This is a genomic window from Angustibacter sp. McL0619 (genome assembly GCF_049994355.1).
In the GTDB taxonomy this organism is placed as follows: domain Bacteria; phylum Actinomycetota; class Actinomycetes; order Actinomycetales; family Angustibacteraceae; genus Angustibacter.
Window position 1 is genome coordinate 2835886 of record NZ_CP188257.1, and the last position, 112450, is coordinate 2948335.

General features: G+C 72.3%; 104 protein-coding genes, 1 other RNA gene and 1 riboswitch (2 of these 106 running past the window's edge). Of the genes, 48 read left to right on the top strand and 57 right to left on the bottom strand.

Annotation, left to right across the window (positions count from 1 at the left end; genetic code table 11):
- Nucleotides 1-747, bottom strand: the 5' end (the start) of a protein-coding gene (locus ACPPVT_RS13125; protein ID WP_426560921.1) for an ATP-binding protein. 1983 nt of this gene lie to the left of the window's left edge; 747 of the gene's 2730 nt are visible here — the first part of the coding sequence; it begins with the start codon at nucleotides 745-747; its stop codon lies off the left edge, out of view.
- 106 nt (nucleotides 748-853) lie between these two features.
- Here ACPPVT_RS13125 and ACPPVT_RS13130 point away from each other — a divergent pair, with 106 nt between their 5' ends.
- Together ACPPVT_RS13130 and ACPPVT_RS13135 are read left to right on the top strand one after the other, a co-directional pair.
- Nucleotides 854-1957 carry a class I SAM-dependent methyltransferase gene (locus ACPPVT_RS13130; RefSeq protein WP_426560923.1) on the top strand — a complete coding sequence of 368 codons (1104 nt, stop codon included), beginning with the start codon at nucleotides 854-856 and terminating at the stop codon, nucleotides 1955-1957.
- A gap of 59 nt (nucleotides 1958-2016) precedes the next feature.
- Entirely contained in the window at nucleotides 2017-4155 is a 2139-nt protein-coding gene (locus tag ACPPVT_RS13135) for an alpha/beta fold hydrolase (protein WP_426560925.1), read from the top strand.
- Between the two features lie 28 nt (nucleotides 4156-4183).
- Here the strand turns inward: ACPPVT_RS13135 and ACPPVT_RS13140 are convergent, their stop codons facing one another.
- Nucleotides 4184-4963, bottom strand: coding sequence for an SDR family oxidoreductase (locus ACPPVT_RS13140; RefSeq protein WP_426560927.1), 780 nt, complete (start codon nucleotides 4961-4963; stop codon nucleotides 4184-4186).
- 107 nt (nucleotides 4964-5070) lie between these two features.
- On the opposite strand from ACPPVT_RS13140, the gene ACPPVT_RS13145 reads away from it, so the two are divergent.
- A complete protein-coding gene (locus ACPPVT_RS13145; RefSeq protein WP_426560929.1) occupies nucleotides 5071-5832 on the top strand; it encodes a class I SAM-dependent methyltransferase in 762 nt (253 codons plus the stop codon).
- A gap of 2 nt (nucleotides 5833-5834) precedes the next feature.
- On the opposite strand, the gene ACPPVT_RS13150 is transcribed toward ACPPVT_RS13145, so the two are convergent.
- Nucleotides 5835-7433, bottom strand: a complete 1599-nt coding sequence (locus ACPPVT_RS13150; RefSeq protein ID WP_426560931.1) for an MFS transporter — start codon at nucleotides 7431-7433, stop codon at nucleotides 5835-5837.
- Between the two features lie 99 nt (nucleotides 7434-7532).
- Between ACPPVT_RS13150 and ACPPVT_RS13155 the strand changes: the two genes are divergently transcribed.
- Nucleotides 7533-8543 carry an aldo/keto reductase family protein gene (locus ACPPVT_RS13155; RefSeq protein WP_426560933.1) on the top strand — a complete coding sequence of 337 codons (1011 nt, stop codon included), beginning with the start codon at nucleotides 7533-7535 and terminating at the stop codon, nucleotides 8541-8543.
- Entirely contained in the window at nucleotides 8543-11041 is a 2499-nt protein-coding gene (gene pepN / locus ACPPVT_RS13160) for an aminopeptidase N (RefSeq protein WP_426560935.1), read from the top strand. Before ACPPVT_RS13155 ends, pepN begins: the two co-directional genes overlap by 1 nt.
- Nucleotides 11042-11068: 27 nt before the next feature.
- Here the strand turns inward: pepN and ACPPVT_RS13165 are convergent, their stop codons facing one another.
- Entirely contained in the window at nucleotides 11069-11284 is a 216-nt protein-coding gene (locus tag ACPPVT_RS13165; RefSeq protein ID WP_426560937.1) for a hypothetical protein, read from the bottom strand.
- A 62-nt stretch (nucleotides 11285-11346) separates the two neighbouring features.
- Between ACPPVT_RS13165 and ACPPVT_RS13170 the strand changes: the two genes are divergently transcribed.
- Nucleotides 11347-11751 carry a PPOX class F420-dependent oxidoreductase gene (locus tag ACPPVT_RS13170; RefSeq protein ID WP_426560939.1) on the top strand — a complete coding sequence of 135 codons (405 nt, stop codon included), beginning with the start codon at nucleotides 11347-11349 and terminating at the stop codon, nucleotides 11749-11751.
- 17 nt (nucleotides 11752-11768) lie between these two features.
- Here ACPPVT_RS13170 and ACPPVT_RS13175 read toward each other — a convergent pair whose 3' ends face one another.
- The 6 genes from ACPPVT_RS13175 to ACPPVT_RS13200 are packed head-to-tail and all read right to left on the bottom strand — an operon-like array spanning nucleotide 11769 to nucleotide 18032.
- Complete coding sequence (locus tag ACPPVT_RS13175) at nucleotides 11769-12296, bottom strand: DUF1697 domain-containing protein (protein WP_426560941.1); 528 nt, start codon at nucleotides 12294-12296, stop codon at nucleotides 11769-11771.
- 10 nt (nucleotides 12297-12306) lie between these two features.
- Nucleotides 12307-13545: a uroporphyrinogen-III C-methyltransferase gene (cobA, locus tag ACPPVT_RS13180; protein WP_426560943.1), complete on the bottom strand. Its 1239-nt coding sequence runs from the start codon at nucleotides 13543-13545 to the stop codon at nucleotides 12307-12309.
- Nucleotides 13546-13559: 14 nt separating this feature from the next.
- A complete protein-coding gene (cobT, locus tag ACPPVT_RS13185; protein WP_426560944.1) occupies nucleotides 13560-15305 on the bottom strand; it encodes a nicotinate-nucleotide--dimethylbenzimidazole phosphoribosyltransferase in 1746 nt (581 codons plus the stop codon).
- Nucleotides 15302-16378, bottom strand: coding sequence for an Rv2231c family pyridoxal phosphate-dependent protein CobC (gene cobC / locus ACPPVT_RS13190; protein ID WP_426560946.1), 1077 nt, complete (start codon nucleotides 16376-16378; stop codon nucleotides 15302-15304). Before cobC ends, cobT (ACPPVT_RS13185) begins: the two co-directional genes overlap by 4 nt.
- A complete protein-coding gene (locus ACPPVT_RS13195) occupies nucleotides 16371-17759 on the bottom strand; it encodes a cobyrinate a,c-diamide synthase (RefSeq protein ID WP_426560948.1) in 1389 nt (462 codons plus the stop codon). Before ACPPVT_RS13195 ends, cobC begins: the two co-directional genes overlap by 8 nt.
- A 51-nt stretch (nucleotides 17760-17810) precedes the next feature.
- On the bottom strand, nucleotides 17811-18032 hold the full coding sequence (locus ACPPVT_RS13200) for a PLD nuclease N-terminal domain-containing protein (RefSeq protein ID WP_426560950.1): 222 nt from the start codon (nucleotides 18030-18032) through the stop codon (nucleotides 17811-17813).
- Between the two features lie 69 nt (nucleotides 18033-18101).
- On the opposite strand from ACPPVT_RS13200, the gene cbiE reads away from it, so the two are divergent.
- Nucleotides 18102-19307 (top strand): precorrin-6y C5,15-methyltransferase (decarboxylating) subunit CbiE, encoded by a 1206-nt coding sequence (cbiE, locus tag ACPPVT_RS13205; protein WP_426560952.1) that lies wholly within the window; start codon nucleotides 18102-18104, stop codon nucleotides 19305-19307.
- The gene (cobM, locus tag ACPPVT_RS13210) at nucleotides 19304-20059 is read left to right on the top strand and encodes a precorrin-4 C(11)-methyltransferase (protein WP_426560954.1); all 756 of its coding nucleotides are present in this window, start codon (nucleotides 19304-19306) and stop codon (nucleotides 20057-20059) included. The genes cbiE and cobM overlap by 4 nt, the downstream gene beginning before the upstream one ends.
- Here the strand turns inward: cobM and ACPPVT_RS13215 are convergent.
- Nucleotides 20020-21129 (bottom strand): cobalt-precorrin-5B (C(1))-methyltransferase, encoded by a 1110-nt coding sequence (locus tag ACPPVT_RS13215; protein WP_426560956.1) that lies wholly within the window; start codon nucleotides 21127-21129, stop codon nucleotides 20020-20022. The genes cobM and ACPPVT_RS13215 overlap by 40 nt on opposite strands.
- Nucleotides 21130-21170: 41 nt before the next feature.
- On the opposite strand from ACPPVT_RS13215, the gene ACPPVT_RS13220 reads away from it, so the two are divergent.
- Nucleotides 21171-21893, top strand: a complete 723-nt coding sequence (locus tag ACPPVT_RS13220; RefSeq protein ID WP_426567154.1) for a cobalt-precorrin-6A reductase — start codon at nucleotides 21171-21173, stop codon at nucleotides 21891-21893.
- Nucleotides 21894-21959: 66 nt separating this feature from the next.
- Here the strand turns inward: ACPPVT_RS13220 and ACPPVT_RS13225 are convergent, their stop codons facing one another.
- The 4 genes from ACPPVT_RS13225 to ACPPVT_RS13240 are packed head-to-tail and all read right to left on the bottom strand — an operon-like array spanning nucleotide 21960 to nucleotide 25916.
- Nucleotides 21960-23573: a precorrin-2 C(20)-methyltransferase gene (locus ACPPVT_RS13225; protein WP_426560958.1), complete on the bottom strand. Its 1614-nt coding sequence runs from the start codon at nucleotides 23571-23573 to the stop codon at nucleotides 21960-21962.
- Nucleotides 23570-24193 carry a precorrin-8X methylmutase gene (locus ACPPVT_RS13230; RefSeq protein WP_426560960.1) on the bottom strand — a complete coding sequence of 208 codons (624 nt, stop codon included), beginning with the start codon at nucleotides 24191-24193 and terminating at the stop codon, nucleotides 23570-23572. Before ACPPVT_RS13230 ends, ACPPVT_RS13225 begins: the two co-directional genes overlap by 4 nt.
- A complete protein-coding gene (locus ACPPVT_RS13235; RefSeq protein WP_426560962.1) occupies nucleotides 24193-25404 on the bottom strand; it encodes a precorrin-3B synthase in 1212 nt (403 codons plus the stop codon). The genes ACPPVT_RS13230 and ACPPVT_RS13235 overlap by 1 nt, the downstream gene beginning before the upstream one ends.
- Nucleotides 25401-25916 carry a histidine phosphatase family protein gene (locus ACPPVT_RS13240; protein WP_426560964.1) on the bottom strand — a complete coding sequence of 172 codons (516 nt, stop codon included), beginning with the start codon at nucleotides 25914-25916 and terminating at the stop codon, nucleotides 25401-25403. Before ACPPVT_RS13240 ends, ACPPVT_RS13235 begins: the two co-directional genes overlap by 4 nt.
- A gap of 206 nt (nucleotides 25917-26122) precedes the next feature.
- Here ACPPVT_RS13240 and ACPPVT_RS13245 point away from each other — a divergent pair, with 206 nt between their 5' ends.
- Together ACPPVT_RS13245 and ACPPVT_RS13250 are read left to right on the top strand one after the other, a co-directional pair.
- Nucleotides 26123-26332, top strand: a complete 210-nt coding sequence (locus ACPPVT_RS13245; RefSeq protein WP_426560966.1) for a CbtB domain-containing protein — start codon at nucleotides 26123-26125, stop codon at nucleotides 26330-26332.
- 12 nt (nucleotides 26333-26344) lie between these two features.
- Nucleotides 26345-27085, top strand: coding sequence for a CbtA family protein (locus ACPPVT_RS13250; RefSeq protein WP_426560968.1), 741 nt, complete (start codon nucleotides 26345-26347; stop codon nucleotides 27083-27085).
- Between the two features lie 35 nt (nucleotides 27086-27120).
- Here the strand turns inward: ACPPVT_RS13250 and cobO are convergent, their stop codons facing one another.
- The 5 genes from cobO to ACPPVT_RS13275 all read right to left on the bottom strand — a co-directional run bounded on the left by cobO (nucleotide 27121) and on the right by ACPPVT_RS13275 (nucleotide 36414).
- Entirely contained in the window at nucleotides 27121-27735 is a 615-nt protein-coding gene (cobO, locus tag ACPPVT_RS13255; RefSeq protein WP_426560970.1) for a cob(I)yrinic acid a,c-diamide adenosyltransferase, read from the bottom strand.
- A gap of 2 nt (nucleotides 27736-27737) precedes the next feature.
- Entirely contained in the window at nucleotides 27738-29816 is a 2079-nt protein-coding gene (locus ACPPVT_RS13260; protein ID WP_426560972.1) for a magnesium chelatase subunit D family protein, read from the bottom strand.
- Nucleotides 29813-33589: a cobaltochelatase subunit CobN gene (gene cobN / locus ACPPVT_RS13265; RefSeq protein WP_426560974.1), complete on the bottom strand. Its 3777-nt coding sequence runs from the start codon at nucleotides 33587-33589 to the stop codon at nucleotides 29813-29815. Before cobN ends, ACPPVT_RS13260 begins: the two co-directional genes overlap by 4 nt.
- Before the next feature lie 56 nt (nucleotides 33590-33645).
- Nucleotides 33646-33792: riboswitch (cobalamin riboswitch) on the bottom strand.
- Nucleotides 33793-33946: 154 nt separating this feature from the next.
- A complete protein-coding gene (locus ACPPVT_RS13270) occupies nucleotides 33947-35419 on the bottom strand; it encodes a cobyric acid synthase (protein WP_426560976.1) in 1473 nt (490 codons plus the stop codon).
- Nucleotides 35416-36414, bottom strand: a complete 999-nt coding sequence (locus ACPPVT_RS13275; RefSeq protein WP_426560978.1) for a cobalamin biosynthesis protein — start codon at nucleotides 36412-36414, stop codon at nucleotides 35416-35418. The genes ACPPVT_RS13270 and ACPPVT_RS13275 overlap by 4 nt, the downstream gene beginning before the upstream one ends.
- Nucleotides 36415-36740: 326 nt before the next feature.
- Here ACPPVT_RS13275 and ACPPVT_RS13280 point away from each other — a divergent pair, with 326 nt between their 5' ends.
- From ACPPVT_RS13280 to ACPPVT_RS13310, 7 genes are read left to right on the top strand one after another with little or no spacing between them, the layout of a single operon-like run.
- Entirely contained in the window at nucleotides 36741-37436 is a 696-nt protein-coding gene (locus ACPPVT_RS13280; RefSeq protein WP_426560980.1) for an SCO2322 family protein, read from the top strand.
- 28 nt (nucleotides 37437-37464) lie between these two features.
- On the top strand, nucleotides 37465-38613 hold the full coding sequence (locus ACPPVT_RS13285) for an energy-coupling factor transporter transmembrane protein EcfT (protein ID WP_426560982.1): 1149 nt from the start codon (nucleotides 37465-37467) through the stop codon (nucleotides 38611-38613).
- Nucleotides 38610-40280 carry an ABC transporter ATP-binding protein gene (locus ACPPVT_RS13290; RefSeq protein ID WP_426560984.1) on the top strand — a complete coding sequence of 557 codons (1671 nt, stop codon included), beginning with the start codon at nucleotides 38610-38612 and terminating at the stop codon, nucleotides 40278-40280. The genes ACPPVT_RS13285 and ACPPVT_RS13290 overlap by 4 nt, the downstream gene beginning before the upstream one ends.
- Nucleotides 40277-41134, top strand: a complete 858-nt coding sequence (locus ACPPVT_RS13295) for an ECF transporter S component (protein WP_426560986.1) — start codon at nucleotides 40277-40279, stop codon at nucleotides 41132-41134. Before ACPPVT_RS13290 ends, ACPPVT_RS13295 begins: the two co-directional genes overlap by 4 nt.
- Entirely contained in the window at nucleotides 41131-42756 is a 1626-nt protein-coding gene (locus ACPPVT_RS13300) for a bifunctional adenosylcobinamide kinase/adenosylcobinamide-phosphate guanylyltransferase (RefSeq protein WP_426560988.1), read from the top strand. Before ACPPVT_RS13295 ends, ACPPVT_RS13300 begins: the two co-directional genes overlap by 4 nt.
- Nucleotides 42753-43832, top strand: coding sequence for a nicotinate-nucleotide--dimethylbenzimidazole phosphoribosyltransferase (gene cobT / locus ACPPVT_RS13305; protein WP_426560990.1), 1080 nt, complete (start codon nucleotides 42753-42755; stop codon nucleotides 43830-43832). The genes ACPPVT_RS13300 and cobT (ACPPVT_RS13305) overlap by 4 nt, the downstream gene beginning before the upstream one ends.
- Entirely contained in the window at nucleotides 43829-44602 is a 774-nt protein-coding gene (locus ACPPVT_RS13310) for an adenosylcobinamide-GDP ribazoletransferase (RefSeq protein WP_426560992.1), read from the top strand. Before cobT (ACPPVT_RS13305) ends, ACPPVT_RS13310 begins: the two co-directional genes overlap by 4 nt.
- A 22-nt stretch (nucleotides 44603-44624) precedes the next feature.
- Here the strand turns inward: ACPPVT_RS13310 and gcvT are convergent, their stop codons facing one another.
- The gene (gene gcvT / locus ACPPVT_RS13315; RefSeq protein WP_426560994.1) at nucleotides 44625-45767 is read right to left on the bottom strand and encodes a glycine cleavage system aminomethyltransferase GcvT; all 1143 of its coding nucleotides are present in this window, start codon (nucleotides 45765-45767) and stop codon (nucleotides 44625-44627) included.
- Between the two features lie 92 nt (nucleotides 45768-45859).
- On the opposite strand from gcvT, the gene ACPPVT_RS13320 reads away from it, so the two are divergent.
- A complete protein-coding gene (locus tag ACPPVT_RS13320; protein WP_426560996.1) occupies nucleotides 45860-47383 on the top strand; it encodes a leucyl aminopeptidase in 1524 nt (507 codons plus the stop codon).
- 17 nt (nucleotides 47384-47400) lie between these two features.
- Here the strand turns inward: ACPPVT_RS13320 and ACPPVT_RS13325 are convergent, their stop codons facing one another.
- A complete protein-coding gene (locus ACPPVT_RS13325) occupies nucleotides 47401-47733 on the bottom strand; it encodes an oxidoreductase (protein ID WP_426560998.1) in 333 nt (110 codons plus the stop codon).
- 198 nt (nucleotides 47734-47931) lie between these two features.
- On the opposite strand from ACPPVT_RS13325, the gene lpdA reads away from it, so the two are divergent.
- From lpdA to ACPPVT_RS13340, 3 genes are all read left to right on the top strand, one after another.
- Nucleotides 47932-49317, top strand: coding sequence for a dihydrolipoyl dehydrogenase (gene lpdA / locus ACPPVT_RS13330; RefSeq protein ID WP_426561000.1), 1386 nt, complete (start codon nucleotides 47932-47934; stop codon nucleotides 49315-49317).
- Nucleotides 49318-49380: 63 nt separating this feature from the next.
- Nucleotides 49381-51333 (top strand): 2-oxoglutarate dehydrogenase, E2 component, dihydrolipoamide succinyltransferase, encoded by a 1953-nt coding sequence (sucB, locus tag ACPPVT_RS13335; RefSeq protein ID WP_426561002.1) that lies wholly within the window; start codon nucleotides 49381-49383, stop codon nucleotides 51331-51333.
- A gap of 48 nt (nucleotides 51334-51381) precedes the next feature.
- Nucleotides 51382-52266 (top strand): TIGR01777 family oxidoreductase, encoded by an 885-nt coding sequence (locus ACPPVT_RS13340; RefSeq protein ID WP_426561004.1) that lies wholly within the window; start codon nucleotides 51382-51384, stop codon nucleotides 52264-52266.
- On the opposite strand, the gene ACPPVT_RS13345 is transcribed toward ACPPVT_RS13340, so the two are convergent.
- Nucleotides 52214-53710, bottom strand: coding sequence for a protein kinase domain-containing protein (locus ACPPVT_RS13345; RefSeq protein WP_426561006.1), 1497 nt, complete (start codon nucleotides 53708-53710; stop codon nucleotides 52214-52216). The genes ACPPVT_RS13340 and ACPPVT_RS13345 overlap by 53 nt on opposite strands.
- A 182-nt stretch (nucleotides 53711-53892) precedes the next feature.
- On the opposite strand from ACPPVT_RS13345, the gene ACPPVT_RS13350 reads away from it, so the two are divergent.
- Genes ACPPVT_RS13350 through ACPPVT_RS13360 form a run of 3 tightly spaced genes read left to right on the top strand, consistent with a single transcriptional unit; the run spans nucleotide 53893 to nucleotide 55738 of the window.
- Nucleotides 53893-54624 (top strand): Type 1 glutamine amidotransferase-like domain-containing protein, encoded by a 732-nt coding sequence (locus tag ACPPVT_RS13350; RefSeq protein ID WP_426561008.1) that lies wholly within the window; start codon nucleotides 53893-53895, stop codon nucleotides 54622-54624.
- Between the two features lie 44 nt (nucleotides 54625-54668).
- The gene (locus ACPPVT_RS13355) at nucleotides 54669-54986 is read left to right on the top strand and encodes an ArsR/SmtB family transcription factor (protein WP_426561010.1); all 318 of its coding nucleotides are present in this window, start codon (nucleotides 54669-54671) and stop codon (nucleotides 54984-54986) included.
- Nucleotides 54983-55738: an SRPBCC domain-containing protein gene (locus ACPPVT_RS13360; RefSeq protein WP_426561012.1), complete on the top strand. Its 756-nt coding sequence runs from the start codon at nucleotides 54983-54985 to the stop codon at nucleotides 55736-55738. Before ACPPVT_RS13355 ends, ACPPVT_RS13360 begins: the two co-directional genes overlap by 4 nt.
- A gap of 31 nt (nucleotides 55739-55769) precedes the next feature.
- On the opposite strand, the gene ACPPVT_RS13365 is transcribed toward ACPPVT_RS13360, so the two are convergent.
- Both ACPPVT_RS13365 and ACPPVT_RS13370 read right to left on the bottom strand, forming a co-directional pair.
- The gene (locus tag ACPPVT_RS13365) at nucleotides 55770-56795 is read right to left on the bottom strand and encodes a Gfo/Idh/MocA family protein (protein WP_426561014.1); all 1026 of its coding nucleotides are present in this window, start codon (nucleotides 56793-56795) and stop codon (nucleotides 55770-55772) included.
- Entirely contained in the window at nucleotides 56792-59350 is a 2559-nt protein-coding gene (locus tag ACPPVT_RS13370; protein ID WP_426561016.1) for an MMPL family transporter, read from the bottom strand. Before ACPPVT_RS13370 ends, ACPPVT_RS13365 begins: the two co-directional genes overlap by 4 nt.
- A gap of 97 nt (nucleotides 59351-59447) precedes the next feature.
- On the opposite strand from ACPPVT_RS13370, the gene lipB reads away from it, so the two are divergent.
- The gene (gene lipB, locus ACPPVT_RS13375) at nucleotides 59448-60116 is read left to right on the top strand and encodes a lipoyl(octanoyl) transferase LipB (protein WP_426561018.1); all 669 of its coding nucleotides are present in this window, start codon (nucleotides 59448-59450) and stop codon (nucleotides 60114-60116) included.
- On the opposite strand, the gene ACPPVT_RS13380 is transcribed toward lipB, so the two are convergent.
- On the bottom strand, nucleotides 60085-60246 hold the full coding sequence (locus ACPPVT_RS13380; protein ID WP_426561020.1) for a hypothetical protein: 162 nt from the start codon (nucleotides 60244-60246) through the stop codon (nucleotides 60085-60087). The two genes, lipB and ACPPVT_RS13380, sit on opposite strands and share 32 nt — an antisense overlap.
- A 208-nt stretch (nucleotides 60247-60454) precedes the next feature.
- On the opposite strand from ACPPVT_RS13380, the gene lipA reads away from it, so the two are divergent.
- The 3 genes from lipA (at nucleotide 60455) to ACPPVT_RS13395 (ending at nucleotide 62552) form a co-directional block, all read left to right on the top strand.
- On the top strand, nucleotides 60455-61456 hold the full coding sequence (gene lipA / locus ACPPVT_RS13385; RefSeq protein ID WP_426561022.1) for a lipoyl synthase: 1002 nt from the start codon (nucleotides 60455-60457) through the stop codon (nucleotides 61454-61456).
- 49 nt (nucleotides 61457-61505) lie between these two features.
- The gene (locus ACPPVT_RS13390; RefSeq protein WP_426561024.1) at nucleotides 61506-62234 is read left to right on the top strand and encodes a DUF4191 domain-containing protein; all 729 of its coding nucleotides are present in this window, start codon (nucleotides 61506-61508) and stop codon (nucleotides 62232-62234) included.
- Nucleotides 62235-62351: 117 nt separating this feature from the next.
- Complete coding sequence (locus ACPPVT_RS13395) at nucleotides 62352-62552, top strand: hypothetical protein (RefSeq protein ID WP_426561026.1); 201 nt, start codon at nucleotides 62352-62354, stop codon at nucleotides 62550-62552.
- Nucleotides 62553-62587: 35 nt separating this feature from the next.
- On the opposite strand, the gene ACPPVT_RS13400 is transcribed toward ACPPVT_RS13395, so the two are convergent.
- Nucleotides 62588-62986, bottom strand: coding sequence for an RDD family protein (locus ACPPVT_RS13400; RefSeq protein WP_426561028.1), 399 nt, complete (start codon nucleotides 62984-62986; stop codon nucleotides 62588-62590).
- 158 nt (nucleotides 62987-63144) lie between these two features.
- Here ACPPVT_RS13400 and glnA point away from each other — a divergent pair, with 158 nt between their 5' ends.
- On the top strand, nucleotides 63145-64569 hold the full coding sequence (gene glnA / locus ACPPVT_RS13405; RefSeq protein WP_426561030.1) for a type I glutamate--ammonia ligase: 1425 nt from the start codon (nucleotides 63145-63147) through the stop codon (nucleotides 64567-64569).
- A gap of 102 nt (nucleotides 64570-64671) precedes the next feature.
- Here glnA and ACPPVT_RS13410 read toward each other — a convergent pair whose 3' ends face one another.
- The 3 genes from ACPPVT_RS13410 to ACPPVT_RS13420 all read right to left on the bottom strand — a co-directional run bounded on the left by ACPPVT_RS13410 (nucleotide 64672) and on the right by ACPPVT_RS13420 (nucleotide 68946).
- Nucleotides 64672-65535 carry an alpha/beta fold hydrolase gene (locus ACPPVT_RS13410; RefSeq protein ID WP_426561032.1) on the bottom strand — a complete coding sequence of 288 codons (864 nt, stop codon included), beginning with the start codon at nucleotides 65533-65535 and terminating at the stop codon, nucleotides 64672-64674.
- A gap of 85 nt (nucleotides 65536-65620) precedes the next feature.
- Entirely contained in the window at nucleotides 65621-68167 is a 2547-nt protein-coding gene (locus ACPPVT_RS13415; protein WP_426561034.1) for an ABC transporter permease, read from the bottom strand.
- A 2-nt stretch (nucleotides 68168-68169) separates the two neighbouring features.
- A complete protein-coding gene (locus tag ACPPVT_RS13420) occupies nucleotides 68170-68946 on the bottom strand; it encodes an ABC transporter ATP-binding protein (protein WP_426561036.1) in 777 nt (258 codons plus the stop codon).
- Between the two features lie 206 nt (nucleotides 68947-69152).
- Here ACPPVT_RS13420 and ACPPVT_RS13425 point away from each other — a divergent pair, with 206 nt between their 5' ends.
- Together ACPPVT_RS13425 and ACPPVT_RS13430 are read left to right on the top strand one after the other, a co-directional pair.
- Nucleotides 69153-70466: a sensor histidine kinase gene (locus ACPPVT_RS13425; RefSeq protein ID WP_426561038.1), complete on the top strand. Its 1314-nt coding sequence runs from the start codon at nucleotides 69153-69155 to the stop codon at nucleotides 70464-70466.
- A gap of 1 nt (nucleotide 70467) precedes the next feature.
- Complete coding sequence (locus tag ACPPVT_RS13430) at nucleotides 70468-72525, top strand: hypothetical protein (protein WP_426561039.1); 2058 nt, start codon at nucleotides 70468-70470, stop codon at nucleotides 72523-72525.
- Here ACPPVT_RS13430 and ACPPVT_RS13435 read toward each other — a convergent pair.
- The 3 genes from ACPPVT_RS13435 to ACPPVT_RS13445 all read right to left on the bottom strand — a co-directional run bounded on the left by ACPPVT_RS13435 (nucleotide 72481) and on the right by ACPPVT_RS13445 (nucleotide 74537).
- Nucleotides 72481-72861: a response regulator gene (locus ACPPVT_RS13435; RefSeq protein WP_426561041.1), complete on the bottom strand. Its 381-nt coding sequence runs from the start codon at nucleotides 72859-72861 to the stop codon at nucleotides 72481-72483. The genes ACPPVT_RS13430 and ACPPVT_RS13435 overlap by 45 nt on opposite strands.
- A gap of 87 nt (nucleotides 72862-72948) precedes the next feature.
- Entirely contained in the window at nucleotides 72949-73626 is a 678-nt protein-coding gene (locus ACPPVT_RS13440) for a LuxR C-terminal-related transcriptional regulator (RefSeq protein WP_426561043.1), read from the bottom strand.
- Between the two features lie 101 nt (nucleotides 73627-73727).
- Nucleotides 73728-74537 (bottom strand): methyltransferase domain-containing protein, encoded by an 810-nt coding sequence (locus ACPPVT_RS13445; RefSeq protein WP_426561045.1) that lies wholly within the window; start codon nucleotides 74535-74537, stop codon nucleotides 73728-73730.
- Between the two features lie 165 nt (nucleotides 74538-74702).
- Here ACPPVT_RS13445 and ACPPVT_RS13450 point away from each other — a divergent pair, with 165 nt between their 5' ends.
- Together ACPPVT_RS13450 and ACPPVT_RS13455 are read left to right on the top strand one after the other, a co-directional pair.
- A complete protein-coding gene (locus tag ACPPVT_RS13450) occupies nucleotides 74703-75269 on the top strand; it encodes a class I SAM-dependent methyltransferase (RefSeq protein ID WP_426561047.1) in 567 nt (188 codons plus the stop codon).
- 41 nt (nucleotides 75270-75310) lie between these two features.
- Nucleotides 75311-76510 (top strand): GNAT family N-acetyltransferase, encoded by a 1200-nt coding sequence (locus tag ACPPVT_RS13455; RefSeq protein WP_426561049.1) that lies wholly within the window; start codon nucleotides 75311-75313, stop codon nucleotides 76508-76510.
- A 3-nt stretch (nucleotides 76511-76513) separates the two neighbouring features.
- Here the strand turns inward: ACPPVT_RS13455 and ACPPVT_RS13460 are convergent, their stop codons facing one another.
- The 3 genes from ACPPVT_RS13460 to ACPPVT_RS13470 all read right to left on the bottom strand — a co-directional run bounded on the left by ACPPVT_RS13460 (nucleotide 76514) and on the right by ACPPVT_RS13470 (nucleotide 82391).
- Nucleotides 76514-77776, bottom strand: a complete 1263-nt coding sequence (locus ACPPVT_RS13460) for an MFS transporter (protein WP_426561051.1) — start codon at nucleotides 77774-77776, stop codon at nucleotides 76514-76516.
- Between the two features lie 46 nt (nucleotides 77777-77822).
- Entirely contained in the window at nucleotides 77823-80873 is a 3051-nt protein-coding gene (locus ACPPVT_RS13465; RefSeq protein WP_426567155.1) for a bifunctional [glutamine synthetase] adenylyltransferase/[glutamine synthetase]-adenylyl-L-tyrosine phosphorylase, read from the bottom strand.
- Between the two features lie 180 nt (nucleotides 80874-81053).
- Nucleotides 81054-82391: a glutamine synthetase family protein gene (locus tag ACPPVT_RS13470; RefSeq protein ID WP_426561053.1), complete on the bottom strand. Its 1338-nt coding sequence runs from the start codon at nucleotides 82389-82391 to the stop codon at nucleotides 81054-81056.
- Between the two features lie 206 nt (nucleotides 82392-82597).
- On the opposite strand from ACPPVT_RS13470, the gene ACPPVT_RS13475 reads away from it, so the two are divergent.
- The 5 genes from ACPPVT_RS13475 to ACPPVT_RS13495 all read left to right on the top strand — a co-directional run bounded on the left by ACPPVT_RS13475 (nucleotide 82598) and on the right by ACPPVT_RS13495 (nucleotide 87444).
- Nucleotides 82598-83542 carry a hypothetical protein gene (locus ACPPVT_RS13475; RefSeq protein WP_426561055.1) on the top strand — a complete coding sequence of 315 codons (945 nt, stop codon included), beginning with the start codon at nucleotides 82598-82600 and terminating at the stop codon, nucleotides 83540-83542.
- A 126-nt stretch (nucleotides 83543-83668) separates the two neighbouring features.
- Entirely contained in the window at nucleotides 83669-84454 is a 786-nt protein-coding gene (locus ACPPVT_RS13480; protein WP_426561056.1) for a thioesterase family protein, read from the top strand.
- An 18-nt stretch (nucleotides 84455-84472) separates the two neighbouring features.
- Complete coding sequence (locus ACPPVT_RS13485; protein WP_426561057.1) at nucleotides 84473-86329, top strand: NAD+ synthase; 1857 nt, start codon at nucleotides 84473-84475, stop codon at nucleotides 86327-86329.
- Nucleotides 86326-87195: a 3-methyl-2-oxobutanoate hydroxymethyltransferase gene (gene panB / locus ACPPVT_RS13490; protein ID WP_426561059.1), complete on the top strand. Its 870-nt coding sequence runs from the start codon at nucleotides 86326-86328 to the stop codon at nucleotides 87193-87195. The genes ACPPVT_RS13485 and panB overlap by 4 nt, the downstream gene beginning before the upstream one ends.
- 63 nt (nucleotides 87196-87258) lie before the next feature.
- Complete coding sequence (locus ACPPVT_RS13495) at nucleotides 87259-87444, top strand: DUF5302 domain-containing protein (RefSeq protein ID WP_426561060.1); 186 nt, start codon at nucleotides 87259-87261, stop codon at nucleotides 87442-87444.
- A gap of 15 nt (nucleotides 87445-87459) precedes the next feature.
- On the opposite strand, the gene ACPPVT_RS13500 is transcribed toward ACPPVT_RS13495, so the two are convergent.
- On the bottom strand, nucleotides 87460-88209 hold the full coding sequence (locus ACPPVT_RS13500) for a helical backbone metal receptor (RefSeq protein ID WP_426561061.1): 750 nt from the start codon (nucleotides 88207-88209) through the stop codon (nucleotides 87460-87462).
- A 42-nt stretch (nucleotides 88210-88251) separates the two neighbouring features.
- Here ACPPVT_RS13500 and ACPPVT_RS13505 point away from each other — a divergent pair, with 42 nt between their 5' ends.
- On the top strand, nucleotides 88252-89253 hold the full coding sequence (locus ACPPVT_RS13505) for a TIGR03557 family F420-dependent LLM class oxidoreductase (protein WP_426561063.1): 1002 nt from the start codon (nucleotides 88252-88254) through the stop codon (nucleotides 89251-89253).
- Nucleotides 89254-89255: 2 nt separating this feature from the next.
- On the opposite strand, the gene ACPPVT_RS13510 is transcribed toward ACPPVT_RS13505, so the two are convergent.
- The 3 genes from ACPPVT_RS13510 to ACPPVT_RS13520 all read right to left on the bottom strand — a co-directional run bounded on the left by ACPPVT_RS13510 (nucleotide 89256) and on the right by ACPPVT_RS13520 (nucleotide 93504).
- The gene (locus tag ACPPVT_RS13510; protein WP_426561065.1) at nucleotides 89256-92390 is read right to left on the bottom strand and encodes an ABC transporter substrate-binding protein; all 3135 of its coding nucleotides are present in this window, start codon (nucleotides 92388-92390) and stop codon (nucleotides 89256-89258) included.
- A 6-nt stretch (nucleotides 92391-92396) separates the two neighbouring features.
- Nucleotides 92397-93140, bottom strand: coding sequence for a Crp/Fnr family transcriptional regulator (locus ACPPVT_RS13515; protein WP_426561067.1), 744 nt, complete (start codon nucleotides 93138-93140; stop codon nucleotides 92397-92399).
- Between the two features lie 85 nt (nucleotides 93141-93225).
- Nucleotides 93226-93504, bottom strand: coding sequence for a hypothetical protein (locus tag ACPPVT_RS13520; protein ID WP_426561069.1), 279 nt, complete (start codon nucleotides 93502-93504; stop codon nucleotides 93226-93228).
- A 93-nt stretch (nucleotides 93505-93597) separates the two neighbouring features.
- On the opposite strand from ACPPVT_RS13520, the gene ACPPVT_RS13525 reads away from it, so the two are divergent.
- Nucleotides 93598-94371: a hypothetical protein gene (locus ACPPVT_RS13525; protein WP_426561071.1), complete on the top strand. Its 774-nt coding sequence runs from the start codon at nucleotides 93598-93600 to the stop codon at nucleotides 94369-94371.
- The gene (locus ACPPVT_RS13530; protein WP_426561072.1) at nucleotides 94368-95639 is read left to right on the top strand and encodes an MFS transporter; all 1272 of its coding nucleotides are present in this window, start codon (nucleotides 94368-94370) and stop codon (nucleotides 95637-95639) included. Before ACPPVT_RS13525 ends, ACPPVT_RS13530 begins: the two co-directional genes overlap by 4 nt.
- Nucleotides 95640-95676: 37 nt before the next feature.
- Here ACPPVT_RS13530 and ACPPVT_RS13535 read toward each other — a convergent pair whose 3' ends face one another.
- Nucleotides 95677-95859 carry an SPOR domain-containing protein gene (locus ACPPVT_RS13535; protein ID WP_426561074.1) on the bottom strand — a complete coding sequence of 61 codons (183 nt, stop codon included), beginning with the start codon at nucleotides 95857-95859 and terminating at the stop codon, nucleotides 95677-95679.
- 76 nt (nucleotides 95860-95935) lie between these two features.
- On the opposite strand from ACPPVT_RS13535, the gene map reads away from it, so the two are divergent.
- The gene (gene map / locus ACPPVT_RS13540) at nucleotides 95936-96808 is read left to right on the top strand and encodes a type I methionyl aminopeptidase (protein WP_426561076.1); all 873 of its coding nucleotides are present in this window, start codon (nucleotides 95936-95938) and stop codon (nucleotides 96806-96808) included.
- 69 nt (nucleotides 96809-96877) lie between these two features.
- Complete coding sequence (gene ppgK, locus ACPPVT_RS13545) at nucleotides 96878-97636, top strand: polyphosphate--glucose phosphotransferase (protein WP_426561078.1); 759 nt, start codon at nucleotides 96878-96880, stop codon at nucleotides 97634-97636.
- Here the strand turns inward: ppgK and ACPPVT_RS13550 are convergent.
- Genes ACPPVT_RS13550 through ACPPVT_RS13560 form a run of 3 tightly spaced genes read right to left on the bottom strand, consistent with a single transcriptional unit; the run spans nucleotide 97633 to nucleotide 98728 of the window.
- Nucleotides 97633-97809: a hypothetical protein gene (locus ACPPVT_RS13550; protein ID WP_426561079.1), complete on the bottom strand. Its 177-nt coding sequence runs from the start codon at nucleotides 97807-97809 to the stop codon at nucleotides 97633-97635. The genes ppgK and ACPPVT_RS13550 overlap by 4 nt on opposite strands.
- Nucleotides 97772-98221: an ImmA/IrrE family metallo-endopeptidase gene (locus tag ACPPVT_RS13555; RefSeq protein WP_426561080.1), complete on the bottom strand. Its 450-nt coding sequence runs from the start codon at nucleotides 98219-98221 to the stop codon at nucleotides 97772-97774. The genes ACPPVT_RS13550 and ACPPVT_RS13555 overlap by 38 nt, the downstream gene beginning before the upstream one ends.
- A 24-nt stretch (nucleotides 98222-98245) precedes the next feature.
- Nucleotides 98246-98728, bottom strand: a complete 483-nt coding sequence (locus ACPPVT_RS13560; protein ID WP_426561082.1) for a hypothetical protein — start codon at nucleotides 98726-98728, stop codon at nucleotides 98246-98248.
- Nucleotides 98729-98981: 253 nt separating this feature from the next.
- Between ACPPVT_RS13560 and ACPPVT_RS13565 the strand changes: the two genes are divergently transcribed.
- Nucleotides 98982-99209, top strand: coding sequence for a helix-turn-helix transcriptional regulator (locus ACPPVT_RS13565; RefSeq protein WP_426561084.1), 228 nt, complete (start codon nucleotides 98982-98984; stop codon nucleotides 99207-99209).
- A 3-nt stretch (nucleotides 99210-99212) separates the two neighbouring features.
- Here ACPPVT_RS13565 and ACPPVT_RS13570 read toward each other — a convergent pair whose 3' ends face one another.
- Complete coding sequence (locus tag ACPPVT_RS13570; protein WP_426561086.1) at nucleotides 99213-99419, bottom strand: hypothetical protein; 207 nt, start codon at nucleotides 99417-99419, stop codon at nucleotides 99213-99215.
- Nucleotides 99420-99549: 130 nt separating this feature from the next.
- On the opposite strand from ACPPVT_RS13570, the gene ACPPVT_RS13575 reads away from it, so the two are divergent.
- Entirely contained in the window at nucleotides 99550-99855 is a 306-nt protein-coding gene (locus tag ACPPVT_RS13575; protein WP_426561088.1) for a hypothetical protein, read from the top strand.
- A gap of 12 nt (nucleotides 99856-99867) precedes the next feature.
- Here the strand turns inward: ACPPVT_RS13575 and rnpB are convergent.
- The 4 genes from rnpB to ACPPVT_RS13595 form a co-directional block, all read right to left on the bottom strand.
- Nucleotides 99868-100246, bottom strand: an RNA gene (gene rnpB / locus ACPPVT_RS13580) — RNase P RNA component class A.
- 85 nt (nucleotides 100247-100331) lie between these two features.
- Complete coding sequence (locus tag ACPPVT_RS13585) at nucleotides 100332-101438, bottom strand: hypothetical protein (protein WP_426561090.1); 1107 nt, start codon at nucleotides 101436-101438, stop codon at nucleotides 100332-100334.
- A gap of 2 nt (nucleotides 101439-101440) precedes the next feature.
- On the bottom strand, nucleotides 101441-102838 hold the full coding sequence (locus tag ACPPVT_RS13590; protein WP_426561092.1) for a uracil-xanthine permease family protein: 1398 nt from the start codon (nucleotides 102836-102838) through the stop codon (nucleotides 101441-101443).
- 27 nt (nucleotides 102839-102865) lie between these two features.
- Nucleotides 102866-104290 (bottom strand): RNB domain-containing ribonuclease, encoded by a 1425-nt coding sequence (locus ACPPVT_RS13595; protein WP_426561094.1) that lies wholly within the window; start codon nucleotides 104288-104290, stop codon nucleotides 102866-102868.
- Between the two features lie 93 nt (nucleotides 104291-104383).
- Here ACPPVT_RS13595 and ACPPVT_RS13600 point away from each other — a divergent pair, with 93 nt between their 5' ends.
- Together ACPPVT_RS13600 and ACPPVT_RS13605 are read left to right on the top strand one after the other, a co-directional pair.
- The gene (locus ACPPVT_RS13600; RefSeq protein ID WP_426561096.1) at nucleotides 104384-105184 is read left to right on the top strand and encodes a YaaA family protein; all 801 of its coding nucleotides are present in this window, start codon (nucleotides 104384-104386) and stop codon (nucleotides 105182-105184) included.
- Complete coding sequence (locus ACPPVT_RS13605) at nucleotides 105174-106271, top strand: SLC13 family permease (RefSeq protein ID WP_426561098.1); 1098 nt, start codon at nucleotides 105174-105176, stop codon at nucleotides 106269-106271. The genes ACPPVT_RS13600 and ACPPVT_RS13605 overlap by 11 nt, the downstream gene beginning before the upstream one ends.
- 172 nt (nucleotides 106272-106443) lie before the next feature.
- On the opposite strand, the gene ACPPVT_RS13610 is transcribed toward ACPPVT_RS13605, so the two are convergent.
- The 8 genes from ACPPVT_RS13610 to ACPPVT_RS13645 all read right to left on the bottom strand — a co-directional run.
- Nucleotides 106444-106926, bottom strand: a complete 483-nt coding sequence (locus tag ACPPVT_RS13610; protein WP_426561100.1) for a hypothetical protein — start codon at nucleotides 106924-106926, stop codon at nucleotides 106444-106446.
- Between the two features lie 12 nt (nucleotides 106927-106938).
- Nucleotides 106939-107301, bottom strand: a complete 363-nt coding sequence (locus tag ACPPVT_RS13615; protein ID WP_426561102.1) for a response regulator — start codon at nucleotides 107299-107301, stop codon at nucleotides 106939-106941.
- A complete protein-coding gene (locus ACPPVT_RS13620) occupies nucleotides 107298-107789 on the bottom strand; it encodes a chemotaxis protein CheX (RefSeq protein ID WP_426561104.1) in 492 nt (163 codons plus the stop codon). Before ACPPVT_RS13620 ends, ACPPVT_RS13615 begins: the two co-directional genes overlap by 4 nt.
- Nucleotides 107786-108178, bottom strand: coding sequence for a response regulator (locus ACPPVT_RS13625; protein WP_426561106.1), 393 nt, complete (start codon nucleotides 108176-108178; stop codon nucleotides 107786-107788). The genes ACPPVT_RS13620 and ACPPVT_RS13625 overlap by 4 nt, the downstream gene beginning before the upstream one ends.
- Nucleotides 108178-109017 carry a CheR family methyltransferase gene (locus tag ACPPVT_RS13630; protein ID WP_426561108.1) on the bottom strand — a complete coding sequence of 280 codons (840 nt, stop codon included), beginning with the start codon at nucleotides 109015-109017 and terminating at the stop codon, nucleotides 108178-108180. The genes ACPPVT_RS13625 and ACPPVT_RS13630 overlap by 1 nt, the downstream gene beginning before the upstream one ends.
- Complete coding sequence (locus tag ACPPVT_RS13635; RefSeq protein WP_426561110.1) at nucleotides 109014-110168, bottom strand: protein-glutamate methylesterase/protein-glutamine glutaminase; 1155 nt, start codon at nucleotides 110166-110168, stop codon at nucleotides 109014-109016. Before ACPPVT_RS13635 ends, ACPPVT_RS13630 begins: the two co-directional genes overlap by 4 nt.
- Before the next feature lie 89 nt (nucleotides 110169-110257).
- Entirely contained in the window at nucleotides 110258-111160 is a 903-nt protein-coding gene (locus ACPPVT_RS13640; RefSeq protein ID WP_426561112.1) for a hypothetical protein, read from the bottom strand.
- Between the two features lie 154 nt (nucleotides 111161-111314).
- A protein-coding gene (locus ACPPVT_RS13645; protein WP_426561114.1) for a methyl-accepting chemotaxis protein crosses the window boundary here: on the bottom strand, nucleotides 111315-112450 show its 3' portion. It continues 616 nt past the right edge of the window; 1136 of the gene's 1752 nt are visible here — the last part of the coding sequence; its start codon lies beyond the right edge, outside the window — the gene reads right to left on this strand; the stop codon is at nucleotides 111315-111317.

Consider the following 112450-nt stretch of genomic DNA (forward strand, 5'->3'; position numbering starts at 1 on the left):
CCGGGCGAAGGCACGCGCCAGGGACGCCGGTACCGGCAGCGGTGCGCCGGGCGGCAGGGCGTCCAGCAGGTCGGCCTCGTCGGCCAGCTCGATCAGGGCCAGCGGGTTGCCCCCGGTCGCCGCGCTGAGCCTGCTCACCACCTCGCTGCTCAACCGCCGTCCGGAGGCCAGCACGAGGTCCCCGGCCTCGGAGTCCGACAGGCCGGCGACCTGCAGGACAGGCAGTCCGGCCTCGGTCAGCGCGCAGGGGTGCCCCTCTCGGGCCGTGGCCAGCAGCACTACCGGGTCGGCGGTCAGCCGCCGCGCCGCGAAGGTCAGCGCCTGAGCGGAAGGCAGGTCGAGCAGGTGCGCATCGTCCACCAGGAGCGCCACCGGCTCGTCCTCGGCGAGCCGGCTGAGCAGGCTGAGCGTGGCCGCCCCGATCGCGAACCGGTCGCCGCCGGTACCCGGGCGCAGTGCGAGCGCCGAGGCCAGCGCCTCGGCCTGCGGCTCCGGGATGCGCTCGAGGTGCACCAGGGCCGGACGGAGCAGCTGGAGCAGCCCGCCGAACGGCACCTCGGCCTCCGACGTCGTCCCCCTGGCCCGCAGCAACCGCAACCCGGTGGCGCTGCGCGCGGCGTCCTCCAACAGTGCGGTCTTGCCGATCCCCGCCTCGCCGACCAGCACGAGGGCGCCACTCTCCCCGACCCGGGCCGCAGCCACCAGGGCCTGGATGACACGGCGCTCGCGCTCGCGGCCGACCAGCACGCATCGAGTCTAGGGAGGGACCCAGGGGGTCACCCTGATGCGATCGCGGCACCCGCGCAGCCAGGCTCGATCTCGACCGCAGACGATCTTGAGCAAAGGAACGCAGATGACCACTATCGACCGAGCCGATGCCACAGCGAAGCTGGCCGAGCGGACCATCGACCCCGACAAGCTGATGGCCTTCGTCTTCCGCGCCGTCGGAGAGGTCGGCGCCACCCTGAACACCGCACTGGTCGTGATGGGCGACGAGCTGGGGTACTACCGCGCGATGGCCGACGGGGAGCCGATCACGCCCGCTGAGCTCGCGGAGGGGACGAGCACCAGCGAGCACTACGCCCGCGAGTGGCTCAACGCGCAGGCCGCCGGCGGCTTCGTGGACTACGACCCGGACACCCGCCGCTACACGCTGCCGGCCGAGCACGCCGCGGCGCTGGTGGACGAGACCAGCCCGGCGTACCTGCCCGGGTTCTTCCAGATCGCGCACGGCACGGTGCGGGACGCGCCGGGCATCCTGGAGGCGGCGCGGGACGGTGACGGCCTGGGCTGGCACGCGCACAACAGCGACGTGCACGTCGGCTGCGAGCGGTTCTTCCGCACCATGTACAACGGCCACCTGATCGACGAGTGGCTGCCGGCGCTGGACGGCGTGGTCGACAAGCTGCAGCGCGGTGCCCGCGTCGCCGACGTCGGCTGCGGCCACGGTGCGTCCACGATCCTGATGGCGAAGTCGTTCCCGAGCTCGACGTTCATCGGCTCGGACTACCACGAGGGCTCCATCGAGATCGCCCGTCAGCGGGCCGAGGCGGCGGGGGTCAGCGACCGGGTCACCTTCGAGGTCGCACCGGCGACGGGCTACTCCGGCAGCGGCTTCGACCTCGTGACGATGTTCGACTGCCTGCACGACATGGGCGACCCGGTGGGTGCCGCACGGCACGTCAAGGAGACCATCGCGGACGACGGCACCTGGATGGTCGTCGAGCCGATGGCCGGGGACACGGTGCAGGACAACCTCAACCCGGTCGGCCGCGCCTACTACGGCTTCTCCACCCTGCTGTGCACGCCAGCCTCGCTCTCCCAGGACGTCGGTCTGGCGCTCGGGACGCAGGCCGGGCCGGCGAAGATCCGGGACGTCGCGACGGCAGCGGGCTTCGGGCACTTCCGGGCCGCTACGAACACCCCGTTCAACAACGTGCTCGAGGTCCGGCCTTGACGCTGGCCGACCACGTGCGCACGGGTGACGCCCACACCGGCAGGGAGGACACTGCCGGTGTGGGCCGTGATCCGAGCAGGGCCGCAGACCCCGACGTCCAGGGTGTCGTCGAGCGGAACGGTGTCGCCCTGGCGTACGAGGTCTTCGGGCAGGATCACCAACCGACGGTGGTGCTGGTGCCGACATGGTCGATCGTGCCCTCCCGGTTCTGGAAGGCGCAGGTCGGCTACCTGTCCCGGCACTACCGCGTGGTGACCTTCGACGGCCGCGGCAGCGGACGCTCCGGGCGGCCGGTCGGCGCGGCCGCGTACACGGACGGCGAGTACTGCGAGGACATCGTGGCGGTGATGGACGCCACCGGAACGGATCAGGCAGTGCTGGTGTCAATATCCTGTGGCGGGACCTGGTCCGTGCACGTCGCGGCCAAGCACCCCCACCGGGTGCTCGGGCTGTTCGCGATCGGGCCGGCCTGCGGGCTCTCGGTGACGGACCCCGAGCGAGAGCAGTTCGGCTGGAGTGACCGGCTCACGACCACCGAGGGCTGGGCCAAATACAACAAGCACTACTGGCTGGAAGGCGGCTACGACGACTTCGTGCGCTTCTTCTTCGACAAGATGTACCCCGAGCTGCACTCCACCAAGCAGCGCGAGGACTGCGTCGGCTGGGCGCACGAGATCTCACCGGCGACCCTCGCCGACACCACCGCCGGGCGGCTGGGCGTGGACGGCGCGGTCCGTGAGCCGCTGGAGCCGTTGTGCGCCAAGGTGACCTGCCCGGTGGTGGTCGTGCACGGGACGAATGACCAGATCCGCTCGCACGCCATCGGCGAGAAGCTGGCCGAGCTCACCGGCGGTTCCCTGGTGCTGCTCGAGGGTTCCGGCCATGGCGTCCCCGGGCGCGACCCGGTGCGGATCAACCAGCTGATCGCGCAGTTCGTGGACCGGGTCCAGCCGCCGCCGCCCGCCCGGACCACCTGGGTGCACGCCTCGAGCCGACCGCGCCGCGTGCTGTACCTGTCCTCGCCGATCGGTCTGGGACACGCCCAGCGGGACGCCGCGATCGCGGCCGAGCTACGGGCCCGGCACCCCGACGTCGAGATCGACTGGCTCGCCCAGCACCCGGTCACTACAGTCCTGCAGGACCGTGGCGAGCGCATCCACCCGGCGTCCGGCTGGCTGCGAAACGAGTCCGGACACATCGAGCACGAGTCTGGCGAGCACGACCTGCACGCCTTTCTTGCGATCCGGCGGATGGACGAGATCCTCGTTCACAACTTCATGGTCTTCTCGGACGTGGTCGCCGAGCAGGACTACGACCTCGTCGTCGGTGACGAGGCCTGGGACGTCGACTACTTCCTGCATGAGAACCCGGAGCTGAAGCGGTTCGCGTTCGCCTGGATGACGGACTTCGTGGGCTGGCTACCGATGCCGGACGGCGGCGCCGCCGAGGCCGCGCTCACCACCGACTACAACGCGGAGATGATCGAGCAGCGGGCGCGTTTCGCGCGGATCCGGGATCGTTCGGTCTTCGTCGGCAGCCCGGACGACATCGTGGACGCCGACTTCGGGCCGGGCCTGCCGCGCATCCGGGACTGGACTCAGGACAACTTTGCCTTCTCCGGGTACGTGACGGGCTTCGACCCAGCGGCACTGCAGGGTACCGAGGAACTGCGACACGGCTTGGGCATCGGGCCGGACGAAAAGCTCTGCCTGGTCACCGTGGGTGGCTCGGGCGTCGGGGCGCCGCTGCTGCGCAGGGTGCTGGACGCCGTGCCGCTGGTGCGTCAACTGTCCCCCGAGCTGCGATTCCTGTTCGTCACGGGGCCGCGGATCGATCCGGCCTCGCTGCCGGCGACCGACGGGGTCGACGTGGTCGGCTACCTGCCCGACCTGTTCCGGCACCTGGCGGCCAGCGACCTAGCCGTGGTGCAGGGGGGCCTGACGACGACCATGGAGCTGACCGCGCTGCGCAAGCCGTTCGTCTACATCCCGCTGCGTCACCACTTCGAGCAGAACCTGCATGTGCGCACCCGGCTCGACCGGTACGGCGCCGGCCGGATGCTGCCGTTCGAGACCGCGCAGGAGCCGGACGCGCTGGCGGAGGCGATCGCCAAGGAGGTCACTCGCGAGGTCGCCTACCTGCCGGTCGAGACCGACGGTGCGGCGCGGGCCGCCGACCTGCTCGCCCAGCTGATCTGACACGGGCACGACCGGCCTGGAGCGTGTCCTACCAGGTCGGAACGAGCCCGCCGTCGATGGTGAAGTCGGCACCGGTGACGTTGGCCGACCGCTCGCTCGCCAGGAGGAGCACGAGATCGGCAACCTCCTCAGGGGTGGTGAAACGCCCCGTCGGCGACTGCCGGGCGGCCTGGTCCACGACGTCCTGCGGCGTCGAGCCGGCCGCTGCCGCGAACGTCTGCGCCACGCCGCCCTCGCCGAGCCAGAGTGCGGTCGAGACCGGACCGGGAGAGACGGTGTTGAACCGGATGCCGGCAGGTGCCAGCTCCTTCGACAACGCCTTCGACGTGTTGGCCAGGGCCGCCTTGGCTGCGCCGTAGTCGAGGACGGCCGGGTCGGGCAGCACCGCGTTGACCGACGCCACGGTCACCACCGACCCACCGCCGCCCGTGATCATCACCGGGACCGCGCTGCGGAGCACCCGCACGGCGCTGAGCAGGTTCAGCTCGAGGCTCTGCTGCCACTGCTCGTCCGTGATCGCGAGGAAACCCTGGGTGCGCGCGGGAGCGTGCCCGACGTTGTTGACCAGGACGTCGAGCCGGCCGCCAGCGGCGCTGACCAGCGTGGCCGCGGCCTCGGGCTTCGCCAGATCGACGGCCACGAACGTGACGGCGCCGGCCGCCACCAGCTCGTCGAGGTCGTCGGACGACGTCCGCGCCCCCGCCACCACGCGAGCACCCTCTCGCACGAGGGCCCTGGTGATCGCCAGCCCGATCCCCCGGCTGGCACCGGTCACCACGGCGGTCTTGTCGTCCAGCTGCAGGTCCATCCCGGCTCCTCGTCTCGGCGTGTGCCCGACGCTACACATGGCCCGGAGGACCCTGGCGTCACGCACCGGCAGGGACCTGGAGGAGCGGGCGGTCCTATAGTCGGCGCGTGACGTTCGACGTCGCCGCGCAGGCGTACGACCAGTTCATGGGGCGGTTCTCCGAACCGCTCGCGATCGGGTTCGCCGATTTCACCGGGGTGCGAGCCGGCCAGCGGGCACTGGACGTCGGCTGCGGTCCGGGGGCGCTGACCGCCCGGCTCGTGGAGCGTCTGGGAGCCGACGGCGTCAGTGCAGTGGACCCCTCCACCTCGTTCGTGGCGGCGCTGGCCGAGCGGCTACCGGAGGTGGACGTGCACGCCGGGGCCGCCGAGGACCTGCCGTTCGGCGACAGCGTGTTCGACGTCGTGGCCTGCCAGCTGGTCGTGCACTTCATGGCGGACCCGTTGGCGGGGCTGCGCGAGATGCGCCGGGTCTGCCGCCCCGGAGGCACGGTCGCTGCCTGCGTCTGGCGCCGCTCGGGTCTGGGTGTGGGACCGCTGACCACGTTCTGGCAGGCGGTGGGCGACCTGAACCCGTCAGCGACCGGCGAGGACGCCCGGCCGGGTACCGGTGAAGGGGAGCTGGCCCGGCTGATGGTCGAGGCAGGGCTGCGCGACACGGTGGCGACGCTGCTCACCGTCTCGGTGCGCTTCGAGACGTTCGCCCAGTGGTGGGAGCCCTACACGTTCGGCGTCGGGCCGGCCGGCGAGTACGTCAAGGCGCTGGACGATGCGGGGTGCGAGGCCGTCCGGGCCAGGTGCGAGGACCTTCTGCCGCCGGCTCCGTTCGAGGTCAGCGGGAGCGCGTGGGCCGTCCGCGCGCACGCCTGAGATCAGCCGAAGTCCATCCCGTCGAGTGCGGACTTCGGTTGCTGGTCGGGTAGCCGCAGCATCCGGAAGGAGTTGCCGAAGCCGAGCAGACCCGCGAGCAGTGGCACCAGCAGCGCGACCTGCAGCGAGAGGTTGCGAGCGTCGGTGTTGATGGCCAGGACCTCGGCCTCTACCGCTGCGGGCTGCCCGGTGATCTGCTTGTCGAGCTGGGTGTTGCTCATCACCTCGGCGTCGTCCTCGAGGGCCGCGGAGATCTGTTGCTGCTGGGCGGCCGGGATGACCGTGCTGTTCTCGGTCATGTGGGTGAACCCGACGGACAGCGCGGCGAGCATGACGCCACCGGCGACGGCCAGACCGAAGGAGAGCCCGAAGGACCCCGCGGCCGAGTTCACCCCGGCGGCCTCGCTGACCCGCTCCTCCTCGACCGGCGCGAGCGTGTAGTTGTTGAGCTGCGAGACCAGCAGGCCCAGCCCGCAGCCGGTGATGGCGAGCGGAAGCACGAACCACCAGCCGCTGTCCGCCCGTGGGACGAACGGGATGATGACCACGACGCCGAGGCTGACCAGCGCGAAGCCGGCGCGGATGATCGATGCCGGACGCCGGTTACCGGCCCTGCGGCCGGCGACGACCGCGGCCGCGAACATGGTCAACGACAGCGGTGCCAGCGACAGCCCGGCCTCCAGCGCGTTGTACTCGAGCGTCATCTGGAAGTAGAGCGGCAGCGCGATCATCGCGCCGCCGAGGGCGACCTGCTGCAGCAGCTGGCCGGAGACGCCGGCGGTGAAGTTGGGGTGCCGGAACAGGTCGGGGTCGAGCAGGGTCACCTTGCCCTCGCGCTTGCGACGCAGGAGCCACCGGGCCAGGACGACCAGTGCGACCGCGCCGAGCACCATCAGCAGGACGACGAACTCGCCGCCCTCCTGCCAGACCAGGATCCCGAGCACCACGCCACCCATGCCGATCACGGACAGGATCGCGCCGACCACGTCGACCTGCCGTGACCCGGTGTACGGGACGTCCCGCACCAAGCGGATCTGGCTCAGCACGACCGCGATGATGACGACTTCCAGCCCGAACCCGACGCGCCACGAGAGGTAGGTCGTGACGAACCCGCCGAGCAGCGGACCCACCGCGGCAGCGATGGCGGCTGCCGCTCCGACCAGCGCGTACGCCTGCTTCTGGGCTGCCCCGGCGAAGTTGCCGTGGATCAGGGACTGCATGGCCGGCAGCAGCAGCGATGCGCCCAGGCCACCGATGATGGCCCAGAAGATGACGATCGCCGTCAGGCTCTGGGCCAGGGTCATGGCCAGCGCACCGATGGCGTACGCGCTCAACCCCAGCACGTAGGCCAGCTTGCGACCGATCAGGTCGCCGACCTTGCTGTTGATGAGGATGAACGCGGCCGACACCAGCGCCTCCAGCGCGATCGCTGACTGCACCCCGCTGGCGGTGGTGTCCAGGTCGGTCACGACGGCCGAGATCGACACGTTCATCAGAGACGTGTCGACGACCAGGACGAACATGGCCATCGCCAGCAGGAGCATCAGTCGACGGCTCCCCGAGCGCTCGGCTGCCACGACTTCATCCGGACCGGTAGCCATGGCGCCCTCTCGGCTGCAAACGCGGGATGGCGGCTCCGGGGTACCGGAGAGGCCAGCCCGGAGTTTATCGGAGCGCACACCCCACGTAGGGTCGGGATCATGGACTTTCGCTACCTCGGCAACTCCGGCCTGAAGATCTCCGAGATCACCTATGGCAACTGGCTCACCCACGGCTCGCAGGTGGAGAACGACGTGGCCACCCAGTGCGTGCACGCCGCACTCGACGTGGGCATCACCAGCTTCGACACCGCAGACGTCTACGCCAACACCAAGGCCGAGACCGTCCTGGGCGAGGCCCTCAAGGGGCAGCGGCGCGAGGGCCTGGAGATCTTCACCAAGGTCTACTGGCCGACCGGCCCCGGCGGACCCAACGACAGCGGCCTGTCCCGCAAGCACATCATGGAGTCGATCAACGGCTCCCTGCAGCGCCTGCAGACCGACTACGTCGACCTGTACCAGGCACACCGCTACGACACCGAGACGCCGCTGGAAGAGACCATGCAGGCCTTCGCGGACGTCGTCCGAGCGGGCAAGGCGCTCTACATCGGGGTCAGCGAGTGGACCGCCGAGCAGATCCGCGCCGGCCACGCGCTGTCGCGCGACCTCGGCTTCCAGCTGGTCTCGAGCCAGCCGCAGTACTCCATGCTCTGGCGGGTCATCGAGGACGAGGTGGTGCCGACCTGCGCCGAGCTCGGGATCAGCCAGATCGTCTGGTCGCCCATCGCGCAGGGCGCGCTCACCGGCAAGTACCTGCCCGGCCAGCCGCCGCCCGAGGGCTCCCGGGCGACCGACGCGGCCGGCGGCGCGGACATGATCAGCCGCTGGTTGGACGACGAGGTGCTGACCCGCGTGCAGGACCTGCGCCCGATCGCGGACGGGCTGGGGCTGAGCATGGCCCAGCTGGCGATCGCCTGGGTGCTGCAGAACGACAACGTCGCCGCGGCGCTCGTCGGGGCCTCCCGGCCAGAGCAGGTGCACGACAACGTCAAGGCAGCCGGCGTGCGCATCCCCGCTGACGCGATGGCGCAGATCGACCAGGCGATCGGCTCCGTCGTCCAGTCCGACGCAGGCCTGACGGCGGCGAACGCGCCGACGAAGCGACCGACCTGATGGCCAAGGCGCTGACCCGCGACGAGGCGATCGCCCGGCACGCGCTGCTCGACGTCCACTCCTACGAGATCGACCTGGACCTGTCCGGTGCGGGCTCCGAGCCGACGTTCGAGTCCGAGGTGCTCGTCCGGTTCACCGCGTCGGCCGCCGAGCCGACCTGGCTGGAGCTGAAGTCCGAGGCGGTGCTGGCGGCCGACCTGAACGGCGCGTCCGTGGACGCCTCCGCCTGGGCGGACGGCCGGCTCCCCCTGGACGGCCTGGTCACCGACGGCCCGAACGAGCTGCGGGTGCGGGCCCGGTTCGCCTACTCCCGCACCGGCGAGGGTCTGCACCGCTACACCGACCCGGAGGACCAGAACACCTACCTGTACAGCCAGGCGTTCCTGGACGACGCACCCCGGATCTTCGGCTGCTTCGACCAGCCGGACCTCAAGGCGACGATGACCCTCACCGTCACCGCGCCGGCCGACTGGACGGTGCTGTCGAACACCCCCGGCAAACAGACCGGGCCCGGCCACTGGGCCTTCGAGCCCACCGAGATCCTCTCGACGTACCTGTTCGCCGTCGTCGCCGGTCCGTACCACGGTGTCCGCGAGGTGCACGACGGGATCGAGATCGGCGTCTGGTGCCGCCAGTCCTGGGCCCGCCACCTGGACGCCGAGCGCCTGCTGCGCACCACCCGGCAGGGCTTCGACTACTTCCACGGCCTGTTCGGCGTCCGCTACCCGTTCGGCAAGTACGACCAGGCCTTCGTCCCGGAGTTCAACGCGGGCGCGATGGAGAACCCGGGCCTGGTGACGTTCCGCGACGAGTACTACCTGCAGCGCGGCACGGTCACCGCGGACGACCGCGAAGAGGTCGCGAACACCCAGCTGCACGAGATGGCGCACATGTGGTTCGGCGACCTGGTGACGATGAAGTGGTGGAACGACCTGTGGCTCAACGAGTCCTTCGCCGAGTACATGGCCTACCGCTGTGCCGCGGACGCCACCGAGCACACCGGCTCGTGGACGACGTTCCTGGCCAAGCGCAAGACCTGGGGCTACCTGGCCGACCAGTTCTCCACGACCCACCCGGTGGCCGGTGAGGCGGACGACACGGCCGCCGCGCTGCTGAACTTCGACGGCATCTCCTACGCCAAGGGCGCCTCCGCGCTCCGCCAGCTGGTCGAGTGGGTCGGCGACGACGCCTTCCTGGCTGCGCTGCGCCGCCACTTCGACGACCACGCGTACGCGAACGCCTCGCTGGCGGATCTCGTCGATGCGCTGACGCTCGCCAGCGGCCGGGACGTGTCGGCTTGGGGGGACCTCTGGCTGCGTACCAGCGGGGTGAGCACCTTCGGCCTGGAGCTCGCCGTGGACGACGAGCGTCGGTACAGCGCCGCGACGCTGACCCAGACCTCACCGACCGAGCTGCGCCCGCACCGGCTGCGGGTAGGCCTGTACGACCTGGACGGCGCAGCGCTGGTCCTGCGTTCCAGCCTGGACGTCGACCTGCCGGCCGAGCCTCGGCACGAGGTCACCGCCCTGGTCGGCGAACCGGCGGCCGCGCTGGTGCTGCCGAACGACGGGGACCTCACCTTCGCCCTGCTGAACCTGGACCCGGCCTCGCTGCGGGTCGTGCACGAGAAGCTGCGTGGGCTCTCGGACCCGCTGGCCCGGGCGCTGGTGTGGTTCGCGCTGGTCGAGATGGTCGGCGCGGGCCGGCTGTCGACCGGTGCGCTCGTCGAGCAGGTCTGCACGTCGATCACCGACGCGGACCCCGAGGCGGTCACCGAGCGCCTGCTCCGGGCGACCGTGACCGCGGCCGACCGCTGGGCCGAGCCGAGCAACCGCACTGCCCAGCTGGCCCGGTTGGCGGACTGGCTGGACGGCGAGGTCCGGGCCGCCGGCGCCGGCGGCGACCGCCAGCTGGCCCTCGCCCGCATGCTGGTCCGGATCAGCCCGCATCCCGAACGGCTCAGGGCCTGGCTCGCTGGCGCGGACCTGCCGGACGGCCTCACCGTGGACGCCGACCTGCGCTGGCGCGCGGTGCACCGCCTGGCGACGCTCGGCGCGCTCGACGACGCCGCGATCACCGCCGAGCGCGAGCGGGACACCACGTCCGCCGGCGCGAACTTCGCGCTGACCGCGAGGGCCGCGCTGCCGTCGGCGGAGGCGAAGGCCGCGGCCTGGTCCAGCGCGGTCGAGGGACGGCTCAGCAACCACGAGCTGTTGGCGGTGGCCACCGGCTTCTGGAGCGCCGACCAGGCAGAGCTGCTGTCGCCGTACGTCCAGCGCTTCGCCGAGGACTACCCCGAGTTCGCGCGCAGCCAGTCGACCGAGATGGCGGCCCTGTTCGGGCGGTTCATGTTCCCGGCCACCATGGTGTCTGCGCAGACGGTGCAAGTGGTGCAGGGCATGCTCGACAACGCGGACCTGCCGCCGATCGCGCGGCGGATGCTCGCCGAGGGCCGGGACGAGCTGGAGCGCGGTCTGCGAGCACGTTCGGCCGGCTGAGCGCCGGGTTCTCGGGGCCGTCGGGTGCTACTGCGCTGGACGCAGGCTCATCGGGCCGTAGATCTCGACGTCCCCCTGCTGCAGGTGTACCGCATCGACGCCGGCGTCCAGCAGGGTGCGCCACTCCTCCCCCAGCCAGCTCTCGGCGTCCGACTGGGTCGGGAAGGGCGTCGTCGGCGCACCCTCGGGGGTGAAGGTCGCGCCGTCCGCGTCGACGTAGCGCCAGATCCAGGACTCGCTCATGCCCTCGACCCTAACCACCTGGTGACGGAGCCGCCCACGACCCGTCGTCCTACGCTGCTGGCATGACCGTGACCCTCACCCAGGCCGAGCGCGAGTACCTGACGAGCCAGCCGCTGGCCCGGCTGGCCACCGTGGATGCGAGCGGCGCCCCGCAGAACAACCCGGTGGGCGCGTTCTTCGACGAGCAGACCGGTGACATCCTGATCGGCGGTCACGCCATGGGCGCCTCACGGAAGTTCCGCAACGTCCGGGCCAACGGCCAGGTGGCCCTGGTCGTGGACGACCTCGTCTCGCGGGACCCGTGGACGGTGCGCGGCCTCGAGATCCGCGGCACCGCGCTCGCCCTGGAGGACGTCGATCCGCCGGTGCCGTTCATGAGCCGTGAGGTCATCCGGATCACGCCGACCTGGGTGGCGAGCTGGGGCGTCGACCCCGCGGTCCCCGACCGTCGCAGCCGCCGAGCCTGACGCGGACCACCAGCCGCTCAGTCCCCTTCGGCCATCGCCAGCACCTTGCCCACCGTGCGCCAGTTGCGCACCGTGCCGACCTTGCCGAACTTGCGGTCGGCGCCGGGCCGCAGGAACCCCTGACCAAGCCCGTTCGGGACGAGCAGATAGGCGTGGTCCCCCACCACCTCCAGGCGCGCGTCGTTGATCAGCGCCTCCTGCAGCTCCTCGGTTGCGGCGCGCTCGGACCCCGACACCATGAACGAGACGTGAGCGTGGTCCGCGTCGTCGAACGGCAGACCGTCCACCACCTCACGCAGCTGCTTCGGGGTGCGGACGACCACGACCACCGGGAAGCCGAAGTGCTCCTCGATCCGCTGCTCGATCAGCTCGCGCACCTTCGCCGAGGACCGCATCGTCGAGGAGAAGACCAGGTTGCCGCTGGCGATGTACGTGCGGACGTCGGTCAGCCCGGCCTCCTCGCACAACGAGCGCAGCTCGGCCATCGGCAGCTTGCGGTTGCCACCGACGTTGATCCCGCGCAGGAACGCCACCCACACAGCCACCACGCACCTCCTAGCCCAGACCCGGAACGCCCCGCGACACCGCTGCGACCGCCCCGATCACCACGACCGCCGGGGCGCTGACCCGCTCGCGGGCCATCATGTCCGCCGCCGCTGACAGCGGCGACCTGGACACCCGCTGGCTGGGCAGTCCGCCGTCCTGCACGGCCACCACCGGGGTGGCCGGGTCCATCCCGTCCGCCAGCAGTGACGCGGCGATGTCCGCCATGGTGTGCACGGCCATCAGGCAGACGATCGTCAGACCGCTGCGAGCCAGCGCCGTCCAGTCCACCGAGCTGTCCGGGTGACCGGGCGGCAGGTGCCCGGAGACCACCGAGAACCCTTGCGAGACACCGCGGTGCGTCACCGGCACGCCGGCCAGCTCGGGGACGGCGACGGCACTCGTCACACCCGGCACGACCTCGACCGGCACCCCGGCATCTGCGCAGGCGAGGGCCTCCTCCATCCCCCGGCCGAACACGAACGGGTCGCCGCCCTTGAGCCGGACGACGGTCCGGCCGGCCAGGGCGTGCCGGACCAGCAGGTCGTTGATCGCCTCCTGGGGGGTGAACCGGCCGCGCGGCACTTTGGAGACGTCGACCACCTCGACGTCCTCGCGCAGACCCTCCAGCACGGCCAGCGGCGCGAGCCGGTCGACCAGCACGACGTCCGCCTCGGCGAGCCGCTCGTACCCACGGCGAGTCAGCAGCCCCGGGTCGCCCGGGCCACCGCCGACCAGGACCACCCGACCGCCGTTCGGCCGGCGGCGGCGCGGTTCGGCCCGGCGGCCGTGCAGTTCGGCCTCGACCGCGGCCAGCGCGGCGTCGCGCAGGGCCACCGAACGCAGCGGGTCCCGGCCGGACATCACCGAGACGGTGGCCGGCCCGGTCCGGGCGGTGGCCGGCGTCCACGCCGTGGCGCCGAGGGCGTCGTCCGCGCGCGAGCACCAGATCCGTCGCCGCGTCGCGGCCGCGACGACCGCGGCGTTGACCTGGGGGTCGTCCGTGCACGCGAACACCAGCCAGGCCTGGTCCACGTCCTGCTCGGCGAAGGTGCGTTCGTCCCAGTGCAGCCGGCCGCGCTCGGCCAGGTCGAACAGTGCGGCCTCGACCTGCGGCGCGACCAGGTGGACGTCGGCGCCGGACTCCAGCAGTCCGGCGACCCGGCGCAGCGCGACGTGCCCGCCGCCGACGACCAGGACGCGACGGCCCTCCAGCCGCAGTCCGAGCGGAAACGCGGGCACCTCGTTCACGGGGCCTGCGCCGCTCACGGGCCGGCCTCCGCCTTGTCGGTGACGCCGGCGGAGTCGAAGGTCGCGACCTCGGCCAGGGTGCGGGCGGCGGCCTGCACCAGCGGCACAGCGAGCACGGCGCCGGAGCCCTCGCCCAGGCGCAGGTCGAGGTCCACCAGCGGCCGCAGGCCCAGTTCGCGCAACGCCGCGGCGGCACCCGGCTCGGTGGAGCGGTGGCCGGCGACCCAGTGGTCGACGGCGTCCGGCGCCAAAGACCGAGCGGCCAGCGCGGCGGCACCGGCGATCACGCCGTCCAGCACGACCGGCACGCGCGCCGCCGCGCCGGCCAGCAGGAACCCGGCGATGGCCGCGTGCTCCAGGCCGCCGAACGCCGCCAGCACCCCGATCGGGTCGCCCGGGTCCGGCGCATGGCGCTCCATCGCCGCGCGAACGACAGCCACCTTGTGCGCCAGCACCTCGTCGTCCACACCGGTCCCGCGGCCAGTCACCGCTGCCGGGTCGAGCCTGCAGAAGGTGGCGATCAGCGCGGCGGACGCTGTGGTGTTCGCGATGCCCATGTCGCCGGCGACCAGCAGTCGGTTGCCCGCGGTGACCAGGTCACGACCCACCTCGATCCCCACTTCGAGGGCGGCGACCACCTCGTCGCGGGTCAGCGCCGGGCCCTGCGACAGGTCGGCGGTGCCCGCGCGGACCCGCCTCCGCAGCAGCCCGGGTGCGGGGTCCAGCGGTGGTCCGGCCACCCCGACGTCCACCACGCACACGTCCGCACCGGCCTGTCGGGCGAATGCGTTGACCACCGCGCCGCCGGCCAGGATGTTGGCCACCATCTGCGCTGTGACCTCCTGCGGCCAGGGGGTCACGCCCTGCGCGTGCACGCCGTGGTCTGCCGCGAACACCGCGACGGCCACCGGTTCGGGCAGCGGCGGCGGGCACTGGCCGGCGATCCCGCACAGCTGGGCACCGACCTCCTCCAGCACGCCGAGCGCCCCTCGGGGCTTGGTCAGGGCGTGCTGGCGAGCCCAACCAGCGGCCACGGCCTGCTGGTCGGCCGGCCGCACCGCCTGGACGGTCTGCTGGATCACGGACACCGACTCTCCTCGTTGCTGTCGCCGACCCCACGCCTCATGGTGCACGGCCCAGCCCAGCGGCCGCTGCCTCGCCCAGCCCTCGAGCGCCAGCTCGGGGGCCGGACCGAAGGCCTCGACGTGCCCGAGGCAGAGGTAGGCGACGACGTCCACGTGGTCCGGCAGACCGAGTTCACGGGACAGCTCGGCCGGCTCCGCGAAGCTGACCCAGCCCACCCCGAGCCCCTCGGCCCGTGCCGCCAACCAGAGGTTCTGCACGGCGAGAGCCACGCTGAACTCGGCAGTGCGGGGATCGGCGTGCCGGCCCAGCACGTGCCGGCCCCCGCGCGTCGGGTCGCAGGTGACGACCAGGTTCACCGGGGTGTCGAGCACCGCGTCGACCTTGAGGCCGGCGAAGGCGCGGGCCCGGGCCGGCGGCAGGGTCCGCGCGAACGCCTGGCGCTGGGCCTGCACCAGCGCGGCGACCCGCTCACGGGTCCCGCGGTCGCGCAGCACCAGGAAGTCCCAGGGTTGGCTCAGCCCGACGCTTGGCGCCCGGTGCGCCGCGGCGAGCACCCGCTCCAGGACGACGTCGGTGACCTCGTCGGGTAGGAATCCACGGCGCACGTCCCGCCGCTCCTGGATCACCCGGTACACGGCGTCCCGGTCGCTCTGCTGGTACGGCGGATGGCTCACGGCAGCTCCAGGATCGTCGCCAGGCACGCCACCACGGCGTCGCTGGTCTGCGGGTCCCGGACGGCGACCCGGAGCCAGTCCGGTCCGAGCCCGGGGAAGGTGTCGCAGCGGCGGACGGCGAAACCGTTGTCCCGCAGCGCCTGCCGCACCACAAGACCGTTCGGCACCGGGACGAGCACGAACGGCCCGGCAGCCGGCCGGACGGCGTGCAACCCGATCCCGGACAGCCGTTCGATCAGGTGCTCCCGGGCGCTCCGCACCTCGACGGCTGCCCGGTCCGCCTCGGCCAGCGCCGCGGGCTCACTGCACGCGGCCGCGGCGACGGCCGCCAGCGTGGACACCGACCAGGGCGGCTGGACGGTGCGGCAGCGGCGCACCAACCCGGCCGGTGCGATCAGGTACCCGGCGCGCAGCCCGGCCAAACCCCAGGTCTTGGTCAGGCTGCGCACGACGACCAGCCCCGGCGTCCCGGCCAGGCCGGCCAGCGACTCGGGCTCGCCGGGCACGGCGTCCATGAACGCCTCGTCCACGACGAGCGTTCGTCCGGGACGCAGGAGCGCCCGGACCGTGTCCGCCGGGTGCAGCACGGACGTCGGGTTGGTCGGGTTGCCCAGCACCACCAGGTCGGCCCGGCCCGGGACCCGCTCCGGGTCCAGCCGGAAGCCGTCCGCGGGCTCGAGCAGCAGCCGGTGCACGCGGTGACCGGCCGCCGCCAGCGCGACCTCGGGTTCGGTGAACTGCGGGTGCACGACCAACGCGTGCCGCACGTCGGTGCCGGGCCGCAGCGCCCGGGCGAGCAGGGTGAACGCCTCGGCACCCCCTGCTGTGAGCAGTACCTCGTCCGCCGGACGGCCGTGCCGACGTGCCACCGCGGCCGTGGCCTGCGCAGGGTCCGGGTAGGCGGCCAGGTCGTCGACCGCGGCGACCAGCTGGTCGCGCAGCCAGCCGGGCGCCGACGCCCGCACGTTGACGGCGAGGTCGACCAGACCCGGCTCGACCTCGCGGTCGCCGTGGTGGCTCAGGTCGGGCTCCGGCGCACCGTCCGGGCCGACGTGGGTCGCCGGGTCAGCCACGGACCGGCTCCGCGTGCTTTGCCGCAGCGGCCACAAAACGCTGGGCCGCCTGCGGGTGGCCGGCCCAGTGCACGTGCAGGAACGAGGCGTGCAGCCGCGCCGAGGCGAACCCCTCGGTGCGCCCGCCGTAGCCGGTGTCGCGGAACTGCCAGGCCGGCGGCGAGCCGTGCCCGGGAAGCACCTGGGTGCGGTGGAACTCGTGGCCGGTGACGCTCTCCCCCGTCGCGGTCAGCAGGGAGTCCTGGCTCGCCGTTGCCTGCCGGTACCCCAGGGTCAGCCGGCCGGTCATCTCGGCGGTGGCGTCGACGGCCCCGACCAGCGGCAGTCCGTCGAGCTCGCGGCACAGGTAGAGCAGGCCGGCGCACTCGGCGACCACCGGCAGCCCCGAGCCGATGCGCTGGAACACGTCAGCACGCAGCAGCACGTTCGCGGACAGCTCTTCGACGTACACCTCCGGGAAGCCGCCGCCGAGGTAGAGGGCCGACGTCTGCGCCGGCAGCGCCTGGTCGCGCAGCGGGTCGACGTCCACCACCTGAGCACCGGCGGCGGCCAGCAGCTCGTCGGTCTCGGTGTAGCGGAAGCTGAACGCGCTGCCGCCGGCGCTGGCGACCAGCGGCGCGGGACCGGGGCTGGCGCTCACCTCGTCCGCCGGGTTCCACGCGGTCGCGCTGAGCGGCGCGGCCGAGCGGGCGACGCGCAGCACGGCGTCCAGGTCGGTGCCGGCCGCCACCCGCGCGCCGAGCAGCCGCACGGCCGCCTGGGCCTCGTCAGCCCGCTCGACGGCCGGGACCAGTCCGAGGTGGCGCGACGGCGTCGCCAGCCCCTCGTCGCGCCCGAGGCTGCCCAGCACGGCGACCCCGGTCGGCTGCAGCGCCTCACGGATCTCGTCCTCGTGACGCTGGCTGGCCACCCGGTTCAGGATCACCCCCGCGATCCGCACCCGTGGGTCGTAGCCCGCGAACCCGAGCACGGTGGCCGCGACGCTGCGACTGGCCCCGGACACATCGACGACCAGCACCACCGGCGCGTCCAGCAGCCGTGCGACGTGCGCGGTGGAGGCCATCCCGCCGGTGCCGATCGCACCGTCGAACAGACCCATCACCCCTTCGACCACCGCGACGTCGGCTGGACGCGGTGTCAGCGCGCCGTGCAGGAACAGCGGCGCCACCCGATGCTCACCCTGCAGCACCGGGTCGAGATTGCGCGGTGGGCGGCCGGTGGCCAGGGCGTGGTAGCCGGGGTCGATGTAGTCGGGGCCGATCTTGTGCCCGGAGACCTCAAGCCCCCGATCGCGAAGCGCAGCCATCAGGCCGGTGGCGACCGTGGTCTTCCCATGTCCGGAGCCCGGCGCAGCGATGACGAGCCGGGGCACCTGGAACACCGGTCGATGCTCCCACAGCGCCCTGCCCCGGACCGCAGCGGGACGGCGAGGTCAGGTCGCGCGTCGACCCAGCAGGAGGTAGGCCACCGGGCCGAACGGCTGCACGGCGAACGAAGCCCGCCACAGCAGCTTCGGACCACGGACCTCGTCGGCGTCACGACGAGCCAGGTCACGCAACGCGATCGAGGTGAGCACGAGCTCGACCGCCCCGGCCACCACGACGGCCGTGCGCTGTTCCCGGGTCAGGTCGCTCCACTTCTTCCTGCCAGCCATGACCCGAGCGTAGGTCCGTGGCCGGACCGGCGCGAGGTGACCACTGCGCGGTGGGTAGCCTCGGCGCTCGTGGGCCAGGTCATCGACGTCGTCGGCATTGGTAGTGCAGGCTGGGCCGAGCTCGGGAGCACCGCACGGACCGCGCTGTCCGCAGCCGCGGTCGTGCTCGGCAGCGAGCGACAGCTGGCGCTGCTGCCGGGCGACCTGCGGGCCGAGCGGGTCCCGTTCCCGCATCCGCTGCTGCCCGGGCTGATCGAGCTCGTCGAGCGACACAGTGATCGCGGTCTCGTGGTGCTCGCCAGCGGCGACCCGTCCTGGCACGGCCTGGCCACGACGCTGGGACTGGCGCTCGGGTGGGACGCCGTACGAATCCATCCGGCGCCGTCGTCCCTCTCACTGGCGTGCGCGCGGCTGGGCTGGCCGGCCCAGGACGTGAGCACGGTCAGCCTACTCACGGGTGAGCTACCGACCCTCGTCGCGGCCCTGCAGCCGGGCCGTCGCCTCCTCGTCCTGCTGCCCACCCCGGCGGACCTGAGCGCTGTGTCAGACCTGTTGCGTAGCAATGGTTTTGGGGCGAGCAGTCTGACTCTGCTGGCCGACCTGGGCGGCCCGGACGAGTCGGTCCGCAGGGGGTTGGCGGACGACCCGCCCGGGCCGGCCGGCAGGACGGCGGTCGCCGCCGTCGAGTGCCGCGTGACGGCCGACACCACCTGGTGGCCCACAACTGCCGGACTGCCGGACGAGGCGTTCGAACACGACGGGCAGCTCACCAAGCGGGACCTGCGGGCCAGCGCGCTGTCCCGCCTGGGTCCGGCTCCCGGGCAGCTGCTCTGGGACGTCGGGGCGGGAGCGGGCAGCGTCGGGATCGAGTGGATGCGCCACCACCCGACGTGCAGGGCGATCGCCGTGGAGCGGGACAGCGAGCGGGCCGACCGGTTGCAGCGCAACGCGTCCCGGCTCGGCGTGCCCGGCCTGCAGGTCGTCTGCGGCTCGGCACCCCGGGCACTGGCCGGGCTCGCCGTACCGGACGCGGTCTTCGTCGGCGGCGGTGCGACGACGAGCGGCCTGCTCGACGCCTGCTGGGACGCCTTGACGTCAGGCGGTCGGTTGGTCGTGCACGCGGTGACCGCCGAGTCCGAGGCGGCGCTGGTCAGCCGTCGGGCCGCGCTCGGCGGCGAGCTGGTGCGGATCGGCGTCGAGCACCTCGAGCCGCTCGGCGGCTTCAGCGGCTGGCGGCCGGCCCGCGCGGTCACCCAGTGGGCGGTGGCGCGGTGACGGTGCACTTCGTCGGCGCCGGGCCGGGGGCGGCCGACCTGCTCACGGTGCGAGCGACCCGGATCCTGGCCGCCTGCCAGGTCTGCCTCTACGCCGGCAGCCTGGTGCCGGCGGAGGTGCTCTCGCACTGCCCGGACGACGCCCGGCTGGTGGACACCGCGAACCTGACACTGGACCAGATCGTCGCGCAGATGACCGACGCGCACGCCCGGGGCGAGGACGTCGCCCGGCTCTGCTCAGGCGACCCGTCGGTGTGGAGCGCGCTCACCGAGCAGGTGCGGCGGCTGCGCGAGGCCGGAGTGCCCTACGACGTGACGCCCGGCGTCCCGTCGTTCGCGGCGGCCGCGGCCACCCTGGGGGTCGAGCTCACCGTGCCGACCGTCGGCCAGAGCGTGGTGCTGACCCGGACCCAGGCGCGATCCAGCCCGATGCCGGACGGCGAGCGGCTGGAGTCGTTCGCCGCCACCGGCGCGACGTTGGCGCTGCACCTTGCGGTGCAACGGATCGACGAGCTCGCGACACAGCTGCTGACGCACTACGGGCCGGCCTGCCCGGTCGCCGTAGTGGCCCGGGTGTCACAGCCGGACGAGCTGGTGCTGCGTGGCACGCTGGCCGACATCGCGGCGACCGTTCGCGAGGCCGGGGTGACCCGGACTGCGGTGGTGCTGGTCGGCCCGGTGCTGGCCGCGGCGGACTTCCCGGACAGCTACCTCTACTCGCCGTCTCGCCCGCGGAGCTCTGACCCCTCGTGACCGGCCCGGCCCACGACGGCGCCGGCGCGGTCGACGACGACGACGTCCACCGCGACAGTGGACCCGCGCAGCACGCCCTGGCAGGTCAGCAGTGCCCGCTCGGCCACCGCGGCACCGAGGTCCACGCCGGCGGACCCAGCCAGCCGCAGAGCGTGCAACGCCGTCGTCCCGGCCGAGATCTGCGCGGCGAGCTCGTCACCGCCCAGCGGTCGGGCCAGCTCGGCCAGCGCCGTCAGGTCGACCTGGGAGCGCCCCGAGTGCAGGTCCAGGTGGCCCTGGGCGAGCTTGCTGAGCTTGCCGAACCCACCGGCGATCGTGAGCCGCGGCACGGGGTGTCGTCGCACGTACTTGAGCACCGCTCCGGCGAAGTCGCCCATATCCAGCAACGCCAGCTGCGGCAGGCCGTACAGCTCGGCGACGGCCCGCTCCGAGGTGCTGCCGGTGGCGCCGGCCAGGTGCTGCTGCCCATCGGCGCGGGCGACGTCCACCCCGCGCCGGATGCTGTCGATCCAGGCCGAGCAGGAGTACGGCACGACGACGCCGGTCGTGCCCAGGATGGACAGGCCGCCGAGGATGCCGAGCCGAGGGTTCCAGGTGTGCTTGGCGATCTCCTCGCCGTTCTCGACGGAGATCTCGATCACCAGGTCGACCTCCGGGCCGGTGCCGTGCTCGGCTGCGACCTCGAACACGGCCTGGCGCATCAGCTGGCGGGGCACCGGGTTGATGGCCGGTTCGCCGACGTCCAGTGGCAGCCCGGGCAGGGTGACGGTGCCGACCCCGGGCCCGGCACGGAACTGGATCCCGGAGCCGGCCGGCCCAGGGGTCACGGTCGACATCACCAGAGCCAGGTGGGTCACGTCCGGGTCGTCGCCGGCATCCTTGACCACTCCGGCCATCGCGGCGCCGTCGTCCAGCCGCTCGACGGCGAGGGCGAAGCTCGGTGTCTGCCCGCGCGGCAACGTGATCTGCACGGGGTCCGGGAAGTGTCCGGTGAGCAGCGCGGCGTAGGCCGCCCGGGTGGCTGCGGTCGCGCACGCCCCCGTCGTCCACCCCCGCCGCAGCTCGGTCACCGGGCCAGTGTGCACGGGGGGCGTAGCCGGTGACCGGCCCGGTGCTGCTCGTGGGAGGCACAGGCGAGGCCCGCGACCTGGCGCAGGAGCTGGTCCGCGCAGGCGTGCGCGTGGTCAGCTCACTGGCCGGCGCGGTGAGCCGGCCGCGGCTGCCGGCCGGCGAGGTCCGCATCGGCGGGTTCGGCGGGGTCGACGGGTTGCGGTCCTGGCTGCTGGAGCACCGGCCGGTCGCGGTCGTCGACGCCAGCCATCCGTTCGCCGCCCGCATCTCGCGCTCCTGCGTCGCAGCCTGCGCCGCGGTCGGCGTGCCGTTGCTGCGGCTGGAGCGACCGGCCTGGACGGCCGAGCCCGGTGACCGCTGGACCGAGGTGGACGACGTGCCGGCCTCAGCCCTGGCAGCAGCCGAGCTCGGTCGGCGGCTGCTGGTCACGACCGGACGGCGCGAGCTCGCGCCGTTCGCCGCGCTGGCCGGCGTCAGCGTGCTGGCGCGCTGCGTGGATCCGCCGGACGAGCCCCTTCCGCCACACATCGAGGTGCTGCTGGACCGCGGCCCCTACACGGTGCCCGGCGAGCTGTCCCTGTTGCGGGACAACGCCATCGACGTCCTGGTCACCAAGAACAGCGGCGGCGCCCTGGTCGCGGCGAAGCTGGCTGCGGCCCGCGAGGTCGATCTGCCGGTGGTCGTGGTGCGCCGACCGGTCCCCGCAGGCGCCGCGACTGTGCCAGACGTGCCGGCCGCCCGGGCCTGGCTCGCCAGGCTCTGAGCCGCCCGACGAGCTGCTCGACCTCGGTGCCGGCCAGCGGGGGCTCACAGGTGTACTCGCTGTCAGTCATCGGGCGACGCTAGAACCCATTGCGGACGTCCTGCTTCCGGAAGGTGGCGACCCCTCCAGACCGTCTCCGTCGTGCCGGCGTGGCGTCAACACCACCGCCGACCCGTCGGCCGCGGTCCGCACCGTGGTGGCCGACGAGCCCACCAGGAGCAGGCAGCGCATGTCGATGCTCGCCGGGTCGAGGTCGCCCAACGTGGTGACCCGCACCGACTCCGCCGGGCCACCGACGTCCCGTCCGACGACGACGGGGGTGCTCGGCTCACGGTGGCGCAGCAGCACCTCGCGCGCCGCCGCGACCTGCCAGGTCCGCGACCGGGAAGCCGGGTTGTAGAGCGCGACCGCCAGGTCGGCCGCGGCGATCGCGTCGAGTCGGCGCGCCACCACGTCCCAGGGCTTGAGCCGGTCGCTGAGCGAGAGCACCGCGTAGTCGTGGCCGAGCGGAGCCCCGACCCGGCTGGCCACCGCTTGGGCCGCGGTCACTCCGGGCAGCACCCGGACCCGGACCTGGGCCCACCGCGGATCCGCTGCCTGCTCGACCACCGCGGCGGCCATCGCGAACACACCCGGGTCGCCGGACGAGACCACGACCACCCGCGCTCCGCCGGCGGCGAGCGCCAGCGCCTGGTCCGCGCGATCGGCCTCGACGGTGTTGCCGGAGGCGTGACGCTGCTGGCCGGGGCGGACCGGCACCCGGTCGAGGTAGCTGCGGTAGCCGACCAGGTGGTCGGCCAGGGCCAGCTCGTCGGCGACCTGGGGGGTCAGCCACTGCGGGTCGCCGGGGCCGAGCCCGACCACCACGACCTGGCCGGTTGGGGCTACCCGGTGCTGCGGCTGCTGGACAGACTCACGGACCGGCGCCCTCGGCCCGTCCAGCTTGCGGACTCCCGCTGGACTCGGCACCAGGGCCAGCGAGAAGTACGGCACGTCCTGCGGGTCGACGTCTCGCAGCCGCACGGCGCGCTGCTCGTCGGTGGACGCGCGCTCCACGTACCAGGCAGCCGGGCCGCGTCCGGCGTCCTCGACCGCACCGCTGACCGACCCGAAGGTGCGGCCGAGCTTGAGCACGGCCGCCGCGTCCGTGTCGGCCAGCCGGCGGGCGAGCTCCCTGCGCGGCAGGGTGCCGGGCAGGATGGTCAGCACCTCGTCGCGCTCCACCAGCGGACGACCGATCGCCGCGGCGGCGGCGCTGACCGAGGTCACGCCGGGCACCACCTCGGTCCGGTAGCGGTCGCTCAGCCGCTCGTGGGTGTACATGTACGAGCCGTAGAACAGCGGGTCGCCCTCACACAGGACGACGACGTCGCGGCCGGCGTCCAGATGGACAGCCAAGCGCTGCGCCACCTCGTCGTAGAAGTCCCGGACGGCGCCCTCGTAGCCCTCCGGGTGCTCGGTGCTGCCGGTGGTGACCGGGTAGACCAGCGGCTCCTCGATCTGCCCGGGACGCACGTACGGTTCGGCGATCCGCCGCGCGATGCTGCGACCTCGTGGACCGGAGTGGAACGCCAGCACGTCGGCGGCGCCGACCAGCCGCGCCGCCTTCACGGTCACCAGCTCGGGGTCGCCCGGCCCCAGCCCGACCCCCCACAGCCGCCCCGCCGCCACGGCACTCACTCCCGCTCGTCCGCGACGGCGTTCACGGCGGCCGCCGTCACCGCGCTGCCACCGCGGCGGCCGTGCACGACGAGGGACGGCACGCCGTGCTCACCCTTGGCCAGCGCCAGCTTCGACTCCGCCGCACCCACGAAGCCCACCGGGATGCCGATCACCGCAGCGGGCCGGGGCGCGCCGGCATCGAGCATCTCGAGCAGGTGGAACAGCGCGGTCGGGGCGTTGCCGATCGCCACCACCGAGCCCTCCAGGTGCGGACGCCAGAGCTCGAGCGCCGCGGCGCTGCGGGTGGTCCCCAGCTCCTGGGCCAGCGCGGGGACCCGCGGGTCGCCCAGGGTGCACAGCACGTCGTTGCCGCGGGGCAGCCGAGCCCGCGTGATTCCGGAGGCGACCATCTGCGCGTCGCACAGAACTGGCGCACCCGCGCGCAGGGCAGCGCGCGCGACCGACACGAGGCTCTCGCTCGCCGCTACGTCCAGGGTCAGGTCGACCATGCCGCAGGCGTGGATCATCCGGACGACGACCTGGGCGAGGTCCGGTGCGAACGCATCCAGGTCGGCCTCGGCCCGGATCGTCGCGAAGGACTCCCGGTAGATCTGCGCCCCGTCGCGCTCGTACTGCATCACTCGCTCCCGTTCTGCTGTGTCGAAGCCGGGCCGTCGAACAGCCCCTGCATGGTCATCACGATCTCCCGGTGCGACCCGGCCGGCCGGCCGCAGCGGCGCTCGCAGCCGCTGAAGTGAACACGCTCGTCGTCCGGTCGGCGGGCGCCGGCTGCGGCCGCCGCCATCGCCCGGACGTCGGCCAGTGCGCGGGCGCAGCCCGGCCGGCCGGCGCAGGCCGACACCCCGTGCCAGCCCGAGCGTTCGGACAGCTCCAGGGCACTAGACGGCAGCGCGGCCAACGTGCCCAGGGCGGCCCTGGCCTGGGCCGGCGACAGGTCGACCAGCACCACCTCACGCCACGGCGTCACCAGCACCTCGCCGCTGCAGCTGGTAGCAATTGTTCGAGCAGCCGACGCCGAGAGCCGGCCCAGTGGTACCAGAGCGGCCACGGAATGGCGACCGCCCGGACCTTCGAGCAGCCCGAGCCGCTCGAGTCGGTCGGCGGCCGGCGGGACGCGCCGGACCGGCACCTGCCTGTGCGGCAGGCTTGCCCGCACCGCATCGCGAGCCCGGTCAGCTGCACCGTCCAGCTCGGCGAGCCGCCACGAGGTGCTGCCGAGCTCGTCGCGGAGCCTGAGGAACGCCTGTGCCGCAACGGTCAGCGCCCAGGCACTGTGCCCCGCGTTGATCCGCAGCCCGGTGTCGAGACCGGCGAGCACGAGCGTCCCGGTTGCCTGCGAGTCCGCCCACCAGCCCACGTCGGATCCGGCACCGACGACGTCCGCTCGGCCGTCGTCCAGGGCGAACAGGAACCGGCCCGGCAGCCGAGCCAGCGCGGGGTCGGTGCAGATCGCGGTATCGAGTGCCCGGACCAACGGCCGCAGGTCGATCCGGGAGCCAGGCAGGGACGGCGACGCGAGCACGTTGCGGACCAACTCGTGGGCCGGCGCCGGGAGCAGCCCAAGACGCTGGACCTGCTGCACCAGAACGGGATCGACCCAGCCGTCGACCAGTCGCAGCCCACGAAGCTGCAGGTTGCCGCGCGACGTCAGGTGCAGCGCACCGTCGCCGAACCGTTCGGCAAGACCGGCCAAACCGGTCAGCGCGGTCGCCGAGATGACGCCACCCGGCAGTCTCAGCCGGATCAGCCCGCCGTCCGCCGCGACGTGCGGACGCAGGGCGCCCGGGCAGGCGTCGACCGCGTCCCGTCGGGACCCGACCCTGCTCATGACGCGCTCCAACGCAGTGCCCGGCGATCGCCGCGAACGGTGACCTCCACGACCGCCAGCGGCTCGACGTCCATCCGCCAGAACGCCTGTGGCGCAGTCCCAGCGGTCACGCAGACCGCCGCTCGCGCGACGGCCACCGGTGCGACCGCGAGCAACCGTCCGGAGTGCCGCGCGGCCGTGGAGTCCAACCAGCCGCGGGTGCGCTCGATCAGAACTGCGAGGGACTCGCCGCCGTGCCCGTCGAAGGTCTCGTCGTCCAGCCAGGCGCTGACGAGCTGCGGCTCCTGGGCGGCGAGCACGTCCAGGTCGAGGCCGGTCCAACGGCCGAGGTCCCAGTCGCAAAGCTCGGCGTCGACCGGCGGGTCCGCCAGGCCGGCGGCGGAGGCGGCCAAGGCGCATTCAGGGCCCGGGCCGCGCACCGCGGGCCAGCCCGCGACGTCCGCGTTCACCCGCCGGGGACGAGCGGCTACCCCTATCGCCGGTGCCGCAAGCAGGCGCAGCCGCAACGTCATCGCGCCACCCCCGCGGAGCCCTTTGACACCACGACGACGCCAGCCCTAGGGTCAGCGGCACCCTGACGTTGTGAGGCAGCCGGTGAGATTCCGGCGCGGTCGCGCCACTGTGTCCGGTGCTCGAGCACCTCGCTCGAGCGTCGGGAGCCAGACCCTGCCACGTCTTCCGATCCGTCCCGGACGCACGATCCGCAGGAGGTCTTTCCGTGAGCCAGTCCACCGTCTCCGCGCAGCCGACGGCTGCCCCCATCCCGCTTCGTGAGGTCGCCCCTTGGGCGGCCTTCGCGCTGCTGCTCGCGCTCGTCGTGCTCTACTTCGTGTCCTCCGAGCAGGGAGCGGTCTCCGTCTTCTCCGGCGCCGGCGTGCACGAGTTCCTGCACGACGGTCGCCACCTGCTCGGCTTCCCCTGCCACTGAGGGGCGGCCGACATGACCAGGTCCTTCCTGATCCGCGGCCTGCTCGTCGGGCTGCTCGCCGGTGCGGTGGCCTTCGTGGTCGCGCACTTCCTCGGTGAGCCGTCGGTGGCCGCCGCCATCGCGGTCGAGGAGTCCAGCCACGCCGCCGAGCACATGCACGGCGACCAGGTGGTGCTCGTGAGCCGCGACATCCAGGCCTCCGTCGGGCTGCTCACCGCGCTGCTGCTGTTCGGCGCAGCCCTCGGTGGCGTCTTCGGCATCGGTGCTGCCGTGGCGCAGGGCCGGCTCGGCCGGCTGGGGGCGCGGGCGACGTCCGCGCTGCTGGCCCTCGCCGGCTTCGTCACCATCTCGCTCGTGCCGTTCCTGAAGTACCCCGCGAACCCACCCGCGGTCGGCGACCCGTCGACCATCGCGCGACGCTCCGGGCTGTACTTCGCGATGCTCGCGCTGTCCCTGCTGTTCGCCGTGGCGGCGGTCTGGGTCGCTCGTCGCCTGCACACGCTGTCCACCTGGAACCGTTGTCTTGCCGGCGTTGCGACCTTCGTCGTCCTGGTCGGGGTGGCGTATGCCGTGCTCCCCGCGGTCGACGAGGTGGGCACCTTCCCGGCCGACGTGCTGTGGCGGTTCCGGATGGGTTCGCTGGCTACCCAGCTGTCCGTCTGGTCGACCCTGGGACTGGCTTTCGGCGCGCTCACCGAGCGGGCGGCGGCACCGACGACGGTCGGCGAGGACAAGCCGCTCGTGGCCGTCTGAGCCGAACCGGTACTCGCGCACGGGTCGGCGGGGCATCACCACTCGATGCCCCGCTGACCCTTGGCTCCCGAGTCCATCGGGTGCTTGACCTTGGTCATCTCGACGACCAGGTCGGCGGCCTCGACGAGCCGAGGGTCGGCGCGGCGTCCGGTGATCACCACGTGCTGGTGGCCCGGGCGGGTGCGCAGCGTCTCGACGACCTCGTCGACGTCCACCCAGCCCCAGCCCATCGGATAGGTGAACTCGTCCAGCACGTACAGGCCGTGCCGCTCGCTGGCGAGACGGCGCTGGATCTCCCGCCAGCCCTCCAGCGCGGCCTCGGCATGGTCGTGCTCGGTACCCTGCTTGCGGGTCCACGACCAGCCCTCTCCCATCTTCTGCCAGTCGACCGGGCCGCCCAGGCCGGTCTGCTCGTGCAGCGAGCCGAGCGCCCGCAGCGCGGCCTCCTCGCCGACCTTCCACTTCGCGCTCTTGACGAACTGGAACACACCGACGTCCCAGCCCTGGTTCCACCCCCGCAAGGCGAGCCCGAAGGCCGCTGTGGACTTTCCCTTCATGTCTCCGGTGTGCACCATCAGCAGCGGACGGTTGCGGCGCTGACGTGTGGTGAGCCCGTCCTGCGGGACGGTTGCCGGTTGTCCCTGCGGCACGGTCAGGCCACCTTCCCGTTCGGCTGGCGGTCCTGGACCACTCGGGTGAGGGTGCCCGCTGCGAGGTCAGGCAGGGCGAGGTACTCCGCGCCCATCTCGTCGGCCAGCTGACTGGCCAGTCCGAGCGCCACGGCGCCGAAACCCGTTGCCTCGCAGTCGATCACCACGCTGGCCGTCCCCCGTTCACGGATCCGCTGGGCAGCGACCCGGGAGCGTTGCACAGCATCCTTGAGGCCGGTGGCCCGGCCGTCGGTGACCACGACGAGCAACGGTCGACGGGTGGGGTCCTTCAACTGCTCGATCCGGACCACCTCGTCCGCCCGCAGCAGCCCTTCGGCCAGCGGAGTCCGGCCGCCGGCCTCCAGGTGGCGCAGCCGCGCGGCCGCCGCCTCGACGCTGGACGTCGGCGGTAGCACCAGGCTCGCTTGCGACCCGCGGAAGGTCACCAGGCCGACCTTGTCCCGGCGCTGGTATGCGTCCAGCAGCAGGCTGAGGACGGCGGTCTTCACCTCGCGCAGCCGCGCTCGGGCCGCCATCGAGCCGCTGGCGTCGACCGCGAGCAGCACCAGGTTGCCTTCACGACCCTCGCGGACCGGCATCCGCAGGTCCGACCGGTGCAGCACCAGGCCGGGGCCGGTCCGGCCGCGCGATCGCTGGTGCGGTGCGGCCGTCGTCAATGTGGCCAGCAGGTGCGGACGGCCGCCCTCACCGGTGTCCGGCCGCCGCGCGCCGACGGTGCGTCCGGTCGTGGTGGTCGCGCGTCCTCGGCGTCCGGCGACGCCAACCCCCGTGCCCGGCACGGTCAACAGCCGGGCGCGGTACGGGTCGCCCGCCTCGGCCTGCGAGGTCGCCGGTGCGCCCGCCGGTGCGCCCGCCTGGGCGCCCGCCTGTGCGCCCGCCTGTGCGCCCGCCTGTTCGTCACGGCGTGCCGTTACTCCATTCCTAGTGGAGTTGCGTTGCGCCGCGACATCCTCCGCGGGCGGGCGTGGGGGGGTCGAGTCGGAGCCGGCGCCACCGCCGGGCCCGTCGTCCGGGGGTTCGGGGTCGTCGTCCGGGCTGTCGGGCGCGCCGGCATCGAGGGCGTCCTCAAGGCGCTGCTCGTCCAGGCCGGGTGGGTCGAACGGGTCTCGCCGGGCGCGGTGCGGCAGGGCGAGCCGGGCGGCGGCGCGCACGTCCTCGGTCTCCACCACGCGTCGTCCGTGCCAGGCGGCGTGTGCGACCGCGGCCCGTGCCGTCACGAGGTCCGCGCGCAGCCCGTCGACGCCGAACGCCGCGCACACCTCGGCGACCTGCCGCAGCGCCGCATCGGTCAGGACGACGTCCGCGACCAGCCGCTGGGCGCGCGCGATCCGCTCGGCGAGATCGGTCTCCTCGTGGGCCCAGCGCAGCGCGAACGCGGCCGGGTCCGCCTCGTACGACAGCCGGCGCCGCACGACCTCGACCCGGGTCCCGGCGTCCCGGCTGGCCGCTACCTCGACGGTCATCCCGAACCGGTCGAGCAGCTGCGGACGCAGCTCGCCCTCTTCCGGGTTCATGGTGCCGACCAGCACGAAACGAGCCGCGTGCGAGGCGGAAACCCCCTCGCGCTCCACGGTCGAGCGGCCCATGGCCGCGGCATCGAGCAGGACGTCGACCAGGTGGTCGGCGAGGAGGTTGACCTCGTCGACGTACAGCACGCCACGGTGCGCGCCGGCCAGCAGCCCAGGCTCGTAGGCCGTCTCACCATGCGCCAGGGCGCGCTCGAGGTGCAGCGAGCCGAGCACGCGGTCCTCGGTGGCACCGACCGGAAGCTCGACGAGCCGGGCCGGACGGCGGGAACCGTTGGCGGGCAACGGGTGCGGGCCATCCGGGCAGTCCGGGTCCGGGGCGGCCGGGTCGCAGGAGAAGCGGCAGCCGGCGACCACCTCGACCTCCGGCAGCAGCCCGGCCAGGGCGCGGACCATCGTGGACTTGGCCGTGCCCTTCTCGCCGCGCACCAGGACGCCACCGATGGCCGGTGACACGGCGCTGAGCACCAGGGCCAGCCGCAGGTCGTCCATCCCGACGACCGCGGTGAACGGGTAGCGCGTCGACGTGCTCATCGGACCTCCCCCTCGAGGTCGCCCTCGGTCTCCAGGATCGCGTCCTGCAGCACCTGCAGCGCCTCGGCCGACGGCTCGGCCCACAAGCCGCGTTGCGCGGCCTCGACCAGCCGTTCGGCGATTCCCTTGCGCGCCCACGGGTTCGAGCGCTGCATGAAGGCGCTCACCTGCGGGTCCTGCACGTACTCGCGGGTCAGCGTCTCGTACATCCAGTCGTCCACGACGCCGGCCGTGGCGTCGTAGCCGAACAGGTAGTCGACGGTGGCCGCCATCTCGAACGCGCCCTTGTAGCCGTGCCGGTGCATGGCTGAGATCCAGCGCGGGTTGACCACCCGGGCGCGGAAGACGCGCTTGGTCTCCTCCCCCAGCGTGCGGGTGCGCACCTGCTCGGGAACAGCCGAGTCGCCCACGTAGGCGGCCGGATCCTGGCCGGTCAGGTGACGCACCATCGCGACCATTCCGCCGTGATACTGGAAGTAGTCGTCGGAGTCGACGATGTCGTGCTCGCGGGTGTCCTGGTTCTTGGCCGCGACCTGCATGCGCGCGTACGTGCGTTCCATGTCGCCGCGGGCCGGTGCGCCGTCCAGGTCACGACCGTAGGCGTAGCCGCCCCAGACCGCGTACACCTCGGCCAGGTCTGCGTCCGAGCGCCACGAGCGAGCGTCCACCAGGGGCAGCAGGCCGGCCCCGTAGGCACCCGGCTTGGAGCCGAACACCCGGGCGGTCGCCCTGCGCCGCTCGACGCCGGCGGCCAGGTCCGAGCCGACATGTGCGCGGACGAAGTTCTGCTCGGCCGGCTCGTCGAGGTCGGCAACCAGCTGGACGGCGTCGTCCAGCATCGTCACCACGTGCGGGAACGCCTCCCGGAAGAACCCGGAGATCCGGATCGTGACGTCGACCCGCGGGCGGCCCAGCTCGACCAGCGGGACGACCTCGAGGCCAGTGACCCGGCGCGAGGCGTCGTCCCATACCGGTCGCACCCCCAGCAGCCAGAGCAGCTCGGCGATGTCGTCCCCCTGGGTGCGCATGCACGCGGTGCCCCAAACGGACAGCCCGACCGACCGTGGCACCTGCCCGGTGTCGGCGACGTGCCGGGCGATCAGCGACTCCGCCAGCGCGACCCCGGTGTCCCACGACGTCCGGCTCGGCACCGCCTTCGGGTCCACGGCGTAGAAGTTGCGGCCGGTGGGCAGCACATTGACCAGACCGCGGGTCGGCGACCCGGACGGACCCGCCGGGACGAACCCGCCGTCCAGCGCGTGCAGCACGTTCGTGATCTCGTCGGTGGTGCGAGCCAGCCGCGGGACCACCTCGTCGGCACCGAACTCGAGCACCCGGACGACGTCAGTGACCTTCTCCCCCAGTACCTCCACGCACACCTCGCCGGCGAGCTCGCTCACCCAGCCGAGGGTCTCCATGGACACCACGAGCCGCCGGGCCAGACCTTCGAGCAGGTCGACGACGTCGGCCCCGGTGCGCGACGGGCCGTCCACCACCTTCGAGAGAGCCGACGCCCCCTGCGCGTCGGCTCCCTCGAGCGCCGCACCGGGCTCGCGCAGCAAGGCGGCCTCGTCCAGGTCGACCCAGGTCGCGATCGCGCTGCGCAGCCCCGGGAAGGCCTGGGTGCGCCCACCCCAGACCTGCGACGCGCGCAGCACCGCGAGCACCAGGTTGACCCGGCCCTCACCCTGCGGGCCCTGGCCGAGCACGTGCAGGCCGTCCCGAATCTGTACGTCCTTGATCTCGCACAGGTAGCCGTCGACGTGCAGCACGAAGTCGTCGAAATCGTCCGCGCCGGGGGCGTCGTCCAGGTGCAGGTCGTGGTGCAGCTGCGCGGTCTGGATCACGTCCCAGATCTGCGTACGCAGCGTCGGCGCCTTGTCCGGGTCGAGGGCCTGCACCAAGGCGTACTCGTCCAGCAGCTGCTCCAGCTTGGCCATCTCGCCGTAGGTCTCGGCCCGCGCCATCGGCGGCACCAGGTGGTCGACGACGGTGGCGTGCGCCCGTCGCTTGGCCTGGGTGCCCTCGCCCGGGTCGTTGACGATGAACGGGTACACCAGTGGAAGGTCGCCAAGCACTGCGTCGGGTGCGCACGAGCCAGAGAGCCCAATTCCCTTGCCGGGCAACCACTCCAGGGTGCCGTGCTTGCCCAGGTGGACCACCGCGTGCGCTCCGAAACCACCGTCGGACGGCGGGGCCTCCAGCCAGCGGTAGGCGGCCAGGTAGTGGTGCGAGGGCGCCATGTCCGGGTCGTGATAGATCGCCACCGGGTTCTCCCCGAAGCCCCGCGGCGGCTGGATCATCAGCACGACGTTGCCGAACTGCAGCGCCGCCAGCGCGATCGCCGGCTCCTCACCTGAGATGTCGACGTAGAGCTCGCCGGGTGCCTCGCCCCAGGCTCGCTGCATCGCCTCGCGCAGCTCGGGCGTGAGCCGCTCGAACCACCGGCGGTACGTCGCACCGGGCACCTTGGCCACGGCAGCCGAGAGCTGCTCGTCGGTCAGCCACTCGACGTCGTGCCCACCGGCCGCGACCAGGGCGTGCACCAGCGCGTCGCCGTCACCGTCGAAGCCGTCACCCACGTCGTAGCCGGTGTGCCGCAACGCCTCCAGCAGGACGACGGCGCTGGCCGGCGTGTCCAGTCCGACCGCGTTGCCGATCCGGGCGTGCTTGGTCGGGTACGACGACAGCATCAACGCGATCCGACGTTCGCCGACCGGGACGTACCGCAAGCCCCCCAGCGCCACCGCGATGCCGGCGAGCCGCAGGCACCGCTCCGGGTCAGGCACGTACAGCGGCACCGGACCCTCGTCCAGCTCCTTGAACGAGAACGGGACGCCGATCAGCCGGCCGTCGAACTCCGGGATGGCCACCTGGGTCGCGGCGTCCAGCGGACTGACGGCGGCGTCCGAGGCCTGCCAGGCCGCCCGCGGGCTGGTCAGCGCCAGGCCCTGCAGGACGGGGACGTCCAGCCCGGCCAGCGCACCGGCGTCCCAGGTCTCGTCCTCACCGCCGGCTCCGGCGGCCGCAGCCACGGTGCCTCCGGAGGCGAGCACCGTGGTGACCAGCACGTCGCACCGGGCGAGCAGGCCGATCAGGTCGCGGCCGTCCTGGTCGCCGGCGGACAGGCCGCGCAGGGAGCCGCAGAAGATCGGCAGCGGCTGACCGCCGCGGGCCGCGATGGCGTCGCACAGGCCGTCCACGAAGGCGGTGTTGCCGCTCAGCTCGTGCGCACGGTAGAAGACCACGCCGACCACCGGCCGCTGGGTGTCCGGGGAGGCGGTGTCCGGGGAGGCGGCGTCCGGGGAGGCGGCGTCCGGGGAGGCTTCGCCGGCGGGGTCGGTCCAGGCGTGCAGCCCGTGCTGCGGCATCGGGCGGGGCGGTTCGAAGCCGTCGCCGCCGAGCAGGACCGTGTCGCGCAGGAACGCGGCCAGCTCGGTCACGTTGTCGACACCGCCCTCGACCAGGTAGGCCAGCGCCTGGGTGACCAGCCCGGACGGGACCGTCGACAGCCCCTGCAGGGAGGCGTCCGGGGTGCTCTCACCGCTCATCACGGCTACTGGCACTCCGGAGGCGAGCACGACATCCAGGCCCTGGGGCCATGCCTCGCGACCGCCGAGCAGGCGCACGACGACCAGGTCGGTGTCGTGCAGCAGTGCCGGTACGTCGCCGGGGTCCAGCCTGGCCGGGTTCGCCACCCGCCACGCACCACCGCGGTGCGCTGCGAGCAGGTCGGTGTCGGACGTCGAGAGCAAAAGCAGCCGTGAGGCCACGAAGGGCCGTCCCTCCTCGGGGTACCGCGCCCCGAAGCCGAAGGTCTCGACGGCTGCAGTCTCCTGACTCCCGGATCGACGCGGTCGCTCGGCCTTCCCGGGGCGAGCCCCAGTGGCTGCTCCTGCGGCGGGCCGCAAGCGCGTCGAGCGACCACTCCCCGGTCACAGTGGCGGGACCGTCCCGGACTCTCACCGGGTTCCTGCCGTGCCGTCGTTGGTCAGGGCCGACCCTAGCGGCCCGCACCGGCCACCGACCACCCGCATGACCGGAGAGCCTGCGGTCCTGCCGACAGGAGCGGATGGCGTTCTCGGGGCGTGCAGCCTGCCCAGATGCATCCGCTCCTGTCGGGCGAACCGTCAGCCGCCCTCGATCAGCCGCCAGATCGCCGCGGTGTCCAGGTGCTCCTCGACGGCATCGGCCAGCGCGTCGATCATCTGCTCACGCCGAGCCAGGAAGCCCGGACCGCACGACGGCACGTACCCGACCCCGGCCTGCTCCGCCGCCGCGGCCAGCCAGGCGCGGCGGAAGGCGTCGTTCTCGAATGCGCCATGCCAGGTGGTGCCCCACACCGCGCCCCGGCGCCAGCCGTCCAGGAACGGCTCGACGTCGTCCGCCGCGGCCAGCCGGTGCGTGATGCCGTGGTGGATCTCGTAGGCCGAGACCTCGTGCCCGCGCCAGCTACCGGTCGGGCGAGCGAGCACTTTGTCCGGCTCGAAGCGCACCGCGGTCGGCAGCAGGTCGAGCCCGGGCACCCTGCCGACGCCCGACTCGACGTCGTCCTCGATCGCCTTGGCCAGCATCTGGTAGCCGCCGCAGATGCCCAGGACCGGCCGGCCGGCGCGGGCCCGGGCCAGCACCGCGTCGGCGAGGCCGCGCTCGCGAAGCCACGCCAGATCCGTTGCGGTGGCACGACTTCCGGGCAGGACAGCGATGTCGCTGGCGGCCACCACGTCCGGGTCGGCGGTCACCTCGACGACCACGCCGGGTTCGAGGGCCAGCGCGTCCACGTCGGTGGCGTTCGACACCCGTGGGAAGCGCACCACCGCCACCCGCAGGGTCGAGCCGAGCGCGCGCGGGGGGCCCTGGCCACGCCACCCGGCGACGGCGAGCGCGTCTTCGGAGTCGATCCAGACGCCGTCCAGCCAGGGCAGCACGCCGAGCACCGGACGGTCCGTGCGTTCCTCCAGCGTGCGCAGCCCGGGACGCAGCAGCTCGACGTCTCCCCGGAACTTGTTGACCACCCAGCCCATCACCAGCGACTGGTCGGCCTCGTCGAGTAGCGCGAGCGTGCCGTACATCGCCGCCAGCACTCCCCCGCGGTCGATGTCCCCGACGACCACCACCGGCAGTCGTCCATGCTGGGCGAGCCCCATGTTGACGTAGTCGCCGGCACGCAGGTTGACCTCGGCCGGACTGCCGGCCCCTTCGGCGACGACCACGTCGAACCGCGAGCGCAGGTCGTCGAACGCCGCGTACGCCGCCTCGGCCAGCACCCGTCGTCCGGTGGCGAACTCGCCGGCCTCGAGCTCGCCGTACGAGCGGCCCATCAGGACGACGTGGCTGCGCCGATCGCCGCCCGGCTTGAGCAGTACCGGGTTCATCGCCACCTCAGGCTCGACCTGCGCCGCCACGGCCTGCAGCCACTGGGCGCGGCCGATCTCGCCGCCGTCGGCGCAGACCATGGAGTTGTTGGACATGTTCTGCGACTTGAACGGTGCGACGGCCACGCCCTGGCGCGCCAGCCAACGACACAAGGCGGTGGTGACCAGGCTCTTGCCGGCATCGGACGTCGTGCCCGCCACCAGTAGTGCACCCTGGCGGGCGGTCATCGCCGCCGCCCGGCGACCCTGGCCAGCGCAGCGGCCAGGACGACGGCCAGCGCGTCCACCCGCACGCACAGCCGGACGGCGCGGAGCAGGTCGGGCGGCCGGGCGGACGGTCCCGTCCCGAGCCGCCCGCGGTGCTCGACCCGGTCGCCGTAGACGTTGGTGCCGCCGAGCCGGACGCCGAGGCTGCCAGCGAAGGCCGCCTCGACAGGGCCGGCGTTCGGGCTGGGGTGCGCGGGGGCGTCCCGCCGCCAGGCGATCATCGCCGCGCGCGGTCGGCCACCGCTGAGCACGGCCAGCAGTGCACTGATCCGGGCGGGCACGAAGTTGACCAGGTCGTCCAGCCGGGCCGAGGCCCAGCCGAAACGTTCGTACCGGGTGCTGCGGTGGCCGACCATGGCGTCCAAGGTGTTCGCCGCGCGGTAGCCGATCAGGCCGGGCAGCCCGGCCACGGCCCCCCACAGCAGCGGAGCGACGACGGCGTCCGAGGTGTTCTCGGCGAGGGACTCGACGCTGGCCCGAGCCAGCTCATCAGCGTCCAGGCCGCTGGGGTCGCGCCCGGCCAGGTGCGAGAGCCGGGCCCGGGCGGGTCCGAGTTCGTCCTCGTCCACCAGCAGCTCGCTCATCACCTGGCCTTCGCGCACCAGGCTGCGCGCACCGAGAACGCTCCAGGTGGCGAGTGCGGTCAGCGCGACCCGCGGCCAGCCCGGCGGCGTGCGACGCTCGATGGCCCAGGCGGCGGCGACCGGCGTCCCCACGCCGAGCGCGGTGAACGCGGCGCCCCGCGCGCGGCTGTCCGACCACGTCAGCTGCTCCAGGGCACCGGCAGCGCGACCGAAGCCGGCCACCGGGTGTCCCCGACGCGGGTCGCCGAGGACGGCGTCCAGCAGCGCGCCCAGCACCAGGCCGAGCGCGCGCTCGCGCCGCGCCGATGATCTCGGCAACGACGCGTCACCGGCGACGCGTTGTTGCCGAGATAGGCGCGCAGGTCGGGGCATGCGACACAGTCTGCCGGTCGCTTTGACAGTCCCGAGCCCCCGGTGGGACGGTTGCCGCACCTGACACCCGTGGGGCGGGGAAGCCGGTCGAAGTCCGGCGCTGACCCGCAACCGTAGGCCGCACCTGCACTGGCGCGGCGAGCCGGAGCACCGCACCTCGGGACAGGCTCCGACACATCCGCCGAGGTCTGCGGCACGGAGCCGGACGTTGGTGTGCTCGCCGGAACAGCTGGCCCCGGGCCCGCCGTTCGAGCGCACCGACCTCCCGCGCCCACCGCGAGGAGGTACCGAACGTGACCACCACCGCCCGATCCACCCTCACGCGAATGCTCAAAGTGGCGTCCGCACTCGTCGTCGCGGCCGTCGCCTTGCTGCTGCTGGCCGCACCGGCGCACGCCGACGCCTACCGCTACTGGGGCTACTACCAGCTCAAGGACGGTGCCTGGACGTTCGCCCAGAAGGGTCCCGCCGAGACCACGCCCGCCGACGGCTCCGTCGAGGGCTGGCGGTTCGCGGTGGCCGACGAGTCGTCCACCCGCACGCCGCGGGTCGTGCCGACCTTCGACAGCCTGTGCGGCACAACGGACAAGACGGACGGCAACAAGCTGGTCGGGTTGGTCGTGGACTTCGGCCGACCCGCCGACGGACCCGACGGCACCTCGGCGCCGCCTGCGCCGATCGGACAGTGCGTGAGCGTGCCGACCGCCGCGACCGGCTCGGACGTGATGGCTGCCGCCGGGCTCACCCTGCGCCTCGACAAGAGCCTGACCTGCGCGATCAACGGCTGGCCGGCAACCGGCTGCGGCGACCCGGTCAAGCCGGTTCCCGCTGCCGCGGCGAGCCCCGACGCCTCGATCACCCTGCCGGCGGCGGATGCCACCACCCAGGCGGCCTCGACCAACAGCGACTCCGACTCAGGTGGCATCCCGACGGCGGCCTGGGTGGGTATCGGCGTCGCCCTCGTGGTCGGTGCCGTCCTCGTCCTGCTGGCCATGCGGCGGGGCAATGAGCTCAAGGACTGACGAACCTCCCCCCCATGAACGCGCCCGCATGAACCCCGTGACCCGCAGCCTCACCCTGCCTCGGCTGCTGCACCCTGCAGCCTGGTGGATCTGGGCCATCGGGCTCGCGACCGCGGCCAGCCGCACCACGAACCCGCTGCTGCTGGTGCTGGTCGTCGCGGTGGCCGGGTACGTGGTGTCGTCCCGGCGCGAGGCGGGGACGTCGTCACCGTTCGGGGCCTTCCTGCGGCTGGGCCTGTTCGTGATCGGCATGCGCGTGGTCCTGCAGGCGGTGCTCGGCGGCGGAGTCCCCGGCACGACGATCCTGCTCCGGCTGCCCGAGGTGCCGCTGCCGGCAGCCGCCGGTGGGGTCCGGCTCGGCGGCCCGGTCTCGCTGGAGGAGGTGCTGGCCGCGCTGTACGACGGTGCCCGGCTCGCCGCCGTGCTGGCCTGTATCGGAGCGGCCAACGCCCTGGCCAGTCCGCGCCGCCTGCTGCGCTACGTGCCGGCGACCTTGTACGACGTCGGCACCGCGCTCGTGGTGGCCCTGACCTACGCTCCGCAGATGGTCGAAGACGCGCGTCGGGTCCGGGCAGCCCGCCGGCTGCGCGGTCACGCGGGCCGTGGGCCGCGCGAGCTGGCCCGGCTGGCCGTTCCGGTGCTGGACGGCGCACTGGAGCGCTCGCTCGACCTGGCCGCCTCCATGGAGTCGCGCGGCTACGGCCGCACCGTGTTTCGGGACGCGCGCTCGCGCCGGTGGGCGACGACCCTGACGATGCTCGGCATCGGTGGGGTGGTGGCCGGCACGTACGGGGTGCTGGACGGTGGGTCGGCCCCGCTGCTCGGGTTGCCGCTGCTCGCCCTGGGCGCGGTCGCAGTGCTGGGCTCGTTGCTGGTCGGGGCTCGACGCGACCCGCGCTCGCGCTACCGCCCCGACCCCTGGGCGCTGCCCGAGTGGCTGACCGCCGCCAGCGGGATCGCCGCTGCGGGCCTGGTGATCGCCGCCGCGCAGCGCGCCGAGCCGGGACTGATCCCGGTGACGGTTCCCGCGCAGTGGCCGACGCTGCCCTGGCTGGCGGCCAGCGGGGTGCTGCTCGGCCTGCTGCCGGCCTGGCTGACGCCGCTGCCGCCGGCCCGCGCGGCCCTGCGGGCGGCCCGGCTCGAAGCGCCCGACCCCGCGCTCGAGGTGACCTCGTGATCCGGTTCGAGGCCGTGAGCGTGCAGTACGCCGATGCGCTCGAGCCGGTGCTGCGTGCGGTGAACCTCGACATCGACGAAGGCGAGCTCGCACTGGTGGTCGGCGCGACCGGCAGCGGCAAGACGACGCTGCTGCGGTGCGTGAACGGCCTGGTCCCGCACTTCAGCGGCGGCACCCTGTCCGGACGGGTGCTTGTCGACGGGCGCGACACCCGCACGCACCGCCCCCGTGACCTCGCGGACATCGTCGGCATCGTCGGTCAGAACCCGACCGCGGCCTTCGTCACGGACACGGTCGAGGAGGAGCTCGCGTACGGCCTGGAGACGCTCGGTCTGGCCGGCGACGTGATGCGCAAGCGGGTCGAGGAGACCCTGGACCTGATGGGTCTGGCCGACCTGCGTGCCCGCGCTCTGCGCACCTTGTCCGGCGGCCAGGCGCAGCGGGTCGCCATCGGCGGGGTGCTGGCGGCGCACCCCCGCGTGCTGGTGTTGGACGAGCCCACGTCGGCACTGGATCCCGTTGCGGCAGAAGAGGTTCTGGCCGCGCTGACCCGGTTGGTGCACGACCTCGGGTTGACGGTGCTACTGGCCGAGCACCGGCTCGAACGGGTCGTGCAGTACGCCGACCGGGTGGTGACCGTCGTCGACGGCCTGGTCACGGACGACGACCCGCGGCGCGCGATGGCCACCGCCCCGGTCGCACCGCCGGTCGTCGCCCTCGGGCGGCTCGCCGGCTGGGAGCCGCTGCCGTTGTCCGTGCGCGAGGCCCGCCGGCACGCCGAGCCGCTGCGCCGCCGGTTGGCCGACGCCGGTGCCAACCCGTACGTGCACCAGCGCGAGCGCGAGCGACGGCGGCAACGCGACGAGGTGGCCGACGAGGTGACGCCGCTGCCGGTCGCGCCTGCGCCGACGCCCGCGCTCCGGGCGGAGCGTCTCGTGGTGGACCGTGGGCAGCGCCTCGTACTTCGACGCCTCGCACTGACCGTGCGACCGGGTGAGGTGGTGGCGCTGATGGGTCGCAACGGCGCCGGCAAGTCCACCTTGCTCGCCGCGGCCGCCGGCCAGCTCCCGGTGCGGGAGGGCGTGCTGCTCAGCGACGGGCTGGTCCCGGCGGACCTGCGCCCCAGGGAGCTCGTCCAGCACGTCGGCCTCGTCCCCCAGGATCCGGGACTGCTGCTGTACGCGGACAGCGTGGCCGCCGAGTGCCGTTCCGGCGACGCGGACATGTCCGTACCGTCCGGGACCGTGCGCGCGCTCCTGCGTGAGCTGGCACCCGACGTCCAGGACGGCACGCACCCGCGAGACCTGTCCGAGGGGCAGCGGCTCGCTCTGGCCCTGTCCATCGTGCTGGCCGGCGAGCCCCCGCTGGTGCTGCTGGACGAGCCCACCCGCGGCCTCGACTACGGCGCCAAGGCCCGGCTGGTGCACACCCTGCGCGCGCTCGCGGTCGACGGCCGGGCCGTCCTGCTGGCCACTCACGACGTCGAGCTGGTGGCCGACGTCGCGGACCGGGTGGCGCTGCTCGCCGAGGGCGAGATCGTCGCCGACGGTCCGACCGTGGACGTGCTGGGCGGCTCCCCCGCGTTCGCCCCGCAGGTCGCCAAGGTGATGCACCCGCAGCCGTGGCTGAACGTGGCCGACCTCGCGGCCGCGCTGGAGGCATCGTGAGCACCTTGCGCCAGGCTGGTTCGCCGCTGATCGCCGTCCGCTGGCGGAGCGCGGTGGTGCTGCTGGCCACCATGCTGGTCGGCTTCGCCGCGTTCGCCTGGCCGTTCGTGGTCCGGCCCGACGCTGGTGGGCTGGCGCACGGCGGCGACGCACCGTGGCTGTTCGTGCTGCTGCTCGCGCTGATGGCGGCGCTCGTGGTCTCCGAGCTGGCCAGCGGCGGCCTGGACGCGAAGACGGTCTCGGTGCTGGGCGTGCTAGCCGCGCTCGGTGGCGCCCTGCGGGTACTCGGTGCGGGGACCGCAGGGCTGGAGCCGATGTTCTTCCTGCTCGTGCTGTCCGGCCGGGTGCTCGGCCGCGGCGCAGGGTTCGTCCTGGGCGCCCTGTCGGTGCTCGTCGGCGCGTTCCTGACCGGTGGTGTCGGCCCCTGGGCGCCGTTCCAGATGGTGGCCGCGGGAATGGTCGGCTTCGGTGCCGGGACGTTGCCGGCCGCCACCGGACGACGCGAGCGCGGACTGCTCGCCGCCTACGGCCTGGTCGCCGGGCTGGCCTACGGCCTGGTGATGAACCTGTGGTTCTGGCCCTTCCTGACCAGCGGCGCCGGCGACGCGACGACATTTGTCCCAGGAGATCCCGTAGGGGCGAACCTTGGCCGCTACGCTGCCTTCTACCTCGCCACCAGCTTGGGGTGGGATCTGCCGCGAGGGCTGCTCACCGCCGTGCTCGTCGTCGTCGCCGGCAGGCCCGTCCTGGCCTCCCTGCGCCGTGGGGCACGTCGCGCCGCCTTCGCGACAGCCGGACGATTCGAACCGTCGTCGTCCCTGTCGACGCTCGAAGAAGGTCGGATGGACGAATGATGCGCGTACGGCTTCTCGGCACCGGCTCGGCCGACGGCTGGCCCAATGCCTTCTGCGAGTGCGCCTCCTGCCTCGCTGCCCTGCACTCCCAGCAGTTCCGCGGCCCGACCTCGGCGCTGGTCGACGGCAGGATCCTGCTCGACTGCGGGCCGGAGACACCACGGGCCGCACTGCGGCACGAGGGCGGGCTGCAGCACGTCACCCACATCCTGATCACGCACGACCATCCGGACCACAGCGCACCGATGGCCCTGCTGTCGCGAGCCTGGGCCGGACGCACCGAACCGCTGACCGTGGTGGGTCCGCAGTCCGTCATCGCGTCGTGGTGCCTGTGGACCTCCCCTGAGGATCCCGTTCGCTGGCAAGCGGTCCTGCCCGGCGACGTCCTCGACGCAGGTGGCTACACCGTGCGGGTGCTGGCGGCCGCGCACGGCCAGGAGGAGGCCGTCGTCTACGACGTGTGCGGCCCCGGCGGCGAACGGATGCTGTACGCGACCGACACCGGGCCGCTGCCCGAGCAGACCATCGCGGCGACGACCGACGCGGAGTACGACCTGGTCCTGCTGGAGGCCACCTTCGGTGACCGCCGCGGCCCGCAGGCACCGAGCGGGACCGACCACCTCGACCTGTCGACGTTCGCCGACCAGATGGTCCGGCTGCGCGGCGCCCGGGCCCTGACCCGGGCCAGCCGCATCGCCGCCGTGCACCTCTCGCACCACAGCCCGCCGGACCTGCGGCCCCGGCTCGGCGCCTGGGGCGTCCAGGTGGTGGACGACGGCCACGCCTTCGCGCTGGACCGCGTGGCCGCACGCGCACGGGTGCAGGCCGAGCGGACGGCGACGGCCGGCGTGGGCGGTTCGCGCGGCCCGGTGGACACCACGACCTGGTCGGACGAGCCGCGGCGGACGCTCGTTCTCGGCGGCGTGCGGTCCGGCAAGTCCCTACTCGCAGAACAGCTGTTCGCGGCTGACGCCCAAGTGACCTACGTCGCCACCGGCTACGTGCCGGACGGTCACGACGACGAGTGGTCGCAGCGGGTCGCGCGGCACCGCGCTCGGCGGCCGACGCACTGGAGCACCCTTGAGACCACCGACCTCGGCGCCGTGCTGCGCGGTGCGAGCGGGCCGGTGATCATCGACTGCCTCGGCATGTGGATGAACAGCGTGCTGTCCCGGTGCGGCGCGTGGGACGAGGCCCCCGGCTGGCAGCAGGCCGTCGACCAGCACCTGGACTCGTTCGTCGAGGCCTGGCACGCGGTGACCGTGCCGGTCGTGGCGGTGACCAACGAGGTGGGGTCCGGCGTGGTCCCCGGTACCTGGTCCGGTCGCGTGTTCCGCGACCAGCTCGGCCGACTGAACACCCGGATCTCCACGGCGAGCGAGCGGGTGCTGCTCGTGGTCGCGGGACGAGTGCTCGACCTCGCAGCGCTCAGCGCGCCGTCGGCGGCCGCCGCACAGCCCGTGCTCGACACGGCAACCGAGGCAGCGGCGCAGCACGGGACCGAACCCGAGGACCCGACATCCCACGGCGAGCAGCACACCCTCCACCGAACGGCACTACGACCCGTCCTCGACCTCACCCGGCACCAGCCGGCCGACCCCCTCGAACAGGACACTGCATGACCTCGATCGACCTGACCGCACTGCGCGAGTCCGTGGGGCTTCGCGACACCGATGCGGCCAGTGACACCCGCCTGCGCCTGGACGGGCTGGTCAAGCCGCTGGGCTCGCTGGGACGGCTGGAACAGCTGGCCACCTGGTTGTCCGGCGTCCAGGGCGTCTCGCCGCCGCGACCCCTGGACGACGTCCGCGTGGTCGTGTTCGCCGGCGACCACGGGATCGCGTCGTCCGGGGTGTCGGCCTACCCGCCCGAGGTGACCGCCGCGATGGTGCGCACCTTCCTGGCCGGCGCCGCCGGCGTCAACGCGCTGGCCACGTTGCACGGCGCGAAGGTGCGGGTGCTCGACCTCGGGGTGGACGCGGACACCGACGACCTGCCGTCGGCGGTCACCGCCCACAAGGTGCGTCGCGGGTCCGGGTCGATCGACGTCGAGGACGCGCTGACCCAGGACGAGGTCGAGCGCGCCTTCGCGAGCGGGGCGGCCGTGGCCGACGAGGAGGTCGACTCGGGCGCCGATCTGCTGATCGCCGGCGACATGGGGATCGGCAACACCACGGTCGCCGCCGCGTTGGTCGCCGTGCTGCTCGAGCTCGGACCCCTCGACGTGGTCGGAACCGGCACCGGGATCGACGACGACGCGTGGGCGCGCAAGGTCGCTGCGCTGCGCGACGCGACCTACCGTGGGCGGGCGGTGCGGGACGACCCGTTGGCCGTGCTGCGCACCGTCGGCAGCGCGGACACCGCGGCGATGACCGGCTTCCTGATCCAGGCAGCCGTGCGGCGCACCCCGGTGCTACTGGATGGCGTTGTGTCCTGCGCGTGCGCGCTGGTCGCCCGCCGGTTGGTGGAGACGTCCAGCCACTGGTGGCTGGCCGGTCACCGCTCGACCGAGCCGTCACAGCACCGGGTGCTCGACGTCCTGGGGCTGGAACCGTTGGTGGACCTGGGAATGCGGCTCGGTGAGGGCACCGGCGCGCTGACCGCGCTGCCCATCCTGCGGGCCGCCCAGGCGATGTGTGCGGACATGGGCCTGCTCGCGGATCTGCTGCCGCCGCAGCAGGATCTCGACGCGACGTGAGCCGTCCGGGCGGGCTCGGCGACGGGCTGCGGCTCGCGGTCGGCACGCTGACCGTCGTCCCGGTCCGGCCGCCGAGCACCGTGGACGCCTTCACGGCCGGGACGGCGATGGCGCTGGCCTGGCTGGTCGCGCTGCTGCCGGCCGCCGCGGTCGGGGCGCTCTGCTGGGCGGGCGACGCGGTCTCGGCACCGCCGTTGCTGGTTGGCGCCGCTGCGGTCGCGGTCCTCGCGCTGTTCTCGCGCGGACTGCACCTGGACGGTCTCGCGGACACCGCGGACGGACTCGCCGCCAGCTACGACCGCGAGCGAGCGCTGCAGGTGATGCGCACCGGCGACGTCGGTCCGGTCGGCGCGGCCACCCTGGTGCTGGTGCTGCTCGCGCAGGCCAGCGCGATAGCCGTCCTGGTCGTCGACCCGCTGATGGTGGGGCTGGCCGTGGTGCTGTCGCGGGCGATGCTCGCGGTGGCCTGCGGGCGTGGCGTGCCGGCTGCCCGAGCTTCCGGGCTCGGCGCGACCGTGGCCGGCTCGGTGCCGCAGCCGGTCGCCGCCCTCGTCGTGGTCGTCGTGGCGTGCTGCGGCACCGGCGTCGCCGTCGCCTCGGACGCCCCGTGGTGGTCGGCGGTGCTGGCCACCGCGTGCGCGCTGCTGGCCGCGGGCGCGGTGCTGGCGCGCAGCGTCAGCCGGCTCGGCGGGATCACCGGCGACGTGCTCGGCGCCGTGGTCGAGCTGTCCCTGACCGGCGCCCTCGCTGCGCTCGCCGTCGCCCGCTGACCTGCTGGCCGTGACGTCTGGGTCAGCGGGTCTGGACGTCGACGAACGGCGGCTTGACCACTCGGCAGCGCAACCCTCGACCGCGGACGTCGACGACGACCTCGTCGCCCTCGGCGACCGACCGCTCCAGCAGCCCCAGCGCGATGCCCTGCTTCAGCGTCGGTGAGAAGGTGCCGGACGTCGTCCGACCGACCTCCTCGCCGTCCAGTCCGTCGCGGCGGACGGTGCAGCCGTCCCGGGGGATCCCACGGTCGAGCGCGAGCACTCCCCACAGCAGTCGGGAGGCACCTGCCTCTTTCTCGGCCACCAGCGCGTCCTTGCCCCAGAACTCCGGCTTCTTCCAGCCCACCGCCCAGCCGGCCCGGGCCTGCACGGGAGAGATGTCCAGGCTGAGCTCGTGACCGTGCAGCGGGTAGCCCATCTCGGTGCGCAGCGTGTCGCGGGCGCCCAGGCCGGCGACCCGGCCACCGGCCGCGGTCACGGCGTCGACCAGCGCATCCCACAGGGCCGGCGTGTGGTCCCACGGCGGCAGCAGCTCGTAGCCGCGCTCGCCGGTGTACCCGGTGCGGCACACCACGACCGGCACGCCCTGCCAGGTCGCGTCGACGAAGCTCATGTAGTCGTGGCCGGTCGGCAGCCCGACTGCCTCGAGCACTCGGTCGCAGTCCGGCCCCTGCACGGCGATCACGCCGAACGCATCGTGCATCCCGCTCACCTGCACGCCGCTCGGCGCGAGGTCGTGCAGACGCCGCACGACCTCTGCGGTGTTCGCCGCGTTGGGCACGAGCAGCACGTCGCCCTCGTTGCGCAAGTAGGCGATCAGGTCGTCCACGACCCCGCCGGAGGCGTCACAGCACAGCGTGTACTGCGCCTTACCTGGCTCGATCCGCTCCAGGTCATTGGTCAGCGCCGCATTCACGAAGGCCGCCGCACCGGGCCCGCTGACCCGGGCCTTGCCGAGGTGGCTGACGTCGAACAGGCCGACCCGCTCGCGCACTGCGGTGTGCTCGGCGACCACGCCGCCGCCGGCGTACTCGATGGGCATCGACCAGCCGCCGAAGTCGGCCATCTTGGCGCCGGCGCGTACGTGCCGGTCGTGCAACGGCGAACGCCGCAGTGGCGAGGACTCAGGGTCGGATGCGGCGGAATGGGTGCTGTCGGCCATGCGGGGAAACCTACCGCCCGCGCCCGGACCCCACGACGTCTAGCATCAGGGGCGGATCGCGACCCGATCCCTCGACGACCGGAAGGATCCCAGTGACCTCGCTCAGCCTGTCCGACAAGGACCCGAAGTCCATCAAGACCGACACGCTCGTGGTCGGTGTGGCCCGCTCGGACGACGGTCCGGTGCTGGTGGACGGCGGGGCTCTGCCCAGACCGTTGCGCAGCAGCCTGGCGGCGAGCCTGCGCGGGATCGGGGTCACCGGCAAGGCGGACCAGGTGGTGCGCATCCCGGCCGGAAAGGACGTCGCGGCCGCCGCGATCGCGCTGACCGGCCTCGGCCCGGTGGCCAAGGGCCGGGGCGCGAGCTACGACCCGGAGACCCTGCGTCGCGCGGCCGGCGCGGCCACCCGCGCGCTGGCCGGGACCGCCAGCGCCACCTTCCTGCTGCCTGCCAAGGACCTCGCGTCCGTGGCCGCGATCGGTGAGGGCGCCCTGATCGGCGCCTACTCGTTCACCCGGCACCGCGCGCGGACGACCGCGGAGGTGCAGGCACCGGTGTCCTCGGTCACCGTGGTCACCGCGCTGGCCGGCGACAAGGACGCGACCACCGCCGCCGCCCGCGCCGGGCACGTCGCGAACGCCGTCCACCTGGTCCGTGACCTGGTCAACACCGCCCCCGGCGACCTGCCACCGGCCGCCTTCGCGGACGCCGTGGTCGCTGCCGCGAAGTCGCACCCGGTCAAGGTCGAGGTGCTGGACGAGAAGGCGCTGGCCAGGGGTGGCTACGGCGGCATCCTGGGCGTCGGTCTGGGATCGAGCCGGCCGCCCCGGCTGGTCAAGCTCACCTACTCCCCGCGCGGCGCCAAGAAGCACCTGGCCCTGATCGGCAAGGGCATCACCTTCGACACCGGGGGCATCTCGCTCAAGCCCCCGCTGGGCATGGAGGCGATGAAGTCCGACATGGCCGGAGGCGCCACGGTCGCCGCCGCGATCCTGGCCCTGGCCAGGATGCGCACCAAGATCAAGGTCACTGCCTGGGTGCCGCTCGCCGAGAACATGCCCTCGGGCACCGCTCAGCGACCCTCGGACGTGCTGACCACCTACGGCGGTCGCACCGTCGAGGTGCTGAACACCGACGCCGAGGGTCGGCTGGTGCTGGCCGACGCGATCGTCGCGGCCAGCGAGGAGCACCCGGACACGATCATCGACATCGCCACCCTGACCGGGCACCAGGTCGTCGCCCTCGGGCACCGCTACGCCGCGATCATGGCGAACGACGACGACCTGCGCGGGCAGATCCACGAGTCCGCGACCCGGTCCGGCGAGACGATGTGGCCGATGCCGCTGCCCGTCGAGCTGCGCGCCAGCATGGACTCCCAGGTCGCGGACATCGCGAACATGGGCGAGCGGATGGGCGGCATGCTGGTCGCCGGCCTCTTCCTCAAGGAGTTCGTCGGGGACCGCGCGGACGGCGAGGGCAAGATCCCGTGGGCGCACGTCGACATCGCCGGCCCGTCCTACTGCGAGGGGCAGCCGTGGGGCTACACCCCCAAGGGGGGCACCGGGCACGGACTGCGCACGCTGGTCGACTTCGCCGAGCAGGTGGCGGCCGGCTGAGCCGGGTCGCCCGCGGGTCAGCTGCCCTGCTGCTTGCGCTGGTGCGAGGTCCACTCGCGCATCCGGCCGGGGTAGCCGGTCTGCTGCACGTCGTAGACCGGGATACCGAGCTCGCGGGCGAGGTCGCCGGCCGCCTTCGGGCTGCTGACCCGCCGGCGGGTCCACTCCCCTGTCGCGGCGATCAGCACCAGGGTGGTGGGCGTCACCGAGGTCTGCGGCTCGACGTACATCTCGACTCCGATCCGGGTGCCGACGAAGTTGCGCAGGTGCGCGGTGGCGGCCTCGACGTCCGCCTTCGTCCGTCGTTCGGTCGTCGGTTCGGCCTTTGGCCGACGTCGCAACCACGCCACGCCTCGCACCTCCGCCTCGCTCTGTGAAGGGCACCAGTGTGCACTGGGATGACCGCACCAGGGCAGGACGTTGCCGCACGGGGCCCAGATCGACCACGTTGCGTGCTCGCCGCGGGTTGGTGACAGGATGGGCCCCGCCAACAACCAGCGCTGCGCACCACAAGTGCAGGCGCGCGCGACACGTAAGGAGCAGGCGACGTGGCCGACAGCACCGGCGAGGTCTTCGACATCGTGATCCTCGGGGGTGGCAGCGGCGGGTACGCCTGCGCCTTCCGGGCAGCCGAGCTGGGCATGACGGTCGCCCTTGTCGAGCGGGACAAGCTCGGCGGCACCTGCCTGCACCGAGGCTGCATCCCGACCAAGGCGCTGCTGCACGCCGCCGAGGTCGCCGACACCGCCCGCGAGGGGTCCAGCTTCGGCGTCAAGACCGCCCTCGACGGCATCGACATGAGTGGTGTGAACTCGTACAAGGACGGCGTGGTCAGCCGTCTGTACAAGGGCCTGCAGGGTCTGGCCAAGGCGCACAAGGTCGAGCTCGTCGAGGGCGAAGGCCGGCTCGTCGGGAACGACACGGTGCAGGTCGGCGACCGCCAGGTCAAGGGCCGCCACGTCGTGCTGGCCACCGGCTCGTACGCCCGCTCGCTGCCGGGGCTGGAGATCGGCGGCCGGGTGATCACCAGCGACCAGGCCCTGACCCTGGACTGGGTACCGAACAGCGTGGTCGTGCTCGGCGGCGGGGTGATCGGTGTCGAGTTCGCCAGCGTCTGGAAGTCCTTCGGTGCCGACGTGACCATCGTCGAGGCGCTGCCGCACCTGGTCCCGGTCGAGGACGAGTCCGCCTCCAAGGCGCTGGAGCGCGCCTTCCGCAAGCGCAAGATCAACTTCAAGCTCGGCGCCCGGTTCGAGGGCGTCACCCAGGACGACAGCGGTGTCACCGTCACCCTCGAAGGCGGCGAGACACTGCAGGCCGACCTGCTGCTCGTCGCCGTCGGCCGCGGCCCGACGTCCGCCGGCCTGGGCTACGAAGAGGTCGGCGTGACCGTCGACCGCGGCTTCATCCCGACCGACGAGAGGCTGCGCACCAACGTGGACGGCGTGTTCGCCGTCGGCGACCTGGTCCCCGGCCTGCAGCTGGCCCACCGAGGCTTCGCGCACGGCATCTTCGTCGCGGAGGAGATCGCCGGTCTGGCGCCGGTGCCGGTCGTCGACTCGGGCATCCCGCGCATCACCTACTGCGACCCCGAGGTCGCTTCGGTCGGCCTGTCCGAGGCGCAGGCCAAGGAGAAGTACGGCGACGACAAGGTCGAGACCCTCGAGTACAACCTCGGCGGCAACGGCAAGAGCCAGATCCTCGGAACGACCGGCTTCGTCAAGCTGATCCGGGAGAAGGACGGCCCCGTCGTCGGGTTCGTCGCGGTCGGGGCGCGGATGGGTGAGCAGGTCGGCGAGGCCTCGCTCATCATCAACTGGGAGGCGTACCCGGAGGAGGTCGCCCAGCTGATCCACGCCCACCCGACCCAGAACGAGTCCCTGGGCGAGGCCCACCTCGCCCTGGCCGGCAAGCCCCTGCACGTGCACGCCTGACGGCTCGCAGCACCGAGCCCGCCAGCGAACGACCTGTACCAGCGACGAAGGAGAACCCAGCCAATGTCAGAGCGGGTGAAGATGCCGGCCCTCGGCGAGTCCGTCACCGAGGGGACCGTGACGCGCTGGCTGAAGCAGGTCGGCGACCAGGTCGAGGTCGACGAGCCGCTGCTCGAGGTGTCCACCGACAAGGTCGACACCGAGATCCCGAGCCCGATCGCCGGAACCCTCCAGGAGGTGCTGGTCGGCGAGGACGAGACCGTGCCGGTCGGCGCCGACCTTGCCGTCATCGGTGACGGGGCGGCCGGGTCCGGCGCGGACGACACCGGCGGCCAGACGAGCTCGGGGGCTGACTCCGGGGCTGACTCCGGGGCGGACTCCGGGGCGGACTCCGAGGCTGGCTCGGAGCAGGCAGCCGAGCAGGCGAGCGAGCAGCCGGAGCACGAGGAGGCAGCGCCCTCCACCGAGCAGGAGCCGTCGGCACAGACGTCCGAGCCAGAGCGGTCCGACGAGCCCGAGCCGGAGCAGTCACCGCAGTCCTCTTCGGCGGACTCAGGCGGCGGCGATGGCGGCGGCGACGGCGACGGCAGCGGCAGCGGCACGACCGTGACCATGCCGGCGCTGGGCGAGTCGGTGACCGAGGGCACAGTCACCCGCTGGCTCAAGGCCGAGGGTGACCAGGTCGACGTCGACGAGCCGCTGCTCGAAGTCTCCACCGACAAGGTCGACACCGAGATCCCCAGCCCGGTCGCGGGCACCGTCAGCAAGTTGCTGGTGGGCGAGGACGAGACCGTCCCGGTCGGGGCCGACCTGGCCGTGATCGGCGGTTCTGCCGCCGACTCCGCGGCGGCCGCACCCGCCGCCGAGCCGCAGCAGGCAGCCGAGCCGGAGCCCGAGCCCGAGCCCGAAGCGGCAGCCGAGCCCGAGCCCGAGCCGGCAGCTGAGCCAGAGCCGCAGCAACAGCAGCAGCCGGCAGCCACCGCACCCGCACCCGCACCCGCACCCGCACCCACGCCCGCACCCACGCCCGCACCCACGCCCGCACCCGCGGGAGCGACGGCGACCGGTGACGCCTCTGCCTACGTGACGCCGCTGGTGCGCAAGCTCGCCGCAGAGCACAGTGTCGACCTGGCCAGCGTCTCCGGCACCGGGGTCGGCGGTCGGGTGCGCAAGCAGGACGTGCTGGACGCCGCGGCCGCCGACAAGGCCGCCGCCGAGAAGGCTGCCGCACCTGCGGCGTCGGAACCCGCCCCGGCTGCTCCCGCGCACGCTGCCAGCGTGCCGGCCAGTGTGTCCGCCAAGCGCGGCACCACCGAGAAGATGACCCGCCTTCGCCGGCTCATCGCCCAACGCATGGTCGAGTCCCTGCAGACGTCCGCGCAGCTGACCACCGTGATCGAGGTGGACGTCACCAAGATCGCCCGGCTGCGCCAGCGCGCGAAGAACGACTTCGCGGCCCGCGAGGGTGTGAAGCTGTCGTTCCTGCCCTTCTTCGTGCAGGCCGCCGTCGAGTCGCTCAAGACGCACCCGACGGTGAACGCGAGCATCGAGGGCGACGAGATCGTCTACCACGCTCAGGAGAACGTCGGCATCGCCGTGGACACCGACAAGGGGCTGATCGTCCCGGTGATCCGCGACGCGGGCGACCTGAACATCGCCGGGATCGCCCGCAAGATCGCCGACCTCGCCGAGCGGACCCGCGCCAACAAGATCGCGCCGGACGAGCTCGGCGGCGGCACGTTCACGCTGACCAACACGGGCAGCCGCGGCGCGCTGTTCGACACGCCGATCATCAATATGCCGCAGGTCGCGATCCTGGGCACCGGTGCAGTGGTCAAGCGTCCGGTCGTCGTGCAGGACTCCGATGGCGGTGAGACGATCGCGATCCGCTCGATGGTCTACCTGGCGCTGAGCTACGACCACCGCATCGTGGACGGCGCCGACGCGGCGCGGTTCCTCGTCGCGATGAAGGACCGCCTGGAGGAAGGCGCTTTCGACGCCGACATCGGGCTGTGACGCAACGGCCTCCCAGGCCGGGCGCACCGGCGTGGGAGGTGAAGTGACGTGAAGGTCGTGGTGACCGGCTCGTCCGGTCTGGTGGGCTCAGCCCTCGTGCCGCACCTTCGTGAGCAGGGGCACACGGTGCTGACCCTGGTCCGCCGGACCCCGCAGTCTCGCAACGAGGCACGGTGGGACCCGGGCGAGGGCCGGATCGACGTCGCCGCCCTGCAGGGCACCGACTGTGTCGTGCACCTGGCCGGGGCGGGCGTGGGAGACCACCGCTGGACCGACTCGTACAAGCGCACGATCCTGCGCTCCCGCGTGGACGGCACCTCGCTGATCGCCCGAACCGTCGCCGCGCTCGACCCGGCGCCGCGAGTCCTGGTCACCGCCTCGGGCATCGACTTCTACCCGGACTCGCCCGACGAGGTGACCGAGGAGTCCCCGCGCGGCAGCGCCTTCCTGAGTGACGTCGTCCAGGCGTGGGAGGGCGCCGCCGCCCCGGCCGTCGAGGCCGGCGTCAGCGTGTCGCACGCCCGGTCCGCCCTCGTGCTGGCCCCACGGGGCGGGGTGATGAGCCGGCTCGGGCCGTTGGTCCGGCTGGGCGTGTCCGGACCCATCGGCAGCGGCCGGCAGTGGTGGAGCTGGATCACCCTGGAGGATCACGTCCGGGCGCTGACGCGACTGCTGGACGGCGACCTTCCCGGGCCGGTGAACCTGGCCTCACCGGCACCGGCGACGCAGCGGGACCTGATGCGCGCGCTCGCGAGCCAGGTGCACCGCCCCTCGGTGCTGCCGGTGCCCGAGATCGCCGTGCGCGCAGCGATCGGGCAGTTCGCTGAGACCGTCGTGGCCAGCCACCGGGTCGTGCCGCGGCGGCTGCTGGACGCCGGGTTCACTTTCCGGCACCCGACGCTGGCCGAGGCTGCCCCGTGGGTGATGGGCTGACGGCGGCGACCTGCCAGCCCCGTTCGGTGCGCCGCAACGACAGCCGGGATCGCCGCTCGGGCAAGGCAGCGACGTGCCGCAGCGCGGTGCCGGCCTCGTCCACGACGTCGTAGGCCGACTCGTCCACGACCACATCGACGGTGGCGCGGTCCGAGCCGGAGGTGAGCACGGTGGCCCGTCGCGGCACCAGCGTCAACCCGCGGTAGCTCAGGCAGCGAGCGGCCAGGTCGGCCAGCAGAGCCTGGTCCTGAAGGTCGGCGGCTGAACCCGGCACCGAACCCGCCAGACCAGGAGCCGCTCGCACGCCGCAGCGTCCCGGTGCGCGACCGAACGCACCCGCCCTGCTGCTGGCCAGACCGACGAGCATCGCGAGGGTCGGGGCCTGCTCCGCGGACGTCGTGGCCCTGCTGGCCGCGGCCGAACCCACGGGTGGCGCGGTTGCGGCAGCCGAGGACTCCGCCTGCCCGTCGAGCAGCACGACCGCACCCCCGACCGCCACCGCCAGTGCGACCGCGCTGCAGGCGACGGAGACCGGGCGGGCCCGCACGCGACGCGTCCTGTGCAACCGGTGCCTGGGCGCACGGTCGTCAGGGTCAGCCAGCACCTGCGCCGCCACCCTGCGGGTCAGGCCGCCGTCCACCGGCGAGCCGCCGGGTCGCCATACCGGCTCAGCGGAGACGGCAGCGTGCAGTGCCCGGGCGAGCTCCAGGGGCGTCGGACGACTGGTCGGCGAGGGATCGAGCGCCGACTGAACGGCCGCGACCAGCTCGGCCGGTGCCTGGGGCGCTGCGCTGGCGAGCGACGGACGACACATCGGTGTCGGCGGCGGCTCACCGCACAGCGCGAACCAGGCGAGCGCGCCGAGCCCGTAGACGTCGCTGGCCGGCCCGGCAGGGGCGCCGTCGAGCAGGACAGGGTCGAGGAAGCCGGGCGTGCCGAACACCTCCTGCCGCGCGACGCCGGTCAGCCGGACCGTGCCGAGGTCGCTCAGGTACGGCCGGCCGCCGCGGTCGAACAGGACGTTGCCCGAGGCGAGGTCGCCGTGCTGGATGCCCGCCGCGTGCAGCTCGCTCAGCGCCTGGGCCAACGGAGCCACCACGGTGACCACCTCACCTGGGCGCAGGCGGCCGCGGGCGGCCACCACGCTGGCCAGGGAGCCGCCGTCCAGCAGGTCGGTGACGAGGGCGAGACGGCCGTCGGCCAACGGGACGGCGTCGCGCAGCGAGAGCACGTGCGGGTGTCGCACGGCGCGCAGGACCGCGAGCTCGCGGTCGGCGGCCGGCCCGGCGCGCACCACCTTGACCGCCACCTGGGAGCCCGTCGCCCTCGGCGCGGCCGCCCACACGACGGAGCTGGCACCGCCGCCGATCCGCCGTTGGACGCGGTAGCCAGGAACCTCGGGCGGCGCGGCGAGGTCGGCTGCATCCGGTGCGAGAGAGGTCATGCGGCCTAGCCTGCCGGATTTGCGCCGGTGGCCGCGGGCGTTGTCCACAGGCTGCGGGTAGCGTCGCGCCGGCAGGGTCGAAGGCCGGGTGCGCGCAGACCGCGCGGCCGTGCTCGGTCCTGGCTCGACTAGGTTTGCCCGACCGACCCGATACTCACAACCCGACCCCGCGGAGGACCTGCGTGCCCGCTGACCAGCCCACGATCCTGGCGACGTCTGGGGGCTACGTGCCCGCGGACCGGCACCGGCTCGACTTCGGGCCTCTGGTGCACCACGCGGTCGAGCTCTCCGGGACGACGTCCCGCCCGCGGGTCTGCCACCTGGGCACGGCGGGCGGTGACCAGCGCTGGTTCCAGGCTGAGCTGGACGACGCCGGGCGCAGCGCCGGGTTCGACCTGACCCACCTGTCCCTGTTCACCATGCCTTCGGTCGAGGACGCCGAGGAGCACCTGCTGTCGCAGGACGTGGTCTGGGTCAACGGCGGTTCGGTGGCTAACCTGCTGGCCGTCTGGCGGGTGCACGACCTGGACCGGATCTTCCGCCGCGTCTGGCAGGCGGGCGTGGTGCTGGCCGGGGTGTCGGCCGGCTCGATCTGCTGGTTCGTCGGCGGCACCACGGACTCCTTCGGCCCCGAGCTGCGTGCCGTCACCAACGGCCTGGCCTTCCTGCCCTACGGCAACGGTGTGCACTACGACAGCGAGGAGCGGCGGCGCCCGTTGGTGCACCGCCTGGTGGCCGACGGCACGTTGCCCGTGACGCACTGCAGCGACGACGGCGTGGGCCTGCTGTACCGCGGGACCGAGCTCGTCGAGGCGGTCACCGAGCAGCGCGGCAAGGGTGCGTACGTCGTGACCCGCGACGGGGACCGAGCCATCGAGGAGCGGATCGAGCCGCGGCTGCTGCCCGGCACCTGACCCCTTGCCAGCAGCGAATGGTCGCCCTAGAGTAACCGTTACCCATGAGCGACCAATCAGCTGCCCTCGCCCTCGACGCCCTCGGTGACCCGATGCGCCGCGAGCTGCTGGTCGTCCTGCGGGACGGCGCACTGCCGGTCGGCGAGCTCGCCGCCCGGATGCCGATCGGCCGACCTGCCGTGAGCAAGCACCTCAAGGTGCTCGAAGGCGCCGGGCTGGTCGAGCACCGCTCCGAGGGCACCCGCAACCTGTACGCCCTGGCGCCCGCCGGGCTGGTGCCGCTGCAGCAGTGGCTGATCGGTCTGTGGGACACCGCCCTGGCCTCGTTCGCCGCCCATCTCGAGCAAGGACACCGACCATGACCATCGCACCCGTCCGCCGCGAGATCCGGGTCGCCGCCGACCCCGCCACCGCGTACGCCGTCTTCACCGCGCACCTCGGCTCCTGGTGGCCGCTCGGCCAGTTCAGCGTGCACGGCGCCACCGCGTCGGTCGCGTTCGAGGGTGACGAGATCGTCGAGCGGTCCACGGACGGCCAGGTCAGCATCTGGGCCGAGGTGCTCGAGCGGTCAGCGCCGGACCTGCTGCGACTGGCCTGGCACCCGGGCCAAGGCTCCGACCAGGCCACCGAGCTCGAGGTGACGTTCCGGGCGGACGGTGACGCGACCGTCGTCCGGCTGCTGCACACCGGCTGGGAGCGGCTGGCCGAGCCGCAGCGGGCGGCTGACAGCTACGCCCACGGCTGGGTCGCAGTCGTCGACTGCTACGGCGACCGGGTGGGCACGGGCGACGGCCAAGCGGACGGCGCCCCCGCCGAAGAGTGGTTCGTCCTGGAGCACCGCCCCGGCCCCGCCGCGCAGGTCGGCACACCACTGTTCCAACAGCCCCTGTTCGCCGAGCACATCGCGTTCCTGGGCCGGCTCGCCGACGGCGGCCTGCTCGTGGCGGCCGGACCGCTGCCTGACGAGGTCGGCAGCGGGATGGCGGTGGTCCGGGTCCCGGCGCGCGCGAGCGGCGTCGACGTCCGAACGCTGGCCACCACGGACGACCTGTCGGTCAAGGGCGAGCTGCTCACCGTGGCGGTCCGCCCCTGGCGGGTGCAGCTGACCGGCTGACCGCGCTCACCGCGAGGGACAGGCGCGGGACTCAGGGGCGGACGGCCACCACGGCGCCGTCCGCCGCGCTGACCCGCGCGCCGTCCAGCACCCGCAGGACGTGCACCGCGTCGCGGGGGTCCACCGGCATCGGCTCGCCGGACCTCAGCGCGCTCACCACCGCCGCGTAGAAGTCGCCGGCCTCGCCGGCTGCGCGCGGCACCGGCGTCCGCTGCTCGCCGGCGACGAGCCAGCCGCAGTGCTCGTCGTCCAGGTCGCCCAGGTCGGCGAAAGCGGTCGGCTCGGCCTCGAACGAGGTGACCACGTAGCTGCCCTCCCGGCCCAGCACCCGGGTACGCGGCCCGGGCGCGCCGGCCACCGACAGCGCCCCGAGGTGGCTGCGCACCCCGTTCGAGTGACGCAGCGCGAGGAACACGTCGTCCTCGGCCTTGGTGGTGTGCGCGGCCATCTCCGCGTACACGTGGGAGACCGGTCCGAACAGCTGGACGGCGGAGTCGACCAGGTGGCTGTGCAGGTCCAGCAGCAGCCCGCCACCTTGTTCGGCCGGTGCGTTCTCCCGCCAGCGGTCCTTCGGCTCGGGACGCCAGCGCTCCCAGCGCCGTTCGAACCGGAACACCTCCCCCAGCGCGTTCTCGGCGAGCAGCCGGCGCAGGGTCAGCTGCTCGGCGTCCCAGCGACGGTTCTGGAAGACGGTCAGCGGGACGCCCAGGTCCAGCGAGGTCTGCAGCACACGCGCCGCCTGGTCGGCGTCCGTGCCCAGCGGCTTGTCGACGACGACCGGTAGTCCGGCGTTCAGACAGGCGATGGCCTGCTCGGCGTGCACCCCGGTGGGGCTGGCCAGGACCACGAGGTCGAGCCGGTGCGGGTCGCCGAGCATGGCGGCCACCGAGGACAGGCAGGTGGCGTCCGGCCAGTCCTGCGCGACCTGTGCCCGGCGGGTGGGATCGGAGGTGACCGCCCGTACGACGTCCAGCCCCGCCGCACGTAGCAGCGGGCTGTGGAACTGCGCGCCGGCCAGGCCGTAGCCGACCAGGCCGACTCGCAGTCGGCCGTTCACGACATGCCCTGGCGGACGTCGAACGGTTGAGCCGGAGCGGCTTCAGCGTCAGCGCCGGCTGGCTCAACAACGGCAGCTGCATCGGCAGGCCCAGCCTCAGCATCAGGGTCCTCGCCCGAGCCGTAGCGGGTCGGCCACCAGATCCGCGACCCGATGTCGTGGCTCAGCGCGGGCACCAGCAACGACCGGACGACCAGAGTGTCGAGCAGCACCCCGAACGCCACGATGAACGCGATCTGCTGCAGGAACAGGATCGGGATGGTGGCCAGCGAACCGAACGTGGCCGCCAGCACCACTCCGGCGCTGGTGATCACCCCGCCGGTGACCGCCAGCCCGACCAGCACACCCTCGCGGGTGCCACGGAAGCCGGCCTCCTCGCGTACTCGGGTCATCAGGAAGATCGAGTAGTCGATCCCCAGGGCCACCAGGAACACGAACGCGTACAGCGGGATCGACGGATCCCCGCCGGGGAAGTGGAACACGTGGTTGAAGACCAGCGCGCTGATCCCGATCGTGGCGCCGAACGAGACCACGTTGGCCCCGATCAGCAGCAGCGGCGCGACGACCGCGCGCAGCAACATCATCAGCACCAGCGCGATCACCAGCAGGATCGCGGGGATGATCACCTTCAAGTCGCGTTGGCTCGCCTCGCGGATGTCCAAGTTGACCGCGGTGTTGCCACCCACCAGCACGTCCTGACCCACCACGTCCACGGCCGAACGAAGCCGAAGGACGACGTCCTCCGCCTCGGGGGTGTCCGCCGCCGGCTCCAGCGTCGCCTGGAGCTCGACCTGCCCGTCGACCACCTTGGGCGGCCCCGGCGCGGTGGGTGTTGCCATGGTCGCGTCGGTGAGCACCTGCGCCGACGCCACTCCGTCGACGGCCCGCACGACCTCCAGGGCCTGCTTGGTGTCCGTCTCCTGCACCACCATCACCGCTGGACTGCCGGAGCCACCAGGGAAATGGTCGGCCAGCACCTGCTGGCCCTGAACTGACTCCACCGGCTGCCGGAACAGGTCCGAGGTGCTGATGCCGGACGCCTTGAGCGTCGGCGCGAACAGCCCGGCGACGAGCAGGACGGCAAGGGTGCAGCCCCAGACCGCCCGCGGGTGACGGCCCACCAGTCGGGCCACCCGCCCCCAGATCCCGTTGCCCTGCAACACGTCCTCGCGGTGCACGTGGTCCACGTGCGGGGTACGCGGCCAGAACAGCCACCGACCGGACGGCGCCTTGGCGTACCAGGGCAGCGGGCCGTCCTCGGGGGGCCCGCGCAGCACTTGCCAGCGCCGCCAGGCCAGGTATCCCCCGCCGCCCAGGGCGGCCACCACCAGGACCATCCCCAGCACCGGCGACAGCAAGATCGTGCCGAGCGCGAAAGCCGCACCGCAGACCACGATCCCGAGCACGACGGTCGGCAACAGAAGCAGCACGGGCAGCAGCGTCAACGCCGCCAGCAGCGCGCCGATGATGCCGATCGCACCCACCGGACCCAGCCCTCGGGTGCTGCCCAGCTCGCTCAACATCAGACACAGCAGCCCGAGCACGACGGTGGTGGCGCTCGCCGCGATCGGCTGCACCGACCCGCGCCAGGCGCGGCGCATCGCGACGTACTTGTTCTCGTGGTCGTGCAGCTCCTCGCGATAGCGCGAGACCAGCAGCAGCGCGTAGTCGGTGGCTGCGCCGATCACCAGGATGAACAGGATCCCCTGGCTCTGCCCGTTCAACGCGATCGTGCCGCGCTTGGCCAGCGGGAAGATCACCATCGCGGCGGCGGACAGCCCGAAGGCCGACGTCATCAGGGCGGCGACCGGCAGCAACGGGCTGCGGTAGACCAGCAGCAGGATGAGGAACACCGCGGTGAGGCTGACCGCGAGCAGCTTGCCGTCGATCCCCCCGAAGGCCGTGACGAGGTCGGCGGTGAAGCCGGCCGGCCCGGTCACGTAGGTCTTCAGCCCAGACGGCTCGAGCTGTGCGGCGGCTGCAGTGCGGATCGTCGCGACCGACTGCCCGACGACGCTCTCGCCGTCCGGCAGCGAGTCGCCCGCCTTGTCGCCGTCCAGCGAGATCGGCACGAGCAGCGCTTCGCCGTCCTCGCTCGGCACGACCGGGATCGGCCCCGGGACCAGGAAGTCCTCGAGCGTGTACGTGCGGCCGTTCGCGGACGCCGGGTCGACCGGCACCCGCAGACTGGGCAGCGACTCGGTCAGCTGCTGCACCTTGCTGCGGTCGTCGGGACTGAGCCCGCCCGCCCGCTCGACCACCAGGAACGCCGGGAACGCCGTCGTGTCCGAGAACTTCTCCGCCTGCTCGGCGAGCTTCGTCGACTCGGCCGACTTCGGCAGGAAGTTCGCGTTGTCGTTCTGCTGTACCTCGGACAGCCGGCCGACCAGCGGGCCACCCACGCTGACGACGCCGAGCCAGGCCGCGGCCACCACGGTCAGGCCGATGGCCCGCACGACGGCACGGCGGCGTCCGGCCCGCCGACGGGTCTCGCGGGCACGGGCGAGCCGACTTCCCGGCTCCGGCGTACCGGAACCCGCTCCCCCAGTGCTCACTGTCCCTCCCGATCGACGTGCTGCGGCCAGGGTGCTGACTCTAGAGTCACGCCCGCCCCGGGCAACTACGCAGCCCCGCTGTCGTAGCCTGGACACCATGAGCCTGAACGTGGTGCACGAGGGATTCGCGCCGGCCACGGTGCCCTACCTGGTCGGCTGGGAACGCCAGCGCCAGGTGCACGCCGCGGTCGTCGCGGGCGAGCTGCCGGACACCCTGCTGCTGCTCGAGCACGAGGCGGTCTTCACCGCCGGCAAGCGCACCGAGCCGCACGAGCGGCCGGTGGACGGCGCCCCGGTGGTCGATGTCGACCGTGGCGGAAAGATCACCTGGCACGGGCCGGGCCAGCTGGTCGGCTACCCGATCGTGCGGCTACCGGACCCGATAGATGTCGTGGCCCACGTGCGTCGGCTGGAGACCGCGCTGATGGCGGTGTGCGCCGACCTCGGCCTGAAGACCACGCAGGTCGAGGGGCGAAGCGGCGTCTGGGTGCTGGCCGACCAGCGCGGGCCGGACCGCAAGCTCGGCGCCATCGGCATCCGGGTGTCCCAGGGCGTCACCATGCACGGCTTCGCACTGAACTGCGACTGCGACCTGTCCTGGGCGCGCACGATCGTGCCCTGCGGGATCGCGGACGCCGCGGTCACCTCGTTGAGCATCGAGCTGGGGCGTGACGTCACCGTCGCCGAGGTGCTGCCACTGGCCGAACGGCACCTGCGTGAGGTGCTCGAGTCGGTCAGCCCCGATCCCGCTCGTGCGCCTGCGTGATCATCCCGAGCACCAGCCCGGCGACCAGGCCGATCGCCGACGACCAGGCGGTGGCGCGCACCAGCGGGTGCGGCAGCCGGACCTGAGCGGTGGGCGGTGCCTGCTGCGAACCTACGCTGATGACGGCCATGGGTGCCTCCTCGGGGACACGAGCAATCCAGGTATCGACACACCCGCCGACCGACCTGAGTCCTATCGCGCTTTGCGCCGGTTTCGGCGGATTTGCGAAAGGTCGGAGCGCCGATGGTAGGGGACGTCGGGAATGCCCTGCGCGCGGCGTAGGCTGGAGGGGTTGGTCCCGTCAGGCGGCGGGACCGTCCTGCGAGGAGGAGTGGCACGTGACGATCGCGCCCGAGGGACGCAAGATGCTGCGTCTGGAGGCCCGGAACGCGCAGACCCCGATCGAGAAGAAGCCGTCCTGGATCAAGACCAAGGCGACGATGGGTCCGCAGTACACCGAGCTGCGGTCCCTGGTCAAGGGCGAGGGTCTGCACACCGTCTGCCAGGAGGCCGGCTGCCCCAACATCTTCGAATGCTGGGAGGACCGCGAGGCCACGTTCCTCATCGGCGGCGAGCAGTGCACCCGCCGGTGCGACTTCTGCCAGATCGACACCGGCAAGCCGGCCGACCTGGACCGCGACGAGCCGCGCCGGGTGGCCGAGTCGGTCGCCACCATGGGCCTGCGCTACGCGACCATCACCGGTGTCGCCCGCGACGACCTGCCGGACGGCGGGGCCTGGCTGTACGCCGAGACGATCCGCCAGGTGCACGCGCTCAACCCCGGCACCGGGGTAGAGATCCTGATCCCGGACTTCAACGCGATCCCCGAGCAGGTCAACCAGGTGATCGACGCGGCGCCGCAGGTCTTCGCACACAACGTCGAGACCGTGCCGCGGATCTTCAAGCGGATCCGTCCTGCCTTCCGCTACCAGCGCTCCCTTGACGTGATCACGATGGGCCGCGACGCCGGCCTGGTCACCAAGTCCAACCTGATCCTCGGCATGGGCGAGACCCGCGAGGAGATCAGCGAGGCGCTGCGCGACCTACACGAGGCCGGCTGCGACCTGATCACCATCACCCAGTACCTTCGGCCGAGTCCGCGCCACCACCCGGTGGAGCGCTGGGTCAAGCCGGAGGAGTTCGTCGAGCTGTCGGACGAGGCCACCGAGCTCGGCTTCGCCGGCGTGATGGCCGGGCCGCTGGTGCGGTCCTCCTACCGCGCCGGACGGCTGTGGTCCCAGGCGATGCAGCGCCGGGGCGAGCAGCTGCCCGAGGCGCTGGCGCACCTGGCCCAGGCAGCGCCCGCGGCACAGGAGGCCGCCAGCCTGCTGGCCCGCTGAGAGACCCCGCTCCCCCGTCCGACCGCACGTGAACCCGAGGAACACCACGATGGCCCGCAACACCGACGCCACCCCTGCCGAGCCCAAGAAGCGCTTCAAGCGGCTGCGCCAGATCGGTACCGCCTTCAACCAGGCCCGCCAGCTGGACCCAGCAGTCGTCTGGTGGATGCTCGGCGCGTTCGTCCTGATCCTGGCGCTGTTCGTCGTGCTCGGGATCGTGTTCGGCCACCCGTACTACCTGCCGTTCGTCGGCCTACCCCTCGCCGTGCTCGCTGCCGGCATCATCATGGTCCGCCGCACCGAGCGCGCGGCGTACGGGCGGCTCGAGGGCCAGATCGGCGGCGGCGGGGCCGCGCTGGGTGCGCTGCGGCGCGGCTGGTTCCACGACGAGCAGCCAGTGGCCATCGAGGCCAGCCGCCCCGGTGACATGGCGAGCGCCGCGATGGTCTTCCGGGCCATCGGCCGGCCAGGCGTCGTCCTGGTCGTCGAGGGCCCGCCGGCCCGGGCGCAGAAGCTGGCCGAGAAGGAACGCAAGCGAGTCAACCGGGTGGTGCCGAACGTCCCGGTCACGCTGGTCCGGGTCGGCACCGGCGAGGACGCCGTGCCGGTCCGCAAGCTGGTCAGCAAGCTCAACCGGATGCGCCCCGCCCTGTCGAAGGAAGAGGTCACCGCGGTGAACAAGCGCCTGCGCGCGCTGGGGTCGTCCCCGCTGCCGGTGCCCAAGGGCGTCGACCCGCTGCGGGCACGCCCGGACCGCAAGGGCATGCGCGGGCGCTGAGCAACCCTGCACGCAGGTTTCTCCACGTCTTCACATCAGGACACACAGCCGTAACCTGCGCCCGGTCTACTAGACCTCGTCGAGAGAACGAGGCACGACCAGCCAGGGGAGGCACCGATGGTCCACAACGTGACGACGACGACCCAGGCCCTGCGGATCATGGGCGTGTGGGTGCGGCGCGCCGACGCCGTGCTGTCCCAGGGCGCCATTGCGAACGCCGCTCACGCGGTGGAGACCGAGCGCGGCCGGGTGGCCCGCCAGGAGCGCGAGCTCGACGCCGTCAACCTGACGCGGGAGCCGGTCCGGCTCGCCGGCTGACAGCCCACAGGTTCTTCACGGTGCTGCGCGGGGTCCTAGACCCTGCGTAGCACCGTGCCCATCAGCCGGTCGTGCAGGCCGCGCTGGTCGCGATCCCAGACCAGCGCCGGGATGGCCACTGACAGCAGAACCGCGCGGCCCACGGCGCGCAGCGGGCCGGGGCTGCGACCGTCCACGCTCGTCACCCGCATACCGAGCGCGAGGTGCCCGGGTCCGCCGTTGAAGGCCGTGACGCAGACGGCCTGCAATAGCGCGAACACGCCCAGCGTCGTCCACTCGTTGCCGTGCAGCATGACGCGGGACACCAGCAACGCCAGGCCCCAGTCCAGCACCAGCGCGCCCACCCGTCGCCCGAAGGCGGCCACGGATCCGCGGCCCTCGGCGGGCAGCCCGAGGCGCTGTCCGGGGTACTCCTCGACAGGGCTCTGCTCCACTCCGGCAGAGTACGGGTGAGCCGCGAACGGCGAGAATTCACCTCCCTGATACCGGGCGGCCCGGCCGTAACCTCGGGGAAACATTCGAGACACTGACGGGAAACCGCCGCTGCCTAGCGTTCGACCAGCAGTGGAGCCCCGCCCGACGAGGAGGATGGATGTTCAGCAACGCCGACGAGGTCATGAAGTACATCAAGGACGAGGACGTGAAGTTCGTCGACGTCCGCTTCTGCGACCTGCCGGGCGTGATGCAGCACTTCAACGTGCCCGCTGTCTCCTGTGACGCGGAGTTCTTCACCAACGGCCAGATGTTCGACGGTTCGTCGATCCGCGGTTTCCAGGCGATCCACGAGTCCGACATGAAGCTGATCCCCGACGTCGAGACGGCTTTCGTCGACCCGTTCCGTGCCGAGAAGACGCTGGTGCTCAACTTCTCCATCGTCGACCCGTTCACCGACGAGCCGTACAGCCGTGACCCGCGCCAGATCGCGGCCAAGGCCGAGGCGTACCTGAAGTCGACCGGCATCGCGGACACGGCGTTCTTCGCCCCCGAGGCGGAGTTCTACATCTTCGACGACGTGCGGTTCGAGACGAAGCAGAACGCCAGCTACTACTACATCGACTCCATCGAGGGTGCCTGGAACACCGGTCGCGTCGAGGAGGGCGGCAACCTCGGGCACAAGACGCCGTACAAGGGTGGGTACTTCCCTGTCCCCCCGGTCGACCACTTCGCCGACCTGCGCGACCAGATCGTGCTCGAGCTCGACGCCCTCGGGCTGCAGGTGGAGCGCTCGCATCACGAGGTGGGCACCGCCGGCCAGGCCGAGATCAACTACCGGTTCGACTCGCTCGCCAAGTCCGCCGACAAGGTGATGCTGTTCAAGTACGTCGTCAAGAACGTGGCGCACAAGTTCGGCAAGACCGCGACCTTCATGCCGAAGCCGGTCTTCGGCGACAACGGCTCGGGCATGCACTGCCACCAGTCGCTGTGGAAGGACGGCGAGCCGCTGTTCTACGACGAGCGCGGCTACGGCGGGCTGTCCGACATGGCCCGCTGGTACATCGGCGGCCTGCTCAAGCACGCGCCGTCCCTGCTCGCCTTCACCAACCCGACGGTGAACTCCTACCACCGCCTGGTGCCCGGCTACGAGGCGCCGGTCAACCTGGTCTACTCGGCTCGCAACCGCTCCGCCTGCGTGCGCATCCCGATCACCGGGTCGAACCCGAAGGCCAAGCGCATCGAGTTCCGGGTGCCGGACCCGTCGAGCAACCCTTACCTGGCGTTCTCGGCGATGCTGATGGCCGGCATCGACGGCATCCGCAACCGGATCGAGCCGCCGGACCCGATCGACAAGGACCTGTACGAGCTGCCGCCGGAGGAGCACGCCTCCATCCAGCAGGTGCCCGGCACGCTCGCCGAGGTGCTGTACGCGCTCGAGGCGGACCACGACTACCTGACCGAGGGCGACGTGTTCACCCCTGACCTGATCCAGACCTGGGTGGACTGGAAGCGCGCGAACGAGGTGGACCCGATCCGCCTGCGTCCGCACCCGCACGAGTTCGAGCTCTACTACGACATCTAGGCAGTTCGGCGCTACCCCTGCGCGCCGGACGGATCGTGGCGACGGCGTTCGCTATGGCGGACGCCGTTGCCGCGTTCTCGCGCGGGTCGTCCGGCGAGCGGCCTACTGAGCCGACGTACGGTCCGGCACCTCGCCGGCGACGAGCCGGTCCATCGCAGCCAGCAGGCATCCCGGCGCCTCGTGCCAGATGAAGTGGCCCGCCCCCGGTTCGACCTGCGCCCAGGCGCCAGGGATGCGGTCGGCACTGTCGAGACCGGCGGTCGGCGGCATCGGGCTCAGCTCGCCAACCAGCACGCCGACCGGGACCCTGATCGACGGCAGCGACGATTCGAGCTCGGGCAGCCGAGCAGTCAGATCGGCCCACAGCGCCCGGTTCGCCGGCTGGGAGAAGACCACGCGTGGCATCGCCGGGGCAGCCGCGGGATCCGCGAAGTACGACGGCCAGAACAGCGAGAAGGCCTCGAGGTCCTCCTCCGGGGTCGACTCGCCCGCCGTGTCCTTCTCGTCCAGCAGCCGGGCGCGCTCACGGTCGGGCTCGCGGACCCGCGCGAGCATCTCGGCCCCGAACGCCTCCGCGCCGCCGTCGCCGACCGCGCCGAGGGGGTCGGCGGAAAGCACGCCGGCCAGTCGCTCGGGGATCGCCGTCGCAGCATGGAACACCAGGTGGCCGCCCCACGAGTGGCCCATCAGGTAGGCGCTCTGCCAGCCCAAACCGTCCAGCACGGCGGCGACATCGCTCACCGCCTCGGCGACCGTGAACTCGCCCTGGTCCGTGGACGGCGCAAGACCTCGTTGTTGAAAGGTCGCGACCCGGTACCGGGTAGCCAGCTCTGCCACCGCATCGTCGAGATAGTCGAAGCTCATGCCCGGACCGCCGTGAACTGCCAGCACCCGCGGTCCCTCGCCGGCGAGCCACCCGGACAGCTCACCCGACGGCGTGCCCACCGTGAAAGGGGTTCGCTCCATGGCCGCAGAGTAGACGCTGTGGAGTACAGACGAGAATGGCCCGGCGGCTCCCTGAAGCCACCGAGCCATTCTGATTCCGGGTCGATCAGTCAGTGACCACCGCCCGAAGCACGTCGACCTTGGCCGCCGACCGAGCCGGACCCACGGCAGCCAGGACTCCGGCGGCCGCGGCGACCACGACGTACACCGCGATCTGGAGGACAGGAACCGAGATCGACTTGATCCCCTCGTCCTTCAGGACCTGCGACATCGCCAGCCCGATGCCGATGCCGAGCGCGGCACCGCTCACGGCGCCGATCAGCGAGATCACCGCGGACTCCCAGCGGACCATGGCGCGGACCTGGCTGCGGGTCATGCCGACCGCGCGGAGCAGGCCGAGCTCACGGGTGCGCTCGAACACCGACAGAGCCAGGGTGTTCACGATGCCCAGCAGGGCGATCATCACGGCCAGGGCAAGCATCACGGTCATGAACGTGAGCAGCTGGTCGATGAACCCGCTGGCCTCCTTCTCGAAGCCCGCACGGTCGAGCACCTTGGCGTCCGGGTGGTTGGCCAGCGCCGCATCGACGCCCTTCTGCACCTCGGCCCGGTCGGCGCCCTGGTCGACGCTGACGAAGGCACCGGAGACCAGCTGGGGGCCGGCGAGCGACCGCTGCGCGGCACGGCTGACGACGAAGTCGTCGCTGATCCAGCCCTTGGCCCCGTAGATCGCGCCCACGCGCAGCACGTGCCGGCCGCTCTCCGCGAAGTCCGCCTGAACGGTGTCGCCGACCTTCCAGCCGTGCTTCACCGCCGCCGACTCGGCAACCATCACCGTGTCCTTGTCGAGGGCCGTGAGCGAACCCTGAGTGACGTTCAGCTGCAGGGCCTTCTGCGCGGTGCTCGGGTCGATCGAGGAGTAGCCGGAGTCGGCACCGTCGAACCGGGCCATGCCAAAGCCTGTGGCCGACACCTCGTCGACGCCGTCGACGCTCTTGACCGCGTCCAGGACCGACGGGCTGTAGCCCGGCGCCTGGGCGCTCGAGGTGACGACGTACAGGTCGGCGTCGACCTGGTCCGAGAGCACGTCGCTGAAGGATGCCTTCAGGGACGAGGCGAACACGCCCATGCTCACGACCAGGGTCAGCCCGATCATCAGCGCGGCTGCAGTGGCCGACGTGCGGCGGGGGTTGCGGGTCGCGTTCTGCTTGGCCAGGTCGCCCGGCAGTCCGCGCAGCCGCAGCGGTGCGGCGATCACAGCGGCCAGCGGCCGCACCACTACCGGCAGAGCGATGATGACGCCCACCATCGAGGCGGCCAGGCCGACCCCGAACAGCTTCATCCCGCCGTCGCCGTACAGCGCCACCAGGAGCGCCGCGACGCCGCCCACGAGAACGACGAGACCGGTGAGGGCCCGCATCGCCGAAGGCTTCTCGGCGCCAGGGGTGGACTCGCGCAGCGCCTCGATCGGCAGCACCTTCGTGGCGCGACGCGCGGGCACGATGGCGGCCAGAACAGTCACTCCAGTGCCGACCGCGAGCGAGATCCACAGCTGGCTGGCCTCGATCTGGAGGCTGGTGAACGGCAGCGCCAGACCGATCGTGTCCATCAGCCAGTTCAGGCCCTTGGCCACAGCGATCCCGAGGCCGAAACCGGCCGCGGAGGCGAGCACGCCCAGCCCCACGGCCTCGAGCAGCAGACTGCTCATGACCTGTCGGCGGTTGGCGCCGATCGCCCGCAGCAACGCGATCTCTCGCGAGCGCTGGGTGACCGTCATCGTGAAGGTGTTCCAGATGATGAAGGACCCGACGAACAGCGCGATGCCGGCGAAGATGCCGAAGAGGATGCCGACGATCCGGAAGTTCTCCTTGGTCGCGGCAGCGTTCTCCTTCGCCACGGCCGCACCGGTGAGCGCCTCGGTGCCCTGCGGGATCACCGCGGACAGCCGCTCGGCCAGCTGGGACTGGCTGACGCCGTCCTGGGCACTGATGTCGATCTGGTCGAACATGCCCGGCTCCCCCAGCACCTGTTGCGCGGTGACGCTGTCGAGGTAGGCCGACGTGGTTCCGCCGAGGTCGGTGATGCCGTCGCCGTACCCGACGGTGCCGACGACGGTGAGCTGCCTGGTCGAGCCCTCGAACAGCACCTTGATCGTCGAGCCGAGCGCGATGTCGTGCTCCCTGGCACTGGTGCCGTCGATGGCGACCTCGTGGCCGTTGGTGGGGGCGTGCCCGCTCAGCAGCTCCACCTCGCCGCGAAGGGTCTCGTCGGACGGCATGCTGTAGCCGTTGGTCGGAGCGCCACCGTTGGTGGTGATGGCTCGGCCGTGGGTGTCGGTGAGCAGCGCATAGCCCTGCACCGATCCCTCCGCCACGCGCACGCCCTCAACATCGCGGACCCGGTCGAGGACCTTCGCGGAGATCGGTCCTCGGTTGGTGCCGACGCCGTCGGTCTGGGTGTACGGCGCCGCCGTGCGGACTACCGCGTCGGTGCCGGCCCCGATCTTGCCGAAGAGCATGTCGAAGGCGGTCCCCATCGTGTTGGTGAGGATGAGGGTGCCGGCCAGCAGGGCGACGCCGAGGGCGATGGACGCCGTGGTGAGCAGGAGCCGCATCTTGTGCGCCACCATGCTGCGAAGAGTTGCCGTGTACATCGTCAGGCTCCCAAGTTCTTCATGTAGTCGAGGACGGCCTCTGCGGATGGGGCCTGCATCTCGTCGGCGATCCGGCCGTCAGCGAGGAAGAGGACCCGGTCGGCGTAGGCCGCGGCCGTCGGGTCGTGCGTGACCATCACGACGGTCTGGCCGAGCTGGTCCACCGCGGTGCGCAGGAAGCCGAGCAGCTCGGCGCCGGACCGCGAGTCCAGCGCACCGGTCGGCTCGTCGGCGAAGACGATCTCCGGCCGGGACGCCAGGGCGCGGGCGGCGGCGACGCGCTGCTGCTGGCCACCGGACAGCTGGGCGGGACGGTGCCCCAGCCGACCGCCGAGACCGACGGTCTCGACGATGGATGCGACCCAGTCGGCGTCGGGCTTACGGCCCGCGATCCGCATCGGCAGCACGATGTTCTCGGCCGCGGTCATGGTGGGGAGCAGGTTGAACGACTGGAAGATGAAGCCGATCCGGTCGCGGCGCAGCTGGGTGAGCCGTTTGTCGCGGAGCGAGGTGATCTCGGTGTCGCCGAGGAACACCTCCCCCGACGTCGGGCGGTCCAGGCCGGCGAGCATGTGCAGCAAGGTGGACTTGCCGGAGCCGGACGGCCCCATGATCGCGGTGAAGCGACCGCGTCCGAAGGACACGGTCACGTCGTCCAGGGCAGCCACGGTGGCGTCGGCAGTGCCGTACCGCTTGGTGACGCTGATGGCGCGGGCGGCCGGCGGGGTCGTGCCGGGAGTGGCCGCCTGCTGCCGGGTGAGGGTGTTGCTGAGGGTCATCTCGGTTCTCCTTGTCGGTCGCTGCCCGGGTCTCGAGCGGCGTACATCGAGCACACCGCTTTCGGCCGCTCGGGACGATCGGGCTGGGCGCACCGGTCTCGGCGCTGTCCGCCTGGCTCAGGCGGGGTGCCCCGTGCGGTCAGCCCCACCCCGGCGGTGGGGGTAACGCCCTCCTGCGCCGGTCCTCGAGCGAGCACACTGCTGGGATGAGGAGGCTCCCGGCTCTGCGCCGCCGCTCACGTCGCGACTGGCTCTCGACCGCGCTGGTGCTGGCCGGACTGGCCGGCTTCGTCCTGCTGACCTACCTGGTCGTGGTCGTCGTCGGCGCGCTGCTCGGCGGTAGCTCGTCGAAGCCGTCGTTGGGTCTGTCCGTGCTCGCGACGACAGTCGTCGCCCTCGGGTTCGACCCCGTGCTGACCCGGCTGGAGCGGTACGCCGCCCGCGTGGTGCAGCGCGGTCGCCCCTCGCCGTACGACGCGCTGCGCCGCTTCTCCGGCGCCGTGGCCAGGAACCGGCAGTCCGACGACCTGCCGCTGGAGATGGCCCGACTGCTCGTCGAGGGGACCGACGCGCAGTGGGCGCAGGTCTGGGTGGCCGTGTCCGGCACGACGCTGCAGGCGGCGATGTGGCCACCCGAGGCGCAGGCTCGTCTCGCGCTCTCGCCGGACCGGGCCTTAGCCACTCGCAGCCTTCCGGTGCGGCACGGCGATGAGGAGCTCGGCCGGCTGGTCCTGCTCGAGCGTGAAGGCAACCCGCTGACGCCGGTCGAGGAGCGGCTGTTCGCGGGCCTGGCCAGCCAAGCCGGACTGGTGCTGCGCGGGGCACAGCTGCGCGCCGCCCTGGCGCAGCGCCTCGACGAGCTCTCTACCAGGGAGACCGAGCTGCGCAGGTCCCGCGAACGGCTGGTGGACGCCCAGGACGCCGCCCGGCGAAGGCTGGAGCGCGACATCCACGACGGCGCGCAGCAGCACCTCGTCGCGCTGGCGGTCAACCTGCGTCTGGCCGCGAGCTTGGCGAGCTCTGCGCCCGAGCGCGCCGAGGCGCTGCTGGCCGCGCAGGTGCAAGCCGCGGACGACGCCACCGCGACCCTGGTCGCCCTGTCTCGCGGCATCTACCCGCCGATGCTCGCTGAGGCGGGGGTCGCCGCCGCAATTCGCGCAGTCGCTGGTGACGGGGTCGACGTGGTCGAGCGCGGTGCGGGCAGGTATCCGCTGGGCGTGGAGGCGGCGGCCTACTTCTGCTGCCTGGAGGCGATCCAGAACGCCGCCAAGCACGCCGGGGCCACGACCGTGCGCGTCGAGGTGGATCACGACGTCGCGGGGCTGACGCTCACCGTCGCCGACGACGGCTCGGGGTTCGACCCAGCCCTGGTCAGCAGCGGCTCCGGGCTGGTGAGCATGCGGGACCGGGTCGACTCGGCCGGGGGGGCGCTGGAGCTCACGTCCGTACCCGGGCGGGGCACCCGGCTCCGTGCGGTCATCCCGTCGCCCGATCTGGCGACCGCCGAAGCAGGTGGCTGAGATGCTCGCGCGCGCGGCCTGGGTGCTGTTCGCGCTCACCTTCCTGCTCGTGGCCGCGGACGTGGCGGTGGCCGCCCAGGCGGTCTCGCTCACGTCCGAGACCGCCGTCGCGGTGCACGGGTTCCCGTTCGTGCACGGAGCCAGCCTCGGGTCGGCGTTGATGGGCGCCCTGATCGTCTCGCGCTACCACCGACACCCGATCGGTTGGCTGTTGAGCGGGGTCGGCGTCCTCACCTCGATCTCGCTGCTCGCCGAGGGGTACGCCTACTGGGTGCTGGAGAGCGACGGCCCCGGCTCACGCACGCTCGGCGACGTCTCCGCCTGGCTGTCGCAGCTGTTCGGGGGCCAGATCGTCGTGGCTTTGCTCGCGTTGATGTTCCTGCTGGCACCGGACGGTCGGTTCGTCTCACGTCGCTGGCGACACGCCGCGCTCGTGCCGGTGATCGGTGCCACGCTGTGCCTGGTCGCGATCCTGTCCGTCGACCCGACCGAGTTCGACCTGATCAACGCCGACGCCCGCTTCGGGCCGGTGCGGGACACCGCCTTGAGCGCAGGGTTCACGATGATCAGCCTCGGCTTGGTCCTGGGGCTGCTCTCCATGGTCCGTCGGCTGCGCGGGAGCAGCGGCGAGGAGCGTCAGCAGCTACGGCTGATCGCCCTGTCCGCGGGACTGGCCGCGGTCGGCCTGGTCATCCTGTTCGTTGGACAGGCTGCCAACGGCGGACAGCAGACCTGGGCGTCGGCCCTCCCGCTGTTCGTCGCGTTCTTCCTGATGCCGATCCTGTTCGCCGTCGCAGTGCTGCGCTACCGGCTCTACGACCTGGACGTGATCATCAACCGGACCGTGGTCGTGGCCGCCGGCGCCGCCTTCGCCGCCGTCGGCTACACCACGCTCGTGGTGGTCGCCGGTCAGCTGGTGGAAGGTCGGACCAACGGGTTCTGGCTGTCGCTGCTCGTCACGGTGCTTGTCGCTCTGGCGTTCCAGCCGTTGCGCCGGGTCGTGGTCCGGGTGGCCAACCGGGCGGCCTACGGGGCCCGGGCGCAGCCCTACGAGGCGCTGGCCGACTTCAGCCGCCGGCTCGCCGCAGCGCCTGACCCCGACGACCTGCTCCCGGCGGTTGCGGAGGCGGCGGCCCGAGCGGTCTCCGGCCGCGGAGCGCGGGCCACCCTCGACGTCCCCGGCGGCGCCTCGGTGTCTGGGAGCTGGGGCTGGGCGGCCTCGGTCGAGGAGGGCTCGCCGGACCCCGTGGTGCCCGTCCGGATCGAGGGACGCGAGCTCGGACGAATCGTGGTGGCGCTCCCCCGCGGCCGCCAGCTGCGACCCGCCGACCTCCGGCTCCTCGAAGCACTGGCGGACCAGACAGCGGTCGCGTTCCGCAACACCTCGCTCGCCGGGGTCCTGGCAGTCCGGGTTGCTGAGCTCGCCCGTACCACCAGCCAGCTGGACGGCTCGCGACGGCGGCTGATCGCGGCCGACGACGCCGCCAGACGCGCGCTGGAAGCCGCCATCGCCCGGGAGGTGCTGCCTTTCCTGCGCTCACTGCCCGATGAGATCCGGCGGGCCGAAGTGGCTGTGTCAGCGGGAGCGGTCGCCGACCTCGACCGGCTGGTCGAGGGGACCAACCAGGCGCTCGAGGCCCTTCGCGAGCTGACCAGAGGCGTCACCCCGGCCCAGCTCGCCCGGTCAGGGCTGGAGCCGACACTGCGCTCGCTCCTCGCCCGTTCCGGGGCTGCCGAGCTCACCGTGCACGAGAGCGCCGGGCGTCGGTACGCACCTCGGGTCGAGGCCGCGGTCTACTTCTGCTGCGTGGAGGCGGTCGGTGCCGCGACGGGGCCGGTGTCGGTCGAACTCGTCTCTGCCGGTGACGACCTGGTCCTGCGGATCGAAGGCGCTCACGAGGGTGTCGACGTACAGGGAGTCACCGACCGGGTGGAGGCGGTCGGCGGGGAGCTCCGCGCCGACGACAGGCTGCTGGTCCTGACCATCCCCGTCGCGGGGGCGGCTGAGCCCGCCTCAGCCCTGGCCGGAGCTGCGAGTCGCGCCGTCCCAAGCGGCTGAGAGCGAGTCCGGGCCGAACTCCGCCTTCGGGATGTAGGAGATCGCGCCGCACCCGGCCGCGTCGACCTGGTCCTCGTCGTACGTCGAGAGCAGGATGACCTTGGGACCGGTCGGGTCGGCGACGAGCAGGCGGGTGGCCTGGACGCCGTCCACGCCCGGCAGGTTGACGTCCATGAGCACCAGGTCCGCGCCGAGCTCGGCCGCCGCGACGAGGGACTCCTCCCCGGTGGCCACGGAACCGGCGACCACGAACCCGTCGGTCGAGCCGACGACCGCGGCCATCGCGCGGCGGTAGAGCTCCTGGTCGTCGACGATCAGGACTCGCACGTCGGGCACGGCACACACCTCCTCGTGCGCCATCGTCTCCCGCCGCCGCCGCGTCGGGCCAGTGGTGCTAGCCGCACGCTTGGGGGCGGCTGGCGCTCACCCGGCTCCGGCAGCGGTCGCGTCCAGATACGCGAGCACCGCCATCACGCGCCGGTTGACGTCGGACTCGTTGGCCAGGCCCAGCTTCTGGAACACCGATCCGACGTGCTTCTCGACCGCGCGCTCGCTCATGAAGAGGGCCTTCGCGGTCGCGGCGTTGCTACGGCCGGTCGCCAGCGCCTGGAGTACCTCGAGCTCGCGGTCGGTGAGCCCGCTCAAGGCCGAGCTGGTGTCGTTGTTCTTTCGGGCGAGCAGCCCGGCGACCACCTTGGGGTCGAGCGCGGAGCCGCCTCGGGCGACGTCGTGCAGCGCCCTCACCAGCTCGTCGACCTGGGTCACCCGCTCCTTCAGCAGGTAGCCGAGCCCTTCGACGCCCTCGGAGAGCAGGTCGAAGGCGTAGTCCTCCTCCACGTACTGCGAGAGGACAACCACGCCCGTCTTCGGGAACTCGGCGCGAATCCGCTTCGCCGCGTCGATCCCCTCGGTGGTGAAGGTCGGCGGCATCCGGATGTCGGTGAGCACGGCGTCCGGCAGGTGCAGCGCCACGGCACGGTGCAACGCGTCCGGGTCCGCCACCGTCTCGACGAGATCGACCTCGGCCGTCTCGGAGAGCAGCCCCGCCACCCCTTCGCGCACCAGGAAGTTGTCGTCGGCGAAGACGACCCGGACCGTCATGGCCTCACTGTAGGGCCGAAGGGAGCCGCTGGAGCCGGGTCGACTACCGCTCAGAGCAGGTACGCCGGCACGTCCATGCACGGCGCCCGACCGGGCCGCGGTCAGGACGACGCGTCGTCCCGCCGGGACCAGACCTGCACCAGCCGCGGCGAACCGATCAGGGTCGACTCGTCGTCCGCCAGCGCGGCCAGGCGCGTGCAGGCGTCCTCGATCTCCTGCTCCGTGGCGATGCCCGCGCCCAGCATCGACTGCGCCGTCGCCTGCACGGTGAGCAACGGCATGGACTTGGCCTCGCCGGTGAGATTCGCTCCCTGCACGACCGACACCTGTGGGCGAGGGATGCCCGCTGCGGCGAAGTAGGCGGCCAGCTTGCGGCCGCTGCGCGGGTCCCCGCCGTAGCTGCGCAGCACGCTCTGGTAGCGCTCCACCCAGAAGTCGAAGCCGGCGTCCGGCGGGTGGCAGAACGAGCCCTCGAAGTCGGCGTCCTCCACGACGATCACGCCACCGCGACGAACCGCCTGCCACATGCTCCGCACGACGTCCGCCGGGCGCGACAGGTGCTGCAACAGGTTGCGGCAGTAAGCGATGTCGTACACGCCGCGGGAGGACAGGTCGTAGACGTCGAGGACCTCGAAGTCGACGTTCGTGCAGCCTGCGGCAAGGGCTCGCTCGCGGGCGACCTCCAGCTTCACCGCGTCCCGGTCGACCCCGGTCACCCTGCCGCCGGGACCGGCTCGCCGTGCGAGCTCGAGCGTGACGTCGCCGGCACCGCAGCCCAGGTCCAGGCATCTGGCCCCGCTCGGCACACCGCAGCGGTCGAGCAGGTCCGAGGTCGTCGCCGCCCAGATTCGGGCCAGCACCAGCAACCGGTCTGCGCCGGCCCGTCCACCGCGGATCACGTATCGGTCCATGCCAACCCCCAGACACCGTCCAGCATGACGTTCGAGGGTCGGTGCGGGCAACGGCGCACCGAACCTGGAACCGGCGAAGGTCAGACTGCGGAGCAACGACGATCAAGCATGACGCACTGGTCTGGGGGACGCTTGCTTCTGGGGGTCGGACTGGATGGAGGCACCATGAACGAGGGCCACGCGCGGCTGTGCAGCTCACCGGAATGGGCCGAGTTCATCACCAGCGACGTGCTGCCGACGGTGCTGTCCGGTCACGACCCCGGCCGTGAGGTCCTGGAGATCGGCCCAGGCTACGGAGCGTCCACCGGCGGTCTGGTCAAGCTGCCACTCACGCTGACCGCGGTCGAGAGTGACCCCGACCTCGCGAACGGGCTGCGCGAGCGGTTCCCGATGGTTCGCGTGCTGCACGGTCGCGGAGAGCAGCTGCCTTTCGAGGACCAGAAGTTCACTGCCGCAGTCTGTTTCACGATGCTGCACCACGTGCACACCGCAGCCGTCCAGGACGAGCTGTTCGCCGAGGCCGCCCGCACCCTGGTCCCCGGCGGCCTGTTCGCCGGCTCCGACAGCATCGCCAGCCCCGGCCTCGCCGAGTTCCACCGGGACGACGTCTACAACCCGGTCGACCCCAGGCACCTGGGCGTGCGACTGGCCTCGGCCGGTTTCCAGGACGTCGTCGTCACGGTGTCCCCGCAGCATGAGTGGTTCGCCTTCTCGGCCCGCAGGCAAGGCTGAGCCCTCGCAGCGGCGCGGTACGCCGCAATAGGGTCGAGAGCATGCCGCTCGAGGTGCGCACGCTGAGGCCGGACGACCAGGAGGCGGCGTTCACGCTGCGGCAGCAGACGTTCGGCAGCCGCTCCGAGCCGTTCGACCGCGTCCGGGACACCGACTGGTACACGCCATTGCACCGCCGACTCGTGGCCTTCGACGGCACCGACCTGGTCGCCCACGCAGCGGCCTGGGACTTCGGCCAGCACTTCGGCGGCGTCGCGCTACCGATGGCCGGGATCTCCGGCGTCGCCGTCCGGCCCGACGCCCGGGGTAGGGGCGCGGCGTCCCTGCTTGTCGGCCGGCTGCTCGCCGACGCGCACGAGCACGGTGACGTCCTGTCCAGCCTGTACCCGGCCAACTCGGCGTTGTACCGCCGGCACGGCTGGGAGTACGGCGGAACCCGCACCGTTCGCACAGTGCCGAGCGCGAGCCTGGCCACTCTGGCCCGCCCGGAGGAACGACTGGACGCGCGACCCGTCCGGGTCGGCGACCCCGACGACCTGGACTCCGTCACTGCCGTGCACGCCACCGCGATGGCGCGGGCGGACGGCACGCTGGTCCGTCCGCGCAGCTACACCGCCCGGGTGGCCTCCGGGCTGGACGGACACGAGTCCTATCTGTTCGAGCGGGCCGGCACCGTCGTCGGCTACGTCTGGACGACCCGCCAGAGCCGTCCGGGCGGTGGGCTGGACCTGCGGGTCAACGAGCTGCTCGGCACCGATCGTCAGGCTCTGCTCAACGCCTGGCGGCTGGTCGCGAGCTGGCACCCGTTCATCGACGACGTCCAAGCCGTCGGCTCCCCCGCGGACCCCCTGGGCTGGCTGCTGGACAGCGGTCCGCCGGAGCTGGCCACCCAGGTGGAGCAGTGGATGCTGCGGCTGGTCGACGTCCCCGCCGCCCTCACTCGCCGCGGGTACCCGAACGCGCCGTCCGGTCGCATCGCCCTGCACGTGCACGACACCTCGGCGGCGTGGAACGACGGCGACTGGGTCGTCACCTTCGACGAGGGTCGGGCGAGCGTCGCTCGCGGCGGTGACGGGACGACGCGCCTGGACGTGGGCACTCTCGCGGCGTTGTTCTCGGGCTGGCTGCCCGCGCAGGACGCCGTCCGGCTGGACCTCGTTCGAGGGGCCGACGAGACCACGGTCCGGTTGCTGCGGGCAGCGTTCGGCGGCCCGACGCCCTGGATGCTGAGCTTCTTCTGAACCTTAGGAGTAGGCCCTGGCGCTGGCCTCGGCGAGCTCACGTCGCGGCCAGGTTCGCCAGACCGGAACCAGCGCGAGCAGGGTGAGCGCGGCGGACACCGTGACGGCGAGAGACGGCGATGTCAGGTCCGCCAAGGCCCCCACCGCGAGCCAGCAGCCGGCCGCGATCAGCGCGAAGCCGGAGCCGGCCAACGCGCTGAGCCGGCCGCGCATCTGGTCCGGGCTGAGCAGAGTGAACGTCGACATCAGCGGGACCATGAATCCCTGGAAGACCCCCGCCAGCACGAACAGCACGACTGCGACGACCCAGGCCGGGTTGAACACGAGCCCCAGCAACGGCAGCGGCAGCAGCAGCGCCATCGGAAGGATCCGGCCCACCTGGACGGACGGCGACCAGCGGCTGACCACCAGCACCGAGATGACGGCACCGAACGGGCTGGCTGCGAGCAGCACACCACCGGCCGCGGTCGAGGCACCGTGCACCTGCGCGTAGGGCAGGGCCACTGCCTCGGGCGCGATGAATGCCAGCAGCGTCACCCAGGCCACGATCATCAGGGAGCGCGTCGCAACGTCCTTGCGCAGGAACGCCACGCCCTTGCTGACCTCGGCCATCCAGCCGCGCAGACCGACCCCGGTGCGTGCGTGGGCCGCGGGCCGGCTGGCCACGAACGCGACGATCAGCAGCGCTGACACCCCGAACGTCAAGGCGTCGATCCACAGCGCCTGCTGGGTGCCGAACGCGGCGACCACGATGCCGCCGATCGCGACGCCGGCGACCTGGTTGACCTGGAACGACATCTGCAGCAGCGAGTTGGCGCGCAGGAACAGCGGCCGGTCGGTGAAGATCTCCGCGAGCAGGGCACGACTGGACGCGAAGAACGGCGCCCCGGCCAGCTCGACCAGGAACAGCAGGCCGAGCAGCACCCAGACCGGGGCGCCACGACCGACGACGGCGACCAGCAGCACAAGGCCTGCGAACCGCAGGACGTCGCAGTAGATCATGACCATGCGCCGGGGCAGCCAGTCCGACAGCGGGCCGAGCAGCGCCTGACCGAACACCTGCGGCAGGAAGCTCACGGCGAAGGCCGTGGCGGCGAACAGGGCCGACCGGGACTGGTGCAGCACCAACGCGGCGATCGACACCCGGGCGAGCTGGTCACCCCAGTCGGACAGCACCCGCGCGACGTAGAGGGCGGCGAACTCCGGACGGCGAAGGGCGCGTCGGTAGCTGACCCCGCCGTCACCCTCAGTCCCCCGCTGGTTCACCGGCCGTAGGCTACTCGATGATCGCGCCCGATTCGCACCTTGCGTCTCATTCATAGAAGAGCCGCTCGACCACCGAGCGAGCGCGGCGGGCGGATCGCCGGTAGTCGTCCACGAGGGCCGCTCCGGACCCGGCCGGGTACCCCACGATGCGCGCCACGCCGGCCAGGTCGCGCAGGTCGCTGGGCAGCGCGTCGACCGGTCGTCCGCGCCACAGCACGGCCGCGTTGCGCAGCCGTGACGCGAGCGTCCAGCTCTGCGCCAGCACCTCGGCGTCCTCGACGTCGACGAGCCCGTTCTCGTGAGCCACCCGGAGCGCCGTCATGGTGCCGGTGTGCCGCAGCCCGGTGATCACGTGCGCGTGCCGCAGCTGGAGCAGCTGGACCGTCCACTCGACGTCCGCCATGCCGCCGCGACCCAGCTTGAGGTGCGTGCCGGGGTCCCCGCCGCGCGGCAGCCGCTCGGACTCGACCCTGGCCTTGACCCTGCGGATCTCCCGGACGTCGACCTCGCTCAAACCGCCCTGCGGCCAGCGCACCGGGTCGATCAGCGCGCGGAACCGGTCCGCCAGCTCGCCGTCGCCCGCCAAAGGGGTGGCGCGCAGCAGGGCCTGGGACTCCCAGACCAGGGACCAGCGCTCGTAGTACCCCGCGTACGACGCCAGCGAGCGCACGAGTGCGCCCTGTTTGCCCTCTGGGCGCAGGTCGGCGTCGAGCTCCAGCGCCGGGTCCGGCCCCGGGCCGCCGATCAGCCGGCGCAGCTCGCCAACGACGGCCAGCGCGGCCTCCTGCGCCACGGCCTCGTCGACGCCGTCGAGCGGGTCGTGCACGAACATCACGTCCGCATCGCTGCCATAGCCCAGCTCGCGCCCACCGAAGCGGCCCATCCCCACGACCAACAGCCGGGTCGGCAACGGCGCGCCGAGCTGTTCCTCAACGACCCGGCTGGCCACGGTCAGCACGCCCTCGAGCAGGGCGGCGGCGACGCTGGTCAGCGACCGTTCCACGTCGTCCAGGTCGAGCCGGCCGAGCAGGTCGGCAGTGGCGATCCGGATGAGCTCGCGACGGCGCACCGCGCGAGCGCCGGCGACGGCCTTGACGGGGTCGTCGTGCCGGCCGACCACGGCGACGATCTCGGTGCGCAGGGCCTCAGCGGTACGTGGGTCCAGCCCGCTGTCGTGCCCCAGCACCTGCACGGTGTCCGGTGCACGCTCGAGCAGGTCGGCGACGAACCGGCCACGGGCCAGCACGTGCGCCAGCCGCTCAGCGGCGGAACCCTCGTCGCGCAGCATCTTCAGGTACCAATGAGTGGCGCCCAGCTCGTCGCTGACCCGGCGGAAGGCCAGCAGCCCGGCGTCCGGGTCGGCCTCGTCGGCGAACCAGCCCAGCATCACCGGTAGCAGCTGGCGCTGGATCGCCGAGCGGCGACTGACCCCGTCGGTGAGTGCGGCGAGGTTACGCAGGGCGCTGGACGGATCGCGGTAACCCAGCGCCTGCAGCCGCGAGCGGGCCGCGTCGGGGGTCATCCGGACCTCGTCCGGGGAGAGCCGCGACGCGGCCACCAGGAGCGGCCGGTAGAAGAGCCGCTCGTGCAGCCGCCGCACCTCGCGGGCCTGCACCTGCCACTGCGCCACGACCGAGCGCGCCGGATCGGCGCGGTGGCCGAGCTGGCGACCGAGCCGGCGCAGGTCGGCGTCCGCGGTCGGCATCAGGTGCGTGCGACGCAGCCGGTACAGCTGGACGCGATGCTCCAGCGTGCGCAGCAGCCGGTACGCGGCAGCCATGGCCTGCGCGTCGTCGCGCCCGACATACCCGCCGTCGGCCAGCGCCTGCAGCCCCGCCAGCGTGCTGGGACTGCGGACCTCCTCGTCGACCCGCCCGTGCACCAGCTGGAGCAGCTGCACGCTGAACTCGACGTCCCGCAGCCCGCCGCGCCCCAGCTTGAGCTGTCGCTCGACCTCGTCCGGGGGCACGTTCTCCTCGACCCGGCGACGCATGGCCTGGACGTCCTCGACGAAGTTCGAGCGCTCGGCGGCGGTCCAGACCAGCGGTGCGATGCCCTCGGCGTACGCCGCGCCGAGTGCCGTGTCCCCGGCCACGGGGCGGGCCTTGAGCAACGCCTGGAACTCCCAGGTCTTCGCCCACCGCTCGTAGTAGGCCAGGTGGCTGGCCAGGGTGCGGACCAACGGCCCGTCCCGCCCCTCGGGTCGCAGGTTCGCGTCGACCGGCCACAGTGTCCCCTCCGGGGTGGCGGCAGAGCAGGCCCGCATCACGCCGGCGGCCAGCTGGTGCGCGGTCGCCAGCGCGTCGCGCTCGACCTGGCCGCGGGCCGGCTCCTCCAGGTCGCCCAGCCTCGCGTCGTCCTGCTCGGCTTCCTGCTCGGCCACCGGCTCGGCCGGCTCGGCCGGCTCGGCCACGAAGATGACGTCGACGTCGCTGACGTAGTTCAGCTCGCGCCCACCGCACTTGCCCATGCCGATGATCGCGATCCGGCACCGCGCGGCACCAGGGTCGAGCTCGGCCCGCGCGATCGCCAGTGCAGCCTCCAGAGCGGCGGCCGCCAGGTCGGCCAGCTCACGGCCGACCTCGGGCATGTGCGCGCTCGGGTTGCCGGACGCGAGATCACGACCGGCGACCGCGAGCAGGCTGCGGCGGTAAGCGACCCGCAGCCGGTCGTACGCCGGTCGCCCGCCCTCGACCGCGACCGGGACCGCGGCGCTCGGGTCGGCGCCGACCGCACTGAGCAGAGCGGTGCGCAGCTCGTCGGGCTGGGCGGCCCGGTCGCTGGTCAGAGCCGGCCAGTGCGCAGGGTGCCGCGCCAGATGGTCCCCCAGCGCGACCGACGAACCGAGGACGGCGACCAGCCGGTCCCGCACGGGACCGCCGACGCGCACCGACTGCAACAGGTGACCGACGTCGGCCTCTGCCACCTCGGGGTCGTCTGGATCCCTTGAGCCCAGCGCGCGCAGGGCCTCCATCAGCCGAAGCAGACCGAGCAGCGCCAGGTCCGGGTCCGGCGCGCCCGCCAGGTCGACGAGCAGCCCGTCCTCGAACACGTCGTCCAGCGGGTCGAACAGCCCGGCCAGCGCGGGGTCGGACATCAGCCGCGCGGCTCGGGCCGGGTCCGCGAACCCCAGCCTGGCGAGCCGGCCGCCGATGCTGCTGGGTCGGTTGCTCACGGCGGCCACGGTAGCCGTGGCGACGACCGGCCCGCTGGAGGCGGACTCACCATCGCCACACCAGTTCGCCGTCCGTGAAGCTCGGCGGGGCGCGCGCGTCGCTCAGAGCAGCGGAAGGTAGCGCGCGAGCTCGAACTGCGAGATCTGTGAGCGGTACTCCTGCCACTCGGCGCGCTTGTTGCGCAGGAAGAAGTCGAAGACGTGCTCGCCGAGGGTCTCAGCCACCAGCTCGCTCTCCTCCATCGCGTGGATGGCCTCGGACAGGCTGGTGGGCAGCTGACGGATGCCCAGTGCCTTGCGCTCGGACTCGGACAGCGACCAGACGTCGTCCTCTGCCTCCTCAGGCAGCTCATAACCCTCTTCGATGCCCTTGAGTCCGGCCGTGAGCATCACCGCGAAGGCCAGGTAGGGGTTGCACGCGGAGTCGATGGAACGCACCTCGACGCGGGTGGACTGACCCTTGGCCGGCTTGTACATGGGGATCCGGACCAGGGCAGAGCGGTTGTTGTGACCCCAGCACACGTAGCTCGGCGCCTCGCCCCCGCCGGTCAGGCGCTTGTAGGAGTTGACCCACTGGTTGGTGACCGCGGTGATCTCGGCGGCGTGCCGCAGCAGCCCGGCGATGAACTGTCGGCCGATCTTGCTGAGCTGGTACGGCGCACCGGCCTCGTGAAACGCGTTGCCGTCGCCGGCGAACAGGCTCAGGTGCGTGTGCATGCCTGATCCGGGGTGCTCGGCGAACGGCTTCGGCATGAAGCTCGCGAACACTCCCTGCTCGAGGGCGACCTCCTTGATCACCGCACGGAAGGTCATGATGTTGTCCGCCGTGGTGAGCGCGTCCGCGTAGCGCAGGTCGATCTCGTTCTGGCCCGGCGCGCCCTCGTGGTGGCTGAACTCCACGGAGATGCCCATGGACTCGAGCAGGCTGATCGCCTGACGGCGGAAGTCGTGCGCCGTGCCGTGCGGGACGTGGTCGAAGTAGCCGGCCTGGTCGACCGGCACCGGAGGCTGGCCGGGCGGCGTCCCCTGCTCGAAGAGGAAGAACTCGATCTCGGGGTGGGTGTAGAAGGTGTAGCCGAGATCGGAGGCCTTGCTGAGGGCACGCTTGAGCACGTTGCGTGGATCGGCGGACGCGGGCGTCGCGTCCGGCAGTTGGATGTCGCAGAACATCCTGGCGGTGCCCGGGTTCTCGCCGCGCCACGGCAGCACCTGGAAGGTGCTGGGGTCGGGCTTGACCAGCATGTCGGCCTCGTAGACGCGGGCGAAGCCCTCGATGGCGCTGCCGTCGAAGCCGATTCCCTCGGCGAATGCCCCCTCAAGCTCGGCCGGAGCTACCGCCACCGACTTCAGCGTGCCGAGCACATCGGTGAACCACAGCCGCACGAAGCGAATGTCTCGCTCCTCGATGGTGCGGAGCACGAACTCCTGCTGTCTGTCCATGCGCGTCATCCTAGGTGCCGCACCCATCCGCCAACGCGCCCTGCCACGCGGACCGCTCTCGCCCGGTGTGCGGCCCTCGATGCCGGCCGCACCGTTGTGCGGGCCCCACCATTGCCCGCACCGATCGCCGCACGGGGCACCCGTCGTCGTCCACAGATCGCGGGCACGGGCACATTGAGGTGCTGCGCTTCTGGAAGTGTCCCGGCATGGACCTGGGTGACGACCTTCGCGAACTCCTTGCGCGACAGCACGGCCTGGCGACCCGCCGGCAGTTGTACGACGCGGGCATCACGCAGGAAGCGATGCGCTGGCGTCTGGGGCGCAGTTGGCGCGCGGTCTTGCGCAGGGTCGTGTCGACCAGCCCCGATCCGCTGACGAACGACCAGCGGCTGGTGGCGGCAGCGCTGGAGGCCGGCCCTGCCGGACTGGTGACGGCCGAGCACGCCTGTCTGGCGCACGGCCTTCGGTCGGCGGTCGGCAGTCGGCCGATCCGCGTACTGGTACCGCCGAGCATGCAGACGCGACGGGTCGGCTTCGTCGACATCCGACGCACTCGACGGCTGGGGCAGGCGGTATCGGTGGGGCACGTCCTGCGCCTGTCGACGGTTCCGCGGGCGGTGATGGACGCGGCCCGCAACGCGAAGCGCCCCGATGAAGCCAGATCGCTGGTCATCGAGGCGGTGCAGGCCCGCCGGGCGACCCTTGACGACCTTCAGCATGAGCTGGAGGCCGGCCCTGTCAACGGCAGCGCAATGGCGCGCACAGCTCTGGACGAAGCGCGTGGTGGTTCCTGGTCCGTGCCGGAGGCGGACGTGCTCCATCTCTGTGAGACCAGCAGACTTCTACCCCCCGCCTTGCCCAATCCCCTGTTGTTTGTCGACGGACGCCGCCTGCTCTCCCCCGACCTGTGGTTCGACGACGTCGCCATGGCGGTGATGGTGCACTCCCGCGCCCACCACGAACGAAGCATGGACTGGGAGGGAACGGTGGAGGGCGACGGCGAGCTCGCCGCCGCGGGGATCGTGGTCATCGGCTTCACCCCCCGGTCCATCGGCACGCGACCCGGCCAGGTCCTCACGCGCATCGAGGAGACCTACCGGTTCGCGCTCAAGCGGCCTCGCCCGAACGTCCGAGTGGAGCTTCGTGACTAGGGCTCTCGATGCCGCGGATGGATGGATGCGGGGGAGAACGTGGTGATCACCCCGGCATCGGCCGCACCCATCGCCGCACCCATCGCCGCGCCCAGGCCGCACCCAAGGGCAGGCTACGGTCGCGCCATGGCGGAGTCCTTCTTCACCCACGCCGGCGGCGACCGGTTCGCCTCCACCGAGGCAACGGTCGGGCCCTGGTCCGACCAGCTCATGCACGGTGGCCCGCCGGCCGCCCTGCTGGTGTACCGCAGCGAGCAGTGCGCGCAGGCCGCTGCTGGGGGCACGATCTGGCGCGCCGCCCGCACGGTCGTGGACTTTCTCGGCCCGGTGCCGGTCGGGGACGTCGAGGTCAACACCGCCGTGGCCAGACAGGGGCGCAGCGCGATCCTGGTGGACGCCGAGCTGCGCACCGCCGGCCGCTCGACGATGCGCGCTCGCACCTGGCTGGTGCGACTCGACCCCACGGCCGCGCGCACCCCCTCGACGCCGCGAACACCCCCGATCGTGACGCCTGAGCAGGCGCAACCGTTCGAGGCGTGGACCTTCGGCTACGCCCGCCACCTGCAGTGGCGTTCGGTGGAGGGCGACCCGGACGCACCCGGGCCGAGCTCGGCCTGGGCGCGCACTCGGGTGCCGTTGGTTGACGCGCAGCCGATGTCCGGCTTGCAGCACGCGTGCCTCTTCGCCGACTCCGCCAACGGGATCGGCGCCGAGGTGTCCTGGGACGACTGGGCCTTCCTGAACATCGACCTCACCGTGCACCTGTTGCGAGAGCCGGTCGACAGCTGGCTGCTGCTGGCGGCGCGCAGCGAGCTCGACCCTGACGCCGCCGGGCTGTCCGCGTCCACGCTGCACGACCGCGAGGGTCTGGTCGGGCATGGCGCCCAGACCCTCGTCGTCCGGCACCGCTGAGGCGCATAGGCTCAGGACATGCCGCAGCTGCGACTGGCCCTCGCCCAGGTGGACGCCGTCCTGGGCGACCTGCCCGGCAACGCTCGTACGGTGCGCGACTGGACGGCGCGTGCCGCCGCCGACGGCGCCCAGCTGGTCGCGTTCCCGGAGATGGTGCTCACCGGCTACCCGGTGGAGGACCTCGCGCTGCGCCGCTCCTTCGTGGACGCCTCCGTCGCCGCACTGCAGCAGCTGGCCACCGACCTCGACGCCGACGGCTACGGCGAGCTGCCGGTGGTTGTCGGCTACCTCGACCGGGCCCGCGGCCGCGACGCCGACACCGACGGGGACGGCGTGTCCGAGGACGGCCGCACCGGCGTGCCGAAAGGCATGCCGCAGAACTGCGCCGCCGTACTGCACCAGGGTCGCGTCGCGGCCCGGTACGCCAAGCACCACCTGCCGAACTACGGCGTCTTCGACGAGTTCCGGATCTTCGTCCCGGGGCACGACCTCACCGTTGTCAGGGTCGACGGGGTGGACGTGGCGCTGGCCATCTGCGAGGACCTCTGGCAGGACGGCGGCCCGGTCGCCAAGGCCCGCGAGGCCGGCGCAGGTCTGCTGCTGGTGCTGAACGGTTCGCCGTACGAGCGCGACAAGGACGACACCCGGCTCGCGCTCGCCGCCCACCGCGCCCGCGAGGCCGGCTGTCCGCTCGCCTACCTGAACCTGGTCGGCGGCCAGGACGAGCTCGTGTTCGACGGCGACTCGGTGGTGGTCGGGCCGGACGGCGCCGTGCTGGCCCGTGCGCCGCAGTTCACCGAGCATCTGCTGGTCGCGGACCTCGATTTGCCCCAGGCCACGCGGCCGCGGCCGGATGTCGCCGACGTCGTCCACGTCGTCCTGTGCGACGAGCCCGCCCTGGCCCGCGAGCCACGGCCGGCCGAGTGCGCGCCCCGCCTGGACCCGGTGGGCGAGGTGTGGAACGCGCTGGTCACCGGGCTGTCCGGCTACGCGCGCAAGAACGGCTTCACCTCGGTGGTCTTCGGGTTGTCCGGCGGCATCGACTCGGCGGTCGTGGCGGCACTGGCGGCAGATGCCCTTGGCGGCCGCAACGTCGTCGCTGTCTCGATGCCCAGCGAGCACTCCAGCCAGCACAGCCGGGACGACGCGGCCGACCTGGCGAGTCGGGTCGGCGCCGACTACCGGATCCAGCCGATCTCGGGCATCGTCGAGGGCTTCGAGCGCGAGCTCACCCTGACCGGCCTGGCCGCCGAGAACCTGCAGGCCCGCGCCCGCGGTGTGCTGATCATGGCGCTGTCCAACAGCGAGGGACACCTCGTGCTGGCGACCAGCAACAAGAGCGAGCTGGCGGTCGGGTACTCGACCCTCTACGGCGACAGCGTGGGCGGGTTCGCCCCGCTCAAGGACGTCCCGAAGACGCTGGTCTGGCAGCTGGCCCGCTGGCGCAACGCGGAAGCCGAACGCCTCGGCCAGGTGCCCCCGATCCCCGAGGCGTCCATCACCAAGACGCCCTCCGCCGAGTTGCGTCCCGGCCAGACCGACCAGGACTCGCTCCCACCGTACGAGCTGTTGGACGAGGTGCTGGAGCACTACGTGGTCGGCGCCCAGGGCCGCTCCGAGCTGCTGGACGCCGGCTTCCCGGCGGACGTTGTCGACCACGTGGTCACGCTCGTCGACCGCGCTGAGTGGAAGCGCCGGCAGTTCGCGCCAGGCCCGAAGATCTCCTCAGTCGCCTTCGGGCGGGACCGGCGGCTGCCGGTCACCAGCCGCTGGCGGGAGAGCGATGCGCCGACCGTGCCCGCGGACGCAGCGCGACAAGGTAGGCACCTGACTGCCGACCCGGCGTCAGCTGTTCCCACGAAGGAGTACTCGTGAGCGACACCACGCCGGACGAGCAGCCCGCTCCCTACGGCTCCGGCCCCGCCACCTCCGGCCGGCCCGTCAAGCGGGTGCGGGTGCACCACCTGACCCAGATGAAGCAGCGTGGCGAGCGCTTCACCATGCTCACTGCCTACGACCAGTACGCCGCCGAGATCTTCGACGAGGCCGGCATCGACGTCCTGCTCATCGGCGACTCGGCCGCGAACAACGTGCTGGGCTACGAGACCACCGTGCCGATCACCATGGACGAGATGCTGCCGATGGTCCGCGCGGTGGCGCGGTCGGCGCGGCGAGCGCTGGTCGTCGCGGACCTGCCGTTCGGTTCGTACCAGGCCTCGCCCGAGCAGGCGCTGCAGGCAGCCACCCGGATGATGAAGGAGGGCCTCGCGCACGCCGTGAAGTTCGAGGGCGGACGCCGGGTGGCGGCGCACGTCGATGCCGTGGTCAGCGCCGGTATCCCGGTGATGGGGCACCTCGGGTTCACCCCGCAGAGCGAGCACGTTCTCGGCGGGTACCGGGTGCAGGGCCGAGGTGACGACGGCGACCACCTCGTCAAGGACGCCTGCGCCCTGCAGGACGCGGGGGCGTTCGCGGTCGTGCTCGAGATGGTGCCGGCACCCCTGGCCGCGCAGATCACCGAGGTGCTGCGCATCCCCACGATCGGGATCGGGGCGGGGCCGGACTGCGACGCCCAGGTGCTGGTCTGGCAGGACATGGCGGGCCTTCGTGCCGGCAAGTTCGGCCGGTTCGTCAAGCAGTACGCCGACCTGCGCGGCGAGCTGCTGCGTGCCGCCCAGACCTATGCCGGTGAGGTGCGCAGTGGCGCCTTCCCGAACGCCGAGCAGTCCTTCGAGTCCTGATCAGCGCTGCACCGGGCGGGTATTGGGGTTGGGCCACGCCAGCGACCGGTGCAGGATGGGTGCATGAGCGCATCATCGAAGGACGACCACAATCCGGCCCCGGACGACGTGCGCCGCAAGTTCAAGGAAGCGCTGGACAAGAAGCAGGGCAAGCACGACGAGCACCTGCTCGCCGGCCCGGAGGAGGGCGGTCACGCCCACACCGGCCCGGCCAAGGTGCAGCGCACGTTCCGGCGCAAGTCCGGCTGACGGCCCGCCGGGTGCTCAGCCGTCCAACTGACGGCTGAGCACCCGCACCGCCTCCACCATGCTCGGGCCGTACCAGGTCAGGTGTCGGCCGCTGACCAGCGCGCACCGCGTGCCCGGGAACGCCTCGGGGCCGTCGCCGGCGGTGAAGGCGTAGGGCTCGTCGGGCAGCACCACGAGGTCGTGGTCCGGCAGCTCGCCTGGCAGGAACCGCGGGTAGCGCTCGATGCTGCCCGCCAGCACGTTGTCCACACCTAGCCGGAACAGCACGTCCCCCGCGAACGTGTCCCGGCCAAGAGCCATCCAGGGACGACGCCAGATCGGGACGACGGCACGCCGGCGACCGTTCGCGACGTCCGGCACGCCGTCCCACACCGAGCGGGCTGCGTGAAGCCACGCCGGCTCGCCCAGCCCGCAGACGCCGAGCAGCCTGCCGAGCGAGCTGAACGCCTCATCGACCGTGCGCACCCGCGTGTTCCACACCGAGACGCCTGCGGCACGCAGGGCGTCCAGGTCGTCGGGGCGGTTCTCCTCCTCGTTGGCCAGGACGAGGTCGGGTCGCAGCGCGATCACTCCCGCCACGTCCGGGTTCTTCGTACCACCGAGCCGGACGACGTCCAGCTCGGCCGGCTCGGTGCACCAGTCCGTCGCCCCGACCACCATCCCGGGTGCGCTCACCGCCACGGCCTCGGTCAGCGATGGCACCAGGCTGACCACCCGGCGGACCCGGACCCCAGCCCGGATCTGCACGCCCGTGTCGTCCCTCACCTCGACCACCGCTCGATCCTGGCAGGTACTAGCGTCGAGACCATGAGCGACCTGACCGTCGGCTACGCCGCGATGCTGGAGCAGTTCCACCCCACCGAGGCGGTCGCGCTGACCGCGCTGGCCGAGCAGCACGGCTTCTCCGGCTGCATGGCGGCCGACCACTTCCAGCCGTGGGTGCCTGCGCAGGGGCAGGCGAGCTTCGTGTGGAACGTGCTCACGGCCGTCGGCGAGCGCACCACCGGCGACCTCGGCCCCGGCGTCACCTGCCCGAGCTTCCGCTTCCACCCGGCGATCGTCGCCCAGGCCGCGGCGACCCTGGAAGCCATGTACCCCGGCCGGTCCTGGCTCGGCCTCGGCACCGGCGAGGCCCTGAACGAGCACGTCGTGCCCGGCTACTGGCCCGAGGCCGGCGAGCGCAGCCTCAAGATGTGGGAGGCGATCGAGCTCATCAACAAGCTGTTCGCCGCCAGCCTCGAGGGCAAGGACGTCAAGCACTCCGGCCGGTTCTTCCAGATGGAGACCAGCCGGCTGTGGACCATGCCGGAGCAGGCGCCGCCGATCATGGTCGCGACGGCCGGGCCGATCAACGCCAAGAAGACCGGCAAGTTCGCGGACGGGATGATCACCGTCGGTGCGCCCCTGGACAAGATCGAGGGCCTGTTCACCCGCTTCGCCGATGGTGCGCGAGAGGCTGGCAAGGACCCCGACACGATGCCGAAGGTGCTGCAGCTGCACCTGTCCTGGGCCGACACCGACGAGAAGGCGCTCGAGAACGCGATGACCGAGTGGCCCAACGGCGGGATGAAGTTCGGCAAGGCCGACATTCGCAGCCCGCACGACTTCGCGGCGATGGCCAGGCTGGTGCGGCCCGAGGACTTCGAGGGCCGCATGGTCATCTCCAGCGACCCCGACGTGCACCGCGCCGAGATCCAGAAGTACGTCGACCTCGGCTTCGACCGGGTCTACCTGCACAACGTCGGGCGCAACCAGCAGGAGTGGATCGAGGTCTTCGGCGCACAGGTGCTGCCGGCGCTGAAGCGCTGAGGTCACTGCACCCAGATCTGCTCTAGGAGCGGTCCCCAGAACACGCTGGCCTGGACGTTGCCGACCCGGTCGGAGACGAACTCGTCCCGGCGCCAGTAGTCCGTGGGGATGATGGCCGCGTCGTCGCTGACGCGGTGGTTCAGCTGCTGCCAGAGGGGACGGGCAGCGGCAGGCTCCTGGCTCTGCGCCACCAGTGCCTGGTCCTTCAGGTCGTCCAGCTCAGGGTTGCAGTGCCGCAGCAGGTTCCAGCCTCCTGCGCAGCCCAGCACCGGGTCGTATAGGGCGGCCGGGCCCAGGTAGTCGACCGCGAACCCGTTCACGGTGATCTGCGCGGCCGGTCGCCGGGACTGCACCTGGTCGCTGTACGCCGCGTCGCCCGCCACCTGGACACTGGCGACGTAGCCGATGTCCGACAGGGTCCGCTCAAGCGAGACTGCGATGGGTCCCGAGCTCGAGTAGCCGCTGTACAGGTAGGCGGACACGCGTTGCCCACGAGTCCCGGACCGACGCACGAGCTGTCGCGCCCGGTCCAGGTCGGGTCCCGACCAGACGTCTTCGCGGGTCCGCGGGTCCTTGGTGAACAGGCAGCTGTTCTCGTGTCCCCAGAAGCTGGGCGGCGCGAGCTGGCACGCCGTGCCCCCGCCGCCCCAGGCGTCGGCGAAGGCCTGACGGTTGACGGCGTAGGCGAGCGCTCGACGTGCGTCGGGGTTGTTGAACGGCGGCCGGTTCGTGTTGAGGACCAGGTAGTGCGTCCCGAACTGCGGCGCGTGCTGCACTCTGTCGGGGAAGCGCGTGTCCAGCACGGGCATCAGTGGCGACCCGCCGACTTCGGTGACATCCGCCGTGAGCTGGTCCAGACGCACGATCTGGTCGCCCATGGGCGGGCCGGACAGGAAGCGGATCTCGTCGACGTAGCCGCGCGGTTTGGCCGCGAACGACCACTGGGTGAAGTAGGGGTTGCGTCTGAGCGTGGACGCGTACTTCGGCCCGAAGGACTCGTACCGGTACGGGCCCGTGCCTGGCACCTGACTACGCCCCTGGACGCGGGTGAAGGGCGTGCCCGGCGGAACCGGTGCCGCCGCGAACAGGCTCAGCTTGCGCACGAAGTCAGGGTCGGGACGGACCAGATGGAACGTGACGGTCGTGGATGTGGTGGTCACACCTCGGTCGAGACGGCACTGCTTCGGCCTGGCCGTGCACTGCGGGGCTCCTACCAGCGCTGCCAAGTACGTCGGGTGCCCGATCGCGAATGCTCGCTCCAGGCCGCGTCGGAAGTCGTCGGGGACCAGGGCCCTGCCGTCGCTGTAGCGGATGCCGGGACGGATCTCGAACGTCCATGCGCGGCCGCTGTCCGAGGCCTGCGGAAGCCGGCGCGCCAGGTCCGGCACGAGGTCGTCGCCGGCGCCACCGGCCCGGTGCACCGTGACCAGCGTGTCGTACACCAGCGGGAGCGGCTCACCGAAGCCCACCGGATCCTGCGGGTCGACGTTGGTGAAACCCTGCACCGTCGTCAGCGTTCCGCCGACGTGCTTCTGGGCCGCGAACGGTTTGGCCACCGTCCAGAGAGCACCATGGACCTCGGTGAGCGCAGTTGGTGAGGCGCCGAGCCGAATCGTGGCGGCAGCGACCATCCGCTTGGCGTCGATCCGGGTCAAGCTTCCCGAGGCGGAGTTGCCCACCCAGACCTGGCCACCAGACACGGCTATCGGGGTGGGGCTGTCTCCGACCCCGATGCTCACCGGGCCGACGCCTGAGTCCGGGTCGATGCGCGAGACCGTCTGGTCCAGGCTGTTCGACACCCAGACCTTGTCGTCCAGGACGGCCAGCGACCGCGGCCCTGCCCCCACGTCGATCGGCGGCGAGACCCGCAGCGAGGCAGGGTCGATCCGGCTCACTGTGTTGTCCTGCGAATTGGCGACCCATACGCCACCGGCACCTGCCGTGACGCCCACTGGACCGGCGCCAACCGTCACCGTACGCAGAACGTTCCCGCTCTCGGCGTCGATCGCCGAGACTGTCGCGTCCTCCTGGTTGCTGACCCAGACACGACCGTACGCGTAGGCGATCCCGGCAGGCAGACTGCCGACCACGATGGTCTTGACGGCGCGGTCGGTCTTGGCGTTGATCCAGGTGACGGTTCCGTCGGTGCCGTTCGCGACCCAGACGTCGTCGTCGTGCGCCGCGACCGCGACGGGGGAACGACCTACCGGGATCGTCTGCTCAACTCTCCCGCTGGTGGCATCCAGCCTGGCGACCGAGCTCGACTGGTTCTGGACGACCCAGACGGCGCCGTTGCCCACCGCAGCGGCAGTGGGCGCGCTGGCCAGCTCGGTCACCGATTGCACCCCGCCGCGCGAGTCCAGTACCGCGACCCCACCCCCAGCGAACGATGGTCGGCGATCTTGTGACATCCGCCAGGTCAGCCCCGTCAGCAGGACCAGCACGACGACCGCGGCGGCCGCCATCGCAGTGAGCCGCCGCCGCCCGGGTGGACGCCTGGCCAGTGCCCGCAGTTCGGCGGCGCGTTGCGGGTCGCGCTCAGCGGGCTCAAGGGCGACGAGCGCGGTGCGGCCGGAGACCCCCTTCAGCCGCACGGGGCGTCTCGAGGTGTACCGCACGCCAGGTACCACACCGGCCAGATGTGTCACCTCGTGGCTGGCCAGCGCCTCCCCTGCGGCTGCGTGAGCGCACAGCCTCGCGCCAACGTTCAGGGCTTGGGCGGACGCCTGCTCGTCCGGGCCGGCACTCTCCCCGGCGTCCACGCCGACCCCCACCCACAGCGGCCGGTCCGGATCGGTCAGAGTCGCGTCCAGACAGCGCTCCCGCAGCGCGAGAGCGGCGCGCACGCCCGCTCGCGCGGAGCCGAACTGCAGCAGGATCTGATCGCCCCACGTGCCAGTCGGCACCCCGTTGAAATCCTCGGCCACTTGGCCGGCGACCCGGGCCAGCCGATCCACCAGGGCCGCTGCGGCATCGGCGCCGTGCTCACCGGTGAAGTGCGTGTACCCGCGCAGATCGCAGAAGACGAACACGGAGACCCGGCCAGCGAGATCCCCCTGGGCGGCGGGTGCGGGCGTCGGGCGCTCAGCTACCTCGTCGCCTGCCGTCGGCCGGCGGGCGTCCACATCGCCCAGCATGAGGACTCACTCCGAGCGGCGCAAGGAACGCGATGCGGAGCCGGTACCGGCGTCCGCGGCCACGCGGGCGAGCCGCTCCGGGCGCACGGCGACCACCCGGTGCCCAGCTCGCTCGATCGCGCCGGCGTGCTCGAGCTCGGCGAGCTCCCGGTTCACGGCCTGCCGGGACGCACCAACCTTGCGGGCCAGCTCCGACTGATTCAGGGTGAACTCGACGGGGAGCTCGCCGGATGACGCGACCTGGCGGTCGCCCGCAACCGAGAGCGCCTCTCGCAGAAGCGCTTTGGCCACCCGCTGGGACAGCCGCAGCAGCACGAGGTCGACCACCTGCTCGTCGACGGCTCGGATCAGCGCGACCATGGACGCCATCAGCACGGTCGCGACCTCCGGGTGGCGGCCCAGCAACGTGAGCACGACGTCGCGAGGGACCGTGAAGACCCGGCTCGCGACCAGTGCCGTGGCGCCGGCGACACGCGGTCCGCCGTCCATGATCGAGATCTCGCCGAACGTGCTCGGCGGACGCAGGACGGCGAGCACCATCTCCCCACCCTCGGGCGAACGAACCGAGATGCTCACGGCGCCCTCGCACAGGACGTGCAGGCAGTCGCCCGGCTCACCCTGGGCGAACACCAGCTGACCCTTGGCCAGTCGCTGAGGCCGGCTGTGGGCTCGCAGCCACTCCAAGCCGGGCGGGTCCAGGCCGGCGAAGAGCGGGCAGGCCGCCAACTGCGCGAGATCGTTGTCGACCACCGGTGCTCCTTCCCACGTGCGCCGGGGGCTTGGCACACACCGCCGCGCCGGCCCGGCGAAGTCGGCCAGCGCAGTCGGGGCGAGGTCAGTGGGTCCGCGGTTGCAGCGCGTGCGACTGACGCGCCTTCGACACTAGAGCAACGAAGGCCAGCACGATCATGGCCGTGAGAGCCGAAGCAAGCAGCACGGCGCTCCACGAGACCTCGGTGACGATCGTGGTCGTCGGGCCCACGTACGGCGGCGGTGCCGGGATCGGGCCGGTCGGGTCCGGCGGCGGGATGATAGCGAATGCGGACGTGGTGCTCATCCCCACGAAGAGGAACGACGCCACTGACCAGAACGCGAGGCGCAGGGTCTTGTTCATGATCTCTCCTCGGTCATCGGCCGCCTTGTGCAGCCGACGACGACCTTGCCCCTGAGCGTTGTGGCGGGCTGTCACCCTCGTGACTTTCCGGCGGTGACCGCCACCACGCCGGTCGGTGACGGGCAGAACGTGTCCGGGATGAGAGGATCCTCGATCATGGACACCGAGCGGGTGGCTGCGCTGCGAGATGCGCTGGCCCACACCAGCTGGTGGTCGCGCGCCACCAACCTGGGCCAGGCCGTGCGCGCCACCCCCGGCCCTGGGCACCTGCTGCTCGTCGGCACCCCGAGGGTGGAGCCATGGCACCTCGCTGCCCACCTGGACGACGAGGCCCGCTACAACGTGCTGCCCCAGCTGGCGCCCCAGCTGGTCCGCTGGTCACCCCCCGAGCAGGCTCCGGACCACCTCAAGATCGGGCTGAGCCGGCTCGAGCAAGTGGGTCGCGGCGAGACGGTGTTCGTGGTCGCTCCCGAGGCCGCGCCGGACGAGCTCCTGGAACGGGTGGACGACGCCCGGCGGATCGGCGCCACGGTGCTGAGCCTGGACGCCGGCGACGAGCAGCTCGGCGCCCTCTCGCACGAGCGGATGACGGTCAGTCCCGGCGGCCTGGTGCTGCCCGAGGGACTGCTGCCCGCACTGCCACCACCGGACGGGCAGTTGGGCCGCCAGCCGACCGGGTCGGTGGCGCCCCCGCCAGAGGTGCTGGCCGGGCTCGATCTGCCGGCCAGCTTCGACCTGGCCCAGCACTTCGTCAGCGCCGCGGCCGGACTGCCGCCGGTCGGCGGTCAGCCGGGCTGGCGCGTCCGCCTGGCGCGGCTGATCGACCTGGTCAGCGGACCGTCCCCGCGCCAGCAGCACCGGCCGTGAGACGCCTGCACCTGGACCTCACCCCCGCTCGCACCTCGCGGGACTTCCGCCTGCTGTTCGCAGCGGGGACCGTGTTCTACATCGGCGGCATGGTCAGCTACGTCGCGGTGCCGTTCCAGCTGTACCACCTGACCGGGTCCAACTTCGCCGTCGGCGCCGTCGGCCTGGTCGAGCTGGTGCCGCTGGTGGTCTTCGGTCTGTACGGCGGCGCGCTGGCCGACCACGTGGACCGTCGAACGATGCTGGTCGCCACCGGCGTCGCCCAGATCGTGCTGACCGCCTGCCTGTTGGCGAACGCGGCGTCTTCGGACCCCCAGGTCTGGGTGATCTACGTGGTGGCCGGGCTGCTCGCGGTGGCGCAGTCCTTGCAACGTCCGAGCCGGGAGGCGTTGCTGCCCCGGGTGGTCACGCACGGCCAGCTCCCGGCGGCGGTGGCGCTGTCGTCTTTCGGCATGCAGGTGGGCGCGTTCGCTGGGCCGATGCTGGGCGGCGTGCTGCTGGCCGGGCCTGGTCCGGCCTGGGCGTACGGGGTCGACGTCGCGGGTCTGCTGGTGGCGACCGGCCTGTTCGCCGCGCTGCACCGCTACCCGCCCAGCCAGGAGAGCGAGCCGCCGAGCCTGGCGGGCATCCTGACCGGCGTTCGGTACGCGGTGGGTCGCCGGGACCTGCTGGGCACGTACGTGGTCGACATGGTCGCGATGTTCCTGGCGCTGCCGGTAGTGCTCTTCCCGGCGCTGGCCAGCCAGGTCTTCGACCGGCCGGAGCTTCTCGGAGTGCTCTACACCGCCGAGACGGTCGGTGGGCTGGCCGCCGGGTTGACCAGCGGCTGGGTGTCGCACGTCAACCGCCACGGCAAGGCCATCGTGGTCGCGGCGATGTGCTGGGGCGCTGCGGTGGCGCTGGCCGGTCTGGCGCCGAACCTGTGGGTGGCCGCCGGGTTCCTGGCGCTGGGCGGCGCCGCGGACTCGATCAGCGGCATCTTCCGCGGGACCGTATGGCACCAGACCATCCCGGACAGCATGCGCGGCCGGATGGCCGGCATCGAGATGCTGTCGTACTCGCTCGGGCCGCTCGGCGGTCAGGTGCGCAGCGGCTTCGTCGCCGACCGGACGTCGGTGCGGGCCGCCATCGTCAGCGGCGGCGTGCTGTGCGTCGTCGGGGTCGGCGCGACCGCCGCCTGGTTGCGCGGCTTCTGGACCTACGACGCGCGCACGGACGAGTACGCGCGGGCCGAGCGCGAGCGCCGGGCGCAGGCCGGCACGGACTGACCCGACGACGTCCGGGGCCGGCCGGACGACGTCCGGTTCAGTCCTCGCCCTCCCAGTCGCGGTCCTCGCGGTCCCACTGCTCGGTGCGCTCGTGCGCGGTCTGCACGGCCCGCTCGGCCTCGGCGCGCGTGCCGTAGGGCCCGAGCAGGTCCTTGCTCTGGCTCTTGTCCGCGAGCTCTTCGACCTGGTTGGTGCGGGTGTTGAAGTAGAACGACGCCATGCCCGCATCCTGCCGTGTCCGGCTGCGCAGCGCACGTCGGTGAGCGGGCGCGCGCGGGCCTCCTAGACTGCCAGGCATGGCCACCGTCACTGCTATCGAGCCGGGCACGATCTCACCGCGACTCGCGGTGCCGTCGTCCATCGCCCGCCCCGAGTACGTCGACCGCCCGGGACCCACGCCGTACGACGGGCCCGAGGTGAAGAGCCCGGAGATCATCGAGCGGATGCGGGTAGCCGGGCGGATCGCGGCCCAGGCCATGGCCGCGGCCGCGGCCGCGATCGCTCCAGGCGTCACCACGGACGAGATCGACCGGGTCGGCCACGAGTTCCTGCTCGACCACGGCGCCTACCCCTCCACCCTCGGCTACCGGGGATTCCCGAAGTCGTTGTGCACCAGCGTCAACGAGGTGGTCTGCCACGGCATCCCGGACGACCGCCCGCTGGTCGACGGCGACATCGTGAACATCGACATCACGGCGTTCATCACGATCGACGGCGTCGGGGTGCACGGCGACACCGACGCCACGTACCTGGTCGGCGACGTCGACGAGGAGTCTCGCCTGCTGGTCGAGCGCACCCACGAGGCGATGATGCGAGGCATCAAGGCTGTCCGCCCCGGCCGCGAGCTCAACGTGATCGGTCGGGTCATCGAGTCCTACGCAAAGCGCTTCGGCTACGGCGTGATCCGCGACTTCACCGGCCACGGCATCGGGACGACCTTCCACTCCGGTCTGATCGTGCCGCACTACGACGCCGCGCCCCGCTACAGCGACGTGATGGAGCCCGGCATGACGTTCACCATCGAGCCGATGCTCAACCTGGGCACCCACGAGTGGGACATGTGGGACGACGGCTGGACCGTGGTGACCCGCGACCGGCGCCGCTCCGCCCAGTTCGAGCACACGCTGCTGGTGACCGAGACCGGCGCCGAGATCCTGACCCTTGCCTGAGTTCGTCCACCGTTTCCCGAGCCGGAGGTCAACGATGACCCAGTCCGCCCGCCGCCCGTCTGACCTCGCATGAGCCACCGCGCCGCGCTCGGCATCGACGTCGGCGGCTCTGGGATCAAGGGCGCGCCGGTTGACCTCGAGACCGGCAAGCTGCTCGCCGACCGGCTGCGCATCGACACCCCACAGCCGGCCACGCCGCAGGCGGTCGCCGAGGTCGTGGGTGAGGTCGCCCAGCACTTCGCGGAGCAGCTCGGGGACGGCGCCGTCGGCGTGACCGTCCCCGGCGTCGTCACCCGAGGGGTGGTGCGCAGCGCCGCCAACATCGACCCCACCTGGATCGGGACGGACGCGGACACGCTGATCGGCGAGCACGTCGGCCGCAGCGTCCACGTGGTCAACGACGCCGATGCCGCCGGGGTGGCCGAGGCGCGGTTCGGCGCAGCCCGGGACCAGCGCGGTCTCGTGCTGGTGACCACGCTTGGCACGGGGATCGGGACGGCGCTGCTGCTGGACGGCAAGCTGGTGCCGAACAGCGAGCTCGGCCACCTGGAGATCGACGGCCACGACGCCGAGTCACGCGCGGCATCCTCGGCCCGCGAGAACGAGGACCTCAGCTGGGAGGAGTGGGCGGCCCGGCTGCAGCGCTACTACGGCGTGGTGGAGGACCTGCTCTGGCCCTCGCTGATCGTGGTGGGTGGCGGGGTGAGCAAGAAGTCCGACAAGTTCCTGCCCCTGCTGCACCTGCGGGCGCCGGTCGTCCCGGCGGCGCTGCGCAACGAGGCGGGGATCGTCGGCGCCGCGCTGCTGGCCGACGAGGAGAAGCACTAGCGGGCTCGAGCGACCTTCATCACCTTCTTGGGCACCTTCGGCACGACCAGGAACACCCGTCCGTCCTCGCGCTCGGCGTAACCCAGGTCGGCCAGCCGCTTCAGGGTGACCGGGCACTTCTTGCAACGCGGCTTGTCACGGCAGCACTTCTTCTTCGCTCTGACCGTGGGCACCAGGCGAGGATAGGTAAGCCTTACCTACCATGTCCAGTCGGGTGCGCACGACGTCCGCCGTGACGTGCAGGTGCTCGCAGACCGAGTCGAGGTCGTCCGGGTAGGCGGTCAGCGCATCCTCGAGGGCCGGCAGCGTGACCAGCATGGCCGCCGCCCAGCGGTCGGCTGCCGACTCGAGGCGCCCGGCCAGCCAGGTGCTGTCGGCGTAGTCGTGGCAGGCCTCGTGGCCGAGTGTCGCGTGCGCGATCTCGTGCGCCACCACGCAGCGGGTGGCCACCGGCCCGAGCCGGTCGTCGACCAGGATGATCCGCTCGCTGGGGCACCACCAGCCCAGCCCTTCGCTCAGCCGGCAGCGATGGACCCAGACGTCCGGATGGTTGAGCCGTAGCTCCGCCCACGGAGACCAGCTCACCGCCACCTCCAGTCGTCTGTCAGGTCACCTCAGCGGGTCGTGCCCCTTGCGTACCCGCCGGGCCGTGGCGTCCGCCTGCCGTGCGCCCACCCGTGTGCCGCCCGACCGCCCGGCGTCCTTGGCCACCGACCGCAACGGCTCGGACGACGTCCGGTCCGCCGCCGCCGCACCCAGGATGGCGTCCACCACCGACAGGACCACGGCGCGCTCGGCCTTGGTGAGCGTCTCGGCCCGTTTGGGCAGCACGAACGGGCCCAACGGGATGCGTTGCCCCGCGACCTCGAGCACCGTCTCCAGCGGCACGTCGAGAGCCAGCGCGAGCCCCTCCGCGACCTCGGAGCTGATCGCTCCCGAGTGCTGGCCGATCTTGAGCAGGCGCAGCGTCTCGTAGGACACCTTGCCTTGCGAGCGGGCGGCCGCCCGCCTGGTCGGCATCGGCCCACGATGGTCACCGAGCTCGCGCAGCCTCCGCTCGACGAGCTGCTGCAGGTCCCCCACGCGCTTCACCCTCACCCCTTTCCGCGCCCACCCGATCGGGCGCGCGCCATCGCACGGCTGGCTGGCGGTGCCCCTCGACACGCCGGAGGCCGACAACCAGAACGCGCATCGGGCACGAAACGGACTGTTTGACCTGGGCCGAATCATCGAGGCCAGCTTGTCAGCCTGACAACTATTCTGCACTGTCCAGCGTGACGTTTGTCATCTTGACCAGTGCGCGGCAAGATGTGGCGCACGGGGACGGACGACGCCAGGGGGCGGCATGAAGGTGAAGGACGGCGCGCAGCTGCGCGACCGCAGGCAGCGGATGGGGCTCAGCCAGCGCGAGCTGGCGTACCTGTGCCGGCCGTGTTCGCAGACCACCATCTACCTGCTCGAGACAGGTCGGATGCCGACCTTGTCGACCGACCTCGCGGTGCGCATCGCCAAGCGCCTCGACACCCGCCTGGAGGCGTTGTTCGACGAGCGACGTCCGGTCGCGCGCCGCTGAGGGTCAGGCCTGCTCCGGGCGCCAGACCACGTCGATCTCCCACAGCTCGACCGAGCCGTCGTAGGAGCGCGAGTGCGCCCGGGCCTCGCCGATCTCCTTGATTGTGGCGACCCCGCCGAAGTACTGGGCGGCCTGGGCGTCCGCGTCCTTGAGCGCTTCCTCGCGAGAGGCGCCGATGCCACGCACCCTCAGGTGCTCGCCTTCGCTCATGCGCTGATCCTCGCCCACGACGGCTCCCTTGCGAAGGGGTCGGCCCGATCCGTTCCAGACCGACCGCATCAGGAAGCGCACTCGCACGCTCTGGTTAGACGCAGGTACTGCGCGAACTGAAGGAGCAGTCGTGAACAAGCGTCCTGAGGCGAAGGTCATCGCCGCCGCGACGGGTGCGTCGGTGATCAGTGGACTCATCCTGGGCATCCTCGGCGTCACCGTGTTCGGCGTCCCGTTCGACGCGGACCACTCCGACGCCGCGATCAAGGCCGTACCGGGGTTCCTGTCACTGGCGATCAGCGGCGGCATCACCTTCCTGCTCGGCTACTACGCACCGCGGACGTCGGACACCGAGCGAGCGCACGGCACCGGGCCGGCCGCTCCCCCGCAGGTCGACGCCCTCGACGAGCCGCAACGACTCGGCCAGGCGGCGTAGCGGCGGCTGGTGCGGACGAGCCAGCCGATACGCCGGGTCCTGTCCCCGCACGCGGTTACCCCCGCGCGGGTGGCGACCATCCATCTAGACGTGCTGTTGCCAGCACGCTCAAGCGGTCTACCCGGGAGCTCGGGCGGGCCACCCTCCAACGCTCCCTGTCTGACCTTGCTCCGGGTGGGGTTTACCGAGCCACCCCCGTCGCCGGGGGTGCTGGTGGTCTCTTACACCACCGTTTCACCCTTACCAGTCCGGCGAACCGGTCTGGCGGTCTGTTCTCTGTGGCACTGTCCCGCGGGTCACCCCGGGTGGGCGTTACCCACCACCCCGCCCTACGGAGCCCGGACGTTCCTCGGCACCGGCGAACCGGTGACGCGGCCGCCTGGCTGACTCGTCCGCGCGCTGATCGTAGCGGTCACCGGCGCTCTGGTGGCACACCGTGTCAGGTTCGCATCGCCGGCGATGCGAACCTGACACGGTCAGGGCGCCGTCGCCGCCTGCATCTCGCCGTTGCTGGTGACCGCGAAGAGCAGCGATCCGCTCGTGGCCAGCGCCACGCCAGTGCCGGACGGCGCACCGAACGCCTGGACGTCGCCATCGCGCAGCCGCAGCAGCTGCCCGGCAGCAAGCACCCACGCCGAGTCGCCATCGGCGGCGACCGAGACCACGACGTCGGACGACGACAGCCGCGGCGCGTGCCGGCCCAGGTCCACCCGCTCGGCACGGCCGTCGTCGGCAACCCGCCAGATCGCCAGCCGGCCGTCGTCCACCCCGGCCACGGTGCACACCACAGCCGCGCAGGCGACACCCAGCGCGCTCGAGTCACCCCCCTCGGATCCGGAGGACGGGAGAAGCTCGCGCCGCCACGGTGCGCCCCGGGCCGTCGTCCAGAAAGCGGTGGCGTGCAACGTGATCCGCCCGCCGCCGAGGTGGGTGGTCGTCCCGGCCACCACGAAGCCCGGCCCGCGCGCCGCGATCGCAGAGGCGCTGGTCTGGTCGCTCGCCGAGCTCCGCAACCCGGCTTCGGTGTCCCGGCGCTGGTAGGTGGCGCCGTCGCCGGTCCACACCGTCACGCCGGCCGGTGCGGTTCCCGGCGCCCACGAGCCGACCACCACGTCCTGGTCCGCGCCCGCCGCAAGACCGTTCAGGCCGATCGCCCGCGGACCACCGAACAGCTCGAACGCCTGTGCCGTCTCGCCCACCCCGGACGACGGGCCGGACCAGGTGCTGAAGCGAGGGTTGCCGTGCGCTCCCCCGACGGCCCGCCCCAGGGCCACCAGATGCCCGCCATGAGCCGCGACGCGCACCAGTGCGGCTCGAGCGCCGTAGTACGTCACCGGGTGCAGCGGAACCGGCAGCCAGTCGTTTCCCGTCAGCTGCCAGAGGCGCGGCTGCGCCGCATCGCCCGTGCCGACCTGCCCCGCGACCAGCAGCGGACTTCCCGAGGCCAGCGCGGTGACCCGCACAGCACCTGGGGTGTCGAGCCGGTGCCAGGTCAGTGGGTGCGCCGAGGACTCGTCCGCGCGGCAGCCGCCGAGCAGGGCCGCCACCACGGCGACCCCGACGAGCGCACCCCGCGACCGCACGGCTACCTGGCCCGGCGTCGTTTCTTGGTGGGTGGGGCCGTGCCGGTGAGGATGGCCGCGAACCTGGCTACGTGGTAGCCGACGATCGTCACCAGGCTGCCCAGCGCGATGCCGGTGAACGCGAAGGACTCCCCGAAGTGCAACGCCATCCCACCGATCGCGACGACGACCCCGGCGGCGACCGGCACCAGGTTCACCGGCTCGCCGAAGTCCACCTTGTTCACCATCCAGATCCGTACGCCCAGCAGTCCGATCATCCCGTACAGGACGACGGTGATGCCGCCGATGACACCGCCTGGCGTCGCCTCGATGACCGCGCCGAACTTCGGCGACACGCCCAGGCAGATCGCGACCACCGCAGCGACGTAGTAGGCGGCCACCGAGTACACCCGCGTCGCCGCCATCACCCCGATGTTCTCCGCGTAGGTCGTGGTCGGCGCGCTGCCCACCGCACTGGCCATGACCGTGGTCAGCCCGTCGGCGAGCAAGGTGCGCCCGACGTACCCGTCGAGGTCGCGGTCCACCATCTCCGAGACCGCCTTGACGTGACCGACGTTCTCCGCCACCACCGCCACGACCGCCGGCACCACCAGCAGGACGAACAGCCAGTGGAACTCCGGCAGGTGCCAGCCGACGATCGGCGTGCCGTCCGGCGTGACGCCGCCGGTGTGCACGGGCAGACCGAACCAGGTCGCGTCGGACACCCCGGACAGGTCCACCCGGTCCCGGGTGCGCAGCGTGAGGGTGTACGGGTCCATCGAGTTGATCGGACCGAGCAGCAGGTCGAGCACGTACGAGAGCACGAAGCCGAAGACGAGCCCGAGCAGCACTGCGATCCGCCCGACGAACCCCCGCCCGGCGACCAGCAGGATGATGACGAAGGACATGGTGGCGAACGCCACCCAGCCGTCCTGTGGCCAGAACTTCTGGCCGACCAGTGGTGCCAGCGCCAGACCGATCAACATGACCACCGCACCGGTGACCACCGGTGGCAGGACGGCGTCCACCACCCGGGGTCCGACGAGGTGCACCACCACCCCGACCACCGCCAGCACCACCCCCGCGACCAGGATCGCGCCGGTGACGTCGGGCTGCATGCCGCCCTGGGCGTAGATCGCGGTCGCCCCACCGACGAACGCGGCGGACGAGCCGAGATAGCTGGGCACCTTGCCGCGCACGATCAGCAGGAACAGGATCGTGGAGACCCCGCTGGTCAGGATGGCCAGCTGCGGGTCCAGCCCCATCGCGATCGGGAACAGGAAGGTCGCGCCGAACATCGCGACCACGTGTTGGGCGCCGAACCCGATGGTGCGCGGCCAGGACAGCCGCTCCTCGGGCAGCACCACCGGGCGCTCGCGCAGATGGCGCCCCGTCCGGGGCGCGTTGAACTCCAACGTCACGGTGCGTTCCGCTCTGCTCGGCCGGTCCTAGACCGGGGTGAACTCCACGCGCCGCTGACCGACGTCCGCCTTGACGAGGCGGACGCGAAGTGTGGCACCCAGCTGGACGTCGCCCGAGACAGGTGCCAGCACCGGCGGCTGGCGCAATTGAACGATGCCCCCAGGCCCCTTGTCCCGCAGATCCACGACGACACCCTCGAACGCCTCCCCCACCCGGGGAGCGAGGACCGCCGCCTCGACGGCGTCGGTGCACGCGTGGTCCAGCCGGTTCGCCTGCTGGTCCGAGCTGTTCATCAACGCAGGCAACGCCTCCAGTCCCTCACGAACCCAGCCGGGCACGGGCTTGTCCCGGCACAGCGCCTCGCACACGACCAGCCCGAACCGGTCGACCAACCGGCGCAGCGGCGCGGTCACGTGGGCGTACTGGTCGGCGACCGCCGCGTGCTCGGTCACCTCCGGGACGTCCCCGTCGAACGGCGTGTAGCCCGCACCCCGGAACAGCGCCGCCGCCTCGTGGATCAGCGCGAGCTGGTGCGGGTCGTCGCGATCCAGCGATCGCAGGAACACGCCGTACTGCTGCTCGGCCGGCCAGCGCGCGCCGAGCACCTGTGCCTGCCGGCGGAAGCGGGCCAGCGAGTGATGCGAGGGCGGCGGCATCGTGCGCAGCACACCCACCTGACCGGCCAGCATGATGTCTGCCGCGGCCATGCCGGTCATCAAGGAGATCTGCGCGTTCCAGTCCGAGATCATCGACGGCGGGCGCAGCCGCACCTCGTAGTGGTCGTCCTCGCGCACGACCTCCTGCTCCGGCATCGGCAGGCTGGCTCCGCCCCGTTCGGCCTCCAGCCGCAGCCGGCGCTGGCCGATCTCGCGCAGCAGCGCGATCCGCGGGTCACCGGCCTGCTCGAGTGCGGCCGCGGACTGCTCGTCCAGCCGGTCGACGCTGCGCACCATCGCGCGGACCACGTCGGCCGAGCGCAGCTCGCCCTCAGGGTCGAGCGCCAGGTCCCACACGTAGGCGGGACGCAGCTGGCCGGGCAGCAGGCTCCCGGCCTCCTCGCTGATGGACGTCGGGTGCAGCGGAGTGCGCCGGTCCGGTGAGTAGAGGGTCTGGCCGCGTCGGCGCGCCTCCGCGTCGATCACCCCGCCCGGCTCGACGAATGCGGTGAGGTCGGCGATCGCGTACCGGACCCGGTACCCGCTGCGGGTGGGCTCGAGGTGCATGGCCTGGTCGAGGTCGGGCGAGCCGGGCGGGTCGAGGGTGAAGAACGGCAGGTCGCTGAGGTCACGGTCCGGCAGGCGGGGCGCGCGCACCGCGTCCGCGGCCGCCAGCTCGACCTCGGGCGCGAACTGCTCGGGCAGGCCCAGCTCGTCCCGGATGGCCGCGAAGACGTCGTCCAGTACCGGCGCGGCACCTGCGGTGTCGCGCAGCCGGAGGCGTCGTTGGATCACGGCGTCACCCTAGCCAGGTTGACGCCGGACGGCAGACCCGGCGCCTCGTGACCACCCGCAGCGCACCCGCCACGCTCCGCCTAGGCTCACCTGGTGCTCGTGCTGCTGCCGCCCTCGGAGGGCAAGACCCGCCCGGGACGGCGACGAGGCACGCTGGTGCTCGACACGCTGTCCTGGCCCGAGCTGAACGAGGCCCGCTCACGGGTGCTCGCCGCCCTGGCCGAGACCAGTGGGCGGCACGACGCCCTCAACGTGCTCGGCGTCGGCGCGTCGCTCGCCTCCGACGTGGAGGCCAACCGCAGCCTGCACGTGGCACCCACCGCACCGGCGGGCGAGGTCTACAGCGGGGTGCTGTACGACGCACTGGCGCTGGCCGACCTGTCCCCCGCTGCACGTCGCCGAGCCAACCGCTGGCTGGTGGTCACGTCGGCGCTGTGGGGGGTGGTGCGCCCCACGGACCGCATCCCCGCCTACCGGCTGTCGATGGGGACGACGTTGCCCGGCATCGGGACGCTGGCCGGCTACTGGCGGCCCCTGCTGGACGCGCCGCTGACCGCAGCCGCGGGCCGCGGCCTGGTCGTGGACCTGCGCTCGTCCACCTACCAGGCGGCCTGGACGCCGTCCGGCCCGGTGGCGGCTCGCACCGTCGCCGTCCGGGTGCTGCGCGAGGTGGCCGGCCGGCGCACGGTGGTCTCGCACATGGCCAAGCACACCCGCGGGCAGGTCTGCCGCCTGCTGCTGGAGTCCGAGCGCGAGCCCCGGACCGCCGAGGCGCTCGCGCTGGTCGTCGGCCAGCGCTGGCGGTGCGAGCTGGTGCCGCCCATCGCGCCCGGACGGACCTGGACCTTGGACGTCGTCATCGACGGCGCGACCGAGGTCGCCGATGACAGCTGACCTGCTGGACGAGCTGCTTCACCGGGTGCTCCCGGTACTGGTCTTCCTGGTCGGCATCACGGTCGTGGCCGAGCTGAGCGAGGTCGCCGGGGTGTTCGAGGTGGCGTCCTCGACCGCCGCCCGGTGGGCACGTGGCCGGGTCTGGGTGCTGTGGGCCCTGGTCGTGCTCCTGGCCACCGCGTGCACGGTGGTGCTGTCGCTGGACACCACCGCCGTCCTGCTGACGCCCGTGGTGCTGACCCTGGCGAGCCGGCTGAAGGTGTCCACGGCAGCCTTCGCCATGACCACGGTGTGGCTGGCCAACACTGCGTCGCTGCTGCTTCCCGTGTCCAACCTGACCAACCTGCTGTCCCTGCACCGGATGCAGCAGCTGGGGGTCGGCATCGGCGGCTACGTCCGGCTGACCTGGCTGCCGGCGCTGGTCGCGGTACTGGTGACGGTCCTCGTCCTGGGGGTGCTGTTCCGTCGAGACCTGGTCGGGCACTACGAGATCGCACCACCGCGGGTGCCCCACGACCGGGTGCTGCTGGTGACGTCGGCGACGGTCTGCCTGCTGCTAGGCCCGGCCTTCGTCACTGGGGTGAACGTGGCCTGGCCGGCCTCGGGTGCCGCGCTGCTACTGGTGGTGGTGTTCCTGTGGCGGGATCGCTCGCGGCTCGGCTGGGCACTGCTGCCCTGGCGGGCCGTCGTCGTGGTCACCGTTCTCTTCACGATCGTGTTCGTGCTCGGCCGGTGGGGACTGAGCGACCTGCTGGCCGCGGCGTCCGGGGTCGGCGAGGGGTTCCCGGCCTACCTACGGCTGGCCGGCACGGCGGCGTTGGCCGCCAACGTGATCGACAACCTGCCTGCCTACCTCGCGCTGGAGCCGGCCGCCGGGGACTCCCCGGCCCGCCTGGTCGCCGTCCTGATCGGGGTGAACTGCGGACCGTTGCTCACCTTCTGGGCGTCGCTCGCCACTTTGTTGTGGCGCGAGCGCTGCCGGGCGCGCGGCATCGCGGTGCGCTGGTGGGTGTTCGCGCTGCGCGGGCTGCTGCTCGTGCCGCTGCTGCTGGTGTGCTGCACCGCAGCCCTGGCCGTCGTCGCCTGACCCGCCTTGTCGCCCGACCCCCACATTGTCGCCTGACCCCCACTTGTGATGGGTTGTCGGCCACTCATGCACGTCTGAGACCCCGCGAACCCATCACGAGTGGGGGACGGAGGGGCGAGGCGGGGGACGGGGTGGGGGACGGAGGGGCGAGGGACGGCGGGGGGCGGGCGGGTCAGACCGGCAGGACCGACACGATGGACAGGTCGCCGGACGGGTAGCCCTTGGGCGCGATGGTCACGTCGACCCGGCCGGTCAGCGCGATCGTCCACGGCACGATGTCGGACGGCAGGACCTCACCGGGACGGTGCACGTGATACAGCCGCTGGTGCACGTCGGAGAACTCGTTGACCGTGCCGGCCAGCACGTTGAGCAGCTCGTTGGCGTTCTCCTGCAACGAGTCCGGCAGCACGCCGTCCTCGACTGCGGCCTCGGCGCCGCCCGGCGGCACCAGCCCGAGCGCCGCACCGACGCTCGCGGTCAGCGGGAAGTCCATCACCGCGACGGTGGTGAGCTGGTTGCGGTCGTCGACGAAGACCGCGGTGCACGGACCGGGCTTGGACTCCATGTCCGGACGGCGTCCGTAGGAGAGCATGACCTCACGGCCGAGCAGACCCTCGAACAGCTCCTTGACCGACTGGTTCGTCGGAAGCGCCATGACCTACCCCCTTCAGCCCAGCACCGGCGTAAGAGCCTCGCTGAAGCCCTCCGGCGTGAACGGCTTGACGATGACGAACCGGGCGCCCGCGTTCTGCGCGACCTCGCGCATGTCCTCGGAGCCCTCCGAGGTGACGAAGCCGAACGGCGTCTGGTCACCCCCCGCGCGCAGCGCGCGCAGGAACTCGATGCCCGTCATGTTCGGCATGTTCCAGTCGGACAGCACGACGTCGGGTGCGTGCTCGCCCACCTTGTCCAGCGCGTCCGCGCCGTCCACCGCTTCGACGACCTCGTGACCGTCGAACCCGGCCTGACGCAAGGTGCGCACGACGATCTGCCGCATCACCCTGCTGTCGTCGACCACCAGGATCCTCATCGCCTGTCTCCTTCGTTGAGCTCGTGATCGGCGATGCTCTGAAGGCGCCACACCCCGACCCGGGCGACGTGCCCTGGCCACTCGACACCGGTGCGGCACAACAGCTGTGCGTGCACGGGGGCCCACTCGAATGCCACCTTGGGCAGTCCGAGCGACGTCCGTCCGGCAAGCAGTGCCTTGACGTTGCCGCCGACCACGTTCACCACCTCGCCGACCGCGTCCGCCACGTCGGCCTCACTGACCTCGTCCGAGTCCTCCAGCTGGAGCATCACGCGGGTCACGTCCACCGCGGTCGAGCGCGGGAGCGTGACGGTCACCAGGCAGTCCCAGTCCCCGCTGAGCTGGACGGACGCCGTCAGGGCGCCGTGCAGCTCGAACGCGCGGTCCGCTCGGACGGCCGGCAGCCCGAGCATGGACTCCCACACGTCGGCCACGATCTGCCAGACGTCGTCCGCATGCGGCGGGGCCTGGCTCGTCGTAGCGGTCATGCGGACTCCTCGGCCAGGTCGGGCAGCAGACCCAGCAGGAGCAGCTTGTCGCGCATCGCGTCCGCGGTGAACGGCTTGATCAGGTACTCGTGCGCGCCGGCCGCGAGCGCCCGGACGATCTGGCTGTGCTCGCTCTCGGTGGTCACCATCATCAGGGTGACCGAGCGCCACGCCTGCTCGGCGCGCACCCGGGTGACGAAGGTGAGGCCGTCCATCACCGGCATGTTCCAGTCGACGCAGGCCAGGTCGGGCAGCGGCCCGGCGGCGAACAGGTCCAGCGCCTCCTGCCCGTGCCCGGCCTCCAGCACCTCGTCGTACCCGAGGTCCGTGAGGATGCGCGAGACGATGCGCCGCATCGCTCGCGAGTCGTCGATCACCAGTGCGCGCATCACGCCACTCCCTTTGCTGCCTGCGGCGTCAGCCGGTAAACAGAGCCGCGACCAAGAGCCTGCCGCTGCCACATGTCGTCGATTCCCATGGTCGTCTCGGGTGCACCGAGGTAGAGGTAGCCATCCGGCGCGAGCACCTGGCGCAGCCGGCTCAGCACCTCGCGCTTGGTGTCCAGGTCGAAGTAGATGAGCACGTTGCGCAGGAAGATCACGTCGAACGTGCCGAGGCCGGTCAACGGCCGGGCCAGGTTGAGCTCGCGGAACGAGGTCCGCGCGGCCAGTGCCGGGTTGATCCGCCAGCCCCCGCCGTCCCGCTCGAAGTGGCGAACCAGGCTGGTCGCCGGCAGGCCGCGGTTGACCTCGAGCTGGCTGTACCGGCCTTCCCGGCAGCGCTCGACCATCTCCAGGGACAGGTCCGTGCCGAGCACCTCGGTCGACCAACCGGCCAGGCCGGGCGTGTCCGCCAGCACCATCGCGATGCTGAACGGCTCCTGACCGCTCGAGCAGGCGGCCGACCACACCCGCAGCCGCCGGGTCGTCGCCCGCGACTTCATCAGGTCGGGGAGCACCTGGTCGCGCAGACCCTGGAACGGCTCGCTGTCCCGGAACCACGACGTCTCGTTCGTGGTGAGAGCCTCGACGATCGCGCGCACGGCCGGACCCCCGACGTCGCGCCGGGCCCGCTCGACGTAGGTCTCGATGTCCGGGTCACCCTGGGCGCGGGCCAGCGGCAGGAGCCGCGACTCCACCAGGTACTCCTTGCCGCTGGACAGAGCCAGCGCACTCTCCCGCCGCACCAGCGTGCACACGAAGTCGAAGGTGTCTGCTGCGATGGTCATCGCGCACTCCCGACGACCATGCCGGACTGGCCTGGAGCCGCGACGGCGACCCTGCGGACCAAGGACGCCGCCAGCTCGGACAGCGGCAGCACCTCCTCGGCGGCGCCGACCTCCACCACGGAGCCGGGCATCCCCCACACGACCGAGCTCTGCTCGTCCTGCACCAGCACGCTGCCACCGGCCCCGACGACGTCCAGGCTGCCCCGGCGTCCGTCCGAGCCCATGCCGGTCAGCACGGTCGCCAGGACGCCGGCGCCGTAGGCCTGGGCGGCGGAGCGGAAGAGGACGTCGACCGCCGGGCGGCAGAAGTTCTCCGGCACCTGCTGGTCGATCGTGGTGAGCATCTGGTCGCCGAGTCGGCGCAGCCGAAGGTGGTAGTCGCCGGGAGCGAGCACGACCAGGCCGGGACGCAGTCGCTCGCCGCCCTCGGCCTCGACGACGGTGAACGGCAGGTTGCGGTCCAGCCGCGCAGCGAACTGGCGGGTGAAGACCGGGGGCATGTGCTGGACGACGACGACGGGCACCCGCAGGTCGGCGGGCAGCAGCCCGAGCAGCGTGGACAGGGCCTCGGGACCACCGGTCGAGCAGCCGATGGCCAGCACCTCGTACGGGGCCTGTCGCGGCTGGCGAGGTGCCAGGAGAGTGGTGGCGGGGTCCCGTGTCGCGGCGGAGGCACCGAGCGGCCGGCGCTGAGCCGAGCCCAACGTCGAGCCCGGCGATCCACCGGAGCGGGCGACCGGCGGCACCAGCGCCTTGATCTTGGGAACCAGCGAGGTGCGGACCTGCTCCAGCGAATCGGAGATGCTGCCGCTGTTCGACGGCTTGGTGACGTAGTCGCTGGCACCGGCTTCGAGGGCGTCCAGGGTTGCGCTGGCGCCTCGCTCGGTGAGCGTGCTGAACATGATCACCGGGATCCGGTGACCGTCGGCACGCAGCTGGCGCAGCGCCGCGATGCCGTCCATCTCGGGCATCTCGATGTCCAGCGTCACCAGATCAGGCGCGACCTGGGCGAGCTTGGTGAGCGCGAGTCGTCCGTTGGACGCCGTGCCGACGACCTCGATGTCCGGGTCGGACGACAGTGCGTCGCTCACGAGCCGTCGAACGACGACCGAGTCGTCGACGACGAGCACGCGGACAGGGGCGACCAACACGACTCTCCTCGGATGCCGCCGACCTCGTGTGGGCCGGCAACTGCCTGTTCGGCAGTGGGGCAGCGGATCTGAGAAGACCGTCGGTTCGGTCAGCAGCCGGGTCGGCTACCCCGCGCCACCTGCCAGGGGCGCACCAGGGTGGTCAGGTGGTCGTCGCCGAGCAGGTCGCTGACCACCATCGCCTGGACGACGCCGCTGAGCGCGTTCCAGGACCCTTCGGCCGCGTCCAGCGAGGTGAGACCAGCGCTGCGGAAGGCCAGCACCGCCCGCATCTGGGCGGCGGCCGCCAGCCGGGTCCGACCCGACAGGTGCGCAGCCCAGCCGGCGTCGTGCATCGCCTGGGTCCAGCCGCCGGTGCCGGATCGCAGCAGGTCAACGGCCGAGCGCCACTCGCGCCGCTCGGCCTCGTTCCAGGTCGACAGCCCCTCGAGGAGCGTGCCGACCTCAGCCAGGCCGTCCGCCGAGCTGGGCGGCGCCGAACGCAGGACCGACAGGAACGGTCCGGCGAGGTGACGGCGGCTCCCGTCGTCCAGAACGGTCGCGCAGAACGCGGAGGCGGCGGCGTCGCACAGCACCTCGGCGGCCATCCGGTCACGCAGCCGCTGCAGGCTCACCTCCTGGACGACCTCCCACGTCCAGTCCAGCACTTCGTGACGGATCAGCTGCTCGAGCGAAGCCAGGTCACCCAGCGGAGCCCCGGTGAGCCGGGTCAGCAGGTCCGGCCCGGCCAGCTGCTCCCCGGCGGCGGCGAGGTCGAGCTCGGTCGGCATGGCGCCGAGCACCGAGGCCATTCGCGGCAAGGTCGCGGCTGCCGCGGTCGCGCGGTCCCAGCAGGCCGGCCGGCACGAACCGGGGTGCATGTTGGCCAGGGCCTGCATGGTGCTGGCGTCCGCCGAGAGCGCGACCAGCACGACCTCGGCGACGTTGGGGCCGCTCGGAGTCCGCACCAGGTCGAAGCCCAGTGCGGGCGCACCTACCAGCGTGTAGGCCATCGGCGGTCCATCCCAGTCTTCGGTGGCCCTCAGGGTCGCGCAGCGTCCGGTGCCGGCGCTACGCGGATCGCCGTCAGGCCACCCGATCGACAGAGTCTGAGCGCTCTGCGTCAGCAAGGCTCACTGTCAGTGCCGGATCGGGTCAGCAGCGGCGTCAGTAGGTGAAGCGGGCGATCTGGGCACGCAGCTGAGCGGCCATCGAGGACAGCTCCTCGATCTCGTGGCGCGACATGCCGACGGCCTCGGTCGTCGAGGCAGACGCCGCCGCCACCCCACCGATGTTCGCCGCGATCTCCCCCGAACCCGACGCCGCCTGCGTCACGTTCCGACTCATCTCGTGCGTTGTCGCGGTCTGCTCCTCCACCGCCGACGCAATCGTCAGCTGATAGTCGTTGATCGAAGCGATGATGGCGCCGATCTGCTCGACCGAGCTGACCGCCGCCGACGTGTCGGCCTGGATCGCCTCGACCCGGCGCGCGATGTCCTCGGTCGCCCGGGCGGTCTCGCGGGACAGCTCCTTGACCTCGCCCGCGACGACCGCGAAACCCTTGCCCGCCTCGCCGGCCCGAGCCGCCTCGATGGTGGCGTTCAACGCGAGCAGGTTGGTCTGCTGGGCGATCGAGGTGATCACCTTGACCACGTTGCCGATCTCGGTCGAGCTCAGGCCGAGCCTGGACACCGAGGAGGTGGTGGAGGCCACGGCCTCGACGGCCTGCGCGGCGACCCGCGCCGCCTCGTTGGCCGAGACCGAGATCTCCAGGATGGAGGCACCCATCTCCTCGGCGCCGGCCGCGACCGTCTGCACGTTGCGGGACACCTGTTCGGCCGCCGCCGCGACGATCTCCGCTTGAGCCGACGCCCGCCGGGCGCCGGTGGTCACGGCCTCGCCGGACGATGCGAGCTCGGTCGCGTTGGAGGCCACCTGCTCGACGGACTCGGCGACCTGCGCCACCACGACACGCACCGACTCCTGGGCTTCGTTCAGCGCGGCCGCCATCTGGCCGACCTCGTCGGCGCCGGCAACGAGGGCGCGGGCCGTCAGGTCGCCGTCGGCCATCGCGACCAGGTTGTCGCGGACCCGGCCGACCCGGCGCACGATGCCGGAGGAGATGAGGGTCGCCGAGACCGCGACGACCAGGCCGGCCGCGCTGACCACGAACACCACCACCAGCCTGGCCCGGCGCGCGTCGGCACTCGCCTGCGCGACCTCCCTGGCAACCCGGTCCGAGACCGACTGCACCAGGTCGCTGGTGGCTTGCAGGATCTGGCTGTACGTCGCCCGCTCAGGCC

What these genes read in the sequence shown, in the direction of transcription:
- ACPPVT_RS13130 (WP_426560923.1), top strand. Translation starts at nt 854, where the DNA reads ATGACCACTATCGACCGAGCCGATGCCACAGCGAAGCTGGCCGAGCGG.
- ACPPVT_RS13140 (WP_426560927.1), bottom strand. Translation starts at nt 4,963, where the DNA reads ATGGACCTGCAGCTGGACGACAAGACCGCCGTGGTGACCGGTGCCAGC.
- ACPPVT_RS13150 (WP_426560931.1), bottom strand. Translation starts at nt 7,433, where the DNA reads ATGGCTACCGGTCCGGATGAAGTCGTGGCAGCCGAGCGCTCGGGGAGC.
- ACPPVT_RS13155 (WP_426560933.1), top strand. Translation starts at nt 7,533, where the DNA reads ATGGACTTTCGCTACCTCGGCAACTCCGGCCTGAAGATCTCCGAGATC.
- pepN (WP_426560935.1), top strand. Translation starts at nt 8,543, where the DNA reads ATGGCCAAGGCGCTGACCCGCGACGAGGCGATCGCCCGGCACGCGCTG.
- ACPPVT_RS13165 (WP_426560937.1), bottom strand. Translation starts at nt 11,284, where the DNA reads ATGAGCGAGTCCTGGATCTGGCGCTACGTCGACGCGGACGGCGCGACC.
- ACPPVT_RS13170 (WP_426560939.1), top strand. Translation starts at nt 11,347, where the DNA reads ATGACCGTGACCCTCACCCAGGCCGAGCGCGAGTACCTGACGAGCCAG.
- ACPPVT_RS13200 (WP_426560950.1), bottom strand. Translation starts at nt 18,032, where the DNA reads ATGGCTGGCAGGAAGAAGTGGAGCGACCTGACCCGGGAACAGCGCACG.
- ACPPVT_RS13230 (WP_426560960.1), bottom strand. Translation starts at nt 24,193, where the DNA reads ATGCAGTACGAGCGCGACGGGGCGCAGATCTACCGGGAGTCCTTCGCG.
- ACPPVT_RS13235 (WP_426560962.1), bottom strand. Translation starts at nt 25,404, where the DNA reads ATGAGCAGGGTCGGGTCCCGACGGGACGCGGTCGACGCCTGCCCGGGC.
- ACPPVT_RS13240 (WP_426560964.1), bottom strand. Translation starts at nt 25,916, where the DNA reads ATGACGTTGCGGCTGCGCCTGCTTGCGGCACCGGCGATAGGGGTAGCC.
- ACPPVT_RS13250 (WP_426560968.1), top strand. Translation starts at nt 26,345, where the DNA reads ATGACCAGGTCCTTCCTGATCCGCGGCCTGCTCGTCGGGCTGCTCGCC.
- ACPPVT_RS13260 (WP_426560972.1), bottom strand. Translation starts at nt 29,816, where the DNA reads ATGAGCACGTCGACGCGCTACCCGTTCACCGCGGTCGTCGGGATGGAC.
- ACPPVT_RS13270 (WP_426560976.1), bottom strand. Translation starts at nt 35,419, where the DNA reads ATGACCGCCCGCCAGGGTGCACTACTGGTGGCGGGCACGACGTCCGAT.
- ACPPVT_RS13275 (WP_426560978.1), bottom strand. Translation starts at nt 36,414, where the DNA reads ATGCCCCGACCTGCGCGCCTATCTCGGCAACAACGCGTCGCCGGTGAC.
- ACPPVT_RS13280 (WP_426560980.1), top strand. Translation starts at nt 36,741, where the DNA reads ATGCTCAAAGTGGCGTCCGCACTCGTCGTCGCGGCCGTCGCCTTGCTG.
- ACPPVT_RS13285 (WP_426560982.1), top strand. Translation starts at nt 37,465, where the DNA reads ATGAACCCCGTGACCCGCAGCCTCACCCTGCCTCGGCTGCTGCACCCT.
- ACPPVT_RS13300 (WP_426560988.1), top strand. Translation starts at nt 41,131, where the DNA reads ATGATGCGCGTACGGCTTCTCGGCACCGGCTCGGCCGACGGCTGGCCC.
- cobT (WP_426560990.1), top strand. Translation starts at nt 42,753, where the DNA reads ATGACCTCGATCGACCTGACCGCACTGCGCGAGTCCGTGGGGCTTCGC.
- gcvT (WP_426560994.1), bottom strand. Translation starts at nt 45,767, where the DNA reads ATGGCCGACAGCACCCATTCCGCCGCATCCGACCCTGAGTCCTCGCCA.
- sucB (WP_426561002.1), top strand. Translation starts at nt 49,381, where the DNA reads ATGTCAGAGCGGGTGAAGATGCCGGCCCTCGGCGAGTCCGTCACCGAG.
- ACPPVT_RS13345 (WP_426561006.1), bottom strand. Translation starts at nt 53,710, where the DNA reads ATGACCTCTCTCGCACCGGATGCAGCCGACCTCGCCGCGCCGCCCGAG.
- ACPPVT_RS13355 (WP_426561010.1), top strand. Translation starts at nt 54,669, where the DNA reads ATGAGCGACCAATCAGCTGCCCTCGCCCTCGACGCCCTCGGTGACCCG.
- ACPPVT_RS13360 (WP_426561012.1), top strand. Translation starts at nt 54,983, where the DNA reads ATGACCATCGCACCCGTCCGCCGCGAGATCCGGGTCGCCGCCGACCCC.
- lipB (WP_426561018.1), top strand. Translation starts at nt 59,448, where the DNA reads ATGAGCCTGAACGTGGTGCACGAGGGATTCGCGCCGGCCACGGTGCCC.
- ACPPVT_RS13380 (WP_426561020.1), bottom strand. Translation starts at nt 60,246, where the DNA reads ATGGCCGTCATCAGCGTAGGTTCGCAGCAGGCACCGCCCACCGCTCAG.
- ACPPVT_RS13390 (WP_426561024.1), top strand. Translation starts at nt 61,506, where the DNA reads ATGGCCCGCAACACCGACGCCACCCCTGCCGAGCCCAAGAAGCGCTTC.
- ACPPVT_RS13395 (WP_426561026.1), top strand. Translation starts at nt 62,352, where the DNA reads ATGGTCCACAACGTGACGACGACGACCCAGGCCCTGCGGATCATGGGC.
- glnA (WP_426561030.1), top strand. Translation starts at nt 63,145, where the DNA reads ATGTTCAGCAACGCCGACGAGGTCATGAAGTACATCAAGGACGAGGAC.
- ACPPVT_RS13410 (WP_426561032.1), bottom strand. Translation starts at nt 65,535, where the DNA reads ATGGAGCGAACCCCTTTCACGGTGGGCACGCCGTCGGGTGAGCTGTCC.
- ACPPVT_RS13415 (WP_426561034.1), bottom strand. Translation starts at nt 68,167, where the DNA reads ATGTACACGGCAACTCTTCGCAGCATGGTGGCGCACAAGATGCGGCTC.
- ACPPVT_RS13420 (WP_426561036.1), bottom strand. Translation starts at nt 68,946, where the DNA reads ATGACCCTCAGCAACACCCTCACCCGGCAGCAGGCGGCCACTCCCGGC.
- ACPPVT_RS13425 (WP_426561038.1), top strand. Translation starts at nt 69,153, where the DNA reads ATGAGGAGGCTCCCGGCTCTGCGCCGCCGCTCACGTCGCGACTGGCTC.
- ACPPVT_RS13430 (WP_426561039.1), top strand. Translation starts at nt 70,468, where the DNA reads ATGCTCGCGCGCGCGGCCTGGGTGCTGTTCGCGCTCACCTTCCTGCTC.
- ACPPVT_RS13440 (WP_426561043.1), bottom strand. Translation starts at nt 73,626, where the DNA reads ATGACGGTCCGGGTCGTCTTCGCCGACGACAACTTCCTGGTGCGCGAA.
- ACPPVT_RS13445 (WP_426561045.1), bottom strand. Translation starts at nt 74,537, where the DNA reads ATGGACCGATACGTGATCCGCGGTGGACGGGCCGGCGCAGACCGGTTG.
- ACPPVT_RS13450 (WP_426561047.1), top strand. Translation starts at nt 74,703, where the DNA reads ATGAACGAGGGCCACGCGCGGCTGTGCAGCTCACCGGAATGGGCCGAG.
- ACPPVT_RS13455 (WP_426561049.1), top strand. Translation starts at nt 75,311, where the DNA reads ATGCCGCTCGAGGTGCGCACGCTGAGGCCGGACGACCAGGAGGCGGCG.
- ACPPVT_RS13465 (WP_426567155.1), bottom strand. Translation starts at nt 80,873, where the DNA reads ATGTCCGACCCCGCGCTGGCCGGGCTGTTCGACCCGCTGGACGACGTG.
- ACPPVT_RS13470 (WP_426561053.1), bottom strand. Translation starts at nt 82,391, where the DNA reads ATGGACAGACAGCAGGAGTTCGTGCTCCGCACCATCGAGGAGCGAGAC.
- ACPPVT_RS13475 (WP_426561055.1), top strand. Translation starts at nt 82,598, where the DNA reads ATGGACCTGGGTGACGACCTTCGCGAACTCCTTGCGCGACAGCACGGC.
- ACPPVT_RS13480 (WP_426561056.1), top strand. Translation starts at nt 83,669, where the DNA reads ATGGCGGAGTCCTTCTTCACCCACGCCGGCGGCGACCGGTTCGCCTCC.
- ACPPVT_RS13485 (WP_426561057.1), top strand. Translation starts at nt 84,473, where the DNA reads ATGCCGCAGCTGCGACTGGCCCTCGCCCAGGTGGACGCCGTCCTGGGC.
- ACPPVT_RS13495 (WP_426561060.1), top strand. Translation starts at nt 87,259, where the DNA reads ATGAGCGCATCATCGAAGGACGACCACAATCCGGCCCCGGACGACGTG.
- ACPPVT_RS13505 (WP_426561063.1), top strand. Translation starts at nt 88,252, where the DNA reads ATGAGCGACCTGACCGTCGGCTACGCCGCGATGCTGGAGCAGTTCCAC.
- ACPPVT_RS13510 (WP_426561065.1), bottom strand. Translation starts at nt 92,390, where the DNA reads ATGCTGGGCGATGTGGACGCCCGCCGGCCGACGGCAGGCGACGAGGTA.
- ACPPVT_RS13520 (WP_426561069.1), bottom strand. Translation starts at nt 93,504, where the DNA reads ATGAACAAGACCCTGCGCCTCGCGTTCTGGTCAGTGGCGTCGTTCCTC.
- ACPPVT_RS13535 (WP_426561074.1), bottom strand. Translation starts at nt 95,859, where the DNA reads ATGGCGTCGTTCTACTTCAACACCCGCACCAACCAGGTCGAAGAGCTC.
- map (WP_426561076.1), top strand. Translation starts at nt 95,936, where the DNA reads ATGGCCACCGTCACTGCTATCGAGCCGGGCACGATCTCACCGCGACTC.
- ppgK (WP_426561078.1), top strand. Translation starts at nt 96,878, where the DNA reads ATGAGCCACCGCGCCGCGCTCGGCATCGACGTCGGCGGCTCTGGGATC.
- ACPPVT_RS13565 (WP_426561084.1), top strand. Translation starts at nt 98,982, where the DNA reads ATGAAGGTGAAGGACGGCGCGCAGCTGCGCGACCGCAGGCAGCGGATG.
- ACPPVT_RS13570 (WP_426561086.1), bottom strand. Translation starts at nt 99,419, where the DNA reads ATGAGCGAAGGCGAGCACCTGAGGGTGCGTGGCATCGGCGCCTCTCGC.
- ACPPVT_RS13605 (WP_426561098.1), top strand. Translation starts at nt 105,174, where the DNA reads ATGACAGCTGACCTGCTGGACGAGCTGCTTCACCGGGTGCTCCCGGTA.
- ACPPVT_RS13610 (WP_426561100.1), bottom strand. Translation starts at nt 106,926, where the DNA reads ATGGCGCTTCCGACGAACCAGTCGGTCAAGGAGCTGTTCGAGGGTCTG.
- ACPPVT_RS13615 (WP_426561102.1), bottom strand. Translation starts at nt 107,301, where the DNA reads ATGAGGATCCTGGTGGTCGACGACAGCAGGGTGATGCGGCAGATCGTC.
- ACPPVT_RS13620 (WP_426561104.1), bottom strand. Translation starts at nt 107,789, where the DNA reads ATGACCGCTACGACGAGCCAGGCCCCGCCGCATGCGGACGACGTCTGG.
- ACPPVT_RS13625 (WP_426561106.1), bottom strand. Translation starts at nt 108,178, where the DNA reads ATGCGCGCACTGGTGATCGACGACTCGCGAGCGATGCGGCGCATCGTC.
- ACPPVT_RS13630 (WP_426561108.1), bottom strand. Translation starts at nt 109,017, where the DNA reads ATGACCATCGCAGCAGACACCTTCGACTTCGTGTGCACGCTGGTGCGG.
- ACPPVT_RS13640 (WP_426561112.1), bottom strand. Translation starts at nt 111,160, where the DNA reads ATGGCCTACACGCTGGTAGGTGCGCCCGCACTGGGCTTCGACCTGGTG.